The organism is Pseudomonas sp. JUb42 (genome assembly GCF_024807945.1).
Lineage (GTDB): Bacteria > Pseudomonadota > Gammaproteobacteria > Pseudomonadales > Pseudomonadaceae > Aquipseudomonas.
This window is the reverse complement of record NZ_JANUFD010000015.1, coordinates 1-115343: the sequence shown is the minus strand read 5'-3', so window position 1 is coordinate 115343 and position 115343 is coordinate 1. Positions and strand designations below refer to the sequence as shown.

Annotated in this window: 110 protein-coding genes and 2 pseudogenes (1 of these 112 running past the window's edge); 59 read left to right on the top strand and 53 right to left on the bottom strand. The window is 58.7% G+C overall.

Annotated elements, in window-relative coordinates; genetic code table 11:
* On the top strand, positions 1-558 hold the 3' portion of the coding sequence (locus M2401_RS26240; protein WP_259107793.1) for a TetR/AcrR family transcriptional regulator. 39 nt of this gene lie to the left of the window's left edge; the window shows 558 of its 597 coding nt (coding positions 40-597); its start codon lies off the left edge, out of view; its stop codon occupies positions 556-558.
* 35 nt (positions 559-593) lie between these two features.
* Here the strand turns inward: M2401_RS26240 and M2401_RS26235 are convergent, their stop codons facing one another.
* The 3 genes from M2401_RS26235 to M2401_RS26225 are packed head-to-tail and all read right to left on the bottom strand — an operon-like array spanning position 594 to position 2731.
* The gene (locus M2401_RS26235) at positions 594-1571 is read right to left on the bottom strand and encodes a trans-acting enoyl reductase family protein (protein ID WP_259107791.1); all 978 of its coding nucleotides are present in this window, start codon (positions 1569-1571) and stop codon (positions 594-596) included.
* Positions 1568-1969, bottom strand: coding sequence for a VOC family protein (locus tag M2401_RS26230; RefSeq protein ID WP_259107788.1), 402 nt, complete (start codon positions 1967-1969; stop codon positions 1568-1570). The genes M2401_RS26235 and M2401_RS26230 overlap by 4 nt, the downstream gene beginning before the upstream one ends.
* Positions 1970-1987: 18 nt before the next feature.
* On the bottom strand, positions 1988-2731 hold the full coding sequence (locus tag M2401_RS26225) for an SDR family NAD(P)-dependent oxidoreductase (protein ID WP_259107785.1): 744 nt from the start codon (positions 2729-2731) through the stop codon (positions 1988-1990).
* A 139-nt stretch (positions 2732-2870) separates the two neighbouring features.
* Here M2401_RS26225 and M2401_RS26220 point away from each other — a divergent pair, with 139 nt between their 5' ends.
* Positions 2871-3764: an AraC family transcriptional regulator gene (locus M2401_RS26220; protein ID WP_259107784.1), complete on the top strand. Its 894-nt coding sequence runs from the start codon at positions 2871-2873 to the stop codon at positions 3762-3764.
* Positions 3765-3913: 149 nt separating this feature from the next.
* Positions 3914-4228 carry a hypothetical protein gene (locus tag M2401_RS26215; protein WP_259107778.1) on the top strand — a complete coding sequence of 105 codons (315 nt, stop codon included), beginning with the start codon at positions 3914-3916 and terminating at the stop codon, positions 4226-4228.
* Positions 4229-4454: 226 nt separating this feature from the next.
* Here M2401_RS26215 and M2401_RS26210 read toward each other — a convergent pair whose 3' ends face one another.
* Positions 4455-5834, bottom strand: a complete 1380-nt coding sequence (locus tag M2401_RS26210; RefSeq protein WP_259107769.1) for an OprD family porin — start codon at positions 5832-5834, stop codon at positions 4455-4457.
* 486 nt (positions 5835-6320) lie between these two features.
* Here M2401_RS26210 and M2401_RS26205 point away from each other — a divergent pair, with 486 nt between their 5' ends.
* On the top strand, positions 6321-7238 hold the full coding sequence (locus M2401_RS26205) for a bifunctional helix-turn-helix transcriptional regulator/GNAT family N-acetyltransferase (RefSeq protein ID WP_259107766.1): 918 nt from the start codon (positions 6321-6323) through the stop codon (positions 7236-7238).
* A 105-nt stretch (positions 7239-7343) separates the two neighbouring features.
* Here the strand turns inward: M2401_RS26205 and M2401_RS26200 are convergent, their stop codons facing one another.
* Positions 7344-7970, bottom strand: coding sequence for a hydrolase (locus M2401_RS26200; RefSeq protein ID WP_259107764.1), 627 nt, complete (start codon positions 7968-7970; stop codon positions 7344-7346).
* Positions 7971-8159: 189 nt separating this feature from the next.
* Between M2401_RS26200 and M2401_RS26195 the strand changes: the two genes are divergently transcribed.
* Entirely contained in the window at positions 8160-9053 is an 894-nt protein-coding gene (locus tag M2401_RS26195; RefSeq protein WP_259107762.1) for a LysR family transcriptional regulator, read from the top strand.
* Positions 9054-9076: 23 nt separating this feature from the next.
* On the opposite strand, the gene M2401_RS26190 is transcribed toward M2401_RS26195, so the two are convergent.
* From M2401_RS26190 to M2401_RS26165, 6 genes are all read right to left on the bottom strand, one after another.
* Positions 9077-9553, bottom strand: a complete 477-nt coding sequence (locus tag M2401_RS26190; RefSeq protein ID WP_259107759.1) for a nuclear transport factor 2 family protein — start codon at positions 9551-9553, stop codon at positions 9077-9079.
* 46 nt (positions 9554-9599) lie between these two features.
* Positions 9600-11660: a pyridoxamine 5'-phosphate oxidase family protein gene (locus tag M2401_RS26185; protein WP_259107757.1), complete on the bottom strand. Its 2061-nt coding sequence runs from the start codon at positions 11658-11660 to the stop codon at positions 9600-9602.
* A gap of 47 nt (positions 11661-11707) precedes the next feature.
* A complete protein-coding gene (locus M2401_RS26180; protein WP_259107754.1) occupies positions 11708-12337 on the bottom strand; it encodes a glutathione S-transferase family protein in 630 nt (209 codons plus the stop codon).
* A gap of 157 nt (positions 12338-12494) precedes the next feature.
* Positions 12495-13397: a LysR substrate-binding domain-containing protein gene (locus M2401_RS26175; protein ID WP_259107752.1), complete on the bottom strand. Its 903-nt coding sequence runs from the start codon at positions 13395-13397 to the stop codon at positions 12495-12497.
* A gap of 3 nt (positions 13398-13400) precedes the next feature.
* Positions 13401-14315, bottom strand: a complete 915-nt coding sequence (locus M2401_RS26170; protein ID WP_259107749.1) for a LysR family transcriptional regulator — start codon at positions 14313-14315, stop codon at positions 13401-13403.
* 63 nt (positions 14316-14378) lie between these two features.
* Positions 14379-14831 carry a helix-turn-helix domain-containing protein gene (locus tag M2401_RS26165; protein WP_259107747.1) on the bottom strand — a complete coding sequence of 151 codons (453 nt, stop codon included), beginning with the start codon at positions 14829-14831 and terminating at the stop codon, positions 14379-14381.
* A gap of 159 nt (positions 14832-14990) precedes the next feature.
* Between M2401_RS26165 and M2401_RS26160 the strand changes: the two genes are divergently transcribed.
* The 3 genes from M2401_RS26160 to M2401_RS26150 are packed head-to-tail and all read left to right on the top strand — an operon-like array spanning position 14991 to position 17301.
* A complete protein-coding gene (locus M2401_RS26160; RefSeq protein WP_259107745.1) occupies positions 14991-15626 on the top strand; it encodes an NADPH-dependent F420 reductase in 636 nt (211 codons plus the stop codon).
* 50 nt (positions 15627-15676) lie between these two features.
* On the top strand, positions 15677-16636 hold the full coding sequence (locus M2401_RS26155) for an SDR family oxidoreductase (RefSeq protein WP_259107743.1): 960 nt from the start codon (positions 15677-15679) through the stop codon (positions 16634-16636).
* 44 nt (positions 16637-16680) lie between these two features.
* Entirely contained in the window at positions 16681-17301 is a 621-nt protein-coding gene (locus M2401_RS26150) for an NADPH-dependent F420 reductase (protein WP_259107741.1), read from the top strand.
* Between the two features lie 157 nt (positions 17302-17458).
* Here the strand turns inward: M2401_RS26150 and M2401_RS26145 are convergent, their stop codons facing one another.
* Together M2401_RS26145 and M2401_RS26140 are read right to left on the bottom strand one after the other, a co-directional pair.
* A complete protein-coding gene (locus M2401_RS26145) occupies positions 17459-17758 on the bottom strand; it encodes a hypothetical protein (RefSeq protein ID WP_259107739.1) in 300 nt (99 codons plus the stop codon).
* Positions 17759-17827: 69 nt separating this feature from the next.
* A complete protein-coding gene (locus M2401_RS26140) occupies positions 17828-18751 on the bottom strand; it encodes an ATP-binding protein (RefSeq protein WP_409033985.1) in 924 nt (307 codons plus the stop codon).
* 81 nt (positions 18752-18832) lie between these two features.
* Between M2401_RS26140 and M2401_RS26135 the strand changes: the two genes are divergently transcribed.
* Positions 18833-19603: a helix-turn-helix transcriptional regulator gene (locus tag M2401_RS26135; RefSeq protein ID WP_259107735.1), complete on the top strand. Its 771-nt coding sequence runs from the start codon at positions 18833-18835 to the stop codon at positions 19601-19603.
* A gap of 267 nt (positions 19604-19870) precedes the next feature.
* Here the strand turns inward: M2401_RS26135 and lhgO are convergent, their stop codons facing one another.
* From lhgO to M2401_RS26110, 6 genes and pseudogenes are all read right to left on the bottom strand, one after another.
* A complete protein-coding gene (lhgO, locus tag M2401_RS26130; protein ID WP_259107733.1) occupies positions 19871-21064 on the bottom strand; it encodes an L-2-hydroxyglutarate oxidase in 1194 nt (397 codons plus the stop codon).
* A 205-nt stretch (positions 21065-21269) separates the two neighbouring features.
* On the bottom strand, positions 21270-22649 hold the full coding sequence (locus tag M2401_RS26125; RefSeq protein WP_259107732.1) for an OprD family porin: 1380 nt from the start codon (positions 22647-22649) through the stop codon (positions 21270-21272).
* 183 nt (positions 22650-22832) lie between these two features.
* Positions 22833-23537, bottom strand: coding sequence for a methyl-accepting chemotaxis protein (locus M2401_RS34755; RefSeq protein ID WP_409033989.1), 705 nt, complete (start codon positions 23535-23537; stop codon positions 22833-22835).
* 150 nt (positions 23538-23687) lie between these two features.
* Positions 23688-23885, bottom strand: a pseudogene (locus M2401_RS34750) (HAMP domain-containing protein); the annotation flags it as partial.
* Positions 23886-24438: 553 nt separating this feature from the next.
* Positions 24439-25752: an MFS transporter gene (locus M2401_RS26115; RefSeq protein WP_259107713.1), complete on the bottom strand. Its 1314-nt coding sequence runs from the start codon at positions 25750-25752 to the stop codon at positions 24439-24441.
* On the bottom strand, positions 25752-26957 hold the full coding sequence (locus M2401_RS26110) for a M20 aminoacylase family protein (protein WP_259107710.1): 1206 nt from the start codon (positions 26955-26957) through the stop codon (positions 25752-25754). Before M2401_RS26110 ends, M2401_RS26115 begins: the two co-directional genes overlap by 1 nt.
* An 81-nt stretch (positions 26958-27038) precedes the next feature.
* Between M2401_RS26110 and M2401_RS26105 the strand changes: the two genes are divergently transcribed.
* Positions 27039-28016 carry a LysR family transcriptional regulator gene (locus M2401_RS26105; protein ID WP_259107707.1) on the top strand — a complete coding sequence of 326 codons (978 nt, stop codon included), beginning with the start codon at positions 27039-27041 and terminating at the stop codon, positions 28014-28016.
* Positions 28017-28187: 171 nt separating this feature from the next.
* On the opposite strand, the gene M2401_RS26100 is transcribed toward M2401_RS26105, so the two are convergent.
* The 3 genes and pseudogenes from M2401_RS26100 to M2401_RS26090 form a co-directional block, all read right to left on the bottom strand.
* Complete coding sequence (locus M2401_RS26100; RefSeq protein WP_409033984.1) at positions 28188-28925, bottom strand: alpha/beta fold hydrolase; 738 nt, start codon at positions 28923-28925, stop codon at positions 28188-28190.
* Between the two features lie 404 nt (positions 28926-29329).
* Positions 29330-29614, bottom strand: a pseudogene (locus tag M2401_RS26095) (integrase); the annotation flags it as partial.
* Positions 29615-29649: 35 nt separating this feature from the next.
* Positions 29650-30336: a spermidine synthase gene (locus tag M2401_RS26090; protein WP_259107701.1), complete on the bottom strand. Its 687-nt coding sequence runs from the start codon at positions 30334-30336 to the stop codon at positions 29650-29652.
* 472 nt (positions 30337-30808) lie between these two features.
* On the opposite strand from M2401_RS26090, the gene M2401_RS26085 reads away from it, so the two are divergent.
* The 8 genes from M2401_RS26085 to M2401_RS26050 all read left to right on the top strand — a co-directional run bounded on the left by M2401_RS26085 (position 30809) and on the right by M2401_RS26050 (position 38091).
* Positions 30809-31798 (top strand): aldo/keto reductase, encoded by a 990-nt coding sequence (locus M2401_RS26085; protein ID WP_259107699.1) that lies wholly within the window; start codon positions 30809-30811, stop codon positions 31796-31798.
* Positions 31795-32385 (top strand): flavodoxin, encoded by a 591-nt coding sequence (locus M2401_RS26080; protein WP_259107697.1) that lies wholly within the window; start codon positions 31795-31797, stop codon positions 32383-32385. The genes M2401_RS26085 and M2401_RS26080 overlap by 4 nt, the downstream gene beginning before the upstream one ends.
* Positions 32386-32410: 25 nt before the next feature.
* Positions 32411-33403: an aldo/keto reductase gene (locus M2401_RS26075; protein WP_259107695.1), complete on the top strand. Its 993-nt coding sequence runs from the start codon at positions 32411-32413 to the stop codon at positions 33401-33403.
* Positions 33404-33462: 59 nt separating this feature from the next.
* A complete protein-coding gene (locus M2401_RS26070; RefSeq protein WP_259107692.1) occupies positions 33463-33930 on the top strand; it encodes a cupin domain-containing protein in 468 nt (155 codons plus the stop codon).
* Positions 33931-34158: 228 nt separating this feature from the next.
* Positions 34159-34932 carry a carboxymuconolactone decarboxylase family protein gene (locus tag M2401_RS26065; RefSeq protein ID WP_259107690.1) on the top strand — a complete coding sequence of 258 codons (774 nt, stop codon included), beginning with the start codon at positions 34159-34161 and terminating at the stop codon, positions 34930-34932.
* 127 nt (positions 34933-35059) lie between these two features.
* Positions 35060-36004, top strand: a complete 945-nt coding sequence (locus M2401_RS26060; protein WP_259108037.1) for an alpha/beta fold hydrolase — start codon at positions 35060-35062, stop codon at positions 36002-36004.
* Positions 36005-36076: 72 nt separating this feature from the next.
* Positions 36077-37117: an alpha/beta hydrolase gene (locus M2401_RS26055; protein WP_409033988.1), complete on the top strand. Its 1041-nt coding sequence runs from the start codon at positions 36077-36079 to the stop codon at positions 37115-37117.
* Between the two features lie 80 nt (positions 37118-37197).
* Positions 37198-38091 (top strand): LysR family transcriptional regulator, encoded by an 894-nt coding sequence (locus M2401_RS26050; RefSeq protein WP_259107685.1) that lies wholly within the window; start codon positions 37198-37200, stop codon positions 38089-38091.
* A gap of 187 nt (positions 38092-38278) precedes the next feature.
* Here M2401_RS26050 and M2401_RS26045 read toward each other — a convergent pair whose 3' ends face one another.
* The 4 genes from M2401_RS26045 to M2401_RS26030 form a co-directional block, all read right to left on the bottom strand.
* On the bottom strand, positions 38279-39028 hold the full coding sequence (locus tag M2401_RS26045) for a transporter substrate-binding domain-containing protein (protein WP_259107681.1): 750 nt from the start codon (positions 39026-39028) through the stop codon (positions 38279-38281).
* 15 nt (positions 39029-39043) lie between these two features.
* On the bottom strand, positions 39044-40273 hold the full coding sequence (locus M2401_RS26040; RefSeq protein WP_259107678.1) for a lactonase family protein: 1230 nt from the start codon (positions 40271-40273) through the stop codon (positions 39044-39046).
* A gap of 78 nt (positions 40274-40351) precedes the next feature.
* Complete coding sequence (gene prpF / locus M2401_RS26035; protein ID WP_259107676.1) at positions 40352-41500, bottom strand: 2-methylaconitate cis-trans isomerase PrpF; 1149 nt, start codon at positions 41498-41500, stop codon at positions 40352-40354.
* Positions 41501-41531: 31 nt separating this feature from the next.
* On the bottom strand, positions 41532-44138 hold the full coding sequence (locus M2401_RS26030; protein WP_259107673.1) for an aconitate hydratase: 2607 nt from the start codon (positions 44136-44138) through the stop codon (positions 41532-41534).
* Positions 44139-44447: 309 nt separating this feature from the next.
* Here M2401_RS26030 and M2401_RS26025 point away from each other — a divergent pair, with 309 nt between their 5' ends.
* The 3 genes from M2401_RS26025 (at position 44448) to M2401_RS26015 (ending at position 48370) form a co-directional block, all read left to right on the top strand.
* Positions 44448-45803 carry a CitMHS family transporter gene (locus M2401_RS26025; RefSeq protein WP_259108035.1) on the top strand — a complete coding sequence of 452 codons (1356 nt, stop codon included), beginning with the start codon at positions 44448-44450 and terminating at the stop codon, positions 45801-45803.
* A 119-nt stretch (positions 45804-45922) separates the two neighbouring features.
* Positions 45923-46810, top strand: coding sequence for a GntR family transcriptional regulator (locus M2401_RS26020; protein WP_259107670.1), 888 nt, complete (start codon positions 45923-45925; stop codon positions 46808-46810).
* Positions 46811-47071: 261 nt separating this feature from the next.
* Positions 47072-48370, top strand: coding sequence for an MFS transporter (locus M2401_RS26015; RefSeq protein WP_259107668.1), 1299 nt, complete (start codon positions 47072-47074; stop codon positions 48368-48370).
* A 235-nt stretch (positions 48371-48605) separates the two neighbouring features.
* On the opposite strand, the gene M2401_RS26010 is transcribed toward M2401_RS26015, so the two are convergent.
* Positions 48606-49490: a LysR family transcriptional regulator gene (locus tag M2401_RS26010; protein WP_259107666.1), complete on the bottom strand. Its 885-nt coding sequence runs from the start codon at positions 49488-49490 to the stop codon at positions 48606-48608.
* A 114-nt stretch (positions 49491-49604) separates the two neighbouring features.
* Between M2401_RS26010 and M2401_RS26005 the strand changes: the two genes are divergently transcribed.
* The 3 genes from M2401_RS26005 (at position 49605) to M2401_RS25995 (ending at position 51966) form a co-directional block, all read left to right on the top strand.
* Positions 49605-50345: an SDR family oxidoreductase gene (locus M2401_RS26005; RefSeq protein ID WP_259107663.1), complete on the top strand. Its 741-nt coding sequence runs from the start codon at positions 49605-49607 to the stop codon at positions 50343-50345.
* 115 nt (positions 50346-50460) lie between these two features.
* Complete coding sequence (locus M2401_RS26000; RefSeq protein WP_259107661.1) at positions 50461-51036, top strand: hypothetical protein; 576 nt, start codon at positions 50461-50463, stop codon at positions 51034-51036.
* Positions 51037-51066: 30 nt separating this feature from the next.
* Positions 51067-51966 carry an SDR family oxidoreductase gene (locus M2401_RS25995; RefSeq protein WP_259107658.1) on the top strand — a complete coding sequence of 300 codons (900 nt, stop codon included), beginning with the start codon at positions 51067-51069 and terminating at the stop codon, positions 51964-51966.
* Between the two features lie 175 nt (positions 51967-52141).
* On the opposite strand, the gene M2401_RS25990 is transcribed toward M2401_RS25995, so the two are convergent.
* From M2401_RS25990 to M2401_RS25980, 3 genes are read right to left on the bottom strand one after another with little or no spacing between them, the layout of a single operon-like run.
* Positions 52142-52927: a 2-keto-4-pentenoate hydratase gene (locus M2401_RS25990; protein WP_259107656.1), complete on the bottom strand. Its 786-nt coding sequence runs from the start codon at positions 52925-52927 to the stop codon at positions 52142-52144.
* Between the two features lie 14 nt (positions 52928-52941).
* Entirely contained in the window at positions 52942-53994 is a 1053-nt protein-coding gene (locus M2401_RS25985) for an isocitrate/isopropylmalate dehydrogenase family protein (RefSeq protein WP_259107654.1), read from the bottom strand.
* 53 nt (positions 53995-54047) lie between these two features.
* Positions 54048-54941 (bottom strand): NAD(P)-dependent oxidoreductase, encoded by an 894-nt coding sequence (locus M2401_RS25980; RefSeq protein ID WP_259107651.1) that lies wholly within the window; start codon positions 54939-54941, stop codon positions 54048-54050.
* A 160-nt stretch (positions 54942-55101) separates the two neighbouring features.
* Here M2401_RS25980 and M2401_RS25975 point away from each other — a divergent pair, with 160 nt between their 5' ends.
* The 3 genes from M2401_RS25975 to M2401_RS25965 all read left to right on the top strand — a co-directional run bounded on the left by M2401_RS25975 (position 55102) and on the right by M2401_RS25965 (position 58887).
* Entirely contained in the window at positions 55102-56004 is a 903-nt protein-coding gene (locus tag M2401_RS25975; RefSeq protein ID WP_259107650.1) for a LysR family transcriptional regulator, read from the top strand.
* Positions 56005-56217: 213 nt separating this feature from the next.
* Positions 56218-58071, top strand: a complete 1854-nt coding sequence (locus M2401_RS25970) for an ABC transporter ATP-binding protein (RefSeq protein WP_259107647.1) — start codon at positions 56218-56220, stop codon at positions 58069-58071.
* 111 nt (positions 58072-58182) lie between these two features.
* On the top strand, positions 58183-58887 hold the full coding sequence (locus M2401_RS25965; protein ID WP_259107644.1) for a hypothetical protein: 705 nt from the start codon (positions 58183-58185) through the stop codon (positions 58885-58887).
* 68 nt (positions 58888-58955) lie between these two features.
* Here the strand turns inward: M2401_RS25965 and M2401_RS25960 are convergent, their stop codons facing one another.
* Positions 58956-59318 carry a hypothetical protein gene (locus M2401_RS25960; RefSeq protein ID WP_259107641.1) on the bottom strand — a complete coding sequence of 121 codons (363 nt, stop codon included), beginning with the start codon at positions 59316-59318 and terminating at the stop codon, positions 58956-58958.
* A 259-nt stretch (positions 59319-59577) separates the two neighbouring features.
* On the opposite strand from M2401_RS25960, the gene M2401_RS25955 reads away from it, so the two are divergent.
* Entirely contained in the window at positions 59578-60030 is a 453-nt protein-coding gene (locus M2401_RS25955; RefSeq protein ID WP_259107639.1) for a thiol-disulfide oxidoreductase DCC family protein, read from the top strand.
* Between the two features lie 196 nt (positions 60031-60226).
* Here M2401_RS25955 and M2401_RS25950 read toward each other — a convergent pair whose 3' ends face one another.
* On the bottom strand, positions 60227-62422 hold the full coding sequence (locus M2401_RS25950) for an S-layer family protein (protein ID WP_259107636.1): 2196 nt from the start codon (positions 62420-62422) through the stop codon (positions 60227-60229).
* 829 nt (positions 62423-63251) lie between these two features.
* Between M2401_RS25950 and M2401_RS25945 the strand changes: the two genes are divergently transcribed.
* The 3 genes from M2401_RS25945 (at position 63252) to M2401_RS25935 (ending at position 65723) form a co-directional block, all read left to right on the top strand.
* Complete coding sequence (locus M2401_RS25945; protein WP_259107634.1) at positions 63252-64169, top strand: DUF4214 domain-containing protein; 918 nt, start codon at positions 63252-63254, stop codon at positions 64167-64169.
* Between the two features lie 55 nt (positions 64170-64224).
* On the top strand, positions 64225-65112 hold the full coding sequence (locus tag M2401_RS25940) for a DUF4214 domain-containing protein (protein ID WP_259107632.1): 888 nt from the start codon (positions 64225-64227) through the stop codon (positions 65110-65112).
* 299 nt (positions 65113-65411) lie between these two features.
* The gene (locus tag M2401_RS25935) at positions 65412-65723 is read left to right on the top strand and encodes a hypothetical protein (RefSeq protein WP_259107630.1); all 312 of its coding nucleotides are present in this window, start codon (positions 65412-65414) and stop codon (positions 65721-65723) included.
* A gap of 35 nt (positions 65724-65758) precedes the next feature.
* Here the strand turns inward: M2401_RS25935 and M2401_RS25930 are convergent, their stop codons facing one another.
* Positions 65759-67570 (bottom strand): ABC transporter ATP-binding protein, encoded by a 1812-nt coding sequence (locus M2401_RS25930; RefSeq protein WP_259107627.1) that lies wholly within the window; start codon positions 67568-67570, stop codon positions 65759-65761.
* A 785-nt stretch (positions 67571-68355) separates the two neighbouring features.
* Positions 68356-69024 carry a GntR family transcriptional regulator gene (locus M2401_RS25925; RefSeq protein WP_259107626.1) on the bottom strand — a complete coding sequence of 223 codons (669 nt, stop codon included), beginning with the start codon at positions 69022-69024 and terminating at the stop codon, positions 68356-68358.
* Between the two features lie 196 nt (positions 69025-69220).
* On the opposite strand from M2401_RS25925, the gene M2401_RS25920 reads away from it, so the two are divergent.
* A complete protein-coding gene (locus tag M2401_RS25920; RefSeq protein WP_259107624.1) occupies positions 69221-70960 on the top strand; it encodes an IlvD/Edd family dehydratase in 1740 nt (579 codons plus the stop codon).
* Positions 70961-71027: 67 nt separating this feature from the next.
* The gene (locus tag M2401_RS25915; RefSeq protein ID WP_259107622.1) at positions 71028-72377 is read left to right on the top strand and encodes an MFS transporter; all 1350 of its coding nucleotides are present in this window, start codon (positions 71028-71030) and stop codon (positions 72375-72377) included.
* Between the two features lie 326 nt (positions 72378-72703).
* On the opposite strand, the gene M2401_RS25910 is transcribed toward M2401_RS25915, so the two are convergent.
* Both M2401_RS25910 and M2401_RS25905 read right to left on the bottom strand, forming a co-directional pair.
* Positions 72704-73519: an ABC transporter substrate-binding protein gene (locus M2401_RS25910; protein WP_259107620.1), complete on the bottom strand. Its 816-nt coding sequence runs from the start codon at positions 73517-73519 to the stop codon at positions 72704-72706.
* A 374-nt stretch (positions 73520-73893) separates the two neighbouring features.
* Positions 73894-74790 carry a LysR family transcriptional regulator gene (locus M2401_RS25905; protein WP_259107618.1) on the bottom strand — a complete coding sequence of 299 codons (897 nt, stop codon included), beginning with the start codon at positions 74788-74790 and terminating at the stop codon, positions 73894-73896.
* Positions 74791-74908: 118 nt separating this feature from the next.
* On the opposite strand from M2401_RS25905, the gene M2401_RS25900 reads away from it, so the two are divergent.
* The 4 genes from M2401_RS25900 (at position 74909) to M2401_RS25885 (ending at position 78714) form a co-directional block, all read left to right on the top strand.
* Positions 74909-76180: an MFS transporter gene (locus tag M2401_RS25900; RefSeq protein WP_259107616.1), complete on the top strand. Its 1272-nt coding sequence runs from the start codon at positions 74909-74911 to the stop codon at positions 76178-76180.
* 213 nt (positions 76181-76393) lie between these two features.
* Positions 76394-76804: a putative quinol monooxygenase gene (locus M2401_RS25895; protein WP_259107615.1), complete on the top strand. Its 411-nt coding sequence runs from the start codon at positions 76394-76396 to the stop codon at positions 76802-76804.
* Positions 76801-77670, top strand: a complete 870-nt coding sequence (locus M2401_RS25890) for a transporter substrate-binding domain-containing protein (protein WP_259107613.1) — start codon at positions 76801-76803, stop codon at positions 77668-77670. The genes M2401_RS25895 and M2401_RS25890 overlap by 4 nt, the downstream gene beginning before the upstream one ends.
* Before the next feature lie 99 nt (positions 77671-77769).
* Positions 77770-78714, top strand: a complete 945-nt coding sequence (locus M2401_RS25885; RefSeq protein WP_259107612.1) for a LysR family transcriptional regulator — start codon at positions 77770-77772, stop codon at positions 78712-78714.
* Positions 78715-78757: 43 nt separating this feature from the next.
* Here M2401_RS25885 and M2401_RS25880 read toward each other — a convergent pair whose 3' ends face one another.
* The 4 genes from M2401_RS25880 to M2401_RS25865 form a co-directional block, all read right to left on the bottom strand.
* A complete protein-coding gene (locus M2401_RS25880) occupies positions 78758-80338 on the bottom strand; it encodes an aldehyde dehydrogenase (NADP(+)) (RefSeq protein WP_259107610.1) in 1581 nt (526 codons plus the stop codon).
* Between the two features lie 70 nt (positions 80339-80408).
* Positions 80409-82067 carry a thiamine pyrophosphate-binding protein gene (locus M2401_RS25875; protein WP_259107609.1) on the bottom strand — a complete coding sequence of 553 codons (1659 nt, stop codon included), beginning with the start codon at positions 82065-82067 and terminating at the stop codon, positions 80409-80411.
* Entirely contained in the window at positions 82060-83301 is a 1242-nt protein-coding gene (locus M2401_RS25870; RefSeq protein ID WP_259107607.1) for an MFS transporter, read from the bottom strand. Before M2401_RS25870 ends, M2401_RS25875 begins: the two co-directional genes overlap by 8 nt.
* Positions 83302-83642: 341 nt before the next feature.
* Positions 83643-84959 (bottom strand): D-tagatose-bisphosphate aldolase, class II, non-catalytic subunit, encoded by a 1317-nt coding sequence (locus tag M2401_RS25865; RefSeq protein ID WP_259107606.1) that lies wholly within the window; start codon positions 84957-84959, stop codon positions 83643-83645.
* A gap of 132 nt (positions 84960-85091) precedes the next feature.
* On the opposite strand from M2401_RS25865, the gene M2401_RS25860 reads away from it, so the two are divergent.
* From M2401_RS25860 to M2401_RS25830, 7 genes are read left to right on the top strand one after another with little or no spacing between them, the layout of a single operon-like run.
* Entirely contained in the window at positions 85092-85892 is an 801-nt protein-coding gene (locus M2401_RS25860; protein WP_259107604.1) for a DeoR/GlpR family DNA-binding transcription regulator, read from the top strand.
* Positions 85889-86860, top strand: a complete 972-nt coding sequence (locus M2401_RS25855; RefSeq protein WP_259107603.1) for an N-acetylglucosamine kinase — start codon at positions 85889-85891, stop codon at positions 86858-86860. The genes M2401_RS25860 and M2401_RS25855 overlap by 4 nt, the downstream gene beginning before the upstream one ends.
* A 10-nt stretch (positions 86861-86870) precedes the next feature.
* A complete protein-coding gene (locus M2401_RS25850; RefSeq protein ID WP_259107601.1) occupies positions 86871-88130 on the top strand; it encodes an extracellular solute-binding protein in 1260 nt (419 codons plus the stop codon).
* Positions 88130-89035, top strand: coding sequence for a carbohydrate ABC transporter permease (locus tag M2401_RS25845; protein WP_259108033.1), 906 nt, complete (start codon positions 88130-88132; stop codon positions 89033-89035). Before M2401_RS25850 ends, M2401_RS25845 begins: the two co-directional genes overlap by 1 nt.
* A complete protein-coding gene (locus M2401_RS25840) occupies positions 89035-89910 on the top strand; it encodes a carbohydrate ABC transporter permease (protein WP_259107598.1) in 876 nt (291 codons plus the stop codon). The genes M2401_RS25845 and M2401_RS25840 overlap by 1 nt, the downstream gene beginning before the upstream one ends.
* A gap of 19 nt (positions 89911-89929) precedes the next feature.
* Positions 89930-90883 (top strand): SIS domain-containing protein, encoded by a 954-nt coding sequence (locus M2401_RS25835; RefSeq protein ID WP_259107595.1) that lies wholly within the window; start codon positions 89930-89932, stop codon positions 90881-90883.
* A gap of 33 nt (positions 90884-90916) precedes the next feature.
* Positions 90917-91996 carry an ABC transporter ATP-binding protein gene (locus M2401_RS25830; protein ID WP_259107592.1) on the top strand — a complete coding sequence of 360 codons (1080 nt, stop codon included), beginning with the start codon at positions 90917-90919 and terminating at the stop codon, positions 91994-91996.
* 41 nt (positions 91997-92037) lie between these two features.
* Here the strand turns inward: M2401_RS25830 and M2401_RS25825 are convergent, their stop codons facing one another.
* From M2401_RS25825 to M2401_RS25800, 6 genes are all read right to left on the bottom strand, one after another.
* Positions 92038-92982: an alpha/beta fold hydrolase gene (locus tag M2401_RS25825; RefSeq protein ID WP_259107589.1), complete on the bottom strand. Its 945-nt coding sequence runs from the start codon at positions 92980-92982 to the stop codon at positions 92038-92040.
* A gap of 48 nt (positions 92983-93030) precedes the next feature.
* A complete protein-coding gene (locus tag M2401_RS25820; protein WP_259107576.1) occupies positions 93031-93672 on the bottom strand; it encodes a TetR/AcrR family transcriptional regulator in 642 nt (213 codons plus the stop codon).
* A gap of 121 nt (positions 93673-93793) precedes the next feature.
* Positions 93794-94123, bottom strand: a complete 330-nt coding sequence (locus tag M2401_RS25815) for a hypothetical protein (protein ID WP_259107574.1) — start codon at positions 94121-94123, stop codon at positions 93794-93796.
* Positions 94120-94380: a hypothetical protein gene (locus M2401_RS25810; protein WP_259107572.1), complete on the bottom strand. Its 261-nt coding sequence runs from the start codon at positions 94378-94380 to the stop codon at positions 94120-94122. The genes M2401_RS25815 and M2401_RS25810 overlap by 4 nt, the downstream gene beginning before the upstream one ends.
* Positions 94381-94389: 9 nt before the next feature.
* On the bottom strand, positions 94390-95349 hold the full coding sequence (locus tag M2401_RS25805) for a class I SAM-dependent methyltransferase (protein ID WP_259108031.1): 960 nt from the start codon (positions 95347-95349) through the stop codon (positions 94390-94392).
* A gap of 29 nt (positions 95350-95378) precedes the next feature.
* Positions 95379-96740: an iron-containing redox enzyme family protein gene (locus M2401_RS25800; protein ID WP_259107569.1), complete on the bottom strand. Its 1362-nt coding sequence runs from the start codon at positions 96738-96740 to the stop codon at positions 95379-95381.
* Positions 96741-96859: 119 nt separating this feature from the next.
* Here M2401_RS25800 and M2401_RS25795 point away from each other — a divergent pair, with 119 nt between their 5' ends.
* Positions 96860-98869 carry a DKNYY domain-containing protein gene (locus tag M2401_RS25795; protein ID WP_259107566.1) on the top strand — a complete coding sequence of 670 codons (2010 nt, stop codon included), beginning with the start codon at positions 96860-96862 and terminating at the stop codon, positions 98867-98869.
* Complete coding sequence (locus M2401_RS25790) at positions 98862-99155, top strand: hypothetical protein (RefSeq protein WP_259107564.1); 294 nt, start codon at positions 98862-98864, stop codon at positions 99153-99155. The genes M2401_RS25795 and M2401_RS25790 overlap by 8 nt, the downstream gene beginning before the upstream one ends.
* On the opposite strand, the gene M2401_RS25785 is transcribed toward M2401_RS25790, so the two are convergent.
* Positions 99152-99382 carry a hypothetical protein gene (locus tag M2401_RS25785; RefSeq protein ID WP_259107560.1) on the bottom strand — a complete coding sequence of 77 codons (231 nt, stop codon included), beginning with the start codon at positions 99380-99382 and terminating at the stop codon, positions 99152-99154. The genes M2401_RS25790 and M2401_RS25785 overlap by 4 nt on opposite strands.
* A 112-nt stretch (positions 99383-99494) precedes the next feature.
* Here M2401_RS25785 and M2401_RS25780 point away from each other — a divergent pair, with 112 nt between their 5' ends.
* From M2401_RS25780 to M2401_RS25765, 4 genes are all read left to right on the top strand, one after another.
* The gene (locus M2401_RS25780; RefSeq protein ID WP_259107557.1) at positions 99495-99863 is read left to right on the top strand and encodes a VOC family protein; all 369 of its coding nucleotides are present in this window, start codon (positions 99495-99497) and stop codon (positions 99861-99863) included.
* A 225-nt stretch (positions 99864-100088) separates the two neighbouring features.
* Entirely contained in the window at positions 100089-100250 is a 162-nt protein-coding gene (locus M2401_RS25775) for a DUF2986 domain-containing protein (RefSeq protein WP_259107555.1), read from the top strand.
* A 244-nt stretch (positions 100251-100494) separates the two neighbouring features.
* Complete coding sequence (locus M2401_RS25770) at positions 100495-101535, top strand: GGDEF domain-containing protein (RefSeq protein ID WP_259107552.1); 1041 nt, start codon at positions 100495-100497, stop codon at positions 101533-101535.
* A 152-nt stretch (positions 101536-101687) separates the two neighbouring features.
* Entirely contained in the window at positions 101688-102257 is a 570-nt protein-coding gene (locus M2401_RS25765; RefSeq protein WP_259107549.1) for a manganese catalase family protein, read from the top strand.
* On the opposite strand, the gene M2401_RS25760 is transcribed toward M2401_RS25765, so the two are convergent.
* Complete coding sequence (locus M2401_RS25760) at positions 102234-103121, bottom strand: NAD(P)-dependent oxidoreductase (protein WP_259107547.1); 888 nt, start codon at positions 103119-103121, stop codon at positions 102234-102236. The genes M2401_RS25765 and M2401_RS25760 overlap by 24 nt on opposite strands.
* Before the next feature lie 115 nt (positions 103122-103236).
* On the opposite strand from M2401_RS25760, the gene M2401_RS25755 reads away from it, so the two are divergent.
* Together M2401_RS25755 and M2401_RS25750 are read left to right on the top strand one after the other, a co-directional pair.
* Positions 103237-104088 carry a LysR family transcriptional regulator gene (locus M2401_RS25755; RefSeq protein WP_259107544.1) on the top strand — a complete coding sequence of 284 codons (852 nt, stop codon included), beginning with the start codon at positions 103237-103239 and terminating at the stop codon, positions 104086-104088.
* A gap of 160 nt (positions 104089-104248) precedes the next feature.
* Positions 104249-105280, top strand: a complete 1032-nt coding sequence (locus M2401_RS25750; RefSeq protein ID WP_259107541.1) for a dipeptidase — start codon at positions 104249-104251, stop codon at positions 105278-105280.
* A 38-nt stretch (positions 105281-105318) separates the two neighbouring features.
* Here the strand turns inward: M2401_RS25750 and M2401_RS25745 are convergent, their stop codons facing one another.
* The 3 genes from M2401_RS25745 to M2401_RS25735 all read right to left on the bottom strand — a co-directional run bounded on the left by M2401_RS25745 (position 105319) and on the right by M2401_RS25735 (position 107053).
* Positions 105319-105501, bottom strand: a complete 183-nt coding sequence (locus M2401_RS25745; RefSeq protein ID WP_259107538.1) for a DUF1289 domain-containing protein — start codon at positions 105499-105501, stop codon at positions 105319-105321.
* Between the two features lie 2 nt (positions 105502-105503).
* Positions 105504-105860 (bottom strand): hypothetical protein, encoded by a 357-nt coding sequence (locus M2401_RS25740; protein WP_259107536.1) that lies wholly within the window; start codon positions 105858-105860, stop codon positions 105504-105506.
* Between the two features lie 281 nt (positions 105861-106141).
* The gene (locus M2401_RS25735; RefSeq protein ID WP_259107534.1) at positions 106142-107053 is read right to left on the bottom strand and encodes a LysR family transcriptional regulator; all 912 of its coding nucleotides are present in this window, start codon (positions 107051-107053) and stop codon (positions 106142-106144) included.
* Between the two features lie 118 nt (positions 107054-107171).
* Here M2401_RS25735 and M2401_RS25730 point away from each other — a divergent pair, with 118 nt between their 5' ends.
* From M2401_RS25730 to msrA, 5 genes are all read left to right on the top strand, one after another.
* Entirely contained in the window at positions 107172-107957 is a 786-nt protein-coding gene (locus M2401_RS25730) for a transporter substrate-binding domain-containing protein (RefSeq protein WP_259107531.1), read from the top strand.
* A gap of 10 nt (positions 107958-107967) precedes the next feature.
* On the top strand, positions 107968-108642 hold the full coding sequence (locus tag M2401_RS25725; protein WP_259107528.1) for an amino acid ABC transporter permease: 675 nt from the start codon (positions 107968-107970) through the stop codon (positions 108640-108642).
* Between the two features lie 7 nt (positions 108643-108649).
* On the top strand, positions 108650-110092 hold the full coding sequence (locus M2401_RS25720) for an MmgE/PrpD family protein (protein ID WP_259107525.1): 1443 nt from the start codon (positions 108650-108652) through the stop codon (positions 110090-110092).
* 129 nt (positions 110093-110221) lie between these two features.
* Positions 110222-110983 (top strand): amino acid ABC transporter ATP-binding protein, encoded by a 762-nt coding sequence (locus M2401_RS25715; RefSeq protein WP_259107522.1) that lies wholly within the window; start codon positions 110222-110224, stop codon positions 110981-110983.
* A gap of 127 nt (positions 110984-111110) precedes the next feature.
* The gene (gene msrA / locus M2401_RS25710) at positions 111111-111617 is read left to right on the top strand and encodes a peptide-methionine (S)-S-oxide reductase MsrA (RefSeq protein ID WP_259107519.1); all 507 of its coding nucleotides are present in this window, start codon (positions 111111-111113) and stop codon (positions 111615-111617) included.
* Between the two features lie 15 nt (positions 111618-111632).
* Here the strand turns inward: msrA and M2401_RS25705 are convergent, their stop codons facing one another.
* Positions 111633-112553 (bottom strand): AraC family transcriptional regulator, encoded by a 921-nt coding sequence (locus M2401_RS25705; protein WP_259107517.1) that lies wholly within the window; start codon positions 112551-112553, stop codon positions 111633-111635.
* 86 nt (positions 112554-112639) lie between these two features.
* Between M2401_RS25705 and M2401_RS25700 the strand changes: the two genes are divergently transcribed.
* On the top strand, positions 112640-113605 hold the full coding sequence (locus M2401_RS25700) for an oxidoreductase (RefSeq protein WP_259107501.1): 966 nt from the start codon (positions 112640-112642) through the stop codon (positions 113603-113605).
* 51 nt (positions 113606-113656) lie between these two features.
* On the opposite strand, the gene M2401_RS25695 is transcribed toward M2401_RS25700, so the two are convergent.
* Entirely contained in the window at positions 113657-114559 is a 903-nt protein-coding gene (locus M2401_RS25695; protein ID WP_259107496.1) for an AraC family transcriptional regulator, read from the bottom strand.
* A 131-nt stretch (positions 114560-114690) separates the two neighbouring features.
* Between M2401_RS25695 and M2401_RS25690 the strand changes: the two genes are divergently transcribed.
* On the top strand, positions 114691-115185 hold the full coding sequence (locus M2401_RS25690; RefSeq protein WP_259107495.1) for a hypothetical protein: 495 nt from the start codon (positions 114691-114693) through the stop codon (positions 115183-115185).
* Positions 115186-115343: the final 158 nt, after the last annotated feature.

Here is a 115343-nt window from a genome sequence, read left to right as displayed (position 1 = left end):
CGAGAAGCCGGCGTCGCGATCGCTCAGAGCATGTTTCATCAGCGTGGCTTCGATGCCGTCAGCCTGACTGATCTGGTCGACGCTATGGATATCAAGCCGCCAAGCTTCTACGCCGCCTATGGCAGCAAGGCCGAGCTGTTTGAACGGGCGATGCTCAGGTATGCCAGTGAAAATGCACTGCCACTCGACAAATTGCTTGCACCTGAACGCCCACCTGGCGAGGCCCTCGCGGCGCTATTGATCGCCGCAGCCAAACAATATGGGCGCGACAGCATTTTGCGTGGGTGCATGATTACGGAAGGCTTGCGAGCTGATGATCCAGCCGCTCGGGGAATGGCCGAGGTACTTTCCAATGGCGGGCTGAAGGCTATTCGCGCCTATCTGGATCAGGCTCATCCGCAGCAGGCGCAAGCCATGACTGACTATATTTCAGTGACCTTGCGCGGGATGTCGGCGGCAGCCTGCAACGGCATGCCGCGTAAACGTCTGCTCGAAGTGGCCCAGACGGCCGGGCGTTTTCTGGCGCATGAACTTGCATCCCGGACAGGCAACGCTTGAACACATGATACGCGTTCGTCAGTGCCGGGCAGGCGCTAAAAATCAGTGATGACGGTTCCCGCAATGCTTTCGGCAAATCCACCACCGAACACCTGTGCAGGCGTTGCAAAACCCGGCCGCCGATCCCCGGCCAGTACCCGCCGCGCAGCCTCCACCGCTGCCAGCGGCGTATAGCTATAGCCGTTGACCGTTTCGATTATCGAGCGCGCAACGCTGCCGTCAGCGCCGCTGACTTCTGCCACCGCACGCGCCGGATGGACCTGGCGCTGTTGCGCGCTGGGGCCGTCTGGCAGTTGTGAGAGGTCCCCTTCGGGGAAGGCATCGCCGGTCACATTAACGAACATGGCAATGTCGGGAATGCCGGTGGAGTGCCAGGCAGTCACCAGATCGCCAAAGGACAGCGGTGCACAGAGTACCGGGCCGTCACCGAAATTAAAGTCTCGCGGCTGCGCATCAGGAGTCGCGAGCAGTTGCCCGTCAATACGTGCCATCAACCCTGCCCCCATGATCTCGCTGACGCTCAGTGCCGACCCACGGGACATGGAACCGGCGACCTGCAGCGCCACTCGCAGCGACTGCGGCTCCCGTACCCGGCGAGCGACGTGAACCGCCAGGCAATCCGTCGGCACCACATCCCAGCCAACCCCAGGCAGCAGCATCACCCCCGCTTCACCTGCCTGAACATCAAGCTGCTCCGCCGTCCGATAGACCTTGATTTCCGCCGTGATGTCCAGATAGTCGACCCTGGCCTTGATACAGGCGTGCATCAAGTCCAGCGCGGTCTGTGCGAAAGGTCCGGCGAAGTTCAGCAACACATCGATGCCTTCCAGGAATGCCGCTGCCTGGGCATCAGCGTTGAACACACGGTATGGCACGTCCAGTTGATCAGCCAGCATCTGCATCCCCTGCGCATTGCGCCCGGCAATAACCAGATCCAGCCCTTGGGCCTTGGCATGCTCGGCAGCCATTCGCCCGGTATAGCCCGTGGCGCCGTAGATCATCAGTTGGCTCATTGCGGGTGCTGCCAGTTCTTGTAAACGAACTCCAGGCTATAACCGTCCGGGTCCAGCACATTGGCGGCGTAATAGTCGGGGTGATAATGCAGACGCGCGCCCGGTGCGCCATTGTCCGTCGCGCCCTGCGCGATCGCCGCCGCGTAGGCAGCCTCGACCTCGGCCTTGCTGCTGGCAACGAAGCCCACGTGGGCCGCACGCCCCTCCACTAAACCTTCACGCAGCCAGAAGAACGTTCGGCCATGGGCGCCAAAACCCTTGAGATCCGGGTGCCCGGGCGGGCCGTCCTTGCCGTCGTAATCGTGACGCGTGGTGATCCCCAGTGGCGGCAGGACCGCTTCGTAGAAACGGATGGAGCGCTCGATATCGCTTACAGACAGGAAAACATGATCCAGCATGGCAAAGCCCTCAAATAATCAGATGATGTAGCCGCCCGCGACTTCAATAGTCTGGGCATTGATCCAGGCACCTTCTTCGCTCAGCAGCATGGCGATGACCCGCGCCACATCCTCTGGCTCGCCGACCCGGCCCAGGGCCGTTTGCGACGCCAGCAGCGCCTCAAATTCATCGTTCAGGCCGCCACCCAGTTCGGTACGAATCGCTCCGGGAGAAACCGCATTGGCGCGTATACGCCGCTCGCCGAATTCCTTGGCCATGTAGCGGGTCAACACTTCCAGGGCACCCTTGAATGCGGCATAGGGTGCCACGCCAGCGGTGGCCACCCGGGTCGTGGCGCTACTCAGGTTGACGATACTCGCCCCGTTACCCATAAGTGGCAGCAGTGTCTGGGTCAGGAAAAACGGCCCCTTGAGATGAACCCCGAACAGCCCGTCGAACTGCGCCTCGCTGACCGATTCCATAGGGTTGAACAAGCCGTATCCAGCGTTGTTGACCAGGCCGGCCAAGGTGCTGACGCCCCAGGTCTCGCTCAGGGCGCCGACCACCGAGTCACGAAAAGCGGCAAAGCTGCCGACATCAGCAACATCAAGCTTGAGAGCAACAGCCTTGCCACCGGCCTGCTCGATATGCTGCACCACCGCGTGGGCCGCCGCAGGGTTTGCGTTGTAGGTGAGGATGACGCCCATGCCGCGTCGGGCCATATATTCGGCTGCGCAGGCACCTATACCACGGCTGCCTCCGGTAATGACGATAACGCCCATGATGTACTCCACTGTCGCTGAAAAGGAGCCACCACAGTAATCATCGCAGCAGGCACAGGCCTGGCCGTTTCTATCGCAAACCTGCCTGTTTCTGCTTTTCGCTTGCACAGCGCACCTGGCTTCACTCAGCATGGCGCTCATGATCAATCAATTGAATGAACTTAGGTCACTGGCCGCCAGAGCCGAAAACCGGCGCACCGAGACGGGCATCCCGCGCGTGGCCATGGTCCAGGGCAAGATTCCCGAGCATATGCTGGCGGCAGTCTATGACCCGATGATCAACCTGATCCTGCAAGGCAGCAAATCCATGACCGTGGGCGATCGCACTTTGCGCTACGACCCGGCGACCTACTTCGTGATGTCCATCGAACTCCCCGCCGTGGGCAGCGTACATCCGGCGGTTAGCGGCGAACCCTACCTGGCGGTCAGCCTGACCCTCAATCCGGCAGTACTGACGACACTGCTCGCCGACCTGCCAGGCCCCTCCGAGCGTCACGAACATGAGCCAGGTTTTTCGGTAGCCGCCGTCACCCCGGAACTGATGGACGCCTGGGTACGCATGCTGCGTCTAATGGACAACCCCGAAGCCATTGCGGCATTGGCACCGGCTTATGAGCGGGAAATTCTCTACCGCGTACTGCAAGGCCCCCACGGCTGGATGCTGCGGGAAATCGCCGCGCCCGATACCGCCATGGCCCGGGTCAATCTGGCCATCCAGTGGATCCGCCGGGACTTTGCCGAGCCCATCAGGGTCGAGAGCCTGGCACACAAAGCCGCCATGAGCGTCTCGGCGTTTCACCGCCACTTCAAGGCCGTCACCAACCTCAGTCCGCTGCAGTATCAGAAGCGCGTACGCCTGCTCCAGGCCCGCACCCTCATGATCGCCAGCGCCAGGAGCGTCACGGCTGCGGCCTTCGAGGTCGGCTATGAGAGCGCGACCCAGTTCAGCCGGGACTATGCCAGGGTATTTGGCCTACCGCCGTCGCGGGATACCGCGCGAATTCTTGAGGAGAACCGGGGCATCCAATCTTGAAAAGGATCAGAGCGTGGCTGAACCGTTCATCGCCGATTCTTCATTTTTTCAAACTTTTTCCACGTACCGATGAGTCACACCCGTAGAGCGATTGGCAAAGATGCCAGCACTTGCACCCTTTGTTCACATCTACCAAGAGGCTTTTCCTCATGAGAAAAACAATAACTTATGCACTGGCCATGGCCAGTCTGACTTGCGTACTGTCGACTCCCCTGATGGCTGCGACCAGCGCCAGTGGCACCTCCAGCGGCGCGAGCAGCAGCGCCCCGGCAACGTCTTCCGGCAGCAACTCGGGACAATCCTCCAAACCCAGCGGCACCAACGGCGCCAACACCAACGGCACCGCCCTGCCCGGCTCTGGCGGTGAAGCGGGCGCTGGCGGTAATTCGAGCCCGGGCAATAAAACGCCGTCGGGTGCCGGGTCGAGCTCAGATGAAGGCAAAGGCTCCAGCAGCGGGTCCTGACAACGCAGATCCTGCCAGATACAGCGCGATTTCTGAGTTTGAATGCGGCTTCTGTAGAACTGGCTTTAGCCGGGAGGGCATCGTTGAAGCCGATGATGCTCTCCCGGCTAAAGCCGGTCCTACCTAGCGCGGTGCCAGATCGATGGAGTAGCACTTATTCGAGATAAAAAGAGGCCCCGAAAAGTCGAGGCCTAAATTACAGAGGAGAGGTAGCGGTACAGCGCAATTACATAAAGTTGTACGTGTAGTTGAAGATGATGCGGGTCTGGTCCTGAGAGGACGTGCCGGTGTTTTCGCCGTGGTAGTTACCCGTACGGACGGTGGTGCCGAAACCTTTGAGTGGACCTTCCTGAATCACGTAGTCGACCCGCAGGTCACGTTCCGCTTCACTTTGATCACTGCCTCCGGCGACCTTGGCCTTGATATCATCACCGCGCAGGTAAGCGATCGAAGCCTTGAGGCCCGGAACCCAGGTACGGAAGTCATAGGTGTACTGACCGAAGTTCACTTGCTCGCCAGCGCGAGAGAAGCTGCCGACCACGGCATTGGTAAACAGATAGAAGTCGGAACCGCCGGCGCCTTGGGCAACAGGGTCTACCAGGTTGCCCTGGTTGGCCCAGACAAAGCCGCCATCATCACTGACGCCTACGTGGCCGAGCATGAATGCACTGCCGCCCAGTTGATAAGTGAACTGCGCACTGTAGGTTTTGTTATCGACTTCACCCGCGTGCTTGGCATAACCACCGTTGTTATTGAACGCATAGCCAGCCTCGCCGTTTTTACCATCGCCGGTGCTGTCGAAATAACGAAGATCAGTCTTGAAAGATTGATCATTACCGAGCGGCAATACGTGAACCAGGCCAAAGAAGTTCTGACGGTAGAAGTTTTCCAGATCGGCATAATAATATTGCACAACCAGGTTTTTCAGCAGCGGATCGCCACTGCGGGCGAAGGGTGTGTAATCCACCCCGCCGAACTTGAAGTTGTCGCTGTCTTGCGTAGCGCCGGCGACCGAAAGACCGGTGGAGTTACTCGAAGCACGGCCCGCTGCCCTGTTGATTTCACCGCCGGTAAACGTCAGGTCGGGGATGTCCTTGGACGTGAGGATCCCACCCGAATAGGTCTGCGGCGTCAAGCGGCTATCGTTGGACAGAAGAATCGGCAGCGAAGGCGCCAGCGCCCCGCCGACATGCAGTTCGGTCTGGGAAATACGGAACTTGGCATTGGCGTTGATTCGGCTCCAGTTATCTGCAGCCGACGTACCATTGCTCGGGAAGAAGCTGTTGGAGTTACCGTCCAGGTGATGGCCGGTGCCACCGTCCAGGTGGATCGCCTGAATGGCCTCGGCATCAAGACCGAAACCTACTGTACCCTTGGTAAAACCGGATTGGTAGTCCAGACGCAGAGCCGTCCCCGCCTCTCGCTCGTCCGGCGTATGGGCACCGGTACTACTTGCTTTGTTGGATCGCACATCAGCGTCGTAATACATACTGCGAGAGCCCAACGCAACATGACTGTCTTCGATGAAACCACCGGTTCCGTCGGCCATAGCAAACTGCGATATAACCCCCGCGCCTACGGATACTGCCAGGACAGCTAACTTCATTACATGCTCCAGACTGCGCAATTGCAACGCAGCGTTTATTGTTAAGTGGGGCTCTGACGGCCTTCAAATGCGATGACAGGTAATAGGTTCAATGAGTGGAAATCAATACTGCGCAACAGGATCAGCACAAAGCATAAGGCATTTGTTTTTTGTAAACGTATTTTTTATTTATAAAGAATGTTTATTTATAAACTTTTATTCATTCATGTAGAACTTTTTATTTATAAACTATTTTTAATCAGAACATTCACGGCTGCCCACTCAATGATTGACTGAGAATGAAGCGTGAGCAGAGCACCACCCCCGTTTCGCCCCGTTTGGTCTGTGCTTGCCCGCTTATCTGGCTGCGCGGTCCGACAGATGCACCGCGTTATCGTTTTTCGCGGGCAAGCCCCGCGCCTAAAGAATCACCCAGACATCCACAGCGTTGACATAATTGCTTAAGGCAAGCATATACTTGCCTTAAGCAACCTTATGGACATTGTCATGACTACCTCCCTCATGGCCCGCGCCGAAGCCATCCGCCGCTTCAACCGCTTCTATACCCGCCAGATCGGCGCCCTACGCGAGCATTTGCTGCAGGCCGAGTTCTCCCTGAGCGAAAGCCGGATCCTCTATGAACTGGGGACCAGTGCCGGCCTGACCAGTGCCGAGCTCTGTCAGATGCTGGGTCTGGACGCCGGCTACCTGAGCCGGATCATCAGCGGTTTCGAGAAAAAAGGGCTGATCAGCAAAACCCGCTCACCCAGCGACGCACGAGCGTTGCTCATACAGCTCACCAATGCGGGAAAGGCTGTCCTTGCCTCACTTGAACAAGCCGCGCGCGAAGAAGTGATGGCAATGCTGCAAGACATGCCCGAATCCCGCCAGGAACAATTGACCCAAGCCATGCAGCAGGTCCAGTCGCTGTTGGCTGGCAACGACTCGTCCTATCTGCTACGCGATCCGCGAGCCGGTGACATGGGTATCGTCGTTCAGCAGCAGGCAGAACTGTACACACGCGAATATGGCTGGAATTCGGAGTTCGAAGCTCTGGTGGCTGAGATCGTCGCCAGGTTCCTGCGTGAGTTCGACCCATCGGGTGAACGGTGCTGGATCGCGGAAAAGGATGGCAAGGTCATCGGTTCAGTCTTCGTGGTCAGGCACGACGAGACCACTGCCAAACTGCGCATGCTGTATGTGGATGCGAGCGCCCGAGGCCTGGGTATCGGCAATCGGTTGGTCGAGGAGACCCTGCGGTTTGCCCGGCAGGCAGGTTACAAACGGATGATCCTCTGGACCACCAGCATCCTCACGGATGCCCGCAAGCTGTATCAAAGGGCGGGATTTCAGTTGGTGGAGGAAGAACCGGTTCACAGCTTCGGCAAGGATCTGGTCAGTCAGACCTGGGCGAAGGACTTGTAGGCCCCTCTACAATCAGGCTAAAGAAAAGTGAAAGGTAGCGCCTGCCTGCGCAAGCGCCACCCCCATCCAGCTTCAAGCTATTTGAAGGAAATCTGGCCGCGGTTCTTAAACGGCCTTCTCCGCATTAAACCCATCGGCATTTTCAAACACGCCCATGAAACCGGCGACAGTCGATTCCCGCGCCCAGTCGCGCTGAAGCTCGCAGTACATCTGCACTCGACTGATCAGCTTCGCGCCCGCCTGTTCGATTCGGCGCAGCGCCATCTCGTGCGCAGCAACGGATGTACCACCGACCGCGTCGACCGGTACATAAACCTCGTAGCCTTCCTGGATCGCGTCGAGTACCGGGAAGGTCAGGCAGGCTTCAGTCCAGAGTGCGGTCATGATCAGTTTGCGGCGACCGAGCGCCTTGACCGCCTGTTTGAACTCGGTGTCCTCCCAACTGTTGATCGAGGTGCGATCAAAGGTCGGCAGATGACCGAGCAGGTCCTGCAGTTCCCGAATCGGCGGCTTATTGCGGCCGGTGGCGACGTTGACAGTCGAATGAATGATCGGAAGGTTGTAGTTGAGGGCCGCCTTGGCGACGCTGGCGATGTTGAAGACCAACTCTTCCCGGGGCATCGAGCGGATCGAGGAGACCTGGATCGGCTGGTAGTCGATGATGATCAGCGCCGAATTTTCGGGCGACAAGAGTTGGTCGGTATGGGGGTTGCGGATAACTTCGCTAGCCATTTGCTGGTCCTGTTCTTGGTGGGGATGCACACGCACAGGCGACACCGCTGGGACGACGCCTGGACTGATGGTGTCCGGGAGATAGGCGCCAAAGGCGAGATCACCAGGAAGCAGGATTGTGCTGTTCCCATACTCGACGCAGTAGTAGCATCTCGCGACTAGCTGTGTTGCGAAATGAGGAACACCGACATGGATATCGAAGAGCTGCAAACATTCGTGGAAGTGGCTGATGCCGGCGGGGTCTCGGCAGCAGCACTGCGGCTGGGGGTGTCCAAATCAATCGTCAGCCGCAGGCTCGCCAGGCTGGAAACGGAGCTGGGCATTCAGCTACTGGCCCGCACCACCCGCGGCGCAGCGCTGACGGAAGCCGGGGCTACGTTCCGCGACTATGCCGCCAGGGTCTGCGCCGAGATCGAGGTCGCGAGGGAAACCATCCTGCCCAGCGGTGCCCTGCGCGGTCGTTTGCGGATCGCTGTGCCGCTGTCGTTCGGCCCTCAATTCGCGCCCATGCTTGCGCAATGGGCGATTCACCACCCCGAACTGCAGATCCAGACCTGCTATAGCGATCGCTTCGTCGATCTCATCGCGGAGGGTTTCGATTGCGCGATCCGGGTTGGCTATCTGCAAGACTCCAACCTGATCGCCAGGTGCATCGGCCCGTCTTATACCCGGCTCGTCGCAAGCCCCGACTATATAAAGGCCCATGGAGCGCCGGAGTCGCCGGAGCAAATCACCGCCCATGAAGCCCTTATGCAGGGCACCGAAACCTGGCAATTCATGGACGGCGACAAAGTCGTTTCGGTGCGTGCGCAGGGGCGCTTCAAGGCCGACAATGGCACGGCGCTGGTCGCCGCCGCAACAGCAGGACTGGGCATCGCTTACCTGCCCGCCTGGCTCACGGATGAGGGTGTGGCCAGTGGCGCGCTCGTGCCCATCATGACCCGTTACCTGCCACCGCAGGCGGGCGCCTACGTCATCCGCCCGCCCGGCTCGCATCCCGCGCGCAAGATACGCGTTCTGACGGAGTTCCTGATCGAGGCTTTCGACCAGTCGCCACATTTTGCGGGGGCCGCGCGGGTTTGATCAGGTGGCCCCGGCCGGTCGATCTACAGTCCCAATACCGATAACCCCGGATGGTCATCAGGACGACGCCCCAGTGGCCAGAGGAATTTACGCTCGGACTCTTTGATGGGCAGGTCGTTGATACAGGCAAATCGATGGGCCATCAGGCCATTGTCGGCAAACTCCCAGTTCTCGTTGCCGTATGAGCGAAACCAGTTACCGGAGTCATCGTGCCATTCATAGGCATAGCGCACGGCAATTCGACTGTCGGTGAACGCCCAAAGCTCCTTTATCAAGCGGTACTCGAGTTCCTTGTTCCATTTGCGCTGCAGAAACGCCTGGGCCTGCTCACGGCTGCTGGCGAACTCCGCGCGGTTGCGCCATTGGGTATCCGGGGTATAGGCCAGGGCCACTTTCGCCGCATCGCGACTGTTCCAGCCGTCTTCGGCAAGGCGGACTTTCAGAATGGCTGTTTCACGGGTGAAAGGCGGCACAGGTTGGCGTATTTCAGGGGTCGACATAAGGCTTGCTCCCGGTAGTTGAAGGACGTCCATGCAGAAACAGTTGCTAGAGATCGAGGACCAAAGGCTGCACCCCCTCCTCATGCTCCGCCGGGACGGCGCAGCAGATCAGTACCGTATCGGCATCCGGCATTTGCGCCGGAGGATTGGGGTAATGGACCTTGCCGCTGACCAGACGGGTCTTGCAGGTGCCGCAGGAACCTCCCCGGCAACTGAAGTCCGGGTTAAGGCCACGGCTTTCCGCCAGTTCCAGCAGGCTGCCAGCCCCCGGCGTCCAGCGTGCATCCTTGGCCGATGTGGCGAAATACACCGGCACGGGCGTCGTAGCGGCAGGCGGCTGAATCAGCGGGGTCTCCTGCTCGACCGCCAGGCGTTGCAACGTCGACGGACCAAACGCTTCGGCATGAATGCGCTCATCGCTAATGTTCAGCCCCCGCAGCCCGTCATACATGGCCTGGAGGAAAGTCGCGGGCCCGCACAGGTAAAAGTCGTAGTCATCGAGCGGCAAGCGAGCCTTGAGCCGGGCAAAATCCAGACGACCAATGATTTCGAAGTCCCGGCCAGCAACGGCCTCGGCCTCAGGACTGCTCAAGGCACGGTGGATATGCACCGACTCAGGGTCACGCTGTTGCAGTTCGACGAGCTCCGCCTGAAACGGCAGATCCTCCAGGGTCCGGGCGCTCTGGAACAGATGGATCGGGCGGTGCCGCTGATGCTGGAGATTTTGCGCAATCAGTTCCCGGAACATGGAAACCAGCGGCGTGATACCGACGCCTGCGCCGATCAGCACTACCGGGCGTTCAGTTTCTTCTGCGAGGGTAAAACTGCCCAATGGCGGGCGCACCTCCAGAATGTCTCCCACTCGCACAGTGTCATGCAAATGATGTGACGCGGGGCCCTGGGCCTTGACGCTGATACGGATGTGTCCATCCGACGGCGCGCTGGAGACGCTGTAGGTCCTGATCAGCGCTGACGCATCGCCGCTGCGCAACAGACGTATCGGCAGATGCTGGCCGGGGACGAAGGCAACGGTAGCGTTGTCCTGCGGCTGGAGATAGAACGAGCGAATGTCCTTGCTCTCCTGTTCTATACGCGTCACCTGCCAGGGATGCCATTGCCGACGCTGCTCGCGCTCGCGCAGCAGCGCGTCCGCCTCGACCCAGGTGCCGGTGGCCAGGCTGGTCGGTGCATAATCATGAAACTCCCAGCGCAGCGATACCGCCGCCGGGCGCAGCACCACCTGCTCGACCTCGAAGGTCCAGAGGCGCTCGGCACCTTCGAATGCCTTGATCATCGGGCTGTCCAGAATCAGCTCGGTGCGCCCGCAGAGTTGCAGCACGTCCCCGTTGCTGAAATCGACGAACAGCAGCCCGGCCAAGGCGTTGACCTGTAAGTTGCCCAAGGTGTTGAAAAACAGATTGCCGGCATAGTCAGGAATGGTCAGACGGTTGCCTTCGACTTTGACAAATCCGGGCCGCCCGCCCCGATGCGATACGTCCACCGAGCGCTGTTGCGGGTCATGGTCAAAGTAACTGGCGACAAAAAACGTATCGGCCGCACTAATCAGCGCCGCGGTCCGCTCATTCAGGGCAGTGAAGTCCTGGCGTGGGGCCCGCCCTTGCATCAGCTCAGGGAAACGTTGGCAGGTCCTCGCCTGAATATATTTGGGGCAGTTGCCGTAGGAGTGCTCGACCATGACCGAGAGGCCATGGGCAGAAGCCTGGTCAATCACGCCGTTGATACGATTGCGGCGCCGGGTGTGCAACTCAATGCCGAGCAAGCCGATGGCCTGGCCCGCTTGCAGCCCGGCCATGGCAGGGTCCTGTTCGTCGGCATGTGCAGCCAACAGCAACTGCTGCGGATCGGGCGATGTGACAAAGCCTTCCGGCCCTTCGAGCAAGGTCGCCCAAGGCCGTTGTTGTGGGTCTACGGCGCCGACGATCATGAAGGGCAATTGATGGTAGAACTCGCGATGCTGATCGGGCATGTAGCTGCGGATAACCTTTTGCCCGATCACCTCCATCCGCTCGGATACGCTGTGGAGTTCCTGAAGTATGCGCTCCCCGGCATGCCAGGGAGAGCGACGGTGCTTGGGCAGAGTGTCCATGGAGCGCTCCTTGAGACGGATGCAGGTGAGCCCGACAGCAGGCCGACTCAGTTGCCCTGCAGGCCTGCGGCGGTACGTTGCATGGGCACGAAACCGGGCAATGCCTCGACCTTTTCCAGCCAGGCGCGCACGTTCGGGTAGGCCGCCAGCGACACGTTGCCTTCCGGAGCATGGGCGATATAGGTATAGCTGGACACATCAGCCACTGTCGGAGCATCACCGGCCAGGAACGCCGTTTGCGCCAGCTCGTTGTCCATCACTTTGAGCAAGGCGTGAGATTTCGCAATGACGCTTTCGGCATTCAACGCCGCGCCGAAAACGGTGATCAGCCGTGCCGCCGCAGGGCCGCCAGCAATCTCGCCAGCGGCAACCGAGAGCCAGCGCTGGACTCGTGCAGCGGCAAGGGGTTCATCAGGTAGCCAACTACCGTCACCGTACTTCTTCGCCAGATAGACCAGGATGGCGTTGGAGTCGCTGAGGACCGTGCCATCGTCATCAATGACCGGCACCTGCCCGAAAGGGTTGATTGCGAGGAATTCCGGCTGCTTGTGGGCACCTTTGGCCAGATCGACAAAGATCCGCTCAGTGGGCAGCTTCAGTAATGCGAGCATCAGTTCGACGCGATGGGAATGGCCTGAAAGGGTGTGGCGATAGAGTTTGATGGCTGGCTGCGTCATGGTCCTGGCTCCTGCTCTGACTGGGGGGCGGCAGCGCAGAAATCAATCCGTATTGGCCTCCTTGCGCTGGGTGCAGATGCTGCACCTCTCACCCGCCGGGCAGAATCACCAACCTGAGCAATGGATAATTTCGTTTAGCAAAAGAGTGCACTCTGCGTTACCCGACAAACGCCGGATGGCTGCGCAGTATTGGCGTGGCGAAGGCGATGAAGGTCCGTATCCGGGCATCGGCGCGGCGACCGTCGCGGTAAATCAATTGCGCCGGCAGGGCATGGCTGGCAAAGGCGCTCAACACCGGTTCGAGCAGTCCAGCCTGTAACTCATGATGGGCCTCGTAGGTCATGCAACGAATCAACCCCAGCCCCAGGGTTGCAGCGTGTATGGCCCCACGCGTAGTGGTACAAGTCAGGACGGGGTCAGGCTTGATGACGCAGGTACAACCTTCGCGGCAGAAGCGCCACTCACTCTCCGGGCCTGCGGCAGTGGTCATCACCGTTCGGTGGGTCTTGAGGTCTGCAGGTATCTCTGGGCGGCCCCACGTTGCCAGATAAGCTGGAGCGCCACACACAACCGGTCTCATCATGCCCAGCGGCACGGCGAACCCCGACGAGCTCGGCAAATGCCCGACCACCAGGGCGACATCAATGCCTTCATCCAGAAGTTTCGGCGCGCCAGTGCACGTCCTGATGACCAGTTGCACATCGGGAAATTCAGCCAGGTAGGCCAGCGCTGTTGGCGTGAATACAGCCTGATCCATCGCCAACGGTAACGACACGACCAATTGCCCGGCCGGGCTGCCATGTATGCCTGCTGCGGAGCGTTCGGCCATGTCGACCTGCTCCAGGATATGGCGACAACTCACAGCGAACTGCTCACCGGCCTCACTTAGCTGAATGCCGCGTGGTCCGCGAATCAGCAGCCTGTTGCTCAAGCGTGTTTCCAGCGACGCGACGGTACGCATGACGGTCGCTGGCGACAGCTCCAGTTGCCGGGCTGCAGCGGCAAGACTGCCCGCCTGCGCCACGGCTTCGAAGGTGCGCATTTCACGATAACGGCTCATGAACTAGGCCGTCGGGACCGCATGCAGGGCCGGGTTTTCGAGGAACCGGCTCGAGCAATAGTCAACGAAGGTGCGTACCTTGGCAGAGACCCGCTTGCTGCCCTGATACAGCACATGCACGGGCAACGGGGTTGTTTCGAATGCACCCAGGACGATCTCCAGTTCGCCCTTGGAAACCAGTTCGGCGACCTGATAGGACAACACTCGCGTGAAGCCCCAACCCATGCGTGCGGCATTGATCGCGGCCTGATTGGAACTGACGGTCAGACGTGGCTTGGGGTGCAGGGTGATGGCGTTTCCCGCGACGTCGAACTGCCAGTCAGTCAGCAGGCCACTGGCAGATGACATCACAACAGGCGCCTCCAAAACTTCCTCCGGCGCCGTCGGCCTGCCGACCCGATCGAGAAAACCGGGTGCAGCACAGACCACCGGGCGGATTTGCCCGACCCGGATGGCCTGCAGGCCATTGTCGGGCAATTGACCGATGCGGATGGCAACGTCCACCCCCTCGTCAAGCATGTTCACCACACGATCCACCAAGAGTGCGTTGATGACGACCTCAGGATGCAGCACCAGGTACTCCGTCATCAGCGGGATCAAAAACAACTCGCCGAACATCACCGATGCCGTGACCGTCAGGTTACCCCGCGCTCGAATGCTGCTGCCGGTGGCAAGCTCCTCGGCCTCTTCCAGATCCTGCAGAATGCGCCGGCAATCCTCCACATAACGCCGACCCGCCTCGGTCAGACGCAGGCTGCGTGTGCTACGTGCAAGGAGCAGCGTGCCCAGGCGATTTTCCAGGCCCGCGATGACCCGCGTCACACTGGGCGCCGACATACCCAGCAGCTTGGCCCCGGCGGCAAAGCTGTCCGCCTCGGCGACGGCCAGCAGTACTTTCATCTCCTGAAACCTGTCCATGATCACCGTCCGGCTGCAATAACTTATCCAGTGGCAAGCAGCGTAGCCCGTCTGCCGCCCGGCTCATCCGTTGCCGTCAGGGAACAGGCACCCGCCGCTGCGCACCAGCGCCCTCACCTCCTCGCTCACCTCTATCGGGTTTTGACTGAGGCGGGCAAAGAATTCCTGGCTGTGCCGTACGTACGACTGCGAATCGTATTTCCCGCTCCAGAGCACGATGTTGAGCACAATGGGGATGAGGTCCAGGCCCTTTTCGGTCAGGCTGTAGAAGTCCTTGCGCCCGTCGTCCGGGCTCGGCGCCTTCGAGAGAACACCTTGCTCCTCAAGAAAGGCCAGGCGCGAAGCCAGGACATTGGTGGCAATGCCCTCCTCCGACTTCAGGAACTGGCCATAGGTCTTTTTGCCGACGAACACGATGTCGCGAATGATCAACAGCGACCAGCGATCGCCAAAGATCTCCACGCCGTAATTCACCGCGCAATGGGAGCGGATGTCTTTTTTGGCTGTTGTCTTCATGGGCGGATCTTAGCATCGCTTGTGTATCGCAAGTAAATTTCAATTTTTTACTTGTTTTTTGCAAGTTATATGCTCAGCATGGACCCTACTGAGCGAGATCGCCGATATGGCGTCGGCATCCCTGCACTGTTTAACCCTCTGCCAAACAAGGACCCGCACATGAGCACAATCAGCATCATCGGCTCAGGTGGCATGGCCGCGGCAATAGGCGGCCTTGCCGCTGGCGCCGGATATACCGTCGAGATCGTGAGTCGTGATGCCAGCAAGGCGCAGGCACTGGCTGACGAGATCGGAAGCAACGCGACGACAGGGATATTCGGCGCGTTACCGGCAGGAGACATCGTCATTCTGGCGGTGCCTTACTCCGCCGTTCTCGACGTGGTGAAGCAATACGGCGAACAACTCGCAGGCAAGCTGATCGTCGATATCACCAATCCCGTGGGCCCCGACCTCAAAAGCCTTGTGACGCCCGAGGGCAACTCCGGCACCCGGGAAATCGTCAAAGTCGCCCCTGCCACAGCTCAGGTCGTCAAAGCGTTCAATAGTCAGTTCTCCCACGTACTGGCTGCCAGCGCCGTCAAACAGCACCCGCTCGACGTGTTCATTGCAGGGGACGATGCACAGGCAAAAGCCCGTATCGCAGCATTTGTCGAACGCCTCGGGATGCGCCCGATGGACGCCGGGGCGTTGGATATGGCCTGCGCCCTTGAGCATGTCTGCCTGCTATCACTGGGCCTCGTCACCCACTCCGTCATGCACACACGGTTCTCAATCGGCGTCAGCCTGCTCGGTTGAGCACCCTATAGCCCCTCCCCCAACACTACTCACACACTTGGAGCACCAACATGCATGTATTCGTCACTGGCGGCACCGGCCACGCCGGTTCACACGTCATCCCTGAACTTATCGCCGCCGGACATGAGGTCACCGGCCTGGCCCGCTCGGACGAGGCTGCGGCCGCACTGTCCGCACTCGGAGCAAAAGCACGCATTGGGAGCCTGGAAGACCTGGATGGGCTCAAGGCTGCGGCGCGGGAGTCAGACGGCGTCATACACCTGGCGTACCGCGCAGAACTGCTGCCCTCCGGCGGACTCGACGCCTTGTGCGAGTCGGAGCTGGCCATCGTGCTCGCATTCGGCGAGGCCATGGCGGGCACCGGCAAGCCGCTGGTCGTAGCGGGCAGCATCGGCGCGCCGACCAATCCAGGTCGGGCAGCGCCGTTCAGCCTCGGCCGCCTGGCAACCGAGCAAGACCCCGCCTTGGCGGGGGGCCCCGCGCACAGAGGCACGCTGCGCGCCCGCAATGCCGTGGAAATTGCCGTGCTCGGCCTTGCCGAACAGGGCGTGCGGTCTTCGGTCGTAAGGATTGCGCCCATCGCACACAGTGCGACGGATCGGGCCGGCTTTCTGCAGCAGTTGATAGGGGTTGCCAAGGCTAAAGGCTACGTCGGCTACCCCGGCGCGGGCGATAACCGGTGGTCCGCGGTGCACATACGCGACCTGTCTTCCTTATTCCGCCTGGCCCTGGAAAAGAGCCCGGCAGGCAAGGCGTGGCACGCGGTTGGTGATCAGGCCATCGCGCTGCGACAGATCGCCGAGGCCATCGCCCTGCGCCTGGACCTTCCCGCAGTAAGCATCCCCGCTGACGAGTTGATGATACCGGGCTACTTCGGCTTCCTCGCGGCTGTGGTTTCGCTGGACCTCTCGGCATCCAACGACATCACACGCCAGACACTCGGCTGGAACCCCTCGCAACCTGGTCTTTTCGACGATTTCAATAACGGCCACTACTTCCCGGTTCGCTGAACCGAGGGACGTCGGGCAATAACCCACTCAGGAGAACAGTGCAGATGAGCACTATCAGTATCATAGGTTCAGGCGCCATGGCCGCAGCCATAGGCGGTCGTACCGCCAACGCGGGATATGTCGTCGAGGTGATCAGCCGCGATCCTGCCAAGGCCAGGGCCATGGCGACGCAACTTGCAGGCGCCGCCACCACCGGGACCTATGGCACCGTGCCAACGGGTGACATCGTTATCCTTGCCGTTCCTTATAGCAGCGCTTCGGCGGTAGTGGCTGAATACGGCGACGCGCTCGACGGCAAAGTGATCATTGACATCACCAACCCGTTTACCCCCGACGCTGAAAGTCTGTTAACCCCACAAGGCAGCTCTGCTGCTCAGGAAATCGCCAAGGCGGCCCACACGGGCGCGCATGTGGTGAAGGCATTCAACAGCATCTTTGGCCACGTACTGGCGCGGGGTGGACGCCTCGATGGGTTTTTCGCCGCCGATGATCCTCGGGTCAAGGAACGCGTCGCCACCTACATCGCGAGCCTTGGCATGCGCCCACTCGATGTCGGTGGTCTGCACATGGCGCACACCCTTGAGGCGCTCGGTCTGCTGCTGATGGGCGTAGCGCGAAACGGCGCTGGCAGCTTCAATATCGCCCTGAACGTCGATATCGGCTGAATTCTCGCCCCCTATCCAAAGCGCAACGGAGCAAAGGCACGGCGGCCATCCGACTTCAGGATGGCCGCCGTGCCTTTGTTCTTTTATCGGGTCGCTCAAGCTTGAGGACACTCATGACTGGTCGATGCTCTTTTCTTTCATCAGCGCTTCAGCCCGGCTATTGATGAGTGTTCGCCTCTTCAGCCGGATAAAACTCGCCCTCCTTACCCATCTCCTTCAGCCGTTCGCGCGCGATCAGCTCAACGCTGGCCACTGCGGCTTGATCATCAGGGTTGACCAACTGCAGGCACAGGCGTTGGACATTCTGATCGTGGGTGCCCTCGCTGAGCATTTCGTGGGTGAAGATCTGTTCGCCACGCCATAGGCATAGCTGGGTATGAGTGCCACCGAGCCATATCTCGTTGATGGGTCCAAGGTCAACGGTAGCCAACTGATCCACGGTGATTGTCTTGTCCATTGCGCTGTACCTTACCAATGAGTAGATACCGGTAGAGTTACAGGCACAGCGGGTCGTTCCCAAAGTCGATCATTGCTTCTGAGTGTTGAGTTTCCCGCAATAGTCTCGGGCAAATTGCGATGCGATGCGCCCCGATCGCGATCCTCGTTGGGTGGCCCAGCGGTTCGCATGAATATGCGCTTCTTCAAAGGCTTCCTCCGGCACTCCATAGGTCATCAGCCATTGATTGACGGCATTGATATATTCATCCGGGGAGAAGCTGTAGAAAGAAATCCACAGCCCGAAGCGTTCAGATAAGGAAATCTTTTCCTCAACTTCCTCTCCTGGATGGAGAGCGCCGTCTTCCCCTCGGACTCTGGACAGGTTATCCGATGCTTTTTCGGCAATCAGGTGGCGGCGGTTGGATGTCGCGTAGATCAATGTGTTAGTGGACTGTCCAGTAATCGACCCGTCCAGTACGGTTTTCAAGCGTTTGTAGCCAATCTCACCCTCTTCAAAGGACAGGTCGTCACAGAAGAGAATGAATTTTCCGGGCTGGCTACTGATCAGGTCGATCACCTCGGGCAGGTCACCGATGTGTTCCTTATCGATCTCGATCAGGCGCAGGCCCTGGCCATGGAATTCATTCAGGCAGGCTTTGACCAATGAGGACTTACCCGTGCCTCGGGAACCCGTCAGCAATACGTTGTTTGCAGGCTTCCCGGAAATGAAATTTTGCGTGTTATCTCTGATCAGCCGAGTCTGACGATCCACGTTTTTCAACTGGCGGAAATCTATGAGGCTCGGATGTTTGACCGGCAACAGTACTGCGTGACTAACGCCTTGCTGTGCTCTGTATTGCCATTGATAGGCGATAATGTCGGGTTGCAGCGAGAACTGCCGGCTGACGGGGTAAGCACGTTCGAGCGAGTCGGCAATGCGCTTGAGCTGGTTCAGCATTTCCAGCGAGATCGGGTTCTGAGAGTCGACGAAAGAGTTCACGATGATTAGCACGCAGGCAGGGCAATGAGGCCTTCCATCATGCTAAGTTGGCGATAACCCGTCTAACGCATAAAGGGCACGCATCGTCGAGTTATGGACATTTCCATCTCTGAGACCGCTCGGCAGCATCCAGGCCAAAGCATCTATACCCTGGCCCTCGATCTCTCCAGTGGCACGACCATCAACATCCACCAACATCCGGAGGGGCAGCTCCTTTTTGCGCCTGCGGGCGTCCTGGCTGTGACGACAAACGCCGGTTGCTGGGTGGTACCTGGCGGCCATGGCCTGTGGATTCCTGCGAACGAGCCGCATTGGACACGCACTATCGGCACCTCCAGGATCAGAACTGTCTATCTCAGTGACGAGCGATCAGTGGGCTTGCCCGCTGCCTGTACCCTGTTGGGGATATCGACCTTACTGCAGGAGTTGATTTTTGCCGTCCTGCTCGTGACAGCGCACGACTCACAAGTAAGTCGGAACTATCATTTGATGGCGCTGCTGGTCGAGGAACTGCTGGCCGCGCCCACGAGTTCCAGGCTTTTGCCGATTCCTGGCAGCGACAGGCTGAAAGGCTTGTGCCGTGCAATTTCCGTTAACGCTGCCTTGGACTGGGGTTTGGCGGAGTGTGCACAGTTTCTGGGTATCAATATGAAAACCGTACAGCGCTGGTTTCAGACGGACATGGGCATCAGCTTCGGCGAGTGGCGCAAGCAAATCAGGCTGTTCATTGCTCTTGAAAACCTCGCGCTGGGAAAGAGCGTATTGGAGGTGTCCCTCGACGCCGGCTATTCAAGTCCCAGCGCCTTTTCGTCCATGTTTCGACGCGAGTTCGGTATGTCGCCCAGTGCCTTTCAGAAAGTCTGAAAATATGGGGTGTGCTGGCAACTTGGGCGTTGTACGACATAAGACAGTCTGCAATCGGCCAGGAGCGGCGACCCATGAGCCCCCAATTCTCTCATGGCAGCCGCAGACTTCTCTAGCTACGCCTCCCCAAAAAGGGAATGGCGTAGCTGCTGCCGCTTCTTAATAAGGGGGAGTCAGAATTTATGCACAGCACGCAGGCCGTTTATCCATCGGGCACCATTCTTGTTTAGCTCCTTATAAGTGACGCAATCGAATGCAACATGCCGTTCAGGAACGACTCAGCAGCTTCTCGGCGATCATCTCGCCGATGGGAATCGCTGATGTGGCGGCCGGGGAAGGTGCGTTACAGACATGCAGCGATCGCGGTGTCTGCAGGAAAAGAAAGTCATGAACAAGATCGCCATTGCGCATTACCGCCTGAGCGCGAATGCCAGCTTCGCAGGGCTGGAGATCATCAAGCTCAAGCGAGGGGCAGTATTTACGGCATTGCTCCAAATACCCTTTCTTGAATACTGAGTTCTTCATTTCAGCAATGCCGGAAGCCAGATTCTGGCCGATGGTTTTCCAAAAGCCGGGAAAGCGGCTGTACTCCAGGACGTCCTTGGCATTGAAGGAAAATTTTCGATAGTTCTCACGGGCAAAGCCCAAAACGGCGTTGGGGCCGACCGTGACGCTCCCATCGATCATGCGGGTCAGATGGATGCCAAGGAATGGCAGATCCGGATCGGGCACCGGATAAATCAGGTGCTTGACCATGTCATTTTTTTTCGACGGCAGGCGGTAGTATTCGCCACGAAAAGGCACGATCTGATGGTCAATTTTCAGTCCGGCCAACTTCGCCAGACGGTCTGATTGCAACCCTGCACACACCACCAGTTTCCTGGCGGTCCATGATTCGCCTGGGGACGCTACGGCAACGTGGTCGCCAGTCTCTTGGATCGACACGATCGTCTGCCCTAAGCGGACCTCGCCTCCCGCTGCGGCAATCACTCTAGCCATGGCCTCGCAAACTTTTGTGTAGTCGACGATGCCGGTACTATCGACGAGTAACGCGCCCTGCCCAACGATATTGGCCTCACGCTCGTGCAACTGTGCAGCATTAAGGCGCTGTATATTCAGGCCGTTCTGTCGTGCCCTGACCTCAAGGGCGCTCATCCTTTCCAGCTCGGCGTCACTCGACGCGACCAGCAGCTTGCCGCAAACCTCGAACGCAACGCCGTGCTCTCGGCAAAACGCCTTGGTTGCCTGGGCCCCGCGTTTGCATAGTTCAGCCTTAAGGCTGCCCGGAGCGTAATACACCCCGGCATGAATCACGCCGCTGTTGTGGCCGGTTTGGTGTGTGGCCAGACGTAATTCCTTGTCTACCAGCAACAATGAGGCTGTGGGTTGCAACTCCAAAAGACGCATAGCAGTGGCCAACCCGACAATTCCCCCACCTATGACGCAAAAATCGTAGGTCATTGAACCTCCCACATTTTCTATTTGTAGATCGTGAGACCCATCGGTCTAGAGCTCGTTAAAGCGCACGTGATCGGAATAAAAAGATGATCGCGCATGGCATCCACAGGATCGAATGCTGGAAATCAGACTGCGTTCGACCTTCTTGAAAAAAGAGGCCCTGAAACAGGGCCTAAAACCAGAGGAAGTGATAAGCGAAACCGCCCGTTTACATAAAGTTATAGGTGTAGTTGAAGATGATTCGGGTCTGGTCCTGCGAAGACGTACCGGTGTTTTCTCCGTGATAGTTACCCGTGCGGATGGTTGTGCCGAAGCCTTTCAGTAGTCCTGCCTGCACGACGTAGTCCAGGCGCATGTCGCGTTCAGCCTCGTGCAGCTCGCTGCCACCGGCGACCTTGGCTTTGATGTTGTCACCACTCAGATAGGCGAACGAAGCTTTCAAGCCAGGGACCCAGTTACGAAAGTCGTAGGTGTACTGCCCCACATTCACTTGTTCGCCAGCGCGGGAGAAACTGCCGACCATAGCATTGGTGAAGAGGTAGAAATCAGAACCGCCCGCGCCCTGTGCGACAGGATCCACCAAACTGCCCTGGTTGGCCCATACAAAGCCGCCGTCATCGCTGATACCAATATGGCCGAGCATTAACGAGCTGCTGCCTAATTGATAAGTAAACTGGGCGCTGTAAGTTTTATTGTCCACTTCCCCGGCATGTTTTGCATAACCACTATTGTTGTTAAATGCGTAGCCTGCCTGGCCGTTCTTGCCGTCATGGGTGCTGTCGAAATAACGCAGATCAGTCTTGAAGGACTGATCATCGCCCAGGGGGACTACATGAATAAGGCCGAAAAAGTTTTGTTTGTAGAAATTTTCCAGGTCGGCGTAGTAATACTGGACGGTGAGGTTTTTCAGAAGACTGTTGGTACTGCGACCAAACGGCGTGTAGTCGACACCGCCGAAGGTGAAGCTGTCGCTGTCCTTAGTAGCGCCGGCAACAGAAAGCCCCGTAGCGTTACTGGAAGCGCGGCCAGACACCTTATTGATCTCACCTGCGGTAAAGGTCAGGTCGGGAATATCCTTGGAGGTTAAAATGCCGCCCTCATAAGTTTGCGGCGTAACGCGGCTGTCGTTGGACAGCAGAATTGGCAGTGCCGGCGCGAGGGCGCCGCCCACATGCAGTTCGGTCTGGGAAACGCGAAACTTGGCATTGGCGTTGATGCGGCTCCAGTTGTTTGCTGCCGAATCACCGTTGCTTGGGAAAAAGCTATTGGCGTTGCCGTCCAGATGGTGGCCAGTGCCGCCGTCCAAGTGGATCGCTTCGATCGCCTGGGCATCGATACCAAAACCGATGATGCCCTGGGTAAAGCCAGACTTGTAATCGAGCCTTAACGCAGTGGCGGCCTCGCGCTCGTCCGGTGTATGTGCGCCGGTCTTACTTGCTTTATTAGAGCGTACATCGGCATCGTAATACATACTGCGCGAGCCAAGAATTACATGGCTGTCTTCGAGAAAGCCAGCGTTGCCATCGGCAACAACGAATTGCGATAGAACACCAGTTCCCACGGTTACTGCAAGGGTCATTAATTTCATACGGGCTCCTGACTGCGATTGATTATTGGCAGAATTTATTGTGTACATCGGCTCTGACGGCTTTAAATCAGGGTAATAGGTGCGGCGCTCCCAACAGGCTTAAACGCATAGCCTGGAAAGTACTCATGGGTAATTAATTATTCAGGTAAACGGTGATCCGATTGAGCTGTTATTCCTGCGCACTTACAACTGAAACCGCGCCGCCGCACTGCGCAGGACGTTGCTCAGTTCCTCCAGCTGCTGACTGGATGCTGCCGTGGTGGTAGCGGTAGATGAGTTTTTTTCGGTAATGTCACGAATCCGTGTGACGTTGCGGGTTATATCTTGTGCAACGGTGCGCTGTTCCCGGGACGCATGGGCGATCTGCTGATTGCGCTCATGAATGCTCGATACCGCACCAACGATGACCCCAAACGACTCCACAGTTCGTTCGCTGTCGCTTAGGGTTTCCTTGAGCAGAGCCTGACTGCCATGAATACACGTCACGGCATGTTCAGTGCTATCCAGCAATGTATTGATGGTGCTTTCAATATCCTGGGTCGATTGTTGAGTGCGTTGCGCCAGCGCGCGTACTTCACCTGCCACCACGGCAAAGCCACGGCCATGCTCACCCGCCCTGGCAGCTTCGATGGCCGCATTCAGGGCCAGCAGATTGGTGCGCTCGGCGACACTCTTGATCACCCCGACCATGCTGATGATGCTGTCGCTGTTGCGCACCAGAATGTCCATGCTGTGAATCGCCGTTTGCATCGAATCGGCCAATAGCGTGACGCGGTCGCGGCCCTCGCTCACCACCATCAAACCAAGGCTGGTCTGCTGGTCGGCAGACAGCGCCGACGACACGGCGGTTTCTGCATGATTGGCAACGCCCTGGAAACTCACGGCCATTTGCGTCATCGCTGCAGCAACCTGATCGGTTTCAGCCATCTGCAACTTGATGTCGTGCTCGCTTTGGCGCGCGGCCAATGACAGCGCTTTCGCCGAGTCTGACAGCTGGCTGACGCCGCCTTGAATGTGCCCGACTAACTCACGCAGGCTCTGCGACATTTCGCTCATGGCCTCCTGCAGCTGGCCGACTTCGTCACGGCGAAAGGTTTCCACGCGCTCACTCAAATCGCCGGCAGCGATGCGCCTGGCGGAGTTGATGACGGTGTGCAACGAACGCACATTGATGATATCGATGGCGATGCTGGTGCCGGTGGCGAACACCAATGCCAGGCATGCGGCCAGCAGCATGAAATTCTGCAACTCGGCGCTTTGCTCATCAATAGCGGCCTGGTAGGCACTGCGCACCCGACTCAGGCCGTGATTGACGCTGTCGATCAAGCGGTCAAAATTTTGCTGTACGCTTTCGTAACGGCGTTCGGCAGGCGCCTCGCTGATCAACGCTGCAAGGCTGGAGGCAAAACTCTGCAAGGCTTGCGTAGCATCGTCAAGACCTCGTGCCTGACTGGCAGGAACACGGGTTTTGATCGCCACAATATCCTTCAATAAGCGGCTCAGGGCCTGTTGCACGACATCACCGTCGGCAAGGCCCAAGGCAAAATCCTTCTCCAGTGCGAGTATTTGCAACGCACGCACCTCGGCACTGGCGAGCTCGACGACAGGCTTGGCCCGGGTGCTCTGCACTTCGTCAACACCGTAACCGATGGACGCGATGGCGGCGGTCAGGAAAATCACCAACGCCCCGCCAAAAACCACCTTTTTGCCGCTGCTCAAGCTGTTCGTTGCCCGTTGCGTCGTCATATCGGTCCGTGCCTCAGTGAGTGGTGCGATCGCAGTTGCGCAGTCAGTCGAGCATCTTGCCGCCGGTTTCCTTGAGTTTGAACAAAGCAAATAACGATACGCACAGGCACCCGCTCATGTACCAGGCCGGGGCAAGATTATTACCCGTGGCCAGGGTCAGCCAGGTCACTATGGCCTGGGACGAGCCACCGAACACCGTCACCGCGAAGGTGTAGGCGATGGAGATTGCCGTGGCGCGAATGCGCTTGGGGAAGGACTCGCACATCAGTGAATACTGGGGTGAGGAGCCCATGGCGTAAAACACTCCGAGCAGCGCCGCCAGCGGCAGGATCACATAGAGCGTCGGGTAGGCGTTGAAGAGCCAGAATGCCGGATAGAGCAAGGCAATCAACATCAGTTTGCCAATGATCATCGGTAGCCTGCGACGCCCTAAACGATCCGACCATGCCCCCCAGACCGGAGCGAAAATCAGCAATGTCAGCCCTGAAGTGACGCTGATCCAGAGAGCGGTTTTCTGAGGCAGACCCAGATTATGAATCGCATAAGTAGACAGGTAGAAGCTCAGCACATACACCGATACGGTCCCTCCGACAACCATCATGGTTATCAGCGCCAGGCTCCTTTTGTGCTCGGAAAATAGTTCGGCCAGCACCCCGCGCTCGGAAGTCGTGTGACCTTCGTCCGGGAGATTATTGCGCAGATAAAGGCCAACTGGAGCGATCAAGAAACCGATCAAAAACGGAATACGCCAGCCCCAGGCGTTCATATTTTCGGGCGATAACAGGTTGGTGAGCAAAGCCGCAGTGCCCGCACCCAGCACCGTCGCTGCACCCTGACTGGCGAGCTGCCAGCTACCACGAAAACCTCGATTAAGGGATGATCCCCGCTCGATCAAGGTGGATGTCGCCGCGCCGAACTCGCCGCCTTGGGAGAATCCCTGAGTCATACGTGCGATGAGCAGGATGATAGGCGCGGCAATGCCGATTTGGGCGTAAGTCGGTGTGGCCGCAATGGCAAGCGTGCTGAACGCCATCATCATGATGGTCACTGTCAGTGCAGCCTTACGACCGCGCCGATCAGCGAAGGTACTTAGGACCAGGCCGCCCAACGGACGGGTAATGAAACCCACCGCGAAGGTCGAGAGTGCCAACAGCAACGAGGTAGTTTCGTTGTCGGTCGGGAAATAAAGCTTGCCTATGGTGACGGCGAAGAAAGCGAAGACCGTGAAGTCGAAGAACTCAAGCCAGTTGCCAATGACTGCTGCGACCACCGCTCTTTTGTCCGCAGCTGTGCTGACATCTGCTTGTTCGTGAGAGGCGACGGGCTGATCTGGAATTTTTGTACTTATTGAGTTCATCACACTGCTCCTGTAGGCGAGTCGAGAAAGCGTTCCACCAGACGGGACCAAAAGGCAGCGCCGATAGGGAGGTTATGGTCATTGAAGTCGTAGCCCGGGTTATGAACCATGCACCCGTCCTCCCCTTCACCGTTGCCGATGCGCAACATGCAGCCCGGCCTCTGCTGCAACATATAAGCGAAATCCTCGCTGCCCATGATCAAGTCGGTACGGGGAACCACCTGACCCTCGCCAAGCAATTCTTGAGCGACTTTTGTCGCGAAATCCGTTTCAGCCGGACTGTTCACTACCATCGGGTACCCCTCGACATAATCGATTTCAGCCGTGGCGCCGTAGCTTTGCGCCTGGGCATAGACCAAATCGATAATCCGCTGGCGAACCTGCTTGCGAATGGCAGCGTCGAACGTACGCACTCCGAGTTCGAGCCGAGCGGTATCAGGAATCACGTTGGTGGCGGTGCCAGCCTTAAGGACACCGACTGTAATGACGGCTGGCGAGGCGGGATCCAGATTACGTGAGACGATGGTCTGCAATGCCATGACGATGCTCGCCGCCACCACCACCGGATCCACGGCCTGGTGCGGGCGCGCGCCGTGGCCTCCGACACCCTTGATATCGATATACACCTTGTCGCCAGCCGACATGAACACCCCTTCGCGGAACAGCATCACGCCGGGTGCAACGCCGGGATGGTTATGCACTGCAAACACTGCATCGCAGGGAAAACGTTCGAACAGGCCGTCCTTGATCATCGCCTGGGCGCCGCTATTGAACCCACTCTCTTCGGCAGGCTGAAAATACAGCTGCAACGTGCCGGAAAAGTTTCGGGTCCTGGCCAGATATTGCGCCGCGCCCAGCAACATGGCGGTATGTCCGTCATGACCGCAGGCGTGCATTTTTCCGGGATTGCGGCTTGCGTACGGCAGGCCGGTGGCTTCGGTGATCGGTAAGGCGTCCATGTCGGCACGCAGGCCAATACTGCGCCGACCGACACCCACGCTCAGGGTACCGACTACGCCGGTGCCGCCAACGCCGGTGGTCACAGAGAACCCCCATTCGCCTAACAGCCTCGCTACCAGCGCGGCGGTTTCTATTTCCTGATACGCAAGCTCTGGATGTTGATGGATATGGTGACGTATAGCCCTGAGCGTATCGGCCGCAGGCACGAGGTCACTGACCTCGCAGTAGTGTGGGAAAGCGCTCATTTCAGTGTCCTGCGCAGATTTGGCTGAAGATGAGACAAATGTATGGAATGCCATCATGCTTGCAAAGATGGTATTTTTCGCATGAGCTATCCGTTTTATGGATCACCGGTCAAAACCCGAAAGCGAGCGGACAACGTCATGAAGTTGCAGCAGTTACAAGTTTTCATCGCTGTCGCACGAGAGAAAAGCCTGCGCGCCGCCTCTCGCCAGCTGAACCTGGCTCAGCCAAGTGTTACGCGGATCATCCACGAGCTGGAGGAAGATCTCGGCGTGGAACTGTTCAACCGTAGCGTTCGTGGCGTTGACCTGACCGAGTTCGGAGAGGCCTTGCAGCGACGGGCTAGTCAGGTTCTGGAAGACCTGCAGCGCGCTCGCGAAGAGTTGGTGCAGATTCAGGGAAACATGCTCGGAAGGGTAGCTTTTGGTGCCACGTCCTCTATTGCTTTGACGTTGCTTCCCGCCACCATCAAGCGCTTCCGGCAAAAAGCCCCGGACGCAGAACTGATACTGACCGAGGTGAACTTCCGCCAGTCCATGCACCGTTTGCGGGACGGCACCCTGGACCTGATCGCCTCACATGTGCAACCAGGCGTAATCGACGATGATGTCCTGCACAGCATACCGCTGCTCAACACCGATTTCGTGATCATGGCACGCACGGGGCATCCCCTGGCTAATGCACGAACCTTGGCAGATTTGCTGGATGCCGAATGGATCACTCCGATTGCCAGCGATCGCTCACAAACCAGTAACCTGAACACCGCCTATGGCCGAGCAGGACTTCCATTACCAAAACGCATCACGTATTACACGTCGTTCGCGATTGCACTCGGTCTGGTGTGCGACACCGATATGCTGGGATGGTTTTCTCGTCCATTGGCGGCGCGAATTGCATCCTACGGCTTGCAGCAAATCCCGATAGAGATGCCGCTCAATGCATTGCAGATGAGCGTGGTAGTCCGCAAAAATCATCTGCTGACTCCAGTTGCCCGACATTTCATGGAGTGCTTGCAGGAGTCGGCCCTGGAGGTAGCCAAAGGTCTGCCTCGGAACAACTGAGTTGCGGTTTGAAGCGCCAGCACCGTGTATCGGTAAATGATATCCGAGAGCTTGATGGTCCGAGGCGCTCAAGCGCACCTCGCCGAACCGGCGTCGGTGCCAGCGCGGCCCTTTGAACAACTCCGGCCTAAGTGGCGCGAGGTATGATCGAACGCAGCTGACTCGCGATGGTCAGATGGCGGCCTGCGCAATGTCGCGAAGAATGCTCGCAAATGTTACAGGATCCTCGGAACAAGACGTGTGACCCGTATCCAGGACATGAAGCGTGGCCCAGGTAATGCCGCTGGCCATTTCATGAGCGTGAGCAAGCGTGCGCGCCGGATCGTGCTGACCATGAACAACAGCAGTTGGCACGCGCGGCAAAGTGTGCAGAAGCGGGGAAAAATCGATCGATTGCTGGCTGAGAAGAACTTCGATCACGCAGCTGCCGTCCAACCGCTGTGGATATGCATGCACTTGCTCCAACAACGGTGAAGCTGGCAACGTTCGAAAGCAACGCGCAATAAACGCGCTCCAAAATGCCTCCCCCCAGTCGTGCCCTATCCGCTCAACCAACTTCGCAATGTCACCATGACCGCGAGTATTTGCTCCACTATTAGAAAGCACCAACCCCTTGATGCGGGTGGAACCAGATTGCAATTGTTGCAGTGCAACCAGCATGGCAATCGAGGTGCCGAGCGAATGACCCACGAGAATGACCGAAGGCAAGTCGGCAATCGCGTTGCTGACTCGGGAGGCTATCGAATCAAGATCGTGTGGTCCATCACCCTCCAGCCAGCCGAGCCCGATCGCAGGAAGTCCACTGAGCAGTGCCGCCGTCTCGAACACTCGTGGGGAACACATCGCCCCCGGCAGACAAACCAATACGGGTCCGCAATTACTTCCGTCACTTAAGTTTGTTATATGCACGTACTCACTCCGGATCCTTGGGTGTTCTCTTACAGCGCTTACAAGACTGGACTCAAGGCCAATCGCTACGTTACCGGGTATGCGGACCTGATCTATGACCCGGCCAGACGACCGCTGACATCCTGCCACACAGCCATAGGAAAGCTCAGTATTTATAGATCCTCAATCAGGCATCCTGAAAGGTAACTTTCCGCCAATACCGGCCTGCTCCTTGCCGCATAGCCTTATAGACAGTAAGAAGGTCATCGTGAATAAAATATCAGTGAAACTTTCCCACCGAAACCGGGTGGCGTGAGTAAGCAGAACGGTTTGATCAAGACCGGGTTGAAGATAAGCGTTTTGGTGCAACGGGGATTAGAAGGGTTCTCTCCAGGGCCCGTGTGGTTTCAGCATACTGGTGACCTTTCGAACTGCACCGGCCGTTTAGTCTTTTGCTGCATCACAAGAACCCGAGGCGAGACGCGTTGGCCGTGTGAGATGTCGCTAACCCGCAGCTTGGTGAGATCTCACGCACTTAATTTGCTGTCGATGGCCAGATCGAAGAGCGCCTCATCTCTGGTTTTCCCTGTTAGCTGGAGCCTGACTCGAATTTCCCAAATGTCTCTGAGACGGAGCGGAGCTTTCTGCTTTTCGATTGGAATACGGTGATAGGCATGACGTGTCCTCCATATATGTTGAAGGACAAGCATGGACCTCATAGGCAACAAGTTCGGACGTTAAAGGCTTAGCCCTTAAGCTTTTCGGCAATCCAGATGGTGTGCCGGGTGCCTTTGTTGCCGTGGGCAAACACCTGAACTTCTTCAGCCTTGAAGCCGGCCCTCTTCAATTTGTCGGAAAACAGCCGGTCCGCGCTGGCCGACCACACAGCGAGCACGCCTTTGGGCCGCAGGGCCTTGGCGCAAGCGCTCAGGCCAGCGGCGGAATACAGCCAGCTGTTGGCTTTTTGGGTGAGACCTTCGGGGCCGTTGTCGACGTCGAGCATGATCGCGTCAAAGCCTTGCGGTTCGGCTTGCAGCACTTTGGCCACATCTTCCATGCGGATCACCGTGCGAGGGTCGAGCAACGGGCGCCCGGCCTTCTCTCCCAGCGGTCCTCGATTCCACTCGACCACCCCCGGCACCAACTCGGCGACCACGACCTCGGCGGTCGCGCCCAAATGTTTGAGCGCCGATCCCAAAGTGAAGCCCATGCCCAACCCGCCGACCAATACCCGGGAATTGGGCCGGCCGGCGACCTTGCGGCAAGGGATCTCGGCCAGGGCGTCTTCGGAACCGTGCATGCGAGTGTTCATCAACTGCCCGCCATCACCACCCAGGATCTTGATCACGAAGTCTTCGCCGTACTCGAACAGGCATAGGGCTGCGTCGCTTTCGGGGATCGGGGTTGTGTCGAGCAGAACGAAACGTTTCATGGTGAGGTCATCGAGAAAGTAATGAGTGGGGCAATCTGGCGCGGATTAGAGTAGACGTTAGGCCACGAGCAAGGGCAACCGAGAAATTGATGAAGGGCCCATTCTAATGGTCATTGTGTTGGGCGCGCTCTCGATAAGTGGATCGGCTTTGCGTTTGCGCATGCCTCGAATAACAGCTCCGGCCAGCATCTGCCGGATGCCAGGGGATGTATTGGGTCTACTCGCGACCATCGCGCCTAAATGGGTGTCCGGTTTCATTAGACCACTACAGATTCTGTGCCAGAAGGAATTCTGCATGGGGAACTGAGTATGTCCTTGCTAAGAGCGCCTGGGCATGTTTTAGGGCAATGCGCCACCTCCCTCTCTTCTGGGACTGATGAGCAAACCTCATGAACCCTTGCCGATCTACCCGTCTAGTCTCCACTCGTTAGCTGGCTTACTGTTTCCCCAACGCAAACGTTGGGAGATCGAAATGCACAAGCGCACACTCGGAAACAGTTCACTCGAAGTGTCAGCCTTGGGCTTGGGTTGCATGGGCTTGAACCATGGCTACGGCCCGGCGACTGACACGCAACAAGCCATTGCGCTGATCCGTTCGGCGGTTGACCGAGGCGTTACCTTCTTCGACACCGCCGAGGTTTACGGTCCGTACCTGAACGAACAAGTGGTGGGTGAGGCATTGGCGCCAGTTCGCGATCAAGTGGTCATCGCCACCAAGTTCGGCTTCACCTTCGGTGCCGACAATAAGCAGCAGATTCTAAATAGTCGCCCTGAACACATTCGACTCGCCGTCGAAGGCTCATTGCGCCGACTTAAGACCGATTTCATCGATTTGCTTTACCAGCATCGGGTTGACCCGGACGTACAGATTGAAGACGTCGCCGGTGTGGTGAGAGATCTGATTGGCGAAGGCAAGGTCAAGCACTTCGGCCTGTCGGAAGCCGGTGCGCAAACCATTCGCCGTGCACATTCGGTGCAGCCAGTCACGGCGCTGCAAAGCGAATACTCATTGTGGTGGCGTGAGCCTGAGCAGGAAACCCTGCCGACGCTCAAGGAGCTGGGGATCGGCTTCGTGCCGTTTAGTCCACTGGGCAAGGGTTTTCTCACCGGCACAGTAGCGGCCGACGCCACATACGGCAGCGACGATTTTCGCAGCATCGTGCCGCGCTTCAGCCAGTCGGCACTGCAAGCCAATCAAGGGTTGGTGGCTTTGATCCGCCAGATCGCCGCGCAAAAACAAGCGACACCGGCGCAGATTGCGTTGGCCTGGTTGCTCGCGCAGGCGCCGTGGATTGTGCCGATTCCCGGGACGACCAAATTGCATCGCCTGGAAGAAAACCTTGGCGGCGCGGACATCATCCTCGACGCGGCCGAACTCCAGTCCATTGACACCTCACTGGCGCAGATCCGCATCGAAGGCGAGCGTTATCCCGAGGCCCTCAAGGCGCGCGTCGGGCGATGAACAACGATCACGATCCGCTACGGCGCACGGTCATCGCTGCACTGGCGAGCGCACCGCTGCTGTCACTCGCCGATACGCAAAACGCGAGCGAAATACCACGTTCAGGCTCGCGAATTCTGGTCGCGTACTTTTCGCGCTCCGGCAATACCCGCGTGGTCGCCGGCCTCATCCAGCGCAGATTGGGTGCCGACCTGTTCGAGATCCGTCCGGCCAAAGCCTATCCCGAGGATTACCTGCAAACCGTGGAGCGGGCGCGTCAGGAGCGCGACAACGGCTTCGAGCCCGAGCTGGAAAGCAAGGTTCACGCTATGAGCGACTACGAGACGATTTATCTTGGCTTTCCGATCTGGGGTGAGACTACCCCGCCAATCGTGCGTGCTTTTCTGAGCGCTCACGACCTGACTGGCAAAACCCTCATCCCCTTCAACACCCACGGTGGCTACGGCTTGGGCAATAGCCGCAGCGTCCTCGAAAAGCACGCGTCCAAGGCTAAGGTGACGGAAGGTTTTTTGATGGAGGGTGAGCAAGAGCGCAAGACCATGGAGCGCGTGAATGGCTGGCTGAGCGATCACCCTCTCACGCGCTGATCGATTTCTGGATTGGAGAAGCACCATGAAAACACGCACTTTGGGCAACGGCCTGGAAGTTTCCGCATTGGGCCTCGGCTGCATGAGCATGACCTCCGCCTACGGCCCGGCCGCCGACAAACCGAGCATGATCAAGCTGATTCGCTCGGCCCATGAACAAGGCATCACCTTGTTCGACACCGCCGAGGCGTATGGCCCATTCGCGAATGAAGAGTTGTTGGGCGAGGCCTTGCAACCGATCCGCGAACAGGTGGTCATCGCCAGCAAATTCGGTTTCGATATTGACCTGGTGACCGGTGCACGAGGCGGCGGCACCAATAGCCGACCTGACCATATCCGCGCCGTGGCAGAGGCGTCGTTGAAGCGTTTGCGCACTGATCGCATCGACCTGTTTTATCAGCATCGCGTTGATCCGCAAGTGCCGATTGAAGATGTGGCCGGAACCGTCAAGGAGCTGATCGCCGAGGGCAAGGTCAAGCATTTCGGCCTGTCCGAGGCCGGCGTGCAAACCATCCGCCGGGCACACGCCGTGCAACCGCTAGCGGCGGTGCAGAGCGAGTATTCGCTTTTCTGGCGTGGCCCGGAGCATGAACTGCTTGGCGTACTGGAGGAACTGGGTATCGGCTTCGTGCCGTTCAGTCCGCTCGGCGCTGGCTTCCTCACGGGGCAGATCGATGAGAAAACCCAGTTTGACGCCAGCGACTTCCGCAATTTTGTGCCGCGTTTTTCACCTGAAGCGCGCAAGGCCAACCTGGCGTTGGTCGGCGTAGTGAAGGCCGTTGCCGAGCGCAAGCAGGCGACGCCTGCACAAGTCGCACTGGCCTGGTTGCTGGCGCAGAAACCATGGATCGTACCGATCCCGGGCACGACCAAACAACACCGACTGGAAGAGAACCTGGGCGCGATCGAACTGGAACTGACCGGCGACGATCTGCGTGTAATCAATGAGCAGATGGCGCAGATCCAGGTGCACGGTGAACGCTTGCCGGAATCGGCGCTGAAAATGACCGGGCTCTGAGCCTTGCCACCGCTGCGCCGGGCTCGGCGCAGCTTCACTGTCTGACAGGAGTTCATTCGATGAACCGATTGATCGCACCGCTTGTTGCCTTGTCGCTGTTGAGTGCAGAAACCCAGGCCGCCAGCGAAATCCGCATCACCCAGAACGGCGCCCAGCCCTCGATCAAGGGCGCTGCTGAAAACTTCACCGGCGCGGTACGCGTTGATGGCCTGTTCAACGGTGATCTGCCGTCGCGCATCGGCGGCGGCACGGTGACCTTCGAACCCGGTGCGCGCACCGCCTGGCATAGCCATCCGTTGGGGCAAACGCTGATCGTCACTGCCGGGGTAGGCTACGTGCAGCAAGAAGGCGGGCCGCGACAGGAAATCCATCCGGGCGATATTGTCTGGATTCCGCCGCACACCCGTCACTGGCATGGTGCCACCGCCAGTAACGGCATGACCCACATCGCGATTGCAGAAGCCGAGGACGGCAAGACCGTGACTTGGGCAGAGAAAGTCTCGGAGGCGCAATACGCCGACAAATGAAGTTACCGAATGTGTCGAAACCGTAGCGCAGCTCCTTCGCGTTGAGCCATCAAAACTCCTCAAGCCCCCGTATTTGAGCGGCGACGCCAGGTTTCAGCTGCAATTGTAAAAACGACTCATGAGTTCTGCTCAGGAGTCCTTGCGCAATATCGGGGTTAATCACCACAACCGTCCTCCGTACGATCCAGCGACACCGCAGCGACCCCGCAATGCACGGAGCCTTTCACGATGACCACTGACGCAAGCAAGTCCCGCCCCTATCCCGCGCTGATGGTGCTCTGTCTGAGCCTTGGTGTGATGTTCAGTGTTACCACTCAAGCCGCCGAGGCATCGCAAACCATGACCCGCACACAAGCCAGCGCAGAAACGCTGTCGAGCCAACAACAGGCGATTCCCCTGATCGCAGCGTTCATGGCGACCAGTGACATGCCCTCACTCAACGCGGCGCTCAACCAAGGTCTCGATGCCGGCTTGACCATCAGTGAGACCCGGGAAATTCTGGTGCAGCTCTATGCCTACGTCGGCTTTCCGCGCAGCCTCAACGCCCTGAACGAACTGATGACGGTGGTGCAGATGCGCAAGCAACGTGGCATCGAGGATGCACCGGGGCGTGAGCCAAGCCGTGCCACTCCAACCGGTGATGATCTGCTGGCGGCCGGCACGGCAAATCAAACGAAGATTTCCGGTTCCCCGGTCAAAGGCCCGGTGTTCGAGTTCGCTCCGGTGATCAACCGGTTTCTGCAAACCCATCTGTTTGGCGACATCTTCGAGCGCGACAACCTTGACTGGCAAAGCCGCGAACTGGCCACCGTCGGGGCGCTGGCGGCGACGCCGGGTGTGGAATCGCAATTGCGCTCGCACATGCTGGCGAGTCTGCGTGTCGGGCTCAGCGCAGCGCAGTTGCGCCAAGTCATCGAGCAGTTGAAAAAGCACGGCGATGCACAGACCGCCGAACGTGCAAACACGGCGCTGACCCAGGCCCTTGAAGCTTCGGTGAAATAACATGAACCATGCAAAACGCTTGTTCAGCATCACCCTGCTCAGCCTGTTGGCAGCCTGCGCGAACCAGCCCGATGGTTCCGGCCCTTTACTGATTCAGGCGCAAGGCAGCTTCGCCGCCGGTGGAACGATGACCACTGCGCCGGGCATGTTCAACCCGCGCAAGCCGATGGCTCCGGATGGCCAGACCTATCACGGTGACCATGCCTACACCTTCTACCAAATCCCGGTCGATGCCCGGAAACTACCCATCGTCATGTGGCATGGCGCTGGTCAGTTCTCCAAGACCTGGGAAACCACCGCCGATGGCCGCGAAGGCTTCCAGAACATTTTCCTGCGACGCCATTTCGGTGTGTACCTGATCGACCAGCCGCGACGTGGCAATGCCGGCCGCAGCATGGTCGAGGCGACGGTCAAACCGACGCCGGACGAACAACTGTGGTTCAACCAGTTTCGCATCGGCTTGTGGCCCAACTATTTCAACGGCGTGCAAGTTGCCAAGGATGCACAGACGCGCGAGCAATTCTTCCGGGCAATGACACCGAACACCGGGCCGTTCGACATGGGTGTGGTCTGCGAGGGTGTATCGGCGGTCTTCAACAGAATCGGCTCCGGCATCCTGTTCACCCACTCGCAAGGTGGTGGACCGGGTTGGTTGACCGCGATCAAGAACGACAAGGTCAAGGCCATTGTCGCCTTCGAGCCGGGTAGCAGCTTCGTCTTCCCGCAGGGTCAGGTACCCGCGCCGATCCCCAGCGCGTTCGACACGGTGCAGGGTGCGGCCGTGCCAATGGATCAGTTCATGGCGCTCACGCGCATTCCAATCCTGATCGTCTATGGCGACAACATCCCGGAACAAGCCGTCGACTTGCCCGCGCAGGACAGTTGGCGCGCCCGGCTGAAGATGGCCCGGCTCTGGCGCGATGCGGTCAACCAGCACGGCGGTGACGTAAGGCTGATCCATTTGCCGGAGATCGGCATCAAGGGCAATACCCACTTCCCCATGTCCGATTTGAACAACGTGCAGATCGCGGATCTGGTGTCGAGTTTCCTGAAAGAAAAGCATCTGGACTGACCAAGGCTCACATCCCTTTTTCAAACTGCCCTTCTTTTGATTGCTCAGGAGTTTCAAGTGATAAACACCTTTATGAAAGCCACGCTTATGTCGGCGCTGGTTGGCCTTTCTGCGGGCGAAGCCTTTGCTGCGGACTACAAAAAAAACCCATTCACACTGACTTACGACGGCGCCATTACCAAGAACGAGCCCGGCAAGGTCAACATCCATCCGGTCAGCTACAAGTTAAATGGCCTGGACATCGCGGCCAACGTTTACACCCCGGCCAACTACGATGCGAAGAAGGTCTACCCGACCGTCGTGGTTGCGCATCCGAACGGTGGCGTCAAAGAGCAAGTCGCCGGACTGTATGCCCAGCGACTGGCTGAACAGGGCTACATCACGATCACCGCCGATGCGGCCTACCAGGGCGCTAGTGGCGGACAGCCTCGCAGCATCGACAAGCCGGCGTATCGCATCGAAGACATCCATGGCATGGCCGACTTCATTACCCAGTACGCGGGGGTTGATAGCAAACGCCTGGGCTTGCTCGGCATCTGCGGCGGCGGTGGCTATTCGTTGGCCGCCGCGCAAACCGACAAACGCTTCAAATCGCTGGCAACCATTAGCATGTTCAACTCCGGTCGGGTGCGTCGCAACGGCTACAACGACTCGCAACTGGATACCATCCAGCAACGCCTGCAACAGGCTCGCGCTGCACGCGCTCAGGAGGCGGCTGGTGGCGCGGTGCTCTATTCGGGTGACGCCAACCTCACCGACGAGCAGATCGCCAAGCTGCCCTTCGAACTGTACCGCCAGGGCTACGAGTACTACTGGAAAACACACGCGCACCCGAACTCGACCTTTAAGTACACCACCAGCAGCCTACTGGATTTGATGCGTTTCGACGCCACCAACCAGATCGAGCTGATCAATCAACCATTGCTGATGATCGCTGGCAGCAAAGCCGACAGCCTTTACATGACCCAAGATGCTTTCCCTAGGGCCACGGGTACGAAAGACAAGGAACTGTTCATTATCGACGGCGCCACGCACATCGAAACCTATTGGGTTCCCAAGTATGTGGACGCTGCACTTGGCAAGTTGACGCCGTTCTACGCACGTACCTTGTGATGGTCTCGTTGGGGTCGCGCATCCATGCGGAACCTGTTTTCATAGAATAATCACACGCTCCCCATGAGAGGCTCTCATCAATGTCACGCGCCAATCTCAACGACCTGCAAGCCTTCGTGGTCATTACCCGCGAAGGCAGCTTCACCCGCGCGGCGGCACAGCTGGGTGTCTCGCAGTCCGCGCTGAGCCACACCATGCGCGCACTCGAAACCCGGCTTGGGGTTCGTCTGCTGACCCGTACCACACGGAGCGTCTCCCCCACCGAAGCTGGCCAGCGGCTTTATCAATCCATGGCGCCGCGTTTTGACGAGATTGAACTGGAACTGGCAGCGGTCAGCGAGTTTCGTGACACCCCGGCAGGGAACGTGCGGATTCAAGCGTCCGAACATGCAGCCAACAATATTCTATGGCCCAAGTTGCTGAAGGTGCTTCCCGACTATCCGGACATCAAGGTCGAAATCACCGTCGACTACGCACTCTCCGACATCGTCGCGCAGCGTTATGACGCAGGGGTACGGCTTGGGGACCAAGTCGCCAAGGACATGATTGCCGTTCCTATCGGGCCGTCCTTGCGCATCGCGGTCGTGGGCTCACCCGAGTATTTCAAACAGCGCCCAGTGCCGAAGGTGCCGGGTGATCTGGCCGCACACAATTGCATCAATCTGCGCCTGCCCACCCATGGAAGCCTGATGCAATGGGATTTTGAAAAGGATGGTCACGAACTCAAGGCGCGCGTTGAAGGACAATGGACGTTCAACAGCAGCGTGCCGATTCTGCGTGCTGCCGTTGCGGGATGTGGGTTGGGTTTCCTTCCGGAAGATATGGTTGCCAAGGAGATTTCCGAGGGAAGCCTTGTGCGAGTGTTGGAAGATTGGTGCCAACCCTTTGCCGGTTACCATCTCTATTATCCCAATCGCCGTGAACATTCATCTGCGTTTGGCGTTGTAGTTGAAGCGTTGCTCTACAAGTGCTGAGTCATCGACCATCAAGCCGTCTCAATGTTTACCCCCGCCTCACAAGCACGCGGTTAAGCATATGCTTTGGATCGATTGCAGTCGTGGACGAACGGCTGCAATGGGTCGAAAGTTGTCAGTCTCAGGTAAGAGAGAGGCATTTTATCGACAGATCCGCAATTCAACGCGCTCGATAAAAGCTTCAGGGTCATGGACGGAGAACCGAAGAGGGCGACGCAACCCGAGCTTCCTGTTCGCCGCTTTCGCTGAGCGCCTTGGCGACAAATCCGCTGCGAAGGCACTGATCGATGAATTGCTGCAGATACTGCGCGGCAACTACTCTTCCTTTCGGAACAGCCATGGCTTGCCGGATTTCAGTGAAGTTGTCCTGGAGGACTCTGACGCCTGAGGCCGTCCTCGCGAAACGCTCCAGCGGCTGGCGAACGCCTGCCGCCGCTTCCAACCCCAACTCCATGAAGGTATCGACTGCGCCGGCGGAGGTAGTAGCCCTGATGAGCTCGGCATTCTTCAATGTTCGCGACAAGTACAGGTCGTAGGCCGCGCCCTTACCCACTGCAATTCTGCAGCCGTCGGTATCCAGGTCAGAAGCGCGTTGGAACTTGCTCTGGGTTTTTACCAGGTAGGTTCCATCGATACAGACGTACGGATGCGTGAAGCAAATTTTCTCAGCCCTGACCGGCTCAATGGCAAGAAACGCGAGATCCCACCCCTGCTCTTCCAGCGCAACGAAAACTTTGCCGGCAGCGTCATATGGCGTCAGGGAGATGGCAATCTCGAGTTCGTCAGCGAGCGCGTATGCCAATGCAACCGACACACCCGAGAGAACCCCGGTATGTTCATCACGCTGTGCCAGGACTGGATTACCGAGATTGATCGCAACCCGCAGCTCTCCATGGGGAGCCAAGTCCTTTCGTACAGCAGCAAGATCAAATTCCACAGCTACTCGCTCCTTTCAGTTGACGGTTTTAAAAATCATGCACACCGGACTGCCGGTCTTGATGACCTGCCCATTCAACGTTAGCGCCCCCGAGTTCTGGTCAACGTCGAAACTCACAATGGTGTCGGACTCTTCGTTAGCAACAAAAAGGCGCGAGCCATCTGGGGTCAGGTTCATGAAGCGAGGTTTGCGACCTTGCGACGACGTATGCCCTTTGGCAGTAAACGCACCGCCTTGTTCGAGCGAGAAGGTCGCCACAGTGTCGTGGCCTCGGTTCGACACATAGAGGTATTTTCCGGAAGGCGCCATCACGATTGCCGCTGCACGGCTGTTACCCGTGAAATCAGACGGCAATGTGGAGACAATTTCCTGCGGCGTCAGCGCGCCCTGCTCAGGATCATAGGCATAGCCCGTCACGCTGCTATCGAGTTCGTTCACGACATAGGCGTTTTTGCCGCTCGGCGTGAATACGACATGGCGCGGGCCAGACCCTTCGCGAGCCTTGATCATGCTGACTTGTGTAGCTTCGTACCTGGCGTTGTTTTGCTGTACACGATAAACAAAGACGCCATCCAGACCTTTGTCAGGGACGACGACAAACCGTCCAGAAGGATCAAATGGAATCATGTGCGGGTGGGAGCTGCTTTGCTCAACTTTATGAGGCCCGGGTTCTCCAGGCAGTGACTCCAGATGCGCCAGCTCGCCCAGTCTTCCGTCTTCTTGAATTGGGAAAATTGCAAAGCTGCCCGTGGCGTAGTTGGCAACGGCTAAAAATGTGTTGGTCGGATCAACACTAAGGTGAACAGGGTTCTTACCTTGGGTACCGACTGTATTGAGCTTGGTCAGCTCACCGGTTTTGGCATCAATGGCGAAAGAGCTCACCTCGCTTAGATCACCATGCACACAATACAGATGGGTCTGTGACTGATCGAAGGTCAGAAACGACGGGTTCATCAGATCATTGAGCGTTTGAATCAGCGTGCAAGCGCCAGTTTCAGGCACATAACGGTACACAGTAATACCGACGCCACGGGCGTTGCGCTCTTTGCTCGTGCGTGATCCAACGTAAGCAAACCGAGGTGTCTGCGATGGTGTGTTATTCGTCATTTTGCTTTCATCACCGGTAGAAGCGGCATGTGCCGGGAGGGTGAGGCCACCAGCCAATACACCCCCTGCAGCCGCGGCAGAGAGCTGTATGAAATGACGGCGGAGCATCGCGTGACGCGTAAATCCGGATGAATTCATGGTGTAAATCTCTGTTGTTTTTATTATCGAGCATGGCTGTCGTCACGCCGAACCAGCTTCGACATGACGACGGTTCCATCAGATCGTTTCAGGAATGCAAACCCAGCCTTCCATCAAGCGCCGGGCACTGCGGCTCATCACTGCTTTCTCGACTGTCCAGGCACCCTCTTCCAGAACTGTCTTGGCTCCCACCGCAACGCTACCTGCGGTGTGGCCCATACGAACCTGGCGATCGCCGATGTCGCCAACGATACGGTTTACCAGCGTGCCATCGAGCGCTGCCGCGACGGCAACAGCGACCGCACCAGTACCCGTGATCGCGTGATGTAGCTTGCCCATCGACAAGATCCTGGCGATCACGTCGATATCATCGGGCTCGACGAACTTGCCACCTGCGGCCTGATAAGCCTGAGGTTTGGCTACGAAGCACAGCTTGGGCGTGTGAGGACGCAGACGGGTCGCCTCTTCGGCACTCGCTGCCAGCCCCATGGCGACGGTGCAGTGAGCGCGGATCGTTTCGCAGCGGGCGAGCAGTTCAGCATCGCCATTGACTTGATCCTGCGTTTCGGTGCCTGTCAGGCCTACCGTCTCAGCATCAATGAAGATGGTCGGGTTCCCGGCGTTCAACAACGTGACGGGTAGCTTGCCAACGCCTGGAATATCCAGCTCGTCGATGGCGTTCCCGGTAGGAAGAATGCTGCCGTCCGAGCCGCCTGGATTGAGAAACTCCAGCACGACTTCAGCAGCAGGAAACGCAACACCGTCGAGCACGAACTCACCTTCTTCCTGAACCTCGCCGTTGCGCATGGGGACGTGCGCAATGATGCGTTTCTGGATATTGGCCTGCCAGATACGGACGACGGCGATGCCATCACGAGGAGCATCCACCAGGCCTTCAGAGATCGCGTAAGGCCCCACAGCCGAGCTCAGGTTGCCGCAGTTACCCGACCAGTCAATAACCGGCGTCTCGATGGCCGGAGCCCCGAACAGGTAATCCACGTCGCAATCTTCACGGTGGGACTTGCCGATAATCACGACTTTGCTGGTACTGGAGGTCGCACCGCCCATACCGTCGATCTGCTTGCCGTAGACATCCGGGCTGCCGATCACACGGAGCAGAATGGCATCTCGTTCTGCGCCGGCAGACGGCAGATCCTTATCGAGAAAGAACACGCCCTTGCTGGAGCCGCCACGCATGTAAACGGCTGGAATACGTCTTTGAGTCATTTGATATCTCCTGCGACAAATCGGCGCTGCATCAGTTGGCGGATGCGCTTTTCATGCTTTCGATCAGCAGCTGGGGCAGCAGCCCACCGCTGCGGAAGTAGCGAACGTCCTCGAAGGTATCCAGGCGGCTCACCACCGTGACTCGCTCGGTGTCACCATTTTCGCGCTCGATCACCAGAGTGACTTTGGCGCCTGGCTGGAAGTCGTCACCAATGCCCTCGACGCTGAACATTTCGCGACCGTTCAACCCAAGGCTTTGGCGCGATACACCTGCCTCAAACTGCAGGGGAAGAATGCCCAGGCCAGCCAGGTTGGTACGATGGATACGCTCGAAGCTTTCCGCGACCACGACACGGACGCCCAGCAGGCGCGGGCCCTTGGCTGCCCAGTCGCGGGAGGAACCGCTTCCGTATTCCTTACCGGCAACGACGATCAGCGACTGCTTGCGATCCGCGTAGAGCTCAGCGGCCTGGAAGATCGTGGTGACTTCTTTCTCGGGCAACAGCAGAGTCCATGGGCCTTCGCGACCATCTTCGAGCAGCTCGTTCTTCAGACGTGGGCTGGCGAAGGTCGCACGCTGTGCCGCCTCGTGGTTACCACGACGAGTGCCGTAGGAGTTGAACTCAGCAACAGCGATACCGTGGGACTGCAGATATTGACCCGCATCACTTTCAGGCAGGATCGCACCCGATGGGGAGATATGGTCGGTGGTGATGTTGTCCGAGAGCATGGCCAGCACGCGCATGTTGCTGAGATCTTTGCGGGTATCAGTAGCCGTGACCGCGTCGCTCCAGTACGGAGGCTTACGGATGTAGGTGCTGCTAGCCTGCCAGGCATATTGGTCGCTGACGCCTGCACGCAAGTCGCTGGCAATCAAACCGGCTTCACGAGGGATATCTTCGTAGGCCTTGTCGAACAGATCTGCGGTGAGATTGTCGGCTTCGATTCGAGTCAGCTCTTCGTCACTTGGCCACAGCTCGTGCAGGTAAACGGGTACACCATTCTCATCCAGGCCCAGCGCATCTTTCTCCGGATCGATCAGGTAGGTGCCAGCAATTGCGTAGGCAACGATCAGTGGCGGCGACATGATGAATACTTCGCGAGCCAATGGGTGAACCCGACCTTCGAAGTTACGGTTACCCGAGGTCGCAGCCACGGTTTCCAGCTTGCGGGTGCGGATATCTTCTTCGATCTCAGGGCTGAGCAGTGGCCCGGACATACCGTTACAGGTGGTGCAGCCGTAGCCGACCAGGTTGAAGCCTAAGGCGTCGAGATCTTCGTTGAGCCCGGAACGCTCAAGGTAATCAGAGACAACCATCGAGCCAGGCGCAAAGGACGTCTTGACCCAAGGAGCACGCTTCATGCCACGTTTGCGGGCGTTTCGCGCAACCAGGCCAGCGGCGATCACGCCGCGTGGATTGGAGGTATTGGTGCAGCTGGTGATAGCCGCGAGCACTATCGAGCCGTTGTCCAAGCCAACCGGGAGATTGGTGGCGGGTGCTTTTTGACCCAATACAATTCGTTGATGGGGTTGCTTAGGCCCGGCAATCGAGCGGGCCACAGAGCTGAGATCCAGCGTTACGACGCGGTTGTACTCAGCATCACCAAGGCTGTCATGCCACAAGCCTTGAGCCCGGGCATAGGCCTCCGTCAGGCCGGAAATCTGGCCACCACGCCCAGTCATGCGCAGGTAGTGCAGAGTGCGATCATCAATCGCGAACATCGCTGCAGTGGCGCCGAACTCAGGCGCCATGTTGGACAACGTGCCACGGTCGGCCAGCGACAGTTGTGCCACGCCTGGGCCGAAGAACTCCAGAAACGAACCGATCACGCCCGCCTTGCGCAACTGCTCGGTCAGAGCCAGCGCAATATCGGTTGCCAGGTAGCCCTGCGGCAGCGTGCCTTCCAGACGCACACCGACAATCTCCGGCAGACGCAGCATCAGCGATTTACCCAGCATTGCCGCTTCAGCTTCAATACCCCCCACACCCCAGCCCAGTACGCCAATGGCATTGATCATGGTGGTGTGGCTATCGGTACCGACCAACGTATCCGGGAATGCCCATAGCTCGCCGTCACGGCGCTGAGTACCCACAACCGTTGTCAGGCGTTCCAGGTTGATCTGGTGAAGGATGCCTTTGCCCGAAGGAATGATCGACAGGTTGCTGAATGCTTTGTTGCACCAGTCCAGGAACTGGAAACGTTCGGCGTTGCGCTCACGCTCAATGGCTTCGTTATCGGCGAGCGCACTGGCATCGCCCCATCGCTCAACGTTGAGTGAGTGGTCCACTACCAGGTGAGTCGGGGTGACCGGGTTGACCAAGCGTGGGTTGCCACCTTTCTCGGCAACAGCATCACGCAGCCCGGCGAGATCAACCAACGCAGGCGTACCCAGCAGATCCTGCAGGACGACACGGGCTGGCCGGAAAGGAATATCGAACTCTTTGGAGCGGGCGCAGATGACTTTGAGCGCGGCTTCAGGGTCAGCCTCACCCCGCAAAACGTTCTCGGCAAGGATTCGCAAGCTGTAGGGCAGCTTTGCGTAATTACCGCCCAGATCAGTCACGACCCCACGAATGTCGCTGACACGGTACTCGATTCCGTTTGCGCAAACGGTTTGACCCTTTGACTCAGGCATTGGCTAATCCTCACAGGCTATACAGGCAATGTTTTTGTGAGGGCGATATTGTACTTTGTAATGATATAGGTCAATGTTGATTCATCCGATTCGTTCAACCAATGCGATCGGACGTACCCAACCCTTGAGTTCTACTGTGCACAGTCGCGACAGCGGCACGGCGCCAGTCAGGTACGGTAGAAAAATAAACATAAGAAAATTGAGGCCCACCATGACCCAGCTCTCGCACTCTGAATCCGTTCGACCTCCCTCCCCCCTCGAGCCTGTCTCGACCTGAATCACGCCGGCTACCTTGCAGCTGCCTGGCTGATAGCCCCCCACAAATTCAAGAAAAAAGGGAGTTCGACCGTGCTGACAATCCTCGGCTTTTCGATGGTCATCTGTTTCATGTACCTGATCATGACCAAACGCCTTTCGGCGTTGATCGCTCTGATCCTGATCCCCATCCTGTTCGCCCTGATGGGTGGGCACTACGCCGGTTTGGGCGGGATGATGCTCGACGGCGTGAAAACGCTGGCCCCAACCGGCGTCATGCTGACCTTCTCGATCCTGTACTTCGGGATCATGATTGACGCAGGGCTTTTCGATGGGCTGGTGCGCTTCATTCTGAAGCTCGTGAAAGGCGACCCGTTGAAGGTTCTGGTCGGCACAGCCGTACTGACTATGCTGGTGTCGCTGGACGGTGACAGCTCAACCACCTACATGATTGCGTGTGCAGCCTTTCTGCCGCTGTATCAGCGCCTGGGTATGAGCGTTCTGGGTATGACGTGCCTGGTCAACATCGCCAGCGGCATCATGAACATCTCTCCATGGGGCGGCCCTACCGCACGCGCAGCGGCTGCTCTGCATGTTGATGCCATGGACATCTTCGTACCGATGATCCCTGGAATGCTGATCGGTGCTGCCTGCCTGGTGTTTACCGCCGTGATCCTGGGGCGAAAGGAACGCGCGCGTCTTGGCATCATTCACCTGGATGATTTCCACAACGGATCGATGGCACTCGGGAACGGTTCTGCTGAAGAGTGTGACGGTAACCGCCGTCCGCAGATGTTCTGGCCGAACCTGATCCTGACGCTGGCCTTGATCACTTGCTTGATCCTCGGCGCTATGCCGATCCAGATACTGTTCATGGTCGGCTTTGCCATCGCGATCATGCTCAACTATCCAAAAATCGAGGATCAGAAAGCCCGAATTGCGGCTCATGCAGCCAACGTACTGGCGGTAACGGCAGTCATCTTCGCTGCAGGTATCTTCACTGGAATCCTGTCGGGCACCGGCATGGTGGACTCAATGGCCAAGAGCCTGCTGCACGTGATTCCACCGAGCTTCGGGCCATTCCTTGCAGTTTTCACCGCTGTAGTCAGCCTGCCGTTTACTTTTTTCATGTCGAACGACGCGTTTTACTTCGGCATCCTGCCGGTGATAGCTCAAACCGCGGCGCAGTACGGCATTACGCCATTGGAGATTGCTCGCGCGTCCGTCGTTGGCCAACCGGTACACCTGTTGAGCCCCCTCGTGCCCTCGCTCTATCTGCTGGTTGCCTTGGCCAAGGTCGACCTGGGCGATCACCAGCGATTCGCGCTGAAATGGGCCATTCTCGCAAGCTTCGGATTGTTCGTGGGGGGCGTACTGTTCGGCGCTTTCCCGTTCTATCAGGTTCGCTAAGCAGGTATTGCGTGCTCAAAACACATCGGCGGGGATCAGCAAAATGGTCTCTGCCGCTGCATATAATGACGCGCTAGAATGGCAGGCCTCTGGTTCAGCTCTTTCTGGTTCCCGATCCAATGCCTCTAAGCCCACTGCAAGCACGCATTGCGCGTGACATCGTCTCCCACGTACGTCGTGAACGCTTCGCTATTGGTCATCACCTGGTCGAGTCTCAGCTGGCTACGACGCTCAATGTGTCGCGCACGCCGGTCAAGTTCGCCATGGGACATCTGGTCGAAAAAGGCATGTTGACCTACGACCGCAACAGAGGCTTCTTCCTGGCCCGCGCGAGCGATGACCTGGGTGATCTCGTCTCTGAGGTCATGGAGAACAGCGACGATCCTCTCTACCTGAAATTTGCCGAGCTGCGCCTCAGCAGACAGCTTCCAGAGCTGTTTACCGAGATCGAGTTCATGCGTCAGTTCGATGTCTCCAGAGCAGCTCTGCGAGCCGTACTCTCGCGGATCCAGCAAGAAGGCTGGGTTGAACAGCGCGCGGGTCAAGGGTGGCGCCTGTTACCGATGATCGACTCTGTTGAAGCATATGAAGAAAGCTATTCGTTCCGCGCCACCATTGAGCCCTCCGGTCTTCTGTCACCCACATTCCAGATTGATCGCGAGACCCTGGCGGCCTGTCGTCGGCAGCAGGAGTTCATTGCCAATGGCGGGTATCTGACCATGACGCCGCAGGAACTGTTCGAGGCCAACTCCCGGTTCCACGAGACGCTGGCGGCGTGCTCAGGCAACCGCTTCCTGCAGCAGACCGTACGTCGCCTCGACCAACTGCGCCGTCTCGTTGAATACCGACAGGCGAGCGCGCGTACACCCCGTAAAGGCCAGGCTGAAGAACACCTGGCGATTCTTGAATGCCTGGAGCGAGGAGACCGATTGGCAGCCGCTGATCAAATGCGCCGCCATCTGGAACAGGCCAGACGGCACAAAGTCGACCCCGCGCTCTTCGAATAACCCCTCACGACCTTCCCCTGAAGCCGCCACGCGATCTGTGCAGATCGCGTGCGCCATTTCCTGCCCGTCGATCCGGTACCGACGCTCAAGTTAGTCGTCGGCTTCAAATGCTTTCCAGAAAACACAGATTGACTTATATCATCACAAAGCTCATTTTTGATCCACAACACAAAACCGAGCTCTGGCATCTGTGTCCGCCTGAACACCCCCAACCGCCAGCGACTCGATAAAGCACACCACAATCAAAATAATGGTGAACACATGTCATACCGTAGAGGCTGGATAGCCGTCTTCCTATTCTCCTTGGCCATGATCAACTACATGGATCGCATCGCGCTTTCCATTGCCGCCAAACCCATCGCAGAAGAGTTCCACCTCACGTCGGTCGGAATGGGCTACCTGTTTTCATCGTTCATCTGGAGCTACGCGCTCTTTCTCATTCCGGTGGGGCTGCTGATCGACAAGTACGGCGTCAAACGGGTCGGTGGCCTGGGGATATTCATTTGGTCTCTGGCGACAGCGCTTACAGGCGCCGCCGCAAGCTTCGCCAGCTTACTGACCGCACGGCTAGTCATGGGCGCTGGTGAATCGGTCAGCAACCCGGTGGGTGCCAAGGTTATCCGCGAGTGGATTCCAGGCACGGAGCGCGGCACGATCACTGCCATCTTCAACAGCGGCTCATATGCGGGCCCAGCGATCTGTTCCGTGGTGCTCGCCGCACTGGTTGCTGCGTTCGGCTGGCGTATGTCGTTCGTGATCGCTGGCGCCATCGGGTTTGTTTGGCTGATGGCATGGTATTTCTTCTACGACAAGCCTGAGCAGGTGAAGTGGCTGGCGAAAGAAGAACGCGAACACATTGTTGCCACGCGTACCATCAACTCGACTGGCAGCACTGATACGACGGCCCATGGCCTTAAAAAACTGCTGAAGACGCCAACGCTCTGGGGCTTGGCCATCGCTCAAGGTTGCAACGTCTACACCCAGTATTTGTTCCTGACCTGGCTGCCAAGTTACCTGCAGGAAGTACGACACCTGACCATTGCCAAGAGCGGCCTGTTCACTGCCATTCCTTACGCCGCCGCCGTGGTGCTGTGCATCGTGATCGGCAAGCTGAGTGACCAGTACCTGAAGAACGGCAGCGGTGCTGCCTCGGGTAAACGTCGCAACGTCATCGCGCTGACCATGCTGGTTGCAAGCTGCATTCTGCTGATTCCCTTCGCTGAGGATATCGCAGTGCTGGTGCTGATTTTCTCTCTGACTCTGGCAGGTATCGCGTCGACCACATCGCTCAACTTCTCGCTGCTCAACGACCTGCTTCCAAGCTCGGGGGACGTGGGCCGCGCCATGGCCTTTGTGGTGGTGGGCGGGAACATCTTCGGCATGCTGGCGCCGATTGTGACGGGGTACGTCATCACTGCCACAGGAAGCTATAACTGGGCGTTTGCCATTGCAGGTGGACTGCTCGTCACTGGCGCTGTGGTGATCCTGAGCATGACCAGGAGGCCGATGATTGCGCTGGAGCCGTTGGCCGGAGAATCCAGGGTGCCGCACATCGCGTAAATATCGCCCGACCTTGTTCAATTAAAGGGGAGCTAGCGGTCGGCAGTGCCGACCGGCGCCAATGATAGGCGGATCTGGCTGAAGATCGGTGGCGAGTGCAACTCTGCCGCGGGACCGTTCGCTTTTGGCCGGCGGCTGTCTAGCGCGAATGGCAGATTCGGGTCGATTACAGTCCACGATGACAGATACAACTCGACCCAAAACACCCGTAATCACCACTGCCGACAGCTGTCATTCATGCTTTAAAGCGCAGCGCCAGCCACTGGGTAAATACCCGGACCCGAGCCGAGAGCTGGCGATTTTGCGGGTATAAAACGGAGACCGGCATAGGCGGCGGCGGGGCTTGCATCAGAACGATAATCAGCCGCCCTTCGGCCAGTTCCTGAGCGATGCGGTATTTGGGCACCTGGACCAGCCCCAGCCCTGACACCGCCGCGCCGGTATACAGATCTGCCCCCGTGACCGATATCCGGGCCTTCAGGTGATACTCGACAACCTCATCACCCACACAGAAGTCGAGACTCGCCGGGCGCCCCGTCGCACTCGACACATAGTCCACAGCGAAATGACTCTGCAGGTCAGCCAGCGTTGCGGGAACGCCGTGGCGCTGCAAATATTCAGGGCTGGCGACGGTCACCTGTTCCATCCGTGCGACCTGCCTGCCGATCAGGCTGGAGTCTTGCAGCGTACCTGCGCGCAGCACGCAGTCCACCCCTTCGCGAACCAGATCGATAAGACGGTCGTCCTCGCTGACCTGCAATGTGATGTCCGGGTACTGAGTCAGAAAATCCCCCAGAGCAGGCATTACAAAATGCCTGGCCAACGTGCCTTGCAGATTGGCCCGCAATAGCCCTTTTGGGTTGGCGTTGCGAAACGAATTCTCAGTTTCCTCCAGGTCCGCCAACAGCCGTACGCATCGGTGGTAATAGGCCTCCCCTTCGTGCGTCAGCCGGACTTGCCGAGTGGTGCGCTCCAACAGGCGAGCGCTGATGCGACTCTCCAGCCGCTTGATCAGATTGGTGACCGTCGCACGAGGGATCTGCAGATCCTCGGCAGCCAGGGAAAAGCTGCGTCGATCCGCGACACGGACAAAAACCTGCATCTCCTGAAAACGGTCCATTGATCACCGATTGTTAAAGAAAGTGGAATTGTATTAGCAATATTAGCCTGATTATTAATACAAAAAAATAGATCAGGATGGCTTCACTTAATCACGCAACGAGAGAACTTAACGATGACTTCCACTACTTCCCCAGTTGCACTGATCACTGGCGCATCACGCGGCATCGGCGCGGCAATCGCTCGGCGTCTGGCGCATGACGGTTTTGCTGTCGCGATCAACTACGCGTCCAACACAGCTGAAGCAGATGCCCTGGTAGCCGAACTGACGCAAGCGGGTGCATCGGCCATCGCGGTCAAGGCCGACGTATCCAGTGCCGAAGACGTCCGTAGCCTGTTCAGCACCGTCGAGCAGAAGCTCGGCAAGATCGATGTACTGGTCAACAACGCCGGAATTCTCAAGACCGCGCCCCTGGCCCAGACCAGTGACGAACTGTTCGCACAGAACTTTGCGATTAATACCCAGGGCGTGTTCAACACCCTGCGCGAAGCCGCCACCCGCCTGAACGACGGCGGCCGCATCATCAACCTGTCGAGCACCACGCTGGCGCTGAACCTGCCCGGCTATGCCATCTATAACGGCACCAAGGCCGCTGTCGAGGCGTTCACCCGCGTGTTTGCCAAGGAATTGCGAGGTCGCGGCATTACCGTGAATGCGGTGGCACCGGGTCCGGTCGCGACCGATCTTTTCCTCACCGGCAAGACCGAGGAGCAAATCCAGACCTTCACCAAAATGCCGCCACTGGAGCGCCTGGGCCAACCCGAGGACATTGCCGGGGTCGTGGCATTCCTCGCCAGCAGCTCGGGGGGCTGGGTCAACGGCCAGGTCCTGCGCGCGAACGGCGGCATCGCCTGACAGCTCTGGGAGCCGCAATACATAAGCCATTCACGGCTTGGTTGCGCGGCAACTTCATGTTCAAGGCTTCTGGATATCCAGAGGCCTTGAGGCCATACCCACTCGAGACCCTGTCATGTCCAACCGCCTCCTGCTCAGCGTCTTTGTCGCCATGACCCTGTTCATCGCAGCCACCGCCTGTTCAAGGATCCTGCAACCGATATCCGCTCCAGACGGGCCAGCACCACAAGGCACCCAGACCATGAAACCCTCGATTACCTATGCGTATCTGCTGCGCCAGACACCGTTCTTCACCGGCCTGGACAGCACGCAATTGCACTGGGTTATCCAGCACTCACGTGAGTGGGAAGTCCAAGCTGGTCAGGTCATTGTCAGCAGCCAACACCCAGGCGATAGCAGCGGATATTGGGTGCTGCTCGATGGCGGCTGGGACCTGGAATATCGAGGCCGCACTCACGCCAGCGGTCACGCGGATCCCGGCAAGTGGTTTAACCAGGATCAGCTCGGCGAACAGGCGTTCAAGCTGGTGGCCAATGACCATGGTTATGTCATGCATATCACGACCCAAGACATGGACGACATGTTGGCCAAGGGCTTCGACTTCCAGCGCCACCTTGACGCGGGCAAGACGCTCTATCGCGAACTCGCGTCCGCATCAGCAACGCCCCCAATCAATCAGCCCGCCCTTTGAACCCCGGCTTTAGCCCTCAGGAGAATTCCCATGCCTCACATCATTTTGGTTACCGGCGCCTCATCCGGCTTTGGCCTCATGACGGCCAAGGCACTGGCCGCCGCCGGCCACACGGTCTATGCCTCCATGCGCGAGACCGAGGGGCGTAACGCACCGCGGGTCGCCGAAGTCGCGCAATGGTCCACGGACCAGAGCGCGGACCTGCGCACCGTCGAGCTCGACGTGCAGTCCGAGCGGTCCGTAGCGACAGCCATTGAGTACATACTTGCCGATGCAGGCGGCCTGGACGTCATTGTGCACAATGCCGGGCACATGGTCTTTGGGCCCGCCGAAGCTTTCAGCCCTGAACAATTCATTCAGCAGTACGACGTCAATGTACTGGGTGCGCAGCGGGTCAACCGGGCTGCACTGCCGTTCCTGCGCAAGCAGGCCAGGGGCCTGTTGGTCTGGGTCGGGTCGTCCTCGACTCGCGGCGGCACCCCGCCCTTCCTCGCGCCGTACTTCGCGGCAAAAGCGGCCATGGACGCGTTGGCGGTTTCGTATTCGGCGGAACTGGCGCGTTGGGGGATCGAAACCACCATCATGGTGCCGGGTGCCTTTACCAAGGGGACGAACCACTTCGCGCATTCAGGCAAGCCCGCTAATGCCGACGTCGCCGCCGAATATGAAAGCGGCCCTTATGCCGGTGTTGCCGATCAGGCGCTCAAAGGGCTTGCCAGCCTGGAACCTGCCGACGCCGACCCCGAAGAAGTTGCCCGTCAAATCGTCCGCGTGGTGGGGCTGCCATTCGGCAAGCGTCCGTTTCGCGTGCATGTGGACCCCTCCGAAGACGGCGCCGAAGTGGTCAACGCCGTGGCAGACCGGGTGCGTCGCGAGATGTTTCATTCGATAGGCCTGACAGACCTGCTCTCCCCTCGTATTGCGACGTAGGGGACGAGTATGTGTGAGCCCCGCCTCGACTGAGGCAGCTTGTATTGTTTATCGACCTCTTCAAACACTCGTTGGCTCGATGCGGGTCACAGCGCGTGAACCCGCCGGCAATTGTTGTCCGGCAGATACCGCGCTTTAGTTCAGACCCGTCGTGCATTCACACCAGGCGCGAATTTCAAATGGAGAAGGTCAAGGTCTTGCCGAAATAAGTGACGGACAAGACATGACCTGTACCCTGGATATCGAACGGCGCGCACATCGCTCCCGTGGAAACAATGTCGCCAGCGCGAAGTGTCACGCCACGCTCGGCGGCGTGACTGTAAAGGGCAGCGAGTGAAGCCAGGGGATCGGTCGCCGCGTCACCCGACAACCCCTTGGCCTTGGGGCTGCCATTGAGGGACACAACCGCCGTGCGCGCCAACTCATGCAGCGCCTCCAGGTCAAGACCTTCGCAAATCGACTGGCCGACCACGAGGGCTTCGAAGCCGACATTGTCTGCCGCGAAGCTCGGCCAGCCCACGACTTTTCGGTCAACAAAACGCGAACGCACCAGCTCAAAGGTTACGCAGGTGCTGCGTATGTCTAGCGGATCGAGCGTTCTCCCTGCCAACGGTGGCAGGTCGCGGTCGAGCACGAACGCGATCTCGCACTCGATGGTCACCGGCGAATCAGCAGGCAGGTTCAGGTGAATCCCGCTGCCGTGGAGACGCGATCGCTGCAACTGACCAATCAGCGGCCGCGACAGATTGCCGTTGCGCATGGCAGCAGGGCTGCCGACCCCCAGCTTCCAGCCCGCGCGCGCGCCTCCTGCCAAGGTGAAAAGCGCGTCCTGGGCGTCATAGCCCTGCTCCAGCGTTTCGGGTTTCGCCGTGATGGGAAGCGCAGTCATCAGCTCACCACTGGCCCAGGCTCCGGCAAGGATCGACGCCGTGGCGGCAGGATCAAATAGGCTGTCAGTCATGTTCATCTCCGGTATCAGGCTCGTAGCCGTGCACAAACGGCATTGGCGAATTCGAGGGTGGATGCCGCGCCTTTGAGGTCGCGTGTTCGAACGCCGTCGATATTGAGTGTCTGATCGATCGCGCTGCGCAGCCGCTCAGCCTTTTCGATCAGGCCGACATGGGCCAGCATCATCGCTGCGGCGAGCATCATCGCTGCGGCGAGCATCAGGGAAATCGGGTTGGCGATGCCCTTGCCCGCGATATCCGGTGCAGAACCATGTACGGCCTCGAATATCGCTGTGTCGGTACCGAAGTTCGAACCTGGCGCCATACCTAGCCCTCCTACCAGCCCCGCCAGTTGGTCAGAGAGGATGTCGCCAAACAGATTGGAGCAAAGCAGCATGTCGAAGCGCCATGGGTTGAGGACCAGTTGCATGGCGCAGGCATCGACGATCATGTCATCCAGCTCGACCCGTCCTTCGTACTCTTTTGCCACATCGCGAGCCGCTTCCAGAAATAACCCTGTCAGCGCCTTGAGGATGTTGGCTTTATGGACGACGGTGATTTTCTTGCGACCGTTCTTGAGCGCGTACTCGAAGGCAAAGCGGGCGATTCTTTCGCTGCCTTCACGGGTATTCATGCCACTGGCAACAGCCACCGCGCGTGGATCGTTGCCGACCTGGATGTAGTATTCGTTGGCGACGTAAAAGCCGGCGAGATTTTCCCGGATGAGTACCAGGTCGATGTCTTCATAACGCCCCGGCACAAGCGTCTTGGCGGGGCGCACATTGCCGAATAATTCGAAGGTCTCGCGCAGCCGCACATTGGATGAACGAAAGCCCTCGCCAACCGGCGTTGTCAAAGGCCCCTTCAGCGCCAGCTTGCGCTGGCGAATGCTGGCAATGGTAATGGCAGGCAGCGGATCACCCAGCGCCTCCACGCCCGCCATCCCGGCCGGTTGGATATCCCAGTCGAACGGGCTGCCCAAGGCGTCCAGCGCCAGCACTGTTGCCTCGACGACTTCAGGCCCGATGCCGTCCCCAGGGATCAGCGTCGCCGGTATTTTTTGCGCAAATGATGAGGTCACAATGAATGCTCTGATGACTGAATCGGATTATCAAAAAGCAGCTGCGCAACCAATTACGGCGCAGGATGAGCGCGGAAGCTGACGCCCAGCAGGTGCTCATAGACCTTGATCATTGCGCCCTTGTCGCTGTCGCCATGGCCTTGCAATAACGCCGTTTGGTAGGTTGCGGTGGCGGCCGCCAGCATCGGCAGGGGAATACACAGCCCGGTACTCAGTTGCGCACCGCTGACGAGGTCCTTGTAGGCGTGTTTCATGGGATAGCCGTTGCCGAACCGGTCGGCGAGGATATGCGGCAGGAAAAACTCCGAGGCGTAACTGCGCCCTGTCCCGCTGTTGACAATCGCAGCAACCTTTTCGGCATCAAGACCGAGCTTTACCGCCATCGGCAGAATCTCGGCGAGCGCAGCGCAATTGATATCAAACAGCAGTTGATTGATCAGCTTGGCCAGTTGCCCGGTGCCGTTGGTGCCCATATGCAAGAGCGTTGAAGCCATGGATCGCAGGTAAGGCGCAATGTCATCGAATACCTGTTCACTGCCGCCGCACATGGCCGTAAGTGTGCCCTCGACCGCGCGCGCCTCCATCCCGGAAACCGGCGCGTCCATAAAGCGGATATCCCTGGCGGCCAGGCGCCCGGTCAGCTCGATTGTCTGCGTGTAACCAATGGTGCTGGTGTCGACGACGGTGCTGCCGGGCCGCATCCATTGGGCGATACCCTCGACCCCGAATAAAAAGACCTCGACGACCTCTTCGTTCGGCAATGACAGGAAGACGATATCGCTGCTCGCCAACGCCCGACGATCATCAGTAGGTACAGCGCCCAGCGCCTCAAGCTCTGGATAACCCCGACCACTGGGTGTGCTCACCAACAGGCCCGGGCAAACGCGCAGCAAATTGGTCGCCATGGGCCGGCCCATCTGCCCCAGACCAACGAATGCAATCTTCATATGAGCTGTGTCCTGACCGTTCATGTGCGCTCAAACGCCGGTGATATTTGATGTTGTGCCGCCATACTAGAAACGCTTGTCAGATATGTGAAATATATTGTTATGATCATTTTCATCACAATTTGTGATGAGTTGTTAGTGATCACCAGGGCGATTGCCGATGAATCTGAAAGCGTTGAAATGCTGCGTCGAAATTGCACGCCAAGGCAGTTTCACCAAGGCCGCACAGACCCTGCACATCGCTCAGCCTGCTCTGAGCATGGCGGTTACCCGGCTTGAAGAAGAGTTGGGGGTCGTACTGTTCAACCGTGCTGCCAGGCAAATCACGGTAACGGCTGAAGGGCAGTGCTTTCTCAGGCGAGTTGAAACAGCACTGCTGGAACTGGACATGGCCCGGCAGGAACTGCGTGACATGTCGCAACTGATCAGCGGCGAAATAAAGCTCGGTGTACCGCCGATGTTCGGCATCAAATATATTCCGCTGTTGCTGGGCGGCTTTCGTCAGGAATACCCAGGCATCACCATGACCGTGATTGAAGGGAGCGCCGATGAGATCGGCCGGTTGCTGGAGAATCGCGAAATCGACGTCGCCCTGCTGGAGGCTCGACGGGTCGGCAGTGCCTGGGATTCAGTCCTGTTGGGCACCGATGAAATGGTGCTGTGCATGACACCGGATCACGCGTTGGCCGGCGAGCCTTTTCTGGAACCACACCACTTGCAGGACGCAGAAATGGTCGTGTTCGATCAATCGTTTTTGCAGCGTTTTTTATTGGACTCGTTTTGCGAAGCCGCAGGGGTCAGCTATCGCATTGCGCTGCAAAGCAACTTTGTCTCGCTGGTCTCCAAGGCAACTTACGACGGCATGGGTATTTCTACGCTGCTGCGCTCTGTGCAGCAAAGCGAGTCAGGCATTGTCGGGATACCGTTCAAACCCGCACAGGTGATGAGTTTTAGATTGTGCTGGAGAGCCAACGAATATCTGTCTTTAGCGAACAGAAGATTCGTTGATTTCGCGCAATCGGCCGGTTTTTTCGGTAACCCAACGGCGCAGGTGATGCGGTAGGCACTGCCAGGCCAGCGAGCAGCGCACATGCTCGCTTCGGGTCGAAAGCGTCCCAGGCTCTCCTGGACCGTTTCGCAAAGGTGACGCCTTGCGCGATTTGAGTAAAAGGAGGCTCAAGAACAGGGGTGACAGCAGCAGCTTGACTACCTGAAAAACCCTTCAAGCAATCTATAAATGTCAGAATCTCCTCACTGGATCGTTTTGGAGATCACTATGCTTGGCAAGTTTGAACAATGGCTCGACCCCTTCCCGCCTGACGAAGTACCGCCGCCGCCCGACGGTCTGGCGCGATTTCTCTGGGCCTGCACGCGGGGCGCCCGTGGTTACGTGCTTGCCCTCGCGCTACTCGCTGGCGGCGTGTCGATCTACGAAGCCTGGCTGTTTTCTTTTCTTGGGCAGGTCGTGGACCTGCTATCGACCTGGCAGGCCGGCGGTGATGGCGCTGCGCAGGAAAGTCGCGTGCTGTGGGGCATCGGCATCGTATTGCTGACCAGCATCGGGCTGGTCGCGTTGCGTACGATGGTGCAGCACCAGGTACTGGCGATTAACCTGCCGCTGCGGCTGCGCTGGGACTTCCATCGGCTCATGCTGCGCCAGAGCCTTTCGTTCTTCTCCGATGAGTTCTCCGGCCGGGTCACCACCAAGGTGATGCAGACGGCGCTGTCCGTGCGCGAAGTGCTGTTTACCATTATCGAGATCGCCCTCGGGATCGGGGTGTACTTCATCGCGATCATTGCACTGGCCGGCGGCTTCGACTTGAAGCTGATGCTGCCTTTCCTTGCCTGGGTAGCACTGTTTGGCCTGGCCATGGCGTATTTCGTGCCGCGACTGGGCAAAGTCGGGCAGGAACAGGCCAATGCGCGGTCATCGATGACCGGGCGTATCTCGGATGCCTACACCAATATCACCACGGTGAAGCTGTTCTCCCACTCCAAGCGTGAAGCGCACTTTGCCCGCGCTGCCATGGAGGATTTCAAGCACACCGGCTTTCGCCAGATGCGCCTGGTCAGCCAGTTCGAGATCGTCAACCAGGCACTGGTGGTGGCCTTGATCATGGGTGCGGGCGGTTATGCCCTGTGGCTGTGGCATCAGGGCGAAGTCGGCACGGGTGCGGTGGCGGCGATTACCGCCATGGCGTTGCGCATCAATGGCATGTCGCACTGGATCATGTGGCAGATGACCTCGCTGTTCGAGAACATCGGCACGGTCCAGGATGGCATGGAGACGCTGACACGCGGCCCCAAGGTGCAGGATGCGCCGGATGCTGGCGTGCTGCTTACCAACGGTGGCGCGGTGACCTTCGACAATGTGAGCTTCAATTACAATGGCGAACGCCAGGTGCTCGACAGCCTGAGCCTGAGCATCCGCCCAGGCGAAAAAATCGGTTTGGTGGGCCGCTCCGGCGCCGGTAAATCCACGCTCATCAACCTGCTGCTGCGCTTCTATGACGTGGACAAGGGCGAAATCCGCATCGACGGGCAAAACATCGCGCACGTCACCCAGGACAGCCTGCGCAGTGTCATCGGCATGGTCACTCAGGATACTTCCCTGCTGCACCGCTCCATTCGCGACAACATCGCCTATGGCCGCCCGGATGCAACCGACGAACAAATTCATCAAGCAGCGGCCGATGCCCAGGCCGATCGGTTCATCAGCCAACTGAGCGACAAGCAAGGCCACACCGGCTATGACACGCTGGTAGGTGAGCGTGGTATCAAGCTGTCGGGCGGCCAGCGCCAGCGTATCGCCATTGCCCGGGTAATGCTCAAGAACGCGCCGATCCTGCTGCTTGACGAGGCCACCAGCGCGCTGGACTCAGAGGTCGAAGTGGCCATTCAGGAGAGCCTTGATGAAATGATGCAAGGCAAGACAGTGATTGCCATCGCCCATCGCCTGTCCACGATTGCGGCCATGGACCGGCTTATCGTCATGGATGACGGACGCATTATCGAACAAGGCACCCACAGCGAATTGCTCGCCAGGAACGGCATCTATGCGCGCCTGTGGCATCACCAGAGCGGCGGGTTTCTCGGTGAAGATCAAGGCGTGGCTGAGGCCATGGAATAGCTTCGCTTATTCGACCAACCAGCTGATCCAGGACGTGTGTGGCGGTAAGGCAACACTACACCGCCAGGCCGCCTGCACGCCCGCTGATCGCCGTACCCAAGGAGCAAGGTAATGTCGACACCGCAACAGTTCATCGCCCGGATCTATCCCTCGTTCACCAAGAACGCCCGCAAGACCAGCGCGTCCGAAAAGCTTTCACTTGCCCAAGCCGCATCGCCCACAGGATTTCTGAGCTCGAGCGCCTCTGGATGGCTGCTGGCCGCAGCTTTGCTACTGATGACGTCAACAGCTTCAGCCGCGCCAGGCAATGCGCACGCCCTGCAGACCCTGCTACAGGTATCGTCACCCGCTTCTGTGGTGGCCTGCGCCGACGACACGCATGGCAATACCGCCTGCACCATCGATGGCACGGCGATCGATGCCGGTGACGACTGCACATCGAACATGTCATTCGGCGCCGTTGGCGCGGACAACGGTGTCACGCTCGAAGACAGCTTCAAGCCGTCTGCGGGCAAACCCGTCGCACACGTCGGCGTGAACCAGTTGCTCTGCCTGCTAGGTATGCAACGCAAGGAAGGGGTCCTGGTGCGCGCACTGGTCATGGCTGTGCCGACCCGCACCGTGAAGCTCTGCAAAGGTAACGAACTGTGCGAGGGCGCCGACGCGAAAATCGAATGGAAACGCCCGGTTAGCGGCACCCCATGCACGCTTGAACAGGATGGGCACTACGCGGGCGACTGTGCCACCGGATGGGTCAATGGCGAGGATATTGAGGAATACTCGATGGGCCTCAAGCCCGAGGACAATGGCGACTGAAGCGCCGGCCTCGTGATGAATGCCCGCCGTAGCCATGCGATGGAGCCTCAGGCTCTATCGCCGCCGCATCATTCCCCGTCAGGCGGCGCCCCATAAGGCACACCCTTCTTGATCCGGTCTGCCTTTACCCACCCGGTATAGTCCTCACCATCCTTGGCGACGAAGTTCACTTCCAGCCATGACTGGTCTTCAAGAATGGAGTAAATGGTGACGGCATCACCTGGAACGACGAAGATCTTCTTGTTGGCACAGGCGTCATCCGGCGCTAAATGGAAATGCACACGCCCAGTGCCAATCACCTCGCCTTGCAAGGCCGGATGAAACTCAGGCACCGTGCCCGAGATCTTTTCCGCCAAGGCAGAACAGTTAACAGCGGCCTGGCTCACACCGCTGAACAGGCACAGGCACAACAGGCTTGAACGCAGATACATGGAGGGATTCCGTATCGATGGGGGGAAGGTCAGACGGATATACCGACGTTTGTGTAGCCGATGCAAGCGCTGGGGATCTCGTCTTGCGCAACTCCGTCAGTTGCCAACAATGCGACAACCATTCTCTGATTTCATTCGCCCGCTACGTCGACGAGGAAACAGCTGAGGTGCAATGAGCCATCGCCGCCGGCCGTCACTGGCAACTCGACGCCTCCGCGCCCTACAATGCCTCACATAGCCGCCCACAGAGAACCCTGCAATGCCCGCCTCTCTGATCCGCCCTACCCCCGCGCCGCTGCTGGCAACCGGTGAAACCGTGGTGCTGTTCGACGGGGTCTGCAAACTGTGCAACGGCTGGGCGAAATGTCTGATCCGGCATGACCGTCATCATCGCATCCGCCTGGCCAGCGTGCAGTCACCCGAAGGGCAAGCCTTGCTGGCCTGGGCAGGGTTACCGGTGGATGCTTTCGATACCATGGCGGTCATTCGCGACCGGCATTACTGGGTGCGATCAGAGGCGTTCTTCGAAGTGGTAGCGCTGTTACCGGCAGCGTGGCCAATGCTGCGACTGCTGCGTGTTTTTCCGCGGTGGTTTCGAGACTGGGCATACGACCGCATCGCACTCAACCGTTATCGCCTGTTTGGCAAATACGATGTTTGCCTGTTGCCGACTCCGGATCATCAGCGACGCTTCCTCAAGGGCGGGGTTTGAGTTGAGCGCTACAGGTTCATTGCCCGCAGTGCTGTCGCTCAACTTGGAAGTCGGGGTTTGCCTTCAAATTTACGGCTCGTTCAGGATGCCGAGAGATGGCCGTTTCATCTTAAATGGATCAGGTACAAAAGCTCTATATCGCCTATTTAGGTCGCCCTGCCGACCCTACAATGGCCGCCGCAATTGAGGATCCAACTCAAGGCACGATGGTGTTAGTAAAAGTTATGGGAGGGAGGCCTATGAGTTTTACCACTTGATCAATACCGGGTGTCACGCCGTATTCGACCAGTAAAAAGGTATCACTGCCCACGACACCCTCGATAACCCCTGCGGCGTTGAAAATCTTGCCGGGCCCCGAGTTAGCATTCACGTCCGCCAGCAAATCTGCAAACGATGCATAATTAGCGCCCATGCCGCCCATCCACTTCAACCCGGCACCAAACGAGATGGTGTCAGCGTCACCCGGTTTATTAAAGTCAGTGATCGTTGTGTACGTTGAGGACGCTGTAATCGGGCCCGCGGCATTGGTGGGTATCACGAACCTGTCGGCGCCAGAAAAACCGGATAGGGTGTCCGCCCCACCGCCACTGATGATAACGTCGCTATTGGACGTACCCGTGATGATATCGTCCCCGGCGCCACCGACAATCGTGAAGCCCTTACTACCGGTCGCCTTGCTCAGATCGATTGTCGCGCCCGTTGTTACTGCATTCAACGTCGCTGTTCCTGAGTTGGTAGTTGCTGAGCTGGCCGTAAAACTCGTGACGTTGTCAGCGATCGCCGTAGCGCCGACACTCACGCGCACAACATCACTGCCCGACAGATCGCTAATAGTGACGGTACCTGCCGTTACATTGAAGGTGTCATTGCCCGCCCCTCCGAACAAGGTATCGCCTGCCCCGCCATTCAAGGTGTCGTTACCCGAACCGCCGATAATGTTATCGACCCCCGAGCCGCCGTTGATGATCAGCCCCCGCGTCACGCCGGTAAAGTCAGTCGTGCCGCCCAGCGACCCAATGTTATAGGTGATGCTGCCCGAGGGATTTAGCGCACCCAGGCTGTTGATATCGGAGACAGTGAATGCACCGGACAGCGTGGTATTGAAGCCGACGGCTTTGGTGATGCTTACTGCATTGGCAACACTTAGAACGTCTGCGGATGTACCGGTAATGTTGGTGATCGACGTTGCAACAACAGCGACCGAAGTCTTCTGATCCAGCAGGGCTAAATCGCTTGCGGCAGCCGAACTGTCCGAGACGGTCAGGCTATAAGCGTTGGCGTCAGCAACCCCATTGGTGTTGAGTAATTTCAGTTGCTCCATCGTGCCGGCAAGCGTTGCCGTAATGGCCGTGCTGGTCTTGTTGTCGATAACGTTAAGGCTGGTAACGCCGCTGGCGCCGGTCAACGAATCGAGGATTGTCACGGCAAACGTATCGTTGGTACTGATACCGCTGGCGCTGGCTACCGTTGCGATATCAGCAGCCGTACCCGTGATAAGGCTTACATCCGTAGCGACCAGCAAACCAACTGTTGCCGTATCAATGCCATTGAGGGTTGTAGCGGCCATAGAACCGTTATCAGTCAGTACAAGCTTCCCGCTACCGGCAAAGGTTCTGCCCGATGCTGTAGCACTGCTGGTTATCAGCGTCGTGGTTACCGGCGCAGTAAACGCGGCAACAGCGCCGGAGACCGTTGCGGTGCCGACCATACCGCCACTGCTGGTAAAGGTGTAGACACCTGCCGCCTCAGTAATGTTGACCTGGGTGCCTGGGTTGGTAAACGTAACAACGCTATTGGCATCTTTGAGGACGCCAAACACCGGCGCAGCGGGGGTGACAGGCGCGACGGTCGCGTTACCGGTAGCCGTGGCCACGGCGGTGGCCGAATCCGTTGCCACGTTGGCAATAGACGCGTAGGTAGCGTCGACCTTGCTCAAATAAGCCCTCCCCAAGGCGGCGGCTGGCGACCCGTTGTAACCCGCCATTTCAGCAGGTGTGTCGATTTGTGCAGTAAACGCGTTAGCGGCGATAAGCCGATTGTTCACAGTAGTGGCGTCGCCGGGGCCGGCAGATTGCTGGATCGTCCATGCCGCCTGGGCCTGAGACACGCTGCCCGAGTCGATTTGCGCCACCCAGTAGGCCAGGCCTGCGGACTCGGGTGCGCGACCGAATACGTTCTGGTAGATCGCCAGCACTTTTTGTGCAGGAGTCGAATTGCCATATAAGGCAAGCGACTCTGCAGAGGCTGAAAAACCCGCAATCACGGAGGCAATGCTGCCATTGGCATCATCAATCACTTGTGCCCAGAAGCGCTGTCCGAACGGATCGGCGGGGCGGCCGAAGTACGCGACATAGAGTTGCTGTACCTGATCCAGATAAGTTGAGGCCGCCATCCGTGAGCTCCTTAGTGTGATCACTTACGCTTAAAAAGTAGTGACGATAACATGATGATGGCTATTGGGCATTAAAGACCAACTAACGGCGCATCAGCCGTCAGTACGCCTCGTTCAGTGTCGATCTGCGGGATGGTTTTGCATCTATCGTCTTAGTTGTGTGGGTCACTAACCACTGAAACGCAAAAACCGCGCCTTTCCTACGGGCTTGGCCCGCACTGGGCAGGGTTGTGAGTGCAGATGAGTTTCCTGCCGCAGGTTGAACATGTCTGTTTGCTTATTCGCCGGATCAGCCTTCGGTGCATTCAGCGGGTGCGCCCCAGTTGACGACGGGGCTCGGTCAGCCAGACTTTGTATGGCGTGGATCAGTATCGACCCATTGCAGTGGTAGGCACCGGTAGCTATGGGGCTTTCTACTTTTTCAACAGAATCGGTCGACTTCTGCCAGTCAAGGCTACTAAGTCCGCTGTTCAAGTCCGATGGGAACGACTGGTCAAATCCAATGCAGATAAGTGGTCAGGCTCCTGCAATTACGCAGAAACAGTCGATCATGCAGAACAAGTACACGTGCCGGTCCGAATCTGGAATCTGGTGATACCCGCAAGCCATTTGTCGTTCGGAGTCACAGCCGTCAGGTCAGCTTTCGATCAGCGCCAGCAGTCATAGATGCCGATGGATGGGAACAATTCTCCATAAGCCGAGTCAGACAGCCTACGTATTTCAATTTGTATCCGGTTTGTATCCGCATCGACTGACAGCATGAAGCTGTCAAAACCGCTGGCCGGGACCCGTTCTGGTTGCACGTCGATGCATCGGTTAAGGAAGACTAATGGCGACCCTCAAGCTGCATCAACCGATCAACATGAGCAATTTGCAGGCGTGGGACGGGGCATTCCCCATTGTGGACTCTGGCCACATTCGCGCTACCGACGGTTTCAGAACCCAGGATTACTTCGGCAGCTTCCAGTTCAGCAACGGCGAAGTCAGCGGCGGTACCCTAACCTCCACAGCCGCCTACCAGAACGGCGGCCTGTATTACGAAGTCACCGGTATAAACGCCGACGCCGCGACTGTGGCCGAATACATCGGCGGCTTCGATTTCAAAGGCGCGCTTAATGAAGTTCTAAAGGGCAATGACATCGTCATTGGCTCGGCAGGCAATGACGTGATCAAAAGCGGTGCAGGCAATGACACGATCAACGGCGGCGGCGGGATCGATACCGTTCAGTACAACAGCAAGGCTGGCCTGATCGTCAATCGCACCGTAGATGCCAATGGCAGAGCGTACGCGATAACGGTGGACGGCAAGCACGACGTCCTGTCCAACGTAGAACGCATTGGTTTTAGTGATGGCTCGACTTTAGCGATAGACGTTGAATCGGGCCAAAATGCGGGGTCGGCGTATCGCCTGTATCAGGCCGCATTTGATCGCACACCAGATAACAAGGGCCTGACGTTCTGGATCACGCAATTGGACAACGGCGCCAGCCTGACTCAGGTCGCTACAGGCTTTGTCAACAGCAGTGAGTTCAAGGCCGCCCATTCAAGCACTGACGCCAGTACCCTCATCAACAGCTACTACCAACACGTTTTGCATCGGGCACCCGACGCAACGGGTTTGGCGTACTGGAGTAACGCCACGGCTAATGGCATGTCGGCCAGCGAAATGCTGGTGTCATTCTCCGAAAGTCAAGAAAACCTCAGTAACTCCGAGGCTGTGCTCAGCACCGGGCTGTGGCTGACCTGATTTGGCAGCTCACCTCTGCTCCCGATTTATATACAAACGATAAGGACTCATCACAATGGCACGCATTACCTATAATCAACCTCTCGACAACTTCGACCTGAACAAAGCAGCTCAGGTTGGTGCTACCGGGCAAGTAGTGTCGATGTCAAGCACTCACATTGTCTACGGTGAGGGTAATTATAAGGCGGACCTGAGTGGCTTCTTTCCATCAGGTAATTCACAGGCGAGCTTTTTTACTGGCATCACGTATTCTCTCAATGACACACCTTACGTCACCATTAGCGGGCTTAACGTAAAAGTAAGCGATGCAGCAAACTCTGGTTCACTCTTCAGCGGTAACGATCAGTACATAGGTTCCAACGGCAATGACCATTTTTACGCCTGGCCAGGTAACGACACCTACAGCGGTAACGCAGGTATTGATACCGTGCACTACGCAGCACTCAAAAGCGACTTTGCAGTCTCGTCAGTAGGTACTGTCGCCACCGTTAAAGGCCTGGGCAAAAGCGATACGCTGTTTAACATCGAACGCATCAACTTTCAGGAAGATGGTACGACTCTGGCGCTGGACGTCCAGGCCGGTCAAAACGCAGGCTCGGCCTATCGTCTTTATCAGGCAGCGTTTGATCGCAAACCCGATAAAGAGGGCTTGAAGCTCTGGACTGAAAAACTGGACCAAGGTGTGAGCATGGCTGAAGTTGCCATGGGATTTGTCAACAGCAACGAGTTCAAGGCTAATAATCCGAATGCTGACTCTGCCTCCCTGATTAACAGCTACTATCAACACGTCTTGCACCGCGCGCCTGACGCAACAGGCTTGCAATACTGGAGCAATCAAATGGCCAACGGCGCTGGGGCCAATGATGTTCTGGTGGCGTTTTCCGAGAGCAACGAGAACGTCAGCAACACCGCAACTGAGTTGCAAAACGGTGTATGGATGTAACAGACATCACTACTTTAACGCTTCCCGGCGCTCAATTTTGGCCAAAAAAAGTTATCGCGGGTTTGGCCCGCGATAGTCGGCTTCAAATTATGGCCGTCTTGGTGATGGGTACGCTGAGAATTTACCCTGTGGATGCCTTAAGGCTGTTCTTCATACGCCACTTACGCTGAGTCATACTGAATCGCCCATCCAACCGTAAACGCTATGGGGGGCTGCATTGGTTCGGATAGCGACGGTTTAATACCGCCGCTAAATCCCCAAGCCTCTTGGTGATATCGCGCGCACGTAATTTGCTGTCGATGGCCGTCCCACAGCACCTTCCAGGCATCGAAGTCAGCAGGTATTACCTTGCGGATTCTTACCTGATCGTCACCGGCATCATACAGCTGCATAACTTCTCCTTTTTGCATTCTCAGCGTCCCACGAACTCTGCCGGGTTTCTGCAAAAGGGCTTCGGCGATAGAAAACTTTGGGTTGATTATTACCCCTTTGCGAAAGGCAGCTATGGATCGACTTCACCGGTCGAAGGCGCGAACCGTGCTGACCCCGGCCACTGGTTGATCGGCCTGCAGGCCGCCGGTTTGTTCAACCATTACTACCTGGATGACTAAACGAGTGTTGCCTCGTCAGTGCTTAGCCGGGGCAGTTACCGATACCCACGCGCCTGGATGTTGAACAGGCTGGCATAGCGCCCGCCGCCAGCCATCAGTTGCACGTGGGTGCCTTGTTCCAGAATCCGGCCCTGATCCAGCACGATGATGTGATCAGCGTTGCGCACGCTGGAGAATCGGTGGGAAATCAGCAAAGTCATGCGCCCCTTGGCGTACTCGCGGAAGTGCTCGAATACGGCAGCCTCGGCCGCAGCGTCGAGGGCGGCTGTCGGTTCGTCCAAAATCAGCAGATCGGCCCCACGGCGCATGTAGGCCCGCGACAGCGCTAACTTTTGCCATTGCCCACCGGACAGTTCCTGCCCACCGACGAACCAGCGCCCCAGCTGCGTGTGATAGCCGTTGCTCAAGCGTTCGATGAATTCGGCGGCGATCCCTTGAGTGGCCGCATCGCGCCAACGGTCCTGGTCATCGAAAGCGTCGACGTCACCCACCCCAAGGTTTTCGCCGACCGTCATCTGGTAACGAATGTAGTCCTGAAAGATCACCCCGATGCGTTGGTGCAAGGCCTGTTCGTCCCAGTCCTGCAAATCGCTGCCGTCCAGCAGGATTCGGCCTTCGTCAGGCGCATAGAGTCGGGTAAGCAGTTTGATCAATGTGGTTTTACCCGAGCCGTTTTCGCCCACCAGGGCCAAGCTCATGCCATGCTTCAGGTGCAGGCTGATGTCGCTGAGCGTGGGGTGCGCGGCACCCGGGTAGCGGAACCCCAAGCGCTCGCAGCGCAGGCCGTCACCTGGGCATGCACCGGCCTTCAGCGTGCCGCGTTTAGGTGCCACCGGCACCTCAAGGTATTCGTAGAGGTCAGACAGGTACAGGCCGTCCTCGTACAAACCGGCAATCGCGCTGAGGCTGGCGGTGATGGCGACCTGGCCTTGCTTGAACAGCACCAGGTACATAGTCATCTGCCCCAGTGTGGTCTGGCCACGCACGGTGTCCAGTACCACCCAGGCGTAGGCCAGGTAGAACGCGGCAGTGCCCAATAGCCCGAGGGCAAAGCCCCAGGCGTCGCGTCGCACGGTGAGCCGACGGTCTTCGGCGTACAGGCGCATGAAATTATCGCGATAGCGTTGCAGCAACAACGGCGCCATGCCGAAAAGCTTCACTTCCTTGGTGTGCGCCTCATGGGACAGCAATGCTTCCAAGTAATTTTGATGGCGGGTTTCCGGGGCGCGACGCTGAAACAGGCGGAAGGCATTACCGGAAAAATGCGTCTCGGCGAAGAACACCGGCAGCGCGCCGAGCACCAGGATCAGCAGCGCCCAAGGGGAAAAATGCACCAGCAGCACAGCAAAGCTGACAAGTGAGATGAGGTTTTGCGTAAGCCCCAGGCCTTTTGTGACGAGGCCCAGTGGCCGGGTCGATGCATCGCGGCGCACGCGCACCAACTTGTCGTAAAAGGCCGAGTCCTCGAACTGCAGCAGCGAAAGAGTCTGGGCCTTTTCCAGGATCATCAGGTTGACCTTCTGCCCCAACTGCACCCGCAATAGCGCCTGTTGCATGGAAAGCGCCCGTTGCGCCCCAGCCAGCAACGCCAATGCGCCCGCCTCGGCCAACACATAACGCAGGACAGGCCATACGGGCGCCTGGCTGCCATTCCCATGGATCTGCATCGCCTGAACCACCGCATCGACGATCCGCTGGCCGATCCAGGCGGCGAGCGCGGGCAAAATGCCGGCGATCAGCGTCGCCACGATCAAGCCGCCGAACAAGGGCCGGGAAGTCGCCCAGACAAGGCCGACCGCCCTGGCGCTTTGGGTTGAAAATGCAGTCAAACGAATGAACAACGACATTAAAGGCGCAGGCTCCGGGTTGCCAGTGAGGGGCGATTGTACCGGCAAGTTCAGCACGCTTCGCCGGTCTTGTTGATCGCTACAGCGCGCTCTGCGGATGAGCCCGGTCCGCCCTGAAGAAATGAGTGATGCGGTTTTGGTAAATCGGTCAAGGCTATCAATCTTTTAATCAACCCATAGCACCGACCATTCGGACTCCCGGCGAGGGTTTCTGTATCTCAACACTCGGAGGCAAGCTGGTTGAGTTCCCGTCAGGGGATGCCGTTGCCTTGCACACTCCGGACACCGATAGCGCCTCTCAAACAACTTCTTCCCGTACGGGTACCAGCGCTCATTCACATAGACTGCCCTCCCAAGTGATATTCGCCAGATCAGCCTTCGGTGCATTCAGCGGGTGCGCCCCAGTTGACGACGGATCTCGGTCAGTCAGGCGTTGTATGGCGTGGCTCAGTATCGGCCCATTGCAGCGGTAGGCACCGGCAGCTATAGGACAGTTTTAGCCAATGGTGGCAGGCAGAAATCGGCCAAAAGCGTCCGTTCACAAGCGACTGCGTTCGATCCAGGCGGTCGTTCAGATACGGCGACGGCATAAGTGTATTGATGCACTTATGCCTCTCAGAAACACAGCAGATTATTGTCTGATCAAATCTCCCGGTTTCCATGTCTTGTCGAAAAACGCTTTGGTCGGGCCATGAAAGGTAGCTCAAGTTCGGGTCGTCAGCGGGAGGACGCTTTAATGTCGGCCGTGGCCTGGTCCCAGGGCAAAAACGGCCAACGCTCAGCTATTACTGGCCTGTTCGCCGATGGCAGGCGGCGATGTAGTTATCACGGGAGGGTTTGAGATGATCGCTGCAGAGTTGAACGAGTTTTTCCACGTCCTGATCCCGCAACGCCTCGATAATTGACCAGTGCTCGCGACGTGCTCGCTCCAGTTGGTCGGCCACCACCAATGACGATGAGCGCACTGAATGTGCCCGCTGTGCATGGTCCCTGATCGCCGCCACCAATACCGGGTTGTCAGAAAGCCCGAACAGCAGTTCGTGAAAGCGCATGTTAGCCCTGAAAGCGCCCCGCAGATTGCCCGACTGAACCGTCTCGTCGTGAAGTTTCTGCGTTGCGGTCAGCGCATCCAGCGCGCTTTGAGGAAGCGGAAACCGGATCAGGCGCACGCACTGGCACTCCAGCAACTCACGAACAGCGTAGAGATCTTCCACTTCTTTAGCGGTGTATGCCTTTACCAGCGCTCCGATATTTCGCTTGCGCTCGACCAACCCCATCCGTTCCAGCTCTACCAGCACCTGGCGCACCACATGCCGCTTGAGACCAAAACGTTCTAACAGCTCGTCTTCCACCAAGCGTTCGCGAGGGTGGAGAAAACCCAGGACTATCTCCTCCTCAAGGATGCTGACGGCTTGTTCCAGGCCTACGGAGCTTAAATTTTCAACGAGTTGCATGGGTTGATGCCTTGGCACTGCAGGTGAATTAAGTGGTGAGACTGCCACAAAACCCGTGCATTCGCAGCAAGGTGAGGATTGAACATCACGCGATAAAGGCCCTTGCGCAACGTCCCTGGTCGTGATTTCATGCGTCGCAACGGATTATCAATAATCTGATCGATAATAAATCCAATAATGCTCAAGGGTGATTCCCATGCCTGACAAATCTCCAGTCATCAAGCCAACCGGTATCCGCAAGGGCCTGACCAACTACGGCGATACCGGCTTCGCGCTGTTCCTTCGCAAGGCCTTCATCAAGGGCGCCGGCTACAGCGACGACGCTCTGGATCGGACCATCATTGGTATCGCCAACACCGGAAGTGGCTACAACCCTTGCCACGGGAACGCGCCGCAACTGATCGAAGCGGTCAAGCGTGGTGTCATGATGGAGGGCGGACTGGCTATCGACTTCCCGACCATTTCCATCGCAGAAAGCTTCTCGCAACCGACGAGCATGTATCTGCGTAACCTGATGGCCATCGATACGGAAGAAATGATCCGTGCACAGCCTATGGATGCAGTGGTCCTTATCGGCGGGTGCGACAAGACTGTCCCGGCCCAACTGATGGGTGCCGCCTCGGCCAACGTGCCAATGATTCAACTGGTCACGGGCTCAATGCTGACCGGCGGCCACCGCGGCGAGAGAGTGGGTGCCTGTACAGACTGCCGGCGCTTTTGGGGGCGTTACCGTGCCGAGGAAATCGACGAGCAGGAAATCAACGAAGTGAACAACAAGCTGGTGGCCAGTATCGGCACCTGCTCCGTCATGGGGACGGCAAGCACCATGGCTTGCATCGGTGAGGCGCTGGGTATCGTTCTGCCAGGTGGCGCAACCCCGCCCGCAGTGACCAGCGACCGCATCCGTACCGCCGAAGAAAGCGGACGCCGTGCCGTGATCATGGCGCGGACCGGGCTGACACCGGACAAGATCCTCACCGAAAAAGCCTTTGAGAACGCCCTGCGAGTGCTGCTGGCAATCGGCGGTTCCACCAATGGCATCATTCACCTGACGGCAATCGCGGGGCGCATGGGCTTCGAAATCGACCTTGAAGCTTTCGACCGGATGAGCCGCGAGACGCCAGTGTTAGTCGACCTCAAACCCTCGGGCCAGCATTACATGGAGGATCTGCACCGTGCCGGAGGATTGCAGACGGTATTGCGCGAACTCAAGCCGCAACTGCATCTGGACACCATGACAGTCAGCGGGCGGACCCTGGGCGAAGAACTCGAGGACTTCCCTGAGTACAAGCAAGACGTGGTCCGAAGCTTTTCCAACCCGATCTATCCGGCTGGCGGCATCGCTTTTCTCAAAGGCAACATGGCCCCGGACGGCGCAATCATCAAGCAATCGGCTGCCGACCCGCAGTTGATGGAGCACGAAGGTCGCGCCGTAGTGTTCGAGAACTCCGAAGACATGGCCAATCGTATTGATGACCCGGAACTGGACGTCAACGCAGACGATGTCCTGGTGCTGAAAAATATTGGCCCCATCGGTGCGCCGGGCATGCCCGAGGCGGGTTACCTGCCTATACCGAAGAAGCTGGCCAAGGCTGGCGTCAAAGACATGGTGCGTATTTCTGATGGCCGCATGAGCGGGACCGCAGCGGGCACCATCGTCCTGCACGTTACCCCCGAAGCCGCACTCGGTGGCCCGTTGGCCCTGGTGCGCAATGGTGACCGGATCCGTCTGAGCGTTCAGCAGCGAAGCATCGAACTGCTGGTAGATGAAAAGGAGCTGCAATCGCGCCGTCGCGATCTTCAACTGCCCAAGCCGGTGGATGCCGAGCGTGGCTATCGCAAACTTTTCTATGAGCAGATGACTCAGGCCGACAAGGGCTGCGATTTCGAATTCCTGCGCCCCCCGAAAATGATCGCCCGGGTACCCGCCAAGTAAGCACGTTGACTTGACCACTGGCAGTGCCTGAACGCTGCCAGCCATACAATAACAAGAGGTCCTCGCCATGACTGCGCAACCCACTCGTATTCGTTATGTAATCCTCCTTTTGCTGTTTTTGGTAACAACGATCAACTACGCCGACAGGGCGATCCTTTCGATTGTCGGTTCCTCGATGCAGAAGGAACTGGGCATCACCCCCGTGCAAATGGGCCTGCTGTTCTCGGCATTCGCCTGGGCTTATGTACTGGGTCAGATTCCGGGGGGATGGCTGCTGGACCGCTTCGGTACGAAGCGGGTGTACGCCTGGAGTATCTTCCTCTGGTCCACCTTCACGATTCTTCAGGCCACCGTCGGCTGGTACAGCGTATCGGTCGCGATCGTTGTGATGTTCGTTCTGCGCTTTATGGTGGGGCTCGCGGAGTCGCCCTCCTTCCCGGGTAACAGCCGTATGGCTGCAGCCTGGTTCCCTTCAGCAGAGCGTGGTACCGCCGCCGGTATCTTCACGTCCGCGCAGTACTTCGCCACGGTGCTGTTCGCGCCGATCATGGGCTGGATCGTTTACACATTCGGCTGGCACTATGTTTTTGTCGTGATGGGTGGCCTGGGTGTCATCATGACCGGGGTCTGGTTGAAGACGGTCTATTCGCCCAAACAGCATCCTCGAGTCAATGAGGCCGAACTGCGCCACATTGCCGACGGCGGTGGTCTGATCGATATGGATCAGACCGGCGTAAAAAATGACGTCTCCAAACCAGGCTGGGCACACTTCAAGCAGCTGCTGACCAACCGCATGATGCTGGGTGTATTCATCGGCCAGTACTGCATCAATACACTTTCCTACTTCTTCCTGACCTGGTTTCCGGTTTACCTGGTGCAAGAACGAGGAATGTCCATTCTCAAGGCAGGTTTCATCGCATCTATCCCCGCCGTATGCGGATTCCTGGGCGGAGTATTGGGCGGCATCATTTCCGACGCCCTGATTCGCAACGGTCGATCACTCACATTCGCCCGAAAAGCCCCCCTGGTACTGGGGATGTTAATGTCCACCACCATGGTTGCCTGCAACTATGTCGATGCCGAGTGGCTGATTGTTGCAATCATGGCACTCGCCTACTTCGGTAAAGGCTTCGGTGCCATAGGCTGGGCCGTGGTGGCCGATACCGCGCCCAAATCGATTGCCGGGTTGTGCGGCGGGCTATTCAACGCCTTCGGCAATACAGCGGGCATTACCACGCCGATCATCATTGGCTTGATCATCCAGGCCACCGGCTCGTTCGAACTGGCGCTGGTCTTCGTGGCCGCAAATGCCGTTATCGCCATGTTCTGTTACCTGGTGGTTGTCGGAAAGATCCAGCGAATGGATCTCAAACAAGACAGGCACACGCCGCCCCTGACCAGCACACTATCGAGCTGATCCTCAATTGCAAAAAAACCGCGCCCTTTTCGGGGCGCGGTTCTCTATGCATTCAATACGATAAAAGCGTGTAGCGCCGAACCTGTGTCACAGCGAATGCTACGCCACCCACTTGTGATACTGGCGGGTGGCAGCTTTGGCGTTGCGATTGTTGATGGTCGGACAGTCGGGCAGCATCAAGGGAGTGAACAGGTTCATGGCGAGTCCTCATTGGTAATGAGACGTTAAATCTGCAGGGTTATGCCGACCAAGTGGCGCAGCTGGGGTGCGTCGATAATGGTCAGCAATTGCGGGCAGGCAGATACGCTTTCCACATCGCCCCACTCTTAAGGATTCAACCCTTGCCGCTGCTGTTCACTCCACAGTTCCAGGTTCGACTTTACAAGGTCTTGAGGCAGCGCACTGGACACTGTTTTTTGCATCGCATCGGTTATCCGGCTACGTAAAGATTCATCGATACACTGAGAGTTGCGTGAAAGCGCCAGATAAAGCCCCTCGCTGCTGATCGGTGGTTCCAGCGGCTCTACAGCGGTATCTACGCCCAACTTCTTGGCCAGGGCCCTTCCGGGGAATTGCTCGAAGATCACAAAATCGTTGCGTTTGAGGATGAGCTTCTGGAAGGCCTGACTGGCCGTGGGCACTGCCTCGAGCGACAGGTTGTCTTTGGCATAATCATCGAACGCCTGGCCGTAGCTGTTGTTGACCAGCGTTCCGCCACTGTGCCCAATCAGGTCAGACCATCCGTGATAGGGGAATGCTTCGTTTTGCCTCACCCAAATCATGCTGGACGTAAAAAGAAACGCCGGGCGCACGAAGTCCAGGGTCCGCTCACGCTCGCTGGTGAGAAAATACCCGGCCAGCATATCAACGCGACCCGACCTCACCTCTTCCTGCGCCCGTGACCAGGGGCCGCCATAAACCACTTCGATTTTTAGCCCTAAAAGCGTCCCCAAGTGCTTGATCAAATCGGCATTGGCACCGATAAGTTGATGGGGGTTGTGCGGATCCCGCCACAAGTAGGGAGGGTATTCGGCGTTGCCGGTTGCCGTCAGGTGATCACAGGCATTGTCACTCAGCGCTATGGCAGGGCTCAGCAGCATGGCCGTTAGAGACATGATCCCGCATAAACGACGCCCGATCATATAAAACCTCTGAGGGAAATCCTGCCCGCAAGCGGCATGCCCATGGCCGAGCAACACAACCCTGTGAAGAAAGATGCTTCAGACAGGGACAATATCGGTACCTTCTGGAGTCGTCATATTTGCCATCCATATCGCCGATTTTAATAGTGGCTTCGCAATAAAACAGGCGGACGCCGAACGATGAATTTACTGACCGCGCCTGCCAGTCTAGCTCACAGGCGCGACCAAGGCATTGGCGGTAATTGAACCCACACTGAGGTGATGACGGCTATAAGCCTGCTGCAGAGATTTCGTGCGCAGGCTTGCGCAAGGAGGGAACACGCGATCAACGATGCCCAGTCATTTTCCTGACTTGGCCTGGCAAGGTCGCTCAGCTAAATAGCCGGCGCATTGTGGGAAAGCTCAGCAACGATCATATCGATGAGTGTCGACACCCTGCGAGGCTGAACGCGTGCAGGTAAAAAGACAATCTGCAACGCCGTGCGCTTGCGCGAGAACGGCGCCAGTACTTCCACCAGCCTGCCGGCATTCAGGTCTGCTTGCACGTCCCAATACGACTTCTTGCACAAGCCGTAGCCACCCAGCGCCCATCGTTTGAGCAGCTCACCGTTGTTGGCGGTGCGCCGCCCGCGAACCACGACATCATGGACATTGCCGTCGATCTCGAACGACCAGACGCGCTCGGCATTTTGCGCAAACCGCATCAACAAGCAGTCATGGTGCACAAGATCGTCGGGATGTGTGGGCGTGCCATTGCGCTGCAGATAATCGGGCGATGCACAGATCAATCTTCGATTCTCGCCAATCAGTCGGTTCTTCAGGGCTCCATCCGCCGATGGGCCGTAACGCACGGCGAAGTCGATGCCCTGCCCGACCAGATCGACAAAGCTATCGGTGAGATTGATGTCGATGCTGACATCGGGATGGGCCTCGATGAACCGGTCGATGATCGGCACCAGGTAATTCTGGCCAAGGTCTACGGGAGCGGTCAGCCGGATCGGCCCCGAGATTCTCTGGGTGCCCCATCGAATACGGCTCTCCAACTCGTCCGCCTCAGCCAGCAGCCGCCGAGCACCGTCGGCAAGCACCCTGCCCTCCTCGGTCAGATTGAGTGAGCGGGTAGTGCGAGTCATCAACGTCGCGCCGTAATAGCTTTCAAGTGCGGCCAGCCGCTCGGATACCGAGGCTGGCGATATCCCCAACTCCCGGCCAGCCGCTGACAAGCCGCCTTTTTCGATGATCGTAAGAAAGAGAATCAGGTTATCGAGCATTATTCGGAATCTACGAAATATATTTTCGCCATTAGAATTATTATCAAATTATTCCGCAAGATCTAATATATGCGCTGACCTTTCGATGTACGCCGCACTTCGACGCTGAAGGACCCTCATGAATACCCCCTCCCGCAGCACCTCCATTTCGCCGCTCAAACTGGCCATTATCTGCGGAGTGCTGACTGCTTTTCCGGCAATGTCGATTGACCTGGGCCTTCCAGCCTTTGCCGACGTAGCCACGGCTCTGGACGTGTCGATAGAGCATGTTTCACAGACACTGAGTTTCTTCTTCTTCGGATTTTCGCTGTCACCGTTGCTGGGTGGCCCTCTGTCGGATCGACTGGGGCGACGCCCTGTACTTCTGTTTGCGTGCGCGGTCTACGCCATCGCGAGTCTGCTCGCGACTACAACATCCGGGTTCGACTCGCTATTGCTCTGGCGACTGCTTCAGGGCACAGGCGCGGGTATTGCTGCGGTACTGGCGATTACGGTAATCCGCGATCATCACCAAGGCCCCGACGCCAGACGGCTGTTGTCCTACGCGGCAGTGGTGCGGATTGTCGGACCTACGACGGCGCCGACACTGGGTAATCTGCTGCTTCTGCTGGGAACATGGCGCTGGATCTATGGATTCATGGCGCTGGGTGGTGTGTTGATGTTGTTGATGGTGGCCATCGGGCTACCCGAATCCTCGCGTTTTCGGTCCGCGAGCACCAAGTCCAATGGAAACACGTTCGAGAGCGCGCAAAGACGCTCGGTACTCGGGGATTACAAAACGTTCCTGGGCGACCGCCTGGGCATGTCGTACGCGCTGATCATCGCCCTCACCTTCGGCAGCCATTTCTCCTACATAACAGGATCGCTCTACGTCTACGTCAACGTCCTGCATATCTCCACCGTCGCTTATGGCGCGGTGTTCGCGGTCATGGCTCTGTGCCTGATGCTGGGCTCATTATTGAGCGGTAGCCTGGCCAGGCACGAGCTGTCCGGGGATTTCATCGTGGGGGTCGCGCTGGTGGTATCGGTTGCAGCATCCCTGACGACACTGCTGCTCTCAGGCACCGGACATTTAAACAGCTACAACCTCACGGCCCTGTTGTCGGTCAACACGCTGTGCCTTGGGCTGTTGACGCCTTGCGCGCAGCAGGGCGCGATGGAAAACGCGGGACAGTTTGCCGGCACTGCTTCGGCACTGATGAATGCCCTGACCACGGGCATGGGCGCGTGCGCCAGCTACGTCGAAGGCTTATTGCTGGTTCGCTTCAGCGACGTGCCCGCCATGGTCATGAGCGGGCAGATGGTGATTTTATGCACCGGGGCACTGCTCATTTTTGCAATGGCCATCCTTCGTAAGCCTGCGGTCCTGGCTCGTTCAGCGGCGCCTTGAGCTGCCTGCCCCGGCTGCATTTGAACCTTGAAATTCGGGTTCAACGGCATGCATGACATTCCAGGGGCCAAGGCCCTCCTTGTGAAAATCACCTGACTGCTATGCGTCGCGTGCACTCATGACTGCGATGCCATTGCCCACATACTGCCGCTTCGCCAGGCCATGTGTTGGCGCTGGTGAGCACGCTCTTCCACACAGCCAAGGTCAAACGATATGCCGAGTATCAATGTCACGGGCCGTTCATTGCTGACAACTGCAGGGCTGATCCTCGGCCTGTGTCAGCAGGGATGCGCTACAGAAATTGCCAGTGCGCCGCAGGCCGCAGCCGTACATGCTGTAATCCACGTAGACGTGGCTCCCTCTCAAGTCGCCACGGCCCTGCCGATACTGCAAACATTCGCCAGCAGCGCGCGACAGGATCCTGCAGTCAGCAGTATCGAGATTCTGCAGCAAACCGGCGCACCTAATCACTTCACAGTGATCGAGGTCATTCGATCCGAAGCCCAGTATCGACAGTTCGTCGAACAAGGTTATGTCATCACCATGCGGCAACGGCTCCAGCCCCTGCTTGGCAGCCCGTTTGATGAGCGCTTGCACAGCCAGATTCCGGAGCGGGGGCAATGAGTCAGCACATCAAAGCGTTTTCACTGCGCGGCTGCCCATCCCTCGTCGCGCTGAGCCTGGCCTGCGCGTTAAGTGGTCCGCTGATGGCGCAGGACTTACAGCCCGTCGCCTCGGTTCAGCCCGGCCAGACGCCAAGTGACGCGGCGCTGGCGCATCTCTTTGCGCCAAAAGGCGCACTGCGGGTATCAATCAATGTGGGTAACCCCATCCTCGCCAGCCTGCCCTCTGAAACCGGCCGGCCAGAGGGTGTATCCGTCGACCTTGCCACTGAGTTGGCGCAACGGCTTGGCGTCCCGCTTGAGCTGGTGACCGTGAAATCGGCCGGGAGCTCAGTCGAGAACCTTGAGCAGGACAAGGCAGATGTGGGTTTCTTCGCGATTGACCCCGAACGAGGTCAGGCCATCCAGTTCACTCCGGCCTACCTGACCATTGAAGGCGTATACGCGGTTCCCGAGAACTCTGCGATCCAGACGCTGGCTCAGCTCGACCAACCTGGCACGACTGTCGCGGTCAGCAAAGGCAGTGCGTACGATCTGTTTCTCAGCCGTGAATTACACCAGGCGACAATCGTTCGTCTGGCAACTGCATCAGGTGTCGTTCAAGGCTTTCTGGACCAGCACTTGAGCGCAGCGGCCGGGATTCGCCAGCAAGTCGAGAAAGACGTCGCACAGGCGGGTAACCTCAGAGTCATAGAACCGCATTTCATGATCATCCGGCAGGCGATGGGTGTTCCCAAAACAAGGGGGCAAGCGGTCGCTGACTATCTGGCCAACTTTGTCAGGGAAATGAAATCATCGGGCTTCGTAGCCGCTTCGCTGGCACGTCATCACGTGGTGGGTGCGAGCGTTGCAAGCGCAGAGGACTAAGGTGATTGAGGACATACCGGACAGGCGCTTGCAGGATGTCAGGCATCGTTCAAAATGCACCTCTCAGCGGACGACTTTCACCCTGCCTTTGGAGCCCCCATGAATTCAGACGATCTTGCTCTTTTTTCGCAAGTGGTCAAAAGCGCCAGCATTTCTCGCGCGGCGATGGCTCTGGGGGCGGACCAATCCACGATCAGTCGGCGAATCGGCTTGCTCGAGGCGGATCTGGGGGTGAGGCTATTTCACCGAAGCGGGCGCGGTGTCACGCTGACTGACCGCGGTCAACAGCTACTGGGGTATGCCACCAAACTGAACGACACGCTTGCCGAGGCGGAGCGCGTCATGCGCGAGAGTGTCGAGCATGGCCCGGTCAAGCTGTGCATCGCCGCTCAACCGACTATCGCACGAATATTGTTCGGTCGTTTAGGCCACGCGTTGAAGGCCCGATTCCCCCTGACCCAACTGCATTTTGTCGAGGCTCTGGCCGCCGATATATTGAATCGGCTGAGCGAGGGGACAGTGGACATGGCCCTGATCTATCTGCCGGAGCACCCCGGCGCGCTACAGTTCGATCCCCTCGTCAAGGAAGGCATTCAGCTGATCACTCCCGGCGATTATCCATTGAACGGCGACGCCATCGCGGTACGCGATCTCGGGGACATCCCCCTGATATTGCCGAGCACCCATCATGGACTGCGCCTGCTGGTGGAGTCGCTTGCCGGGCGTCATGGTTTCACCACCAATATTGCCCTGGAATGCGACGGGTCGATTTCCATCACCAAGCGATTGGTCCTGGAAAACTGCGGTTGTACAGTGCTCCCAGAGGCTGCCGTCATCGAGGAAATCAAATCCGGTCGACTGAAAAGCTACCGTATCGAAGAGCCCGAAGTCAGTCGCACCGTTGCAATCGTATGGCCCAAGAACCGAACGACCGTAGACGGTCTCTGGGAGGTCACGCAAATTGTTCGCGAACATGCCGCAGCCATGGTGGACCAAGGGCTGTGGCCGGGTGCGACGTTGGTGCCAGCGCCAGTCAATCCCTGACCGGCACCATTGCATCTTTGGCTGCCCTCTGGTTTACCGGCCCTTACAACCGCGCTTTGCTGACTATCCCGTCCACCAACCGAGATATGCCCAGCGGATTGCTGTTTTGCAGCGGCTCGGGAAGCATATTGTCCGGATAGTTCTGCAAGCACACCGGCCGCAGGAAGCGATCAATGGCCAGCGTACCCACTGAGGTACCGCGTGAGTCGGATGTTGCCGGGTACGGTCCGCCATGCACCATGGCATCAGATACCTCCACACCGGTCGGATAGCCGTTGAACAGAATCCGGCCAACCTTTTCCTGTAGCGCATCCGCCAGCCAGCGGTAATCCGGCAGTTCGTCAGCCTCGCCAATGAGGGTCGCCGTCAACTGGCCGCGCAGCCCTTGTACAGCGACCGCGAGCTGAGCGGCGTCCTCAACTTCGACGACAATGGTCGTGGGGCCGAATACCTCTTCCTGAAGCAATGCATCGCCTTCAAGCAACAGGTTGATATCGGCCTTGAACACCTGGGGTTGGGCCTGATCGCCTGACTGCGGCCGCCCGGCCAGATGCACCAGGCCTTGGTGTGCGTGCAGCTGTGCAAGGCCGTGAGTGTAGCTGGCCAGAGCCCCCGCATTGAGCATGGTCTGGGCCGGTTGCGCCTGCATACTGGCCGTAAAGTGCTGCAGGAACGCTGTGAATTGCGCTGAACGCAGACCGATCACAAGCCCGGGGTTCGTGCAGAACTGGCCACAACCCAAGGTGACTGAACCCGCCAGTTGCGACGCAATCTGCTCGCCCCGCACCGCCAAGGCATCGGGCAACAGGAACACGGGGTTGATGCTCGACATTTCGGCGAACACCGGGATGGGCTGCGGTCGGCTTGCCGCCATCTGACTCAAGGCATTGCCGCCTTTGAGGGAGCCGGTAAAGCCGACCGCCTGAATCGCCGGATGCTTGACCAGCCACTCGCCGACCCCGCCGCCATAAATCATATTGAACACACCGGCAGGCATGCCGGTGCGTTCGGCGGCACGGATGATCGCATCTGCAACCCATTCCGAGGTGGCCATATGACCACTGTGGGCCTTCAATACCACCGGGCAACCGGCCGCCAGCGCCGACGCGGTATCGCCGCCAGCCGTGGAGAACGCCAGGGGAAAATTGCTCGCCCCGAACACCGCCACCGGGCCGACGCCAATGCGCAATTGACGCAGGTCCGCTCGCGGCAGTGGCTGACGATCCGGCAGCGCGCGATCGATTCGCGCGCCATAGAAGTCGCCCCTGCGCAATACGGCGGCGAACAGACGCAATTGACCACTGGTACGCCCGCGCTCGCCCTGGATTCGCCCGGCAGGCAATGCAGTCTCGCGGCACACTGTCGCCACGAAGTCATCGCCCAGCGCATCGATTTCATCAGCGATGGCATCGAGAAACTGCGCGCGCTTTTCGGCACTGAGGTTGCGGTAGATCGGGAATGCGGTCGCCGCGGCTCTGGCGGCTGCGTCTACCTCGGCCTCCACTGCTTGCCAGAAACTGACAGGTAACGGCTCACCGGTGCAGGCGTCCAGACTGGGCAGTTGTACTGTGCCGACCGCACTGCGTTGCCCGCCGACGTAATTGTGTCCTTGTAAAGCGCTCATAACGTATTCCTTGACCGGCAGCCGTGGGCCGGGAAAAAGTGCTGCTCAGGTTCGCTGGCAAGCCTGGGTATCAATCAAGGCGTGCCTGAGGGGTAATCTGCTTTGGATCGACCCGCAACTCGATCAACGCGGCGACGCCTGCTTGCTGTGCACGCTCGAAAGCGCCTGCAAAGTCCTCGGTACGCTCCACAAGCTCTGCGTGTGCGCCAAATGATTTGGCGAAAGCAATGAAATCCGGATTGATCAGCGCAGTGGCCGACAGGCGCCCTGGGTACTCACGCTCCTGGTGCATACGGATGGTTCCCAGCATGCCGTTGTTGACGACAATGACCACGATCGGCGCGTTGAACTGCATCGCCGTCGCCAACTCCTGCGGATACATCATGAAACAGCCATCACCGGCAAAGCACACCACTGTCCGTTCAGGGGCATGCAGTTTCGCAGCGATGGCAGCCGGCAACCCGTACCCCATGGCACCGTTGGTTGGCGCCAGTTCCGTGGCCGGCTGGCGATAGCGATAGAAGCGATGCACCCACACGGTGTAGTTGCCAGCGCCATTGCTGATCACGGCATTGTCCGGCAGCACCTTGTCGAGGTGAGCCATGACGGCGCCCATATCGACGCCCGCCAACTGCGGATGGGGCTTGGGTGGCGTGGAATGCTCCAGATAATCAGCGCGAGCAGCAGCGGTCCAATCCTGCCAGGCAAGGCTCTCAACAGGCTCAAGCTGTTCGGCGGCGGCGGCGAAGGTGCGCAAAGCGCTCAGGATCGGCAGTTCGGCCAGGTACACCCGGTTCAGCTCTTCGGGATCCGGATGCACATGAACCAGCGTTTGCTGGGGAAGCGGGCTTTCGATCAATGCATAGGCCTGAGAAACGGTTTCACTCAGACGCGAGCCGATCACCAGAAGCAGATCCGCATTCTTCACCCGCTCCAACAATTTAGGCGACGAGCCCAGGCCGAGTTGACCCACGTAGTGCGGGTCCCGATTGTCCAGCAGATCCTGGCGGCGGAATGATGCGGCCACCGGCAGATTGTTCGCCTCAACGAAACGCTGCAAGGCTTGGGTGGCTTCGACATCCCAGCCAGTCCCTCCCACGATCACCAACGGCCTCTTGGCGGCCGCCAGCAATTGGCGCAGACGCGGCAGGGAGGCCGGATCTGGCGCGCCTTGAGCGACCTGCACCGCAGGCACGTCAGCCACCATCGCGCTGCCGAACAACACTTCTTCAGGAAGACCGATCACCACCGGACCGGGACGACCTGAGAGCGCGATGCTGAACGCTTTGCTGACAATTTCCGGAATGCGCTCGATGCTGTCAATTTCGGTTGCCCACTTGGCCAGGCCGCCAAACATCTGTGCGTAGTCGACTTCCTGGAACGCCTCTCGGCCCTTGAAGCCACTTTCGATCTGGCCCACGAACAGGATCATGGGGGTCGAATCCTGCATGGCGGTGTGAACGCCGTTGCTGGCATGGGTCGCACCAGGGCCGCGGGTAACGAAACAGATGCCCGGGCGCCCGGTCAGCTTGCCATAGGCATCTGCCATGTTCGACGCTGCGCCCTCATGTCGGGTGACAATCGTGCGGATTGCTGGCGCGTCGCACAGTGCGTCAAGTACCGGCAAGTAGCTCTCACCCGGTACGCAATAAAGGGTGTCCACGGCATTGCGCAGCAACGCCTCGACGAGGATCTGGCCGCCATTACGCGGTTGCTTGGAATCAGACATGGATTTCGAGTTCCTGGTTACGGGTTTCCGGCAGAAATAGCGCGACGACAAACACAACGACGTAAGAACATGCAGCCCATACCCCAATGGACGCTGCGAGGCCAAAGGAAGCACTGGTCAGCCCTACTCCGGCAGGCACCAATGCGCCGATGCCCCGACCGAAGTTGTAGGAGAAACCGCCTGCGCTGCCACGGATCTGGGCAGGAAATAGCTCGGTGAAACACGCGCCCATTCCTGACACGATCCCGGATTGAAAAAAGCCCAGCGGAAAGCCCAGCAACAGCAAACTCCACATGGGCAGGTGCAATTGTGTGTACGCCAGGACGGTCACAGTCGCGCCCGCCGCCGACAGTGCGAAAGTCTTCCTGCGACCCAGTGCGTCACTCAAATGAGCCATGCAGATATATCCGCAGAAGGAACCAAAGATGTTCACTGCCAGATACAAGGTGGTCATGCTGATGGTCAGGCCCTGGGTCTCGCGCAGGTAGGTTACGAGCCACGTAAGGATGGTGTAGTTGCCACCCAAAGCACCTGCTGCCATGAGAGAAGCCATCACGGTACGGGGTAAAATGCTCGGCGAAAAAATCAGCGCGAACGTGGCCCACATGGATGTCTTCTCACGGTACTCGGTCGCGGCCTCGAAGGCTTCGGACTCGTGAATGTTGCGACGCATCCACAGCACCATGAACCCCGGCAGCAGGCCAATAACAAACAGTACCCGCCAGGCGGTGTGATCAGGAAGCAGGCTGAAGGTCACCCAGTAAGCCAACGCAGCCAAGGCATAGCCCACCGGCCAGCCGGCCTGCACCGAGCCAACTGCACGCCCGCGAATGCGTTTGTCGACCACCTCGCCGATCAATACGGCGCCCGCTGCCCACTCGCCGCCAAACCCCAGACCCTGCAGGCTGCGAGTCAGCAAGAGCTGGTGAAAGGAGTCGGTCAGGGCCGATAAACCGGTGAAGAGTGAAAACCAGAGGATTGCCAGCTTCAGGACTTTTACACGGCCAATACGGTCGGCAAGTACCCCTGCGATAACGCCGCCGATGGCGGATGAGACCAGGGCGGCGGTGCTGATCACGCCTGCCTCGGCCTTGGTCATCCCCCAGACGGCCAATAGCGTTGGAATCACAAACGCGAACAGTTGAACGTCCATCGCATCCAGCGCCCACCCCATGAAGCATGCCCAGAACGTCTTACGCTGGTTGGGCGCCATACTGCTGTACCAAGACTGCATACCGATCTCCGTCGCGCTGGTGCGCTTTTGTTTTTGGTATAGGAAACGGCGTCGTTACTAGCGAACGCCGTGGTTTGAGTATGCGGGGAACAACGGAGCGGCCTAAGAGCATGACCTGCATAGCAGATATGCAGGCTGTACTGGCTGGCTGGGGAAGGCAGAGCGGGCCGAAGGATCGGCCCAGATCACCTCTAAAACAACGACACCGTATGAGTGAGGATCAGCCGATCGGCATTGCGTGACACCTCAGCGTGTGAGCGGCCGTGAAGCCAGCCGAACCCAAGCCCGTTCGATGAGCCCTGTTGCAGTGTGTAGTCAATCGGCGGGTGCACTCGGTCTGCTCAGGGTTTGCGACCGTTTTGGCGCGCCTGACCCGCCACCCCGCCACACGCCTCACGATACTGGCGCAACACCCGGGTAATGACCGCCAGCACCAGCCCTCTGGCCGTGGTATCTCCTGCGCCGTTGGCCACCTGCGGATAGATCTGCGGCAGGTATTGACTGACCAGCGTTTCCGCTATGGGCCGATCGCCCAGTGCGGCGAATAGTTGATCCACCGCCTCGCTCGCGGTCTCGAACGGCCAGTAATAGCGGATGCGGTCGCTGTAGCTGAAATGCCGCTGCAGCCGCAGCGCTGCCTCGTCACCGTGGTAATACTTGTTCCAGTGATGGGGGTCGTTCTGCATCAACGTCTCCATGACCCGGTACAGCTGCTTGTCTTCAGGCAATAGCTGGAGCGTCGCGGCAATCTGGTCCAGGGCATACAACGCCTCGCGCAGGGCGAAAGTCAGGCCGGGGCCGACCTTGAGGATGGCAAAGCCATCGTGAACCAGCCCGCTCAGTGCGGAGACTGGCTGGTAGTCGGTGGAGTGGGCTTCAAATACCACCTGGGGTTCCTGCTGCAGAACAGCACTAAGCTCACGGGCCTTGTCGGCCTGATAGACCACCACGTTTTCATTGCCGAACTCAACGCCGGGCTGCACCACCAGTCCGACCACCCGCCCATAGGCGCTTTGCAGGCCGAGGGCGGCGAAGGCCTGGCGGTGCAACGCCAGGGTTTCCCGAGCGTCTTCGGGCGTGGTGACCGCCAGGTCTTCGACCTTTTCCAGCGCCCCGCCCGGCACTGGCACCTCAGTGCCGATCACATACACCGGCAGCGGCATCCCGGCAGCGCTGACCGTACGCTCGACCACAGCGGCCAAGCGGGCCGCGCGCTCGGCAATAACGGCCCCAGGCAACGGATCGCTTTCGCCTGCACAGGCCATGCTGGCGTCCAGGTGAATTTTGGAAAAACCGGCCCGCGCATAGGCTTCCAGCATCAGCTCGGCCCTGGCCATGGCCTGCTCTGCAGACAAATCCTTCCAGGGGTTGGGCCCCAGATGATCACCGCCCAATATCAGGCGCCGGGGATCAAAACCCACCCGCTCGACAATGCCCAGGACAAACTGGCGAAAGTCCGTCGGGGTCATGCCGGTGTAGCCGCCCTCATGATTGACCTGGTTGCAGGTCGCCTCGATCAGCACCGGTCCCGCATCAGTCAGCGCTTCGCGCAACGCCGCCTCGATCACCAGAGCATGGGCCGAGCACACGGAAGTAATCCCTGTCGGTTTGCCGTGTGCATGAGCATCCACCAGTTTTTGAAGATAATGAGCCTGCATGACCAGTGCCTCTCGATAACATGGGAGGTCACCTTACGAGAGCCAAACGATCAAAATCAATCATAAATTTGATTGACAGTGATTTTTTAATCTCTATATTTCAATCCAATGAATCACTAACGAGCATTCACAGTGACCAAAGACGAACGCCTTTCGCTGATCTGCCAGCACCTGTACAGCCATGGCGAGAGCACCATCCAGACCATCGCCGATATCGCCGATGCGTCCCTGGCCACAGTGCGCCGGGACCTGTTGAGCCTGGAAGCCGACGGCACCATCCACCGTACCCATGGTGGCGCCCGCATCGCCAAGAGCGCTGGCGTCGAAGTCGCCTTCGACCTGCGGGAAAACCAGAACCTGTTCGCCAAGCGGGCGATTGCCGAAGTGGCCTACGAGCAGATCGTCCCCGGCTCGTCGATCTTTCTCGACGCCGGGACCACGGTCCTGCAACTGGCCCGGCGCCTGCGTCTGGACCCGCTGCCTCTGTCGGTATTCACCAACTGCCTGAACGTTGCCCAGGTGCTGATGAATACCCCCGGCATCACCATCGTGCTGCTGGGCGGGCAATTGCGTGCAGAGAACGCCTCGATGGTCGGCGCCCTGGCCGAAGCGATGATCGAAAACCTCTGGTTCGACCAGCTGTTTCTGGGCGCCGGCGCCATTGCCCCGGATGCCTGCATCTACAGCCTCGACGCCAGTGAGGCACAGCTCAACCAGAAGATGCTGGCCCGGGCGGGCACTACGCTGCTGCTGGTCGACTCCAGCAAGTTCGACCAACGCCTGACGTACCGCGTCGCCCCGCTGAGCCCGGCACTGACGGTCATCAGCGACGAGCAACTGTCCGGCAAATGGCAGGCACGCCTGCAAGAACTGGGCAGCCCGCTGCTCAAGGGCTCAGCCCAGGCCCTGGCCGCCGAGGATATCAAGGCATGAACACGTGCATCCTGGGACTGGACAGCGGAGGCTCGAAAACCCTTCTGGCAATCGCTGATCGCCAGGGCCAGGTGCTCAAGCTTGAAGTGGCCAGCGGACTCGACCCGGTGGCCAACACTGACTGGCAACGTCAGCTCAAAGCGCTGCTGACGTCAGTCGCCGATCTGCCCCTCGCGGCGGCCGCATTGGGCCTGCCCCTGCACGGCGAACTGCCCGAGTGCTCTCTTGTCCAGCAGGACATTGCCCGGCAAGCCCTGCGCTGCCCGGTGACGGTGGAAAACGACGTGCGCATCGCTTTCGACGGTGCCTTTACCGGCCGTTCAGCAGGCGTGCTGATACTGGCGGGCACCGGTTCCATGGCCTGGGCCAGTCGCAATGAACCTGACGCGCCCCATGTGCGGGTCGGTGGCTGGGGTGACGTTTTCGGCGACGAAGGCAGCGCCTATTGGATTGGCTTGCAGGCGCTGGTCATTGCCAGTCGCACCCTTGACGGACGGGACAGCCAGGCGCGATTGACCCAGGCCCTGCTCAATCATCTACAACTCGCCCCCGAGCAACTGGCGGGCTGGGTCTATGAACGGGATAACCGTCGCGCCAGCGTCGCGGCATTGGCCCAGCAGGTATCAGCCTGGGCCGACGCGGGTGACAGCGCAGCCATCGCTGTACTGCAGGCCGCTGCCGGGCACCTGGCCGAACACGTCACGGCTGCCTGGCGAGCAATCGGTGAACCAGGCGCGCCGGTCTGGAGCTATGCCGGGGGCATTTTTGCCAATCCGATGATCAACGAATACCTGCATAAACGCCTGGGCACAGCCCCCTGCCCGCCACGCCTGCCGCCGGTAGGCGGTGCACTCTGGCGCGCAGCTCATAACGCGGGATGGAACCCCGATAACCAGTGGATAGAACACCTGTCTTCAAGCCTGCACAACACCCTTGCACTGCCATCAACCTCCCCTTTTCCGATGTAGAGGTTTTGCCATGCTCCGACGCCATCTGATCGCTTCGCTCGTCATGCTGCCCCTGTCGTTCGCCATTCCGGCGTTCGCGACCATGGCCAGCGCTGCCGCCACCACTGAAGTCCTGTTGCCGCCATGGGGCACTCTGCCCAAGGCCATGACCGACCGTTTGACCGCCGAGACGGGCACGACTCTGGAAACCCAGACCCTGGGCTGGGACCAGATCCTGACCAAGATCGCCACGTCGATGATCGCCGGCAGCCCGCCCGGTGACGCCACCGAAATGGACTGGTCATGGGTCGGGCAGTTTGGTGCCGCCAACTGGTATCAGCCCCTCGAAGGTGTAGTGGATGCGGCGACCATTGCCGATATCCCTTCGGCCAAGCTGTTCGTGTTCAACGGTCAGTTGCTGGCAGTGCCCTACGCCAACGACTTCCGGGTGCTGATCTATAACAGCGACCATCTCAAGCGTGCAGGCATCGCTGCGGCACCGACCACGCCGGAGCAACTGCTGGCCGATGCCAAGGCGATCAAGGCCAAGAATATTGCCCAGTACCCCATCGCCCTGCCGCTGTCGGCCACCGAAGGCAGTGCCACGGCATGGTATCTGTTGACCAAGGTATTTGGCGGGGAGCTGTTCAACGACAAATTCGAAGCGCAATTCATCAAGCCTGATTCGGCGGGCTACAAGGCCCTGGCCTTTGAAGTCGAGGCCCTCAAGGCCGGCCTGATCAGCCCGGCGGCGACCGGCCTGAAAGACGTCGAAGTCCAGGAGCTGTTCAAGAAAGGCGATGCCTCGTTCGACCTGGCAGGCTGGGCCGGCAATATCGCGGTCTACAGCGATCCGGCCAAGTCCCAGGTGGCCGATCACGTCGCCGCAGCATTGATGCTCACCACAACCGGCACCGCCCGTACCATCGGCCTGCCTGAGGCCGTGGGGATCCCTGCCACGGCGAAGAACAAGGACGGCGCCAAGACCTTTATCAACTGGTTCATCAAGCCGCAGAACCAGATCGAAAGCTATGAAACCCTGGGCAACCTGCCGACCCGCACCAGCGTGCTCAAGCAGCTCAACAGCGAAGGCAAGCTCAAGAGCGGTGACGTGATTCTGCAGCAGGCCGGGCTGGTCGATCCGCTGTTCAAGCAAGGTACTCCGGTCTGGTATCCGCAATTCACCAGTGCCGTTTCCAGTGCGCTGAACCAGGCGGCGAAAGGTCAATTGACCGTTGCCCAGGCGGTCGCCCAGATCGCTGAACAAGCCCAGAGCGCGATGCAGCCGTGATGACTCTAGCCTCGATCAGGGAGCGCTTGCGTCCCGTACCCGGTGAGACCTGGCTTGGGCTGGTGTACGTGCTGCCGATTATCCTGGTGATGGCCAGCCTGGTCTTCGTACCGCTGGTAACCACAGTGCTCGACAGCCTGTACCGCATCGATCCGATGCGCCCGGGCACGCCCTTCGTCGGGCTGCTCAATTACCAGAACCTGACCACAGACAGCAACGTCCAGCACGCCACCTGGAACACTTTGGTCTACGTGGTACTGGCCGTGGTCCTGGAGACGGCCGGCGGCCTGGGCGCAGCCCTGTTGCTCAACAAGGTACGTCGCGGTCGGCAGTGGTTGCTGGCGGTACTGGTGCTGCCCTGGTGCCTGCCGCCAGTGGTCAATGCCCTGGTCTGGCTGTGGATCTACAACCCCAGCTACGGCCTGCTGAACAACCTGCTCAAGGCGGTGGGGCTGCTCGACGAGAACGTGGTGTGGTTCAACGATCACAACACCGCCTTGCTGTTGGTGGCGCTGGTCCATGTCTGGCGCATGTTGCCCCTCACCGCGATCATCCTGCTGGCGGCGTTGCAGGCCATCCCTGCAGACCTTTATGAAGCGGCGAAGCTGGACGGTGCCGGGCGGATCAAGTGCTTTCGCATGATCACCCTGCCCCTGATAGCCGGTGGCCTGGCCATCGCCCTCAGTCAGTCGACGGTGTTTGCCTTCAACCTGTTCGACGAAGCCTGGATCCTCAACGGCTCGAGCCTGGATACCCGCAGCCTGATCATCCAGGTGTACATGTCGGCGTTCCAGAACCTCAAGTTCTCCTACGGCATGGCGCTGTCAGTCCTGGCGATGATCGCCTCGCTGGTGGTCTCGATGATCTACGTGCTCAAGGTCTACCGCGAAACGAGGTTCGACTGATGCGCAAACTTACCCTGCAATTGCTCGGCAAGGGCGGCTTTGCCCTGGCCGTGCTCATCCTCGTGCTGTGGTCCCTGGGCCCGGTGTACTGGGCGGTGATCACCAGTTTCACCGACCCCAAGGACATGCTCAGTGACCATCTGAGCCTGTGGCCACAACACCCGACCCTGGAGCATTTTGCCAAGCTGTTCGGTGCCAGCAGCACCTCCCAGGGCAATGAAGTGCAGTCGGTGTGGCCGCAGTTCTCCCGGGCCTTCATCAACAGTCTGGTGACTTCGGTCGCCGCGACCCTGGTAACCCTGGTCGCCGCCGCCTTTGGTGGCTATGCCTTCGTCAGACTGCGTTTTCCCGGACGCAACCTGCTGTTCGGCCTCGTCGTGGCGAGCATGGCCGTGCCGGCCTACACCGTGATGATCCCGCTGTACCGCCTGATGATTTCCCTGCACCTGATCGACACTTATCTGGGCGTGACACTGATCTACGTATCGGCGTTCCTGCCCCTGGCCCTGTGGTTGATGCGCAGCGTGTATCAGTCCTTGCCGGTGTCGCTGGAAGAAGCCGCCTGGCTCGATGGCGCAAGCCGTACCTACACCCTGGTGCGGATCGTCCTGCCACTGGCGGCGCCGGGCCTTATCGCCACGGCGATCCTGACGTTTCTCAGCGCCTGGGGCCAGTTCATGGTGCCCCTGGTGTTCTCGCCGTCACTGGCGACCAAGTCGCTGACGGTGCTGATTCCGGAATTCGTCACCCGCAACTACGTCGACTACGGCCTGATGAACGCCGCCGGTGTCGTCGCCATGCTGCCGCCAGTTCTGCTGGTGATTTTCCTCAACCGTTTCCTCGTGCGCGGGCTGATTGCCGGCGCGACCAAATAACGCCTCAAGGACTCTATTCATGAACGTCACTGAACAAGTTATCGTCGAGCAGTTTCCATTCTGGGGCCCTGCCCTGACCCAGAGCCTGCCGACCCTCAATGCCGCGACTATCGTGGTAGTCGGCTGCGGCACCTCGTACTACCTGGCTCAGGCGGTCGCCAGCGCACTGAACCTCAACGGCAAGCGCGCCATCGCCGTACCGGGCGGCGAGTGGGCGCGGCGCCCCGAGGCCTATCTGGCCAATTATCAGGATGCGCAGGTCATCGCCCTGTCGCGCAGTGGCGAATCCACCGAGACCGTGCAGGCCGTACAGGCCAGCCGCGTGCGTGGTCTTAAGACCCTGGGCATTACCTGTGAAAGCGCCAGCAGCCTGGCAAAGTGCAGCGATGAAGTGCTGTTCGCCCCGACCCACGCCCTGGAAGGCATCGTCATGAGCAGCTCGGCCAGCCTGATGCTGTTGCTGGGCCTGCGCCTGGCCGGTGTTCAGATCGACGAGGCCATCCCCGCGCGCGCCGAACAGGCCATGCAGGCTCTGGACCGACAGTTGAGCGACAGCGTGCTGTCGCGCTCGCACTTCGTCTACCTGGGCGGCGGCGCCTATTACGGCCTGGCCAGCGAAGGTGCATTGAAACTGCAAGAGATGAGCCTGACCTATACCCAGGTGTTTCACCCAATGGAATATCGCCATGGTCCCATCAGCCTGGTGGACGCCAAGACCTGCGTGGTGCTGATCTACAGCCCGCAGACGGCTGATGAAGAAGCAACGCTGTATGCCGAACTCAAGGAAAAAGGTGCGCTGGTAATCGGCTTCGGCGGGCCGGGTGATATTTCCATCGACGTCACCCACACCGGTCTGGACCGCAGCCTGGAAATCCTCCCGGCCCTGCAGCTGTTTGGCGAACGCCTGGCCCAGTACAAAAACCTGGACAGCACCGCGCCGCGCCACCTCACCAAGGTCGTGCGTCTTTCCTGAATCAGTGGGTCCGGCATAGGGTGTTCTCTCGATATGGCAACCGTAAACATTCAGCAACTGCGCAAGAACTACGGCGCAATACCGGTATTGCACGGCATTGACCTGAACATTGCCGACGGTCAGTTCGTCTCGCTCGTCGGCGCCTCGGGCTGTGGAAAATCAACCCTGCTGCGCATGATCGCGGGCCTGGAGTCGGTGACGTCCGGCGCCATAGAACTCAATGGCCGGGTCATCAACGATATCTCGCCCAAGGACCGGGACATCGCCATGGTGTTCCAGAACTACGCGTTGTATCCACACATGACGGTCGCGCAGAACATGGGCTTCAGCCTGCACCTGCGCAAGGAGTCGCCGGCGCGGATCGACGCGGCGGTAAAGGAAACAGCAGCGATGCTGGGCCTGTCGAACTACCTCGATCGCTATCCCAAGGCGCTGTCCGGCGGGCAGCGTCAGCGGGTCGCCATGGGCCGCGCCATCGTGCGTCACCCCCAGGTGTTTCTGTTCGACGAACCGCTGTCGAACCTGGACGCCAAGCTGCGGGTGCAGATGCGCATCGAGATCCGCACCCTGCAACGCAAGCTGGGCACAACAGCCATCTACGTGACCCACGATCAAATGGAGGCCATGACCATGTCCGATCTGATCGTGGTCATGAACGCCGGTCGCATCGAGCAAGTCGGCGCGCCCATCGAAGTCTATGACCGGCCAGCCAATTTGTTCGTCGCCACCTTCATCGGCTCACCGGCCATGAACCTGATCGAAGGCGTACTGGAGCACGACGAAAACACATCGTTCATCAAGGTGGGCAGCCAGCGGATTGCCCTGGAGCGGCACATCGACCTGGCAGCCTCAAGCCCGGTGGTCATGGGCATTCGCCCGGAGCACTTGACCCTGGCAGAGGTGCCAGAGACAGGATTTTCGCTGCCTTTTACGGTCGACCTGATCGAACCGACGGGCGCGGAAAGCCATGTCTACGGACGCTGCGCAGAGGCGCCAATGGTGGCATCCCTGTCGCGCCGGGACGATCTCAAGCTGGGTCAGGCAATCCAGTTGCGCGGCCGTTGCGAGCATATCCATGTGTTCGACAAGGCCAGTGGCGCGCGGATGGCTTGAACCTCGCTGATCCAGCCAGGGAAATAGGGAACACGGGCCCCCTATTCCCCTGGTTGCTCGCCGAGGAAATCCACCAGTTCGTCGGCTATGCGATTCGCGGCTTCTTCCGGCAGGTAATGCCCGGCGTTGCGCACGACGTCACCCCGCACGTTGCTCGCCAGCTTGTGCAAGGCGCTGACCATATGCTCCCCCAAGCCGCGCTCAGCGCCCAACGCCAGCAGCGGAATGTCGAGCGGTGTTTCAGCGCGCAGGCGGTTCGCGGCAATGCCTTCGAGGGAAAATGCAGACTGGTAATAACCGGTCACCGCACGCAACGCGCCGGGAGCCGCCAACTGGCGGGCATACAGGGCGATATCTTCGGCGGTGATGGTCCAGGGCTGCAGCGACTTGGCGCGAAACAGCCAGGTGAGAAACGCCTCTTCGCGCCCTGCTATCAGCACTTCGGACAGGCCATCGAGCTGGTTGAACGCAAAATGCCAGCTGCGCCGATTGGCTTCGTCAATCGACAAGTCGGTGCGGGGCGCCGAAAGTCCGGGGATCAGGGCATCGAGCAGCGCCACGCGACGCACATCCGGGCGCCAGTCTGCCGCCCAGGCGTAGGCCATCCAGCTGCCTACGTCATGCCCCACGACATCAATCGGCCCGTTATCCAGCAGGCCAATGGTCTGGGCAAAGTGATGAAGTTCGGCGGCGACTCTGGCCAGGTCATAACCCCCTGCGGGGGCGTCACTTTCACCCATGCCGCGCGGGTCTAGCGCAATGACCCGATGACCGGCCGCCACCAGTTGCGGCATCACGTAACGCCACGCGTACCAGCTCTGCGGCCAACCCGGGATCAGCACAACGGGCGGGCCCTCGCCCCCCTCGACATAGTGAATATTGACCTCATCGACCCGCGCACTGGCATGGCGAAACTGCTGCCAGAAATTCGTCTGCTGCATGAAATCGGCACCGACACGGTCGGGTTGTTCCGAGCGAATATTCATAACGGCCTCCCAAATATGGAATTGATCATTTCCTAATTGATTAAAATATTACTCAAGCAGTCGCATCAACTCGGCCACCACGCCTTGCATGTCCTCGTCCCTTGAACCGGTCTTGCCCAATACCCGCATGCCTTGCTGGAGGGCCAGCAGCATTTTTGCGAACATGGCTGCATTCAGGTCGCTGCGTACCGAGCCGTCGCGCTGCGCGTCCTCGATGAGCCGCAAGAGTTGCGTTTCACGCCTGTGCTGTTGGGCCGCGATCAAAGCTGCCACCTCAGCGTCGGCCAGGGCAAGCTCACCGGCAGTTTCGATGACCAGGCACCCGGTGCGCCCGACAGCTTCACTGCTGAGCCACGCATAGTGTTTGAGCAGGGCTTCGATTTTATCTCGCCCCGTGTTTTCGCCCGCCAGGCAAGCACTGATCGCCTCCCCGCGCAGCAGCATGTAGCGATCCAGCGCCGCCAGAAATAGCCCGCGCTTGTCGCCCCAGGCCTTGTAGATGCTGCCCGAGGTCAGCCCCAGGCAGGCATTCAGGTCCGAGATCGAAGTGCCGTGATAGCCGTACTCGCTGAAACGCGTGATCGCCCTGTCCAGCGCCCCCTCGGTATCAAATTCACGGGGACGGCCAGGACGCACGGAAATGTCTGATTTTCTGCTCATGGATGGAGTATAGGAAATAATCGTTTCCAAATAAAGCGCCTGTCGTCGCCGCCCTATCTATAGTCGCTATGCCAGCAAGCCGGCCCCCCACAAAACTGAATCCGAATCCGATACCTGTAGGACAGGCGATCACACAAACCCCGAAGCAACTTCAGGGACGAAGCGCACGCAATCGACGCGTTCGATCAGGCGCCGTCGCCACCATGTCATCGATTAAATGGCGAGTTTCCAGCGGCCCGAACTCACCCACATCCTTGACCAATCTTGACCGGCTGAACGCCCACAATAGGCCCGTGCGAGCGCGTTCCTCGAGCAGGATCCACGGGCCACAGGCCTGGTTCGCATAGCGACAAACATCAAGGGCCCACTGCAGCCTTTCTATCTGGTGTATCACCGTGACTTGAAGCAGCAGCCCCATGTGCGTGAGGCGATAGCGGCCATCGAGCGCCACCTGCGCGCGCACGCATGAGAGGAAGGTCATCGACCTCCAAGGCCAGGCTTGCACACCTCTCCCGTCGCCTCGGCAATCGCGGCCAGGGTTTCCTCCATACTGGTAATCTGCTGCTCAAGCTTGCGGAACGACAGGCCGATGGCATCACTTGAGTCGACCGTCTGCTGACCGCGCAGCGACACCACCTGCTGCTCTTGAGCCAATTCAAGCGTCTGCACGTCTTCCCGTAGTCGATGCAGTAGCCTGAAGAGGTCGCTGATTTGCGCCTTGCTGGTCCTAATCATCATGAGCACTCTTCACGCCCGCGCCCTTCTGGTCACGGTCAATACCACGGCGGCAATTCGCTCGGCTTCATGGTACGTGGCTGTCTCCAGCTCTTCGCCGAACACGTCCGGATCCATCTCGCGATAGGTCCAGGCCAGGTCGGCGGTGTCGATCAGCGGCCGCGCCTGTTCGAGGAACAGATCAATGCCATCCACCGAGGGCGCGCCGGTATACAGCACCAGGCTGCCGCCGGGGGTCAGACGCTTGATGGCCTGTTCGAGGATGCGCACCGACAACTCCGAGCCCAGTTGTTCACCACCATGGCGATAAGCACGTTGCTGCGTGTCCTGCATATACGGCGGGTTGGCGACGATCAGGTCGAAATCGCCTGTGGTACCGGTGAGGATATCGCTGTGATACACCGACACATTCGCCGCGCCCGCCAGCGAGGCGTTGACTGCAGTAAACCGTAACGCGGTGGGATTGATGTCCACTGCCAGAACATTCGCGTCCCGGCGCGCCCTGGCGATAAGGATGGCGCCCACGCCACTGCCACAACCGATATCTACCGCCGCGTGAATCGGATGCGCAGTGGTACGCAGATGCTCTTCGATCGCCTGGGCGAAGCGATAGGTATCCGGGCCAAAAAACACCGAATCATTGGCGAGCGTGGGAAAACTCGAGTGGACGAACAGCAGGTTATCCAGGCTCGACCAACGCACATCACTGACCCACATTCCCGCGTGAACGCGCAGTACCCCACTGTCGAGCAGCACCTTCAATTCCTGCTCAGGCAGCAAGTCATTATCGAATGGGCGGCTCCAACCGAACACATCCCGCAGAGTACGGGCGGTGCGGTTGTCTTCCCGGGCATTGACCCGTTGATGGGTCAGCGGTGTCACCGTGACGAATCGATAGCGCTCGGACTGCAGATACTCACCGAGTTGGAGCAGAGCCAGATCATGGGTTTCCTCTGCCACTTCGGCATCCATGAGGGCCGGATCAATCATATGGGTCTGGTTCATCGGGTCAGGCCTCCTTGAGCAAGCTGGCGGGCGTAGGCTCTGGTAGCGGCCAGGCCTTCGGGCGTTGGGTGTGAATCCGGAGCGATCAATGCGATGAGCTGCTCAATGGGCAGCGTTGCAACCTGGCTCGGCTGCTGCGTCGCCATTGCACTGTTACGTCGACGAAAACGTGCACGAAACGGATTGGCGCCACGGCCTGGCTCATTGTCCTGCCAGTCACCGGCAATCCAGTCCTTGAGCAATTGCAGTTCATAGCCATTGAATACGCCGAACATCACCGCCCCCGGACCGTCGACAAGCTGCCAGAAACGGCTGTCCTGAGGGTCCTGATGACGCTTGATCCAGCCCTTGTTTTCCAACGCGCCGAGCAGTTGCCTGCTTTGTCCGGGCGTGGCCAGCCAGTCATTGATGGTGCGACCTTCCAGTCGGCAATAATCGGAATGCATGTGCTGACCAAAGGTGCTCTTAGCTTCAAGCATCGCGACGACCTCATGCTCGAGATCAAACGCATGGATCACCTCGGTGGAATTTGTGCCGAGGTCATTGAGCAAGTAGCCGTTACGCAGCCGGGTGAGGAAATCGCTCCTGTCGGCATCACTAGGCAACAAATCCATGACGGCCTGGACAGCCTTGTACGCATGGCCCGAGCTGGCATTGTCGATGGTCACATGCAGGGTGAAATAGTAGGGGTCAATGCCCAGCTCACTGAGTTCAAAGGCGGTAATCAGCAAATGCAGGGGCAGTTGCTCATAGCCGAGGTTATAGCCCAGGACCTCAGGCAGGAACTCATCGGATAAATGCCCCAGCGCCAGTTGAATGGTACCTTGCAGATAAAGGGCTTCATCGAGCAGGGCATTGGGCGCACAGTCGTGCTCGCTGAGCAGATTGCGGTACAACAGCACATGGTTCAGTGCCGGCTCACCGTCGCCCAACTCTTCCAGATAGGTGCGAATCAGGCCGTGATAGCGCCAGTCATCGGCATGCTTTACCGTGCCGTACAACCACGCGCCATCGACCAGTTTGCTCGGCGCAACCTGCTGCAGGAAATACAGGGCATGAGCCTTGTTGCTGAAGAACCGGCGCCCACCACCCGCGTGGCGCTCCTGCAGGTATTGCGCATAGCGCTCGGCCACGGATTGACTGTTGCCAGCGACCCATTCGGGCAGTTGCGCGAGGTCTGCCGGGAGGTTGCAGGGCAGCGCTTTCGCGACCAGCAATTGCTGCTCAAGAAAGCCGCGTACGGCGTCCGGCGCGGTCTCGGCAGGTGAACGCAACAGGCTGGTATAAAGGGACGAAACAGCGCTTGAGGGCTGATACGTAGTGGCGGAGCGTTCGGCAAAAAGCTGTAAAGACGTCATGGCGGACCTACTGACTTTTCTTGATATGTAGGTCAGAGGCAAGGCTGTCGGGATAATTCAAAAGAGTTGAAAACGGGCCGATGACCAGTAGTTTCATCGTGAATACAGAGTCCCACGATATGACAGAAACACGCACGGACACTGCCGATTGGGAACCCCTGAACCTGGAGTGGCACCAGGGTTTCGCCTTTCTCGACGGTGCATTACTGGGCGACAGTCTTGCACCCGATGTGTACATCATCCTCAACCCGGCGGGATTGTCGGCCGGGCAGACCGCTCAACGCGCCGCTGACGGGGGCTATCCCGCGTCGCCCTTGCTGCCCGGTCAGCCGCTCTGGCGCCATCGCGCCAACCCGCAGCTGCTGCGTGATGCGCGGCAGGATTACTACCTGCTTCCCGGATACCTGGAGCGCCATGGCTATCAGGTGCTGCATGCACTGCAGTTTCGCTTCAACGAGGGACTGGCCAGTATCGGTTACCACTACTGGCGAGACGATGCGCGCGCCTACTGGTTCGCTGATGACTCGATCACCGAGATTGCATCTGCCAATCCCGGTGGTCTTGCCCTGCTGGAGCCCTCCCCGGCCTCGGTGAACGCAGACTCGGCGATGTTCAGTGATGGCGTGAAGGTATTTCTGCACGGACGAGTCCTCGCCAACGCCTCGGCTCGGGTGCGCTATTGCAATCACCCGGCTTATCGAGTGATTGACGATCAGGTCTATCGAGGATTCCAGCCACTGCATCAGAAAGACGGCACGCCGCTCACCATCGCCAATCCCCAGGGTTTTCACATGCTCGCCGATCGCTGGGCAAGCGATGGCCAGTCCATCATCGTGCAGGCACAGCAAGGCGCAAGCATTGCTTACGAATACTTCTATCGTATCGACGACGCCGATCTGGCCACCTTCACTGTGCTCAACCAGCGTTACGCCAAAGACCGACACCGCGCCTATTACCTGACCGGCAAACGCATCCGCTATGTGGGCGATTTCCATCTGCTCAGGTGCTGGCAACCAGCGTTCGACAGGGGTGGCCGGGTGGTCAGTGCCAGTGAATACGAGGATGAATTCTTTGCCGTAGACGACAGCTTCGTGTACGCCGCCGGGACCCGCCTGCGCGGCGCCCATGGCCCGAGCTTCCGGCATCTGGGCTTCGGTTATTACCGCGATCAGCACCATGCCTATCTGCGTAACAAGCGCCTGGATGTAGACGTGGATAGCTTCGTGGTGACCCAGATATATCAACCTGAACAGGATTACTCGCCAGTACTGGTGGGTGACCGCCAAGGCCCGCTGGGCTCTTGCGGGGTCATCGATGCAGCGATGCAGCAGGCCTGGGCGCCGTTCTTTGAGGCACACCCGCATCTACACGATTATTGGTGGCACCGCTTGCCGGGGCCGCAGTTGGAGACGCAGCCGTTGCGCGCCCTGGGTCTCGGTTTCGAGCTGGGCCATCAGGTGCATTTCCATGGCCGCCCAATCAATGGGCTGGACGCGGCAACCTTCCAGCTGTTGGACACTCATCTGTGCGGCGATGCCAATGGCCTGTACCTGATCCCGTTCCATAACGCCGAAACCGACGTGCCGGAACAGTTTTCGACAGAGTCTGCCGAGCACTACCGCTCACTGGGTGCGCCTTACCTGACGGATGGCAAACAGGTGTTCTGTCACCGGATTTTCTACAATCCGCCGGAACCGATTCGCAAGGCCGACGTCGCCACCTTCGAATCATGTGGTCATGGCTGGGCCAGGGACAGGCATGCGGTCTACTACTTGGGCGAGGCAAAGAAGCGCCTGAACCCGGCAGATACCCGCATCCTCGGCACTTACGCCATAGGCCCGCAAGTGATTCTGGCGGATGGCAAGCCACTGGATGTAGCGTTCAGCCCGGATGAAGTGCGAGTACCCCATCCGCACTTTCTACAGTTGGGCACGCGCAAGCTGTTCTGCGGTCGCCGCCCGCTCAGCGCCAAACGCATAGACCTGGCCACCCTGGTGTTTATCGGCGAACGCCATGCCCGGGACAAACATCGACTCTATTACTACGACGGTTATGCGACCTTGAGCGAAGTGGACGAAGCGCACTATCTGCAAGCCTGTGAAACGCAGGAGGGCAAGCAGAATGGATGAACGCCTGGCATTGCTCAGAGACAGGATCGGCGCCGCCGTGGCGTCCAGCGGCTGCGATGAAATCCTCTATAAGTCTGAATGGCTGGGCTACCTGCCCTTCGGCGTTTATCACTGGATCGAACACCTGGGCCGGGATCTTTCCAGTGACTTGCCCGGCGGATGGACGCTTGAGGATCTGCTCGCTCTTGAGCAGGCAGGCTTTCTGCACCGTCTCGACGCCAGCCAGAACCCGGAAGATGAGTTTGATCGGCAGATCAGGTATCGGGTGGATATTGAGCGCACCTAGCCAAACGCATTCATCGAGCCCAACGAATGCAGGATCGACCTGACCGTCAGCACCGCCGCAATCACCAGCACGGCCAGAATGCCAAGCACCCACTTCGCGGTCCTGGACAGCAGCGGCGGCCGCGGCTGCGGCGTGGAGAACTTCAAGGCTTCCAGCCCTTCGGCACAACGTGGGCAAGGCATGCTGTCGACAAATACTGTGGCCCCGCATTCATTACAGACTCTCATGGCAGCGACTCTGAAAAGGCTTCGACACCCCTGTATAGCAGCAAAATGCTGCTGCCAGAAACTGACACTGCTGCAACTAGAGTGAGGCCTCTCATCTCAAACAGGTGCTGTCATGAACTTTGCGTCCGTTCGCCTCGTTACCCAAAAATTTGAAGAGCTTGTCCAGTTCTACCAAGACCTCTCGACCGTCGAGGCCACGCACCTCGCCGAGGGCTTCGCGCAAATTCAGTTCAACGGCGTGATTCTCGCGCTATGCGATGAGCGTCTGGTCCGCCTGCATAACGACGGCGTGGCTGTCGCTGCCTCGAACCGCTCGGCGATCCTGGAGTTTCAGGTGGATGACGTCGCGGCTGTATTACAGCGTATGCCTGACGCCGACATCGCGATGCCCATCACCCTGATGCCCTGGGGTAATACTTCCCTGCTGATACGGGATCCGGATGGCAGCCTAATCAATATCTTTTCAAGGCCGTTGGGCTGATCCATCGCCTGACCAGGCCAGACACTCCGTTATTAACCGAATTGGAATGCGATTCCTGTAGGAGCTGCCGAAGGCTGCGAATGGGTCTACCTGACATATCGCTCTCGCAGCCTTCAGCAGCGCCTACAGACCTCATTCCAATTCAGCTAATTGCCGCAGCCATTTCGTCTGGCCCAATATTTCCAAGCTGATATCATCCCGGCATGTACATGCCGAGTTGAAAACATGAACCGCCGCAAGAAAATAAACCAGATATTGAAGGCCAACGCCAAAAAGGCCAACGCCAAACTGGCACCGAAGAGCAAGCCTCAATACATCAGCAAGGCTGACCGCTTGAAGCTGGATGCGCAGGCCAGCGCCGAGTCGAGCACTGTCTCCGAGAGCTGAGTGCAGTGCCCGGCTTGGCCAGGTTGCTGATCCGGTGCATAAAACTGGCACCGGACTCACTTCAGTCCCCCCCTCCCCTGTACTTCCAGATAAAACATCTGTCAGTTGGCATGCGCGGACTAACCGTGGTAATCAGTAATTGAGGCTGAGGATGGGACATTGTTCATAGCCGCAAAACGCTTATATGACGTATGCCGGTACAGCAGTTGAAAGACGTTTTGGCATCCGGCGAGGTAGTTGAACAATGCACGGCAATGAAGAAACACTTGAGCAGAAATGCTTTGCTCAATTGCGGCCACTGAAAGTTTCCAGCGAAATTCTTGCCACGGCGGCCTGCCTGATGGTGCTGACCCTGGCCGACAACAGCCAGGTCATTTCGCCCTGGCTCTACAGCTATTGCGTTGTCGCGGGCATCACCTGTTTCCTCACCTGGCGGGCCCGCACCACCCAGGGGCTGTGGCTGACCGGCATGCTGTTGCTGTGCACCTGCACTGCATGCCTGGGCTCACTGGCCGTGGCCATCGGTAATCCGATCATCTGGTTCCTGCCCATCGGCCTGGTGTTGAGCCTGCCCGCCTCGGCCATGCACGCTCACCCCCTGCACGCTTTCAGTACCGGTGCGGCCATCTGGGTGACGCTGTTCAGTGTGGTTCAGCCGCACTTTGACCGGCATCTGGACCTCACCCTGACGTTGATTCTGATCACCGCCAGTCTGCTGGTTGCCACCCTGGTGTGCACGACGTTTTGCCATACCCGCAAAAGCGTATTCGACCTGCAACGCCAACTGCACGGCATGGCCTACAAGGACACCCTGACCGGCCTGCCCAATCGCCGCGCGTTCATGGAACAACTGACCGCGACACTGGAAGGCGAAACAGTGCCTGCGCCGCTGTTTTTCCTGATGCTCGACATAGACGACTTCAAAAAGGTCAACGACGGCTACGGTCATGATGTCGGCGATCAAGTGCTGGTGGAAGTGGCAAAAGTGCTGCGCAACCAGAGCCAGGGCCACAACTTCGCCCGTCTGGGCGGAGAAGAGTTTGCCATTGTGGCTCAGCTTGCCGATGTTGGCGCAGCACAGGCGCTGGCCCGGGGAATCGTTGTTGCCGTCAGTTCAAGCCGGGTATTCAACTTCAGCCTGTCCATCAGCGTCGGGCTTGCCGATCACAAGCCGGGCGAATCCATGTTCAGCCTGATGCGCCGTGCAGACCTGGCCTTGTATGAAGCCAAGAGCGCGGGCAAGAACGGCTATGCGATGGCTGAGCAGGCGCTGCTTGGAGCCTGACCCAGGTTTTTTTTTGATTACATCCTCTATCGGTCGTTCGCCTGACGACCGTTTGGCGACGCCTGAACATCTGGATCGAACTACGCGAATCGTCATCAGTCTCCAGATAAATACCCCTAAAAGACGTGCCAAAGGAGCCAAGGGAGGCTGGCATGACGTCATCATCGAAAGAGCTTCAACCATCAAGCATGAGTTTTTTTGATCTGCTGCTGGAGCAGTTCAAAGGAAGCGATGGTGAGCTGCCTACAGCAATCGCCTATCTGACTCAGGCGACCAGCGAGGATAATCCTGGCCGCAAAGCAAGCCTGATCCGTATTGCCCGGGCGAAACTAAGAAACGCCGATATCGTCGCTTCCATCCTTCTCCAGATCTCAAAAGGAGAATCCAGCCAGCTGTTGACCAGAGTCAATCGCCGGGAGTTTGAAACCTTCCTCGCGTGTAACGGCGTAAATGCTGAGCAATATGCCCAGGGTCACCATTGGCTGAAAGACATGGCTAATTCAGAGGTGCTGCGCGAGACGCAAAAGAACCGTTTCAACACCGATCCCACGAAGTATCTGCAAGCCAATATCAGCACAGAGGAGAAACAGATATTCATCTATAAGCAACTTGTGGAAATGACCCGTGACCGCAACTTCATCTCTGCATTGAATTACGTTCAGGCCAGGCAGATTCAGCATAGAGATGACTTGGTTGAACTATTGCGCAGGCTCACACGCTGAGTCTGCAAATACGCTCGAATGCGCCAACGTTGCGAGCACCGACCAATCCTTGTCACCCAGCCCTTGCGCAACGGCAACGTCCATTCTGCTGCCCACCACGTTGGCGACAGGTAGTGACAATCCCTTTGCCCCGGCAGCGTCGATTGCCAGCCTGACGTCCTTGAGCCCCAGCGACAGTTTGAACCCCGGCTCGTAGGTGCCCTTCACGATATTCTGCCCATAGCGCTGATAACTGGGGCAGGCAAACAGAGTCTGCGTGACTAACTCGATGAACGCTGCAGTGCTGACGCCATAGCTTTGCGTGAGGTGGCTCGCTTCGGCCAGGGCTTCGATGGCCTGGGTGATCATCATGTTGCCGGCGATTTTCGCGATACAGGCCTGTACTGGCTGCTCGCCAAGGCGCCAGGTCTTTTTCCCCAGCACGTCAAATAGCGGCTGCACCTGGTCAATGGCCCTGGCAGGCCCGGCGGCCAGGATATTCAGCTCGCCCTTGGCAGCCACCGCAGGTATGCCGAAAACAGGCGCGGCGATCAACAGCACACCGGCAGCGGCATGCGCTGTCTCCAGTTGCGCCATGAGCGCGGGCGACAGTGTCGACATGACGATGTGGATGCAGCCCCTGGGCGCAGCGGCCAATGCTCCGGAGTCGAGCAATACCTCGTGTACAGCTTGGTCATCGGCAAGCATGCTGATGACTATCTGCTGCGCAAAAACCGCCTGCGCGGTCTGCAGCAGGTTGACCTGCCCGAGCCCGCAAAGCGCTGCGGGGCTGCGATTCCACGCACTTACCTGATAGCCCGCCTGAACGAGCAACGGGATAATCGCGCGGCCCATGCTCCCGACGCCGACAAATCCGATATTCATAAATAGCCCTCTGCCTGCCACATAAAACGATATGGCCTTGATTCTGTCGTGGCCGGGCTTGCGACGGGACTGTCATTACTGCATCTTCAGCGTTCATTTTTGTACGAGGCCAGCCATGGACTGGAATGACTTGCGCATCTTCCTGGCGATTGTCCGCACCGGCTCGCTGGGCGCCGCCGCGAAGCAGCTGGGCGTCAGTCACCCCACCGTCGGGCGGCGTCTCAACGCCCTTGAGCAGGCCGGTGGGCAGGTATTTTTTCGTCGCGTCGGCCCTGGCCTGGTGCTGACCGACAGTGGTGAAAAAATTCTCCATCTGGCAGAGGAAATGGAAAGCAGCGCCCTGGCCATCGAGCGGCACATCGCCGCAGACAGCGATCAACCCGAGGGCCTGCTGCGTATCTCGTCGGCTGACTGGTTCGCCAGCTACGTGCTCTCCCCCGTGCTGATCGAACTGACACGTCGCTACCCGATGATCGTGCCGGAGCTGATCGCCGGCCACCGCCTGTTCGACCTGGCACGCCGGGACGCCGATATTGCCTTTCGCATCGTGCCCTTTACCGAGCCTGACATCGTGCAACGCCGCCTGATGACCATGAGCTACGGGCTGTATGCGGCCGCGCACCTGCCGTTTGCGCCAGCGCCGGACGGCGAAGGGCTGGGTTTGATCACCATGAATACGGCACAGGCCCATTACCCTGACGTGCTCTGGCTACAGCAGCTGTTTCCCCGTGCCAGAGCCGTTTTTACCAGCAGCAGCCGTACCGTACAGGCACGAATGTGCGGGCTTGGCCTGGGTTTGGCGGTCTTGCCACGGGCGCTGGGAGATCAGTTGGCCACCCTCCAGTTATTGGACATGGGTGAAGCACCGCCCGGGCGGGATATCTGGATGGGCTATCACCAGGACATGCGGCAGATGGATCGCCTGCGCGCACTGGCAGACCTGGCTGGGGAAATGATTGGCAGTTAGCACTAATCGAACTTAACGCAGGCCAAAGCCTCCCCCTATAAAACAATGCAAAACCTGATGAACCCGTGGACCTTGTGGGAGCGAATTCATTCGCGAAAGCGGCATTAAAGGCCATATACACACGTCGGATGTACTGACCGATGCCCCTGGCAAACAAACAATGAAGGCGTTTGAAGAGATGACTGTCAAACAATCTGAAAGCGCAACCGCTCCTGTGATTCAGTGGGAAGCCCACGCATGCCTGCCTTTGATGCCGGGTCAGGACATGTCGAGTTTGATGAGGTATCGGAAGGCGGGATTCCACCATGTGTCGATCAATGTGGGCATGGACATGACCCCCTTCGACACGGTCGTACGCACGCTCGCCGGCTTTAGAAGCTGGCTGGCGCACCATCAGCAAGACTATGTGCTCGTGTCCACCACGGACGACATCTACAGCGCCCGCAAACATCACAAGCTGGCGATCTCTTTCGATCTCGAAGGATCAAATATGCTGCGCCAGGACCCCGCCATGGTCGAACTTTTCGCCAGCCTGGGCGTTCGGCAGCTATTGCTCGCCTACAACCGGGATAACAGTTGCGCAGGGGGATGCCACGGCGCCGGGGTTGGTTTGACCGCCCTGGGTCGCCAGGTTGTCGCCGCCATCAATACCGCCGGGATTGTCATGGACTGCTCACATGCGAGTAAGCGTTCAAGCCTTGAGACCATGGAACTATCACAGCGACCGGTGGTTTTCTCCCATACCAACGTTAAAGCGGTTTTTGATCATCCTCGAACTATTGACGATGAGCAGATTTACGCCTGTGCAGCTCAGGGCGGCGTCATAGGTCTTACCGGGCTGGGCATATTTCTGGGCGATCCATCGGCATCCGTAGCGGCCTACGTCCGACAAATCGACTATCTGGCCGAGCGCGTCGGAACGGCTCATATTGGTATAGGCTTGGACACAGAGCTGAACCCGGATCACAAAGACTTGCCAGAGGGTGTGGATGAGAACGATTGGTGGCCAAGCGAACACTACGGCCAGATGAATGGGCATGTTCAATTGCAGCCCGAGACGCTCGGCGAGGTTGCCAGGCAGTTGAAGCAACGGGGTTACGCACAGACGGATATTGACGCGATATTCGGTGACAACTTCATGCGGGTTGCCAAATCGACTTGGCCCGCGCCGCACGTCGCCCGTGCGATTTGACACCGCACCTCTCAGCTAGCCACAGCTGAGCGGCGCAACTACCCCTGCGCTTTCTTCAGGCCTTTCAAGCGCACGGTTGCCCGTTGCACAGCGGCCATTTTTTCCGGCCGCTTCATGCGCTTCCACTTCCTGATGTCCTCCTTGCTGCGCCCGCAACTCACGCACAGATCACCACTCAACTGGCAAACCGAGATACACGGGTTTTCTATTTCTTTTGCCATTCTCAATAACCTTGTGCGAGACGCTTTTGCCAATCGCCGCCGTGACTGCGTTGCCACTCTTGCTCTGAATAGAAGCGAACATTGCGCTCTGACGGGGTCAGTTCAATGTCGGCCTCCTGCAACGCGATGGCGGTCAGTTCAAGGATGCGGGCCTTGGCGTTGGCTTCGGCGAGTTGCTTTTCGGCCTGAGTTTCAAACACCCAAATGACCTTCAGGGACTCGACGAACGAGGCCGTGTCAGCCGTGTGAGTGAGCCAGACAAAACCCTGGATTTCAGCCTTCGCGGTTTCGCACGCTTCGGTGAGCGTTGCAATCAACCGGCGCTCGACCCGTGCCAGTTCACGTTTACCTGGGGGCATTGCGGGCTCCTATAAAAACAAGGGAGAGCATCCTGTATCAGGTCGAGCGAAACCAGACCGTCAAGCGCCGACGCGAAACCGTCCAGCTCCCCGACCTTGCCCGGAATAACGGCGAATGGCTTCAATGAAGTCTTCGACGCCTTTATTGCGATCCTGCTCGCTGAGCGCCGGGTTCGCCACATGCTCGGCGCGTGGGCCTCGATGATTTCCTCCATCAGGGCGTTGATGGCAACGCCCACGGCGGGCGGATTATAGGCATACCCCCTACCCCTATACAACGATCACCTCGGATCATCAGGTGTACGGATCGGCAGTTGCGCAATAACGCCCTCGAAGACCTTCAGGAAGTCCAGCGCCGAGCGTTTTGGCGACCGCCCCGAAGTAATTGCCGCTACCAGCGATACGGCAATATCGGGCACCAATGGACGTACAAGCAGGTTGTCGTGCTGGGTGCCCATCAGAGTGAACTCGTCCACCAGGGTGATGCCCAGGCCTTGGGCAACCATATTGGTGGCGATGGAATAGCGATTGGTTTCCAGCGCTGAACCGGGGCGCTGATTGAAGCCGGGAATACTCTCACGCAGTAGATTGACCAGGCGCATATCGGTGGTGATGTAGATCAGCTCGTGAGGCGCGATATCGCTCCAGCTCACCGCCTCCAGCGCCGCCAGCGGGTGGCCTCGGGGAATGACGCAGACCATCTTCCCGCGCTTGAGCAAGCGATAATCCGCGGCCTCGTCGACAGTGGGAATGACCAACAGCCCGAGGTCGTACTGGCGTCGCTCTACCGCCTGCGGAATTTCGTGGTTGAGCTGCATGTCCAGGGCCAGCCCATAGTGCGGAAAGTCCTTGCGAAACTGCGCGACCGCAATGGGGGCCAGGTTCAGCGCCAACGCCGGAGTCGCCGCCAGTCGCAGTTGGCCTGCCTTGTAATGGCGGACATTTTCCAGAAACCGGCCAAAGCGTTCGGTCTCTTCATACAAATGCAGCGCTTCGTCGAACACCATGCCCGCTTCGTTGGTGGGTATCAGCCGACCGCGCAAGCGTTCGAACAATTTAAAGCCCAAGACGCGCTCCATCTGGGCAATGGACTTGCTCACGGCGGGCTGGGTCATGGCCAGGGAATCCGCCGCGCCGGTCACCGAGCCTATGCGGATGACTGCCAGGAAGATCTCAATCTGACGCTGATCCATCCCATAACTCCAAGTTATGAACTTCGTTATTTATCGCTGTTGGTCGCATGATATCCCAATGATAACGTTAAGCCACTGCCAAAGAAGATTCCGCATCCATACGAATGGGAGAAAGACTTTGCACCAGCTCAGAAAACTCATTACCTCAGCGCTGGCCGTGACCGCGCTTGGGCTTTCAACATACGGATTCGCCGCCAGTGACCTGGCGACCGTGCAAGAGAAAAAGCTGATTCGGGTAGGTGCGGTGGAAGCAGCGCCCTGGTACACCAAGGACCTGTTGAGCAACGAGTGGAAAGGTCTGGTTCCCGATGTCATGGACGCAATCTTCGCGGGCTCCGGCATCAAGATCAGTTATGTCGACACCCAATGGGGTACTGCGGTGGCCGGCTTGCAGTCAGACCGTTTCGACCTCCTGGGCGCCTATAACTCGACCCCGGAACGGCGCAAGGCAATCGATTTCAGCGAGTCCATGGGCGAACTGAAATTTGCCGTACTATCCCTGAAAAAGCCCGCGCCGGACTACTCCACCTGGGACCTGGTCGATACCCCTGCCATGCATCTGGCAGCCGTGGACGGTGCAGGTGCCACCGCCGCCTTGCAGCCTCTGCTCACTCACTTGCAATGGCTGATGATGCCCAGCAGCGACGCCATGTTCATGCAAATGGAAAGCGCCCGGGCCGATGCGCTGGTAACCAGCGATATCCAGATCGCCCAATACCTGCAGCGCCGTCATCAGGGACAGATGAGCATACCGACACCGGTACGCTCGCAATCCACCAATATCGGCCTGCGCAAGTCCGATGACCCGAAGTTGCGTGAATGGCTCGACTCGCGCCTGGCGCAATTGAAAGCCGACGGTACCCTGGACCGCATCTGGTCCAAATACACCGCATCTGCCCAATAGGAACCCCGGAATGAATTACCAATGGGACTTCAGCGCGTTGTTCGAGTATCGCGCGCTGCTGCTGAAAGGCATCCTCATGACCTTTCAAATCCTCGGCCTTTCGGTACTGATGGGGATCTGCGTCGGCCTGTTACTGGCAGCCCTGCGGTTATCAGGCAGACGCTGGTTGCGCTGGCCCGGCACCACGGTGATCGAAGTCCTGCGCTCAATCCCGCCGCTGGTGCTGGTGGTCTGGTCCTATTACTGCCTGCCCATCATTACCGGGATCACGCTGACGTCTTATTGGACCTGTGTCATCGCCCTGTCCCTGTATACCGGCGTGTTCTTTGCGGAGATCTTTCGTGCCGGGCTCCAGGCGGTGGACAAGGGCCAGGTGGAGGCGGGCAAGTCCCTGGGCTTTTCCCGCTTGAAAATCCTCTGCCTGATCTCCGGTCCCCAGGCCCTGCTGAGAATCATCCCGCCCTTCACCAATCAGTGCGTGATGTCGGTAAAGAACTCGGTGCTGGGCAGCTACATCGCCGTAGGAGAAGTGCTATATGAAGCCCAGCGCCTGAGCATACAAACCTTTCGCCCGCTGGAGGTACTCACGGCGGTTGCGTTGTTCTTCGTCATCACGATCCTGCCCCTGACCCTCCTGGCCGGCCGCCTGGAAGCCAAAATTCTTCGTCGCTACTTCAGCCGCTGAGTGGATCATGAACGACTTTCTGCATAAGCCTTCAGTCGCCACGGCCGACGATGCCCTGGCGCCCATTACTGCGGCAGTAGTGGATTTCGCAGCACAACTGGACTACGACAGCCTGCCCGCCTCGGTGGTGGAAAAAGCCAAATGGCACATTCTCGACACCTTTTGCTGCGCCATGGCAGGCCGCAGCCTGGAGGTCGCCGTCAGCGCCCGCAAAGCCGCTAAAGCCATGGGCAGTGGCGGCTGCCCGGTGTTCGGAACTGCGTTAAGCAGCAGTGCATCAGCTGCGGCATTTGCTAATGCGGTGACCGCTAACGCACTGGATTACGACGACGGTTTTGAAATCGACGGCAAGGGCATGGGCCATCCCGGCTCGACCATCGTCAGTGCTGCCTTGAGCGCCTTGGGTGAGCAGCCCGTCAGCGGCAAAGCCTTCATCACTGCCGTAGTCGCCGGTTACGAGGTCAACAACCGGCTGATTTTCTCCATGCAACCCAGTGCCGAACGCTTTGCCGAAGTCTACGGCGTCTCCCAGCATCAAGGCATTGGTGCCTGCATCACCTACTCGCGTCTGCGCGGGCTGCAGCGCGATGCGCTGAACAATGCCATCGGCCTGGCGGGCGGTCTCACGCCGGTACCCAGCCTGCACAAGTACAACTGGAATTCACGGCCGATCATTTCATTGAAAGACTTCGTCGCCCCCGCAGCCATGGCTGGCGTCCTGGCGGTGGAACTGAGTCAGGCCGGCTTCATCGGCAGTACTGACCTATTCGACGGCCCCGCCGGCTACTGGCGCATGATGGGCTCGGATCGCTTCGATCCTGCCAGACTCACTGAAGGCCTGGGGCAACATTGGTATCTGGAGGACAGCAGTTTCAAGTTGTACCCCGCCTGTCGCTGGATGGCACCAGCGCTGGAAGCCTTCGAACTATTGGTGAGCGAACATGCCATTGTCATCGACGATATCGCTGGGGTGGCGGTCGATACCTTCTCGGTCATCCGCGACAAATTGATGGCTGTGGACCCGGTCAACGAAATCGACGCCCAGTTCAGCCTGCCGTTCTGCCTCGCAGCTCTGGCCATGCGATTGCCCAAGGGACGGGAGTGGTTCCAGCGCGGCGTGCTCGATGATCCAGTCATCAAGGACCTGGCAAGCAAGGTATGGGTGAACGTCGATCCCTTGATGGATCAGCAAATGAGCGGCACCCAGCGGCGACCCTCCGCCCGAGTGACCATTCACCTGCGTAACGGCCAATGCCTGCACCAGACCATCGTCTCGCCTTTGGGCAGTACCTCGCGCCCGGTCAGCCTGGCGATGATCTGTGCCAAGGCTATCCATAACCTGCAGGGCTTGCCCGAGTCAGCTGAGGAAATCGTTGACTGGCTGCTCGAGCTTGAAAAACACCCATCGGTCAATGACAGGCTGCTGGCGATGATGAGCATTGCGGTCTGACCTGCTGCTGGTTTCTTCTGCGCAAGCTGTCAACGCCCCCTGACACCGCGTTGTCGTGCAGCAACATCTGACCGTAGGACCGGCTTTAGCCGCGAGAACGCCCTCCCCATCCCTGTCCGGAGACTTTTCATGCAAAAAACCACCACCGACGGCCAACCGGCACCGCTCATTCAAGTCCGCGACTTGAACAAATGGTACGGCAATTTCCAGGTACTCAAAAACATCAACCTCGACGTGCAGATGGGCGAGCGCATAGTGTTATGCGGCCCGTCCGGCTCGGGCAAATCGACCACCATACGCTGCCTGAATCGCCTGGAGGATTACCAGGAAGGTGTGGTCAGTATTGACGGGGTCAAGCTCACCAATAATCCCCGCCATATCGAAAATATCCGCCGGGAAGTCGGCATGGTATTCCAGCATTTCAACCTGTTCCCACACCTGACCATCCTGCAAAACTGTACCCTGGCCCAACGCTGGGTGCGCAACACGTCAACCAAAGAGGCCGAAGCCGTCGCCATGGAGTATCTGGAGCGGGTGCGCATCCCTGAGCAAGCCCATAAATACCCGGTGCAGCTGTCCGGTGGCCAGCAGCAAAGGGTCGCCATCGCCCGGGCATTGTGCATGAAGCCCAAGGTCATGCTGTTCGACGAACCCACCTCCGCCCTCGATCCGGAAATGGTCAAGGAGGTGCTCGATACCATGATCACCCTTGCGCAAGAAGGCATGACCATGATTTGCGTAACCCATGAAATGGGCTTTGCCCGCACTATGGCCAATCGGGTCATATTCATGGATAAAGGCGAGATCATCGAACAGAACACGCCGCAGGTTTTTTTCGAAAACCCACAGAACGAGCGGACCCGGGCCTTCCTTGGGCAAGTCATGAATTGAACAGAGGCGGCGATACGCGCACTTTCGCTGACTCATGATGCCAGTTTGCACCGTCTGGGCTTGGAATCGCCCAACCCGCCCTCATAACATCAGCCATACCCAACGTCCCCGAGGGGAAGGACAGACCATGACCAGCCAAACCGAAACCGCCATCCTTGCCGGCGGCTGCTTCTGGGGCATGCAGGACCTGCTGCGGCGTTACCCAGGCGTGCTGCATACCCGGGTCGGCTACACCGGCGGCGAGGTGGAGAACGCCACCTACCGCAACCACGGCAACCACGCCGAAGCCATCGAGATCGTCTTCGACCCGGCGGTTATCAGCTATCGGCAGATCCTCGAGTTCTTTTTCCAGATCCACGACCCGAGTACGCCCAATCGCCAGGGCAATGACCGCGGCCCCAGCTATCGCTCGGCGATCTATTACCTGAGCGAACAGCAACGCGACATCGCCGAAGACACTGCCGCCGACGTCGACGCATCGAAGCTGTGGCCGGGCCGCGTCGTCACCGAGATCGAACCGGCAGGACCGTTCTGGGAAGCCGAACCGGAGCACCAGGATTACCTGGAACGCATCCCCAATGGCTACACCTGTCACTTCATCAGGCCTGACTGGAAGCTGCCGAAGCGGGCTTGAGGCCAGAAGTCAGCGTTAGTTGGCTTCGCCACGTCGATATTGCCCCGGCGCTATCCCGTGAACGCGACGGAATGCGACACCAAAAGCGGCGTCCGACAAATAGCCCAATGACGCCGCCACGCTGGCGACGCTGTCCAGGCTGTTGCGCAACCGGGACGCCGCCACGCGCATGCGCCAGCGCGTGGCATATTCGACGGGGGCCTGCCCTGTCCGCGCCTTGAACAACGCGGCGAATGCGGATCGCGACATACAGGCAATCTGCGCCATTTCTGTCAGCCGCAACGGCTTTTCCGGTGCGCCATGAATGGCTCGCAGCACTCCAGCGATGACCGGGTCGCGCAACCCTCCCAGCCAGTGCAGATCGGCAGCGTCGGCCGTGCTGATGTGATGGCGCAGTGCATGGACGAAGATCAGCCGAAGCAGGTCGTTACACATCGCCTGCGCGCCCGCCTGACTCGACTGCCACTCGCGATCCAGCTCATCGAGCAGCCAGCCGAAGGACGACGCGCCAGTAGCCTCAGCGCGGATGATCAGCGCGGGCGGCAGCACATCGAGCAACTCCACAGCACCTGGGCCGCCCAGGGAAACGCTGCCGCCCAGTAGTTCGACGTCGTCTCCCACACCGAATATCGCCGACGCTTGCGACCGGGAAAACACCTCAGAGGCATTGACCGCTTCCACGTCCGGTCCGCTGGACAGGATAAATGGCGTGCGCGAGACCACAAAACAGTCTCCCGCCCGCAACTGACAAGGCGCCATGCCGTGCAGGCGCAACCAGCACTCGCCGCGTCTTACCACATTGAACTTCAATTCGATGGGCCGGAACCGCAAGGCCCACACTCCTCCCGCCTGCAGACGCACGGAGCAGGCAGCTCGAAGCCCGGACAACGCAAGGATATCGGACAACGGATCAGCGGCTGAATTTTGGATGATCACGACAGAAAACCGGATTTATCAGACTGGTTCATCCAGACAGCTTAGAGAAGAATTCACCACTTCGATACCTGACCGGGAGAATTCTGATGACAACGCCGCAAAAACCCATCCACAGCCATTTCAACGCCGACAGTACCGCTGACCAGGTCATGGCAGGTATTGACCTGCACGGCACACTTGCCATCGTCACGGGCGGTTATTCAGGGATCGGTCTGGTCACCGCAAAAAGCCTGGCCGGTGCAGGCGCGCGGGTCATCGTACCGGCCAGGGATCCGGCGCGGGCACACGCCGCGCTGGGCACAATTGAGGGCGTTGAAGTGCTGGAGATGGATCTGCTGCAGCCCGCTTCGGTTGCAGCCTTCAGCCAACGCCTGATCAAGCGTGGGCAGGCAATCTCGCTACTGATCAACTGCGCCGGGGTCATGGCCGCGCCGCTGAGCCGCGATGCCGACGGCCACGAAAGCCAGTTCGCCACCAACCATCTCGGTCATTACCGCCTGACCTGCGGGCTATGGCCAGCACTCGTCGCGGCGGATGCGGCGCGAGTGATTGCAATGTCGTCGCGCGGGCATCAAATAGCCGGAGTGGATTTTGACGACATAGACTTTATGCGCCGCCCCTATGACAAGTGGCAGGCTTACGGTCAATCGAAGACCGCCAACGCCCTGTTTGCCAAGGAACTGGATAAACGCGGACGTGATCAGGGTGTCCGGGCATTCTCCCTGCATCCAGGGCAGATCCTCACCGAGTTGGGGCGCCATCTGAGCCCTGCCGAGATCGCCGCCTTTGACGTGCTGGATGAGCATGGTCAGCAACGCCTGGACCCACAGAACGGGCTCAAGACCCTGGAGCAAGGCGCCGCAACGGGACTGTGGTGCGCAACCAGTAAAGCACTGACGAACCTGGGTGGCGTGTATTGCGAAGACTGCAATATCGCCCCGCTCAGCACCCCCGAGACGGGGCGTAAAGGCGTTGCGACATGGGCCGTGGACCCTGAGTATGCGCAACGGCTTTGGGCCGTATCGGAACAATGGACAGGGATGACCGTTTGACGCCGTGGGTTAAAGAAGGCTTTTTCACCGTCCTTGATGCCCAGCGAGGCCTCAACCCTGCGCCTCAGCCACGCCCTGGCTGTTGTCGTCCCGTGGTGAGCGGCCGAAATACGCCTTGTAGGCGCGACTGAAGGACGCCTCGGACTCGTAGCCAACGGCGAAACCCACCTCCCCGATGCGGCTGTTGTGTTTCGACAGCATGGTTTTGGCCAAGGTCAGCCGCCATTCATTCTGATAACGCAGCGGCGAGCGTCCGACCAATTTGCTGAACCAGTCGCAGAAGCTGGAGCGCGACATACCGGCAATCGCAGCCAGTGCGTCGATGCTCCATTGCTGTCCGGGCTTTTCGTGAATAGCTCGCAGTGCCCGTGCGATGCGTTCGTCAGACAGGCCCCCGAGCCATCCTGACGCCGTGCCGTGCTGGACCCACGTCCGCAGGATGCGAATGACCGTAAGGTCGATGAGGCGCGAAACCATCAATGCGCCACCTGGCTGCGTGTCGTTGGCTTCGATCAGCATGAAATGCAGGATTCCTTCTGCCCATGCGGCCGCCTCGGCCTGCCTGATATGGATCAGCCAGGGCATGGCAAACAACATGGCCTGAAAACTGCGGGCATCGAACCAGAACCGGCAGATCACCACCGCTGCAAGTCCGCTGGAGGCCTTGATACTCGCGGAGGACGAATCGTGGGGAAGCAGCAGAATGTCGCCCTGCTCGACCGTCACGCTCTGCCTGTCGGCACTTTCGATGTGCAGCCGGCCTTGTTGAAGGACGCAGACATGGGAGCTTTTTGCGTCCAGTTCCAAGTGTTCACCCTGGGCCAGGGTCACGGAGTAGACCCGATCCCCGGTGAGGCGAATCTGGGCCAATACCTGGGAAAGCAGATCCCCTGTGGCAAGCCCCTCCAACTGCATCTCTGGAAGAATGGTCAAGTTTTCGAGTAAATCCGTCATGTCAGTCCAGCCACGTCTTCAATAGTCTAAGCCCGGAAATCATAACGCTTTAGCGTTGTTGACCTGCAACCCCATAGCGTTTTGCGGACGGTGTCTTTGTGCACATCATCCAATCAAACAGGAGTAGTCAAATGTTCGGGATCTCTGCCCTTGGCTGGGTACATACACTCGGGAGCCTGCCAGCCATTCCGCTGGCCGCTTATATGTTCATCAAACACGGGCGCATCATGCCGCGATCACGGGCCGGAATGGCTTATTTTGTATCAATGCTGATCGGCGGTTGCACAGTATTTCTGGTAGCCCACCAACCCATCAGCCCGGTCATCGGTGCCATCACGATCGTGCTGTTACTGGCAGGCTACGGGGTTGGGTTCATCGACCGGCTGGGGCGAGCGGGTGTGTACCTGGAAACCATCATGCTGAGCCTGACTGCGTTTTTCCTGATGGTCCCGACTGTCTCGGAAACCCTGCGCCGCGTGCCGGATGGCCATCCCATCGTAACCAACCCCGATTCACCCCTGCTCAAGGGTGCTCTGGGCTTGATTGTCATCGCGCTGGTGCTGGGCGTCACCGCGCAGCTTTTCTCTTTGCGCAAACAAGGTACTCGCCTGGCTCGACAGGGATAGGCCGAACCCAGGGCGCGTCACTTGGCGAATATACGATGCCCACTTAACCTTCGTGCCTTGTAACCGGCGGCTTTTCTCGGCGCAAAAACAAAACCCCATCTGCTTTCGCAAATGGGGTTTTGGAATTTAATCTTGACGATGACCTACTCTCACATGGG

Coding starts and splice junctions, on each gene's coding strand:
- M2401_RS26235 (WP_259107791.1), bottom strand. CDS start 1,571: ATGAGCCAACTGATGATCTACGGCGCCACGGGCTATACCGGGCGAATG.
- M2401_RS26230 (WP_259107788.1), bottom strand. CDS start 1,969: ATGCTGGATCATGTTTTCCTGTCTGTAAGCGATATCGAGCGCTCCATC.
- M2401_RS26225 (WP_259107785.1), bottom strand. CDS start 2,731: ATGGGCGTTATCGTCATTACCGGAGGCAGCCGTGGTATAGGTGCCTGC.
- M2401_RS26220 (WP_259107784.1), top strand. CDS start 2,871: ATGATCAATCAATTGAATGAACTTAGGTCACTGGCCGCCAGAGCCGAA.
- M2401_RS26215 (WP_259107778.1), top strand. CDS start 3,914: ATGAGAAAAACAATAACTTATGCACTGGCCATGGCCAGTCTGACTTGC.
- M2401_RS26210 (WP_259107769.1), bottom strand. CDS start 5,834: ATGAAGTTAGCTGTCCTGGCAGTATCCGTAGGCGCGGGGGTTATATCG.
- M2401_RS26205 (WP_259107766.1), top strand. CDS start 6,321: ATGACTACCTCCCTCATGGCCCGCGCCGAAGCCATCCGCCGCTTCAAC.
- M2401_RS26200 (WP_259107764.1), bottom strand. CDS start 7,970: ATGGCTAGCGAAGTTATCCGCAACCCCCATACCGACCAACTCTTGTCG.
- M2401_RS26195 (WP_259107762.1), top strand. CDS start 8,160: ATGGATATCGAAGAGCTGCAAACATTCGTGGAAGTGGCTGATGCCGGC.
- M2401_RS26190 (WP_259107759.1), bottom strand. CDS start 9,553: ATGTCGACCCCTGAAATACGCCAACCTGTGCCGCCTTTCACCCGTGAA.
- M2401_RS26185 (WP_259107757.1), bottom strand. CDS start 11,660: ATGGACACTCTGCCCAAGCACCGTCGCTCTCCCTGGCATGCCGGGGAG.
- M2401_RS26180 (WP_259107754.1), bottom strand. CDS start 12,337: ATGACGCAGCCAGCCATCAAACTCTATCGCCACACCCTTTCAGGCCAT.
- M2401_RS26175 (WP_259107752.1), bottom strand. CDS start 13,397: ATGAGCCGTTATCGTGAAATGCGCACCTTCGAAGCCGTGGCGCAGGCG.
- M2401_RS26170 (WP_259107749.1), bottom strand. CDS start 14,315: ATGGACAGGTTTCAGGAGATGAAAGTACTGCTGGCCGTCGCCGAGGCG.
- M2401_RS26165 (WP_259107747.1), bottom strand. CDS start 14,831: ATGAAGACAACAGCCAAAAAAGACATCCGCTCCCATTGCGCGGTGAAT.
- M2401_RS26160 (WP_259107745.1), top strand. CDS start 14,991: ATGAGCACAATCAGCATCATCGGCTCAGGTGGCATGGCCGCGGCAATA.
- M2401_RS26155 (WP_259107743.1), top strand. CDS start 15,677: ATGCATGTATTCGTCACTGGCGGCACCGGCCACGCCGGTTCACACGTC.
- M2401_RS26150 (WP_259107741.1), top strand. CDS start 16,681: ATGAGCACTATCAGTATCATAGGTTCAGGCGCCATGGCCGCAGCCATA.
- M2401_RS26145 (WP_259107739.1), bottom strand. CDS start 17,758: ATGGACAAGACAATCACCGTGGATCAGTTGGCTACCGTTGACCTTGGA.
- M2401_RS26135 (WP_259107735.1), top strand. CDS start 18,833: ATGGACATTTCCATCTCTGAGACCGCTCGGCAGCATCCAGGCCAAAGC.
- lhgO (WP_259107733.1), bottom strand. CDS start 21,064: ATGACCTACGATTTTTGCGTCATAGGTGGGGGAATTGTCGGGTTGGCC.
- M2401_RS26125 (WP_259107732.1), bottom strand. CDS start 22,649: ATGAAATTAATGACCCTTGCAGTAACCGTGGGAACTGGTGTTCTATCG.
- M2401_RS34755 (WP_409033989.1), bottom strand. CDS start 23,537: ATGGCCGTGAGTTTCCAGGGCGTTGCCAATCATGCAGAAACCGCCGTG.
- M2401_RS26115 (WP_259107713.1), bottom strand. CDS start 25,752: ATGAACTCAATAAGTACAAAAATTCCAGATCAGCCCGTCGCCTCTCAC.
- M2401_RS26110 (WP_259107710.1), bottom strand. CDS start 26,957: ATGAGCGCTTTCCCACACTACTGCGAGGTCAGTGACCTCGTGCCTGCG.
- M2401_RS26105 (WP_259107707.1), top strand. CDS start 27,039: ATGAGCTATCCGTTTTATGGATCACCGGTCAAAACCCGAAAGCGAGCG.
- M2401_RS26090 (WP_259107701.1), bottom strand. CDS start 30,336: ATGAAACGTTTCGTTCTGCTCGACACAACCCCGATCCCCGAAAGCGAC.
- M2401_RS26085 (WP_259107699.1), top strand. CDS start 30,809: ATGCACAAGCGCACACTCGGAAACAGTTCACTCGAAGTGTCAGCCTTG.
- M2401_RS26080 (WP_259107697.1), top strand. CDS start 31,795: ATGAACAACGATCACGATCCGCTACGGCGCACGGTCATCGCTGCACTG.
- M2401_RS26075 (WP_259107695.1), top strand. CDS start 32,411: ATGAAAACACGCACTTTGGGCAACGGCCTGGAAGTTTCCGCATTGGGC.
- M2401_RS26070 (WP_259107692.1), top strand. CDS start 33,463: ATGAACCGATTGATCGCACCGCTTGTTGCCTTGTCGCTGTTGAGTGCA.
- M2401_RS26065 (WP_259107690.1), top strand. CDS start 34,159: ATGACCACTGACGCAAGCAAGTCCCGCCCCTATCCCGCGCTGATGGTG.
- M2401_RS26060 (WP_259108037.1), top strand. CDS start 35,060: ATGACCACTGCGCCGGGCATGTTCAACCCGCGCAAGCCGATGGCTCCG.
- M2401_RS26055 (WP_409033988.1), top strand. CDS start 36,077: ATGAAAGCCACGCTTATGTCGGCGCTGGTTGGCCTTTCTGCGGGCGAA.
- M2401_RS26050 (WP_259107685.1), top strand. CDS start 37,198: ATGTCACGCGCCAATCTCAACGACCTGCAAGCCTTCGTGGTCATTACC.
- M2401_RS26040 (WP_259107678.1), bottom strand. CDS start 40,273: ATGAATTCATCCGGATTTACGCGTCACGCGATGCTCCGCCGTCATTTC.
- prpF (WP_259107676.1), bottom strand. CDS start 41,500: ATGACTCAAAGACGTATTCCAGCCGTTTACATGCGTGGCGGCTCCAGC.
- M2401_RS26030 (WP_259107673.1), bottom strand. CDS start 44,138: ATGCCTGAGTCAAAGGGTCAAACCGTTTGCGCAAACGGAATCGAGTAC.
- M2401_RS26020 (WP_259107670.1), top strand. CDS start 45,923: ATGCCTCTAAGCCCACTGCAAGCACGCATTGCGCGTGACATCGTCTCC.
- M2401_RS26015 (WP_259107668.1), top strand. CDS start 47,072: ATGTCATACCGTAGAGGCTGGATAGCCGTCTTCCTATTCTCCTTGGCC.
- M2401_RS26010 (WP_259107666.1), bottom strand. CDS start 49,490: ATGGACCGTTTTCAGGAGATGCAGGTTTTTGTCCGTGTCGCGGATCGA.
- M2401_RS26005 (WP_259107663.1), top strand. CDS start 49,605: ATGACTTCCACTACTTCCCCAGTTGCACTGATCACTGGCGCATCACGC.
- M2401_RS26000 (WP_259107661.1), top strand. CDS start 50,461: ATGTCCAACCGCCTCCTGCTCAGCGTCTTTGTCGCCATGACCCTGTTC.
- M2401_RS25995 (WP_259107658.1), top strand. CDS start 51,067: ATGCCTCACATCATTTTGGTTACCGGCGCCTCATCCGGCTTTGGCCTC.
- M2401_RS25990 (WP_259107656.1), bottom strand. CDS start 52,927: ATGACTGACAGCCTATTTGATCCTGCCGCCACGGCGTCGATCCTTGCC.
- M2401_RS25980 (WP_259107651.1), bottom strand. CDS start 54,941: ATGAAGATTGCATTCGTTGGTCTGGGGCAGATGGGCCGGCCCATGGCG.
- M2401_RS25975 (WP_259107650.1), top strand. CDS start 55,102: ATGAATCTGAAAGCGTTGAAATGCTGCGTCGAAATTGCACGCCAAGGC.
- M2401_RS25970 (WP_259107647.1), top strand. CDS start 56,218: ATGCTTGGCAAGTTTGAACAATGGCTCGACCCCTTCCCGCCTGACGAA.
- M2401_RS25965 (WP_259107644.1), top strand. CDS start 58,183: ATGTCGACACCGCAACAGTTCATCGCCCGGATCTATCCCTCGTTCACC.
- M2401_RS25960 (WP_259107641.1), bottom strand. CDS start 59,318: ATGTATCTGCGTTCAAGCCTGTTGTGCCTGTGCCTGTTCAGCGGTGTG.
- M2401_RS25955 (WP_259107639.1), top strand. CDS start 59,578: ATGCCCGCCTCTCTGATCCGCCCTACCCCCGCGCCGCTGCTGGCAACC.
- M2401_RS25950 (WP_259107636.1), bottom strand. CDS start 62,422: ATGGCGGCCTCAACTTATCTGGATCAGGTACAGCAACTCTATGTCGCG.
- M2401_RS25945 (WP_259107634.1), top strand. CDS start 63,252: ATGGCGACCCTCAAGCTGCATCAACCGATCAACATGAGCAATTTGCAG.
- M2401_RS25940 (WP_259107632.1), top strand. CDS start 64,225: ATGGCACGCATTACCTATAATCAACCTCTCGACAACTTCGACCTGAAC.
- M2401_RS25935 (WP_259107630.1), top strand. CDS start 65,412: ATGGCCGTCCCACAGCACCTTCCAGGCATCGAAGTCAGCAGGTATTAC.
- M2401_RS25930 (WP_259107627.1), bottom strand. CDS start 67,570: ATGTCGTTGTTCATTCGTTTGACTGCATTTTCAACCCAAAGCGCCAGG.
- M2401_RS25925 (WP_259107626.1), bottom strand. CDS start 69,024: ATGCAACTCGTTGAAAATTTAAGCTCCGTAGGCCTGGAACAAGCCGTC.
- M2401_RS25920 (WP_259107624.1), top strand. CDS start 69,221: ATGCCTGACAAATCTCCAGTCATCAAGCCAACCGGTATCCGCAAGGGC.
- M2401_RS25915 (WP_259107622.1), top strand. CDS start 71,028: ATGACTGCGCAACCCACTCGTATTCGTTATGTAATCCTCCTTTTGCTG.
- M2401_RS25910 (WP_259107620.1), bottom strand. CDS start 73,519: ATGATCGGGCGTCGTTTATGCGGGATCATGTCTCTAACGGCCATGCTG.
- M2401_RS25905 (WP_259107618.1), bottom strand. CDS start 74,790: ATGCTCGATAACCTGATTCTCTTTCTTACGATCATCGAAAAAGGCGGC.
- M2401_RS25900 (WP_259107616.1), top strand. CDS start 74,909: ATGAATACCCCCTCCCGCAGCACCTCCATTTCGCCGCTCAAACTGGCC.
- M2401_RS25895 (WP_259107615.1), top strand. CDS start 76,394: ATGCCGAGTATCAATGTCACGGGCCGTTCATTGCTGACAACTGCAGGG.
- M2401_RS25890 (WP_259107613.1), top strand. CDS start 76,801: ATGAGTCAGCACATCAAAGCGTTTTCACTGCGCGGCTGCCCATCCCTC.
- M2401_RS25885 (WP_259107612.1), top strand. CDS start 77,770: ATGAATTCAGACGATCTTGCTCTTTTTTCGCAAGTGGTCAAAAGCGCC.
- M2401_RS25880 (WP_259107610.1), bottom strand. CDS start 80,338: ATGAGCGCTTTACAAGGACACAATTACGTCGGCGGGCAACGCAGTGCG.
- M2401_RS25875 (WP_259107609.1), bottom strand. CDS start 82,067: ATGTCTGATTCCAAGCAACCGCGTAATGGCGGCCAGATCCTCGTCGAG.
- M2401_RS25870 (WP_259107607.1), bottom strand. CDS start 83,301: ATGCAGTCTTGGTACAGCAGTATGGCGCCCAACCAGCGTAAGACGTTC.
- M2401_RS25865 (WP_259107606.1), bottom strand. CDS start 84,959: ATGCAGGCTCATTATCTTCAAAAACTGGTGGATGCTCATGCACACGGC.
- M2401_RS25855 (WP_259107603.1), top strand. CDS start 85,889: ATGAACACGTGCATCCTGGGACTGGACAGCGGAGGCTCGAAAACCCTT.
- M2401_RS25850 (WP_259107601.1), top strand. CDS start 86,871: ATGCTCCGACGCCATCTGATCGCTTCGCTCGTCATGCTGCCCCTGTCG.
- M2401_RS25845 (WP_259108033.1), top strand. CDS start 88,130: ATGACTCTAGCCTCGATCAGGGAGCGCTTGCGTCCCGTACCCGGTGAG.
- M2401_RS25840 (WP_259107598.1), top strand. CDS start 89,035: ATGCGCAAACTTACCCTGCAATTGCTCGGCAAGGGCGGCTTTGCCCTG.
- M2401_RS25835 (WP_259107595.1), top strand. CDS start 89,930: ATGAACGTCACTGAACAAGTTATCGTCGAGCAGTTTCCATTCTGGGGC.
- M2401_RS25830 (WP_259107592.1), top strand. CDS start 90,917: ATGGCAACCGTAAACATTCAGCAACTGCGCAAGAACTACGGCGCAATA.
- M2401_RS25825 (WP_259107589.1), bottom strand. CDS start 92,982: ATGAATATTCGCTCGGAACAACCCGACCGTGTCGGTGCCGATTTCATG.
- M2401_RS25815 (WP_259107574.1), bottom strand. CDS start 94,123: ATGACCTTCCTCTCATGCGTGCGCGCGCAGGTGGCGCTCGATGGCCGC.
- M2401_RS25810 (WP_259107572.1), bottom strand. CDS start 94,380: ATGATGATTAGGACCAGCAAGGCGCAAATCAGCGACCTCTTCAGGCTA.
- M2401_RS25805 (WP_259108031.1), bottom strand. CDS start 95,349: ATGGATGCCGAAGTGGCAGAGGAAACCCATGATCTGGCTCTGCTCCAA.
- M2401_RS25800 (WP_259107569.1), bottom strand. CDS start 96,740: ATGACGTCTTTACAGCTTTTTGCCGAACGCTCCGCCACTACGTATCAG.
- M2401_RS25795 (WP_259107566.1), top strand. CDS start 96,860: ATGACAGAAACACGCACGGACACTGCCGATTGGGAACCCCTGAACCTG.
- M2401_RS25790 (WP_259107564.1), top strand. CDS start 98,862: ATGGATGAACGCCTGGCATTGCTCAGAGACAGGATCGGCGCCGCCGTG.
- M2401_RS25785 (WP_259107560.1), bottom strand. CDS start 99,382: ATGAGAGTCTGTAATGAATGCGGGGCCACAGTATTTGTCGACAGCATG.
- M2401_RS25780 (WP_259107557.1), top strand. CDS start 99,495: ATGAACTTTGCGTCCGTTCGCCTCGTTACCCAAAAATTTGAAGAGCTT.
- M2401_RS25775 (WP_259107555.1), top strand. CDS start 100,089: ATGAACCGCCGCAAGAAAATAAACCAGATATTGAAGGCCAACGCCAAA.
- M2401_RS25770 (WP_259107552.1), top strand. CDS start 100,495: ATGCACGGCAATGAAGAAACACTTGAGCAGAAATGCTTTGCTCAATTG.
- M2401_RS25765 (WP_259107549.1), top strand. CDS start 101,688: ATGACGTCATCATCGAAAGAGCTTCAACCATCAAGCATGAGTTTTTTT.
- M2401_RS25760 (WP_259107547.1), bottom strand. CDS start 103,121: ATGAATATCGGATTTGTCGGCGTCGGGAGCATGGGCCGCGCGATTATC.
- M2401_RS25755 (WP_259107544.1), top strand. CDS start 103,237: ATGGACTGGAATGACTTGCGCATCTTCCTGGCGATTGTCCGCACCGGC.
- M2401_RS25750 (WP_259107541.1), top strand. CDS start 104,249: ATGAAGGCGTTTGAAGAGATGACTGTCAAACAATCTGAAAGCGCAACC.
- M2401_RS25745 (WP_259107538.1), bottom strand. CDS start 105,501: ATGGCAAAAGAAATAGAAAACCCGTGTATCTCGGTTTGCCAGTTGAGT.
- M2401_RS25740 (WP_259107536.1), bottom strand. CDS start 105,860: ATGCCCCCAGGTAAACGTGAACTGGCACGGGTCGAGCGCCGGTTGATT.
- M2401_RS25735 (WP_259107534.1), bottom strand. CDS start 107,053: ATGGATCAGCGTCAGATTGAGATCTTCCTGGCAGTCATCCGCATAGGC.
- M2401_RS25725 (WP_259107528.1), top strand. CDS start 107,968: ATGAATTACCAATGGGACTTCAGCGCGTTGTTCGAGTATCGCGCGCTG.
- M2401_RS25720 (WP_259107525.1), top strand. CDS start 108,650: ATGAACGACTTTCTGCATAAGCCTTCAGTCGCCACGGCCGACGATGCC.
- M2401_RS25715 (WP_259107522.1), top strand. CDS start 110,222: ATGCAAAAAACCACCACCGACGGCCAACCGGCACCGCTCATTCAAGTC.
- msrA (WP_259107519.1), top strand. CDS start 111,111: ATGACCAGCCAAACCGAAACCGCCATCCTTGCCGGCGGCTGCTTCTGG.
- M2401_RS25700 (WP_259107501.1), top strand. CDS start 112,640: ATGACAACGCCGCAAAAACCCATCCACAGCCATTTCAACGCCGACAGT.
- M2401_RS25695 (WP_259107496.1), bottom strand. CDS start 114,559: ATGACGGATTTACTCGAAAACTTGACCATTCTTCCAGAGATGCAGTTG.
- M2401_RS25690 (WP_259107495.1), top strand. CDS start 114,691: ATGTTCGGGATCTCTGCCCTTGGCTGGGTACATACACTCGGGAGCCTG.